The sequence below is a fragment of the Haloterrigena sp. KLK7 genome (genome assembly GCF_037914945.1).
In the GTDB taxonomy this organism is placed as follows: Archaea; Halobacteriota; Halobacteria; order Halobacteriales; family Natrialbaceae; genus Haloterrigena; species Haloterrigena salinisoli.
Genome location: NZ_CP149787.1, coordinates 3,590,856 through 3,704,985 on the forward strand (window position 1 = coordinate 3,590,856; position 114,130 = coordinate 3,704,985).

The following is a 114,130-nucleotide window of genomic DNA, read 5'->3' on the forward strand; positions in this document are numbered from 1 at the left end:
AGGTCGACCGCCTCGAGCAGGTCGATTCCCTCGCCGAGGGCGGCGATCGGTTTCTTGTGTTTGAACGCCTCGGTGACGAAGTGTTTCGCCTCGCCCTGCTCGACGAGGGCGTCGACGCTGTCCTCGCCGCCGGGGACGAAGACCGCGTCGACCAGCACCGACTCGGCGGTCGCGTGGCTCTCGTCGGCCGCGACCGAGTCGCCGCTCTCGGATTCCTTGTCGCCGAGTTTCTTCGAGACGACGTTCACGCGGGCGCCCGCTTCCTCTAGCGTCGACCTGACCGTCTCGAGGTCCTCGCCGTCGTAGCCGTCGTCGACGAGGACGGCGACCGTTCGCGTCTCGATGGAGTCGGCGTCGCGGCGCTCGTTGATGCTCAGTCGCGGATCCTCGTGGTCGTGGGTCGGCATCTCGTCGCCGGGTTCCGCCGGCGGGTCGACGTCGATCCCCTCCGCGACCCGTTTGGCGAACTCGTGGTCGACGTTGTTGAACAGGTCGTAGACCATCCGTTCGCGGATTTCCATGCGATCGACCTTCCCGAGTTCGAAGCGGGCCGCGTCGACGATGTGCTGTTTCTCGGGCTCGGTCATGCTGTTCCAGAACAGCCGGGCCTGCGAGAAGTGATCCATGAAGCTCTCGCTGCGATTGCGGATCTTCTCGCCGGAGATTTTCTCGGCGAAGTGCTCGTAGCCGCCCTCGTCCTCGGTGGCCTCCGCGGGCTGGTCGTCGTCGATCGAGTTGGGTTTGTATGAGACCTTGCCCTCGTTGATCTCCTGGCGCATGAAGCCGGCCCGCTGGTTGTTGTGACGCTCGGCGATCGGTCGGTTGATCGGGATCTCGTCCCAGTTCGCGCTGTTGAACCGGTTGAGCTGGGTGTCCTGATAGGAGAAGAGCCGGCCCTGCAGGAGCGGATCGTTCGTGAAGTCGATCCCCGGCACGACGTTGCCGGGGTGGAACGCGACCTGCTCGACTTCCGCGAAGAAGTTGTCCGGCGTCTCGTTCAAGACCATCTTCCCGATCGGACGCACCGGGACCTCGGTCTCGGGGACGATCTTGGTCGGGTCGAGGACGTCGAAATCGAACTCGGCGGCCTCGTCCTCGTCGAAGATCTGTACCCCTAACTCCCACTCGAGTTCGTGGCCCGCCTCGATGACGTCGTAGAGGTCCTGGCGGTTGAAGTCGGGGTTCTTGCCGGCGATCTTCTGCGTCTCGTCCCAGACGAGCTGGCTGGTGTCGAGTTCCGGCGTCCAGTGGAACTTGACGAACTTCGCGTCGCCGTCGTCGTTGACCAGCCGGAAGGTGTGGACGCCGAACCCCTGCATCATCCGATACGCGCGAGGGAGGGCGCGTCCCGACAGTACCCACATGATCATATGGGTGATCTCGGGCTTGAGCGAGGCGAAGTCCCAGAAGGTGTCGTGGGCCGACGAGGCCTGCGGGACGGCGTCGTCGGGTTCGGGCTTGATCGCGTGGACCAGATCCGGGAACTCCATCGCGTCCTGAATGAAGAAGACGGGGATGTTGTTCCCGACCAGGTCCCAGTTGCCCTCCTCGGTGTAGAACTTGGTCGCGAACCCGCGGACGTCCCGAACCGTGTCGGGGGATCCTCTCGAGCCGACGACCGTCGAGAAGCGAGTGAAGACCGGCGTCTTCTGGTCGGAGTCAGTCAGGACTTTCGCCTTCGTCAGCTCCTCGATGTCGTCGAATTCGTCGCCGAGGTCGGGATCTTCGTAGGGCTGGAAGTAGCCGTGGGCGCCGCTGCCGCGGGCGTGGACGACCCGTTCCGGGATCGACTCGTGGTCGAACTGCGTCATCTTCTCCCGGAAGTGGAAGTCCTCCATGATCGTCGGCCCCCGCTCGCCGGCCTTCAGGGAGTTCTCCGTGTCGCTGATCTTGGCGCCGTGGTCGGTCGTCAGCGTTTCGCCCTCGGGGTTCTCGCGAACGCCGTCGAGTTGCTCCTGTTTGCTGTTCTCGTCGACGGCACCGTCGTCGCTGCTGCCGGCCTGACCCGATTCGGAGTCGGATCGCGACTCGTCGGCGCCGCCGTCGGCCATCTCCGTTCGCTCCGCGTCGTCCGGCGCGTCGTCTCGGTCCGCGTCATCGTTCGGTTCTCCGTCTCGTCCGTCAGGGGATGTATCGTCTTCTGCCATAGTTCGAACTCCGTTCGGGTCGGCCGCTGAACCAGCTCCGGTGACCCGTACCGTGACTGCACGTCGGTCGGTCGGCCCGTCGAAACGTCCTCGAGCGGTTGCGTCGGATCGTCGTCGGATACCATCGTTACCGTTCCTTTCGACGAAGCTAACGGGAGACGATTACTTCAAGCGGATAATCACGTCTCGACTGCCACGATCCGTTTCGGTCCGCTCGACTCGGTTCTCGCTATCGACGACGTCACGCGACCGGCGTATGTTTTCGTCCAGAATAAATGGCGTAAGTCTCATCCCGTCCATCGCAAGGGTCGGACTCGAGACAGCGGGACCCGCTCCGAGGGGTCGGCCGCGAACCGAAGGCGATCAGAACGGCGACCGTGCGGTCGTCTCCCCGTCGTTCGTCGCGGCGTCGGCGGCCGCCTCCGCGCCCGGAACGGTTCCCGTCTCGCGGAACTCCGTCTCGAGTCGCTCGAGCGTCGCGTCGAGCGCGTCGGACTGGTGGTGCGACGGGTGGGCGCGCACGCGCACGAGGTCGTACTCGTGGCGGTCCGCGAGTCCGTTCCACGCCCGGAACGCGCCCGTGACGAGCGCCTCGGCTTGCGGGCAGAACTCGGTCGTCGGCGTGAACTCCGCGCGCAGGATCGACGAGTCGTCGGCGTCGACCGCGTACCGAAAGCCGGCGTCGGGATGACGCCGATCGAGGTTGAGGCGCGCGAGGTTGTAGCCGAACGTCGCGTCGTAGACGCCCCGCTCCTCGAACAACTCGCGGGTGAGCCGGTGAAAGGCGAGGTGGTCGTCGCCCGCGAGCACGTCGTGACCCTCGAGGAACGGGCCGGGCGCCGGCGCGTGGTCCGGGTCGAACGCGTCCCAGGCGTCGAATCCGTCGCCGCCGGGTGTCGTGGACCGAGTGAAGGGATTCATCACGGTATCGAAAACGGTCGCGTCGGCCCAGTACCCTCTCCCGAACATCTTCCCCCGAATCGCCCTCGTATCGCGGGTCGATGGGTTCGGCGACCGGGCTCTTCAGTCGTGGGTCGACTGCTCGATTCGGCCCGCCCTGACCGACGATTCTCGCCTGAAAACGGCTTTCGATCGTTCACAATGGATGCCTGTATCACGAAAATTCCTCCTTGAATTGTTCCATATATTATTTCCATGCCAATATTAAACCAGAAAATCCGATAAAAATATACGACAACGATCAGGGCTGTACGTTAGCGTATATTGTTATACAATAACACTGCAGTAGGGCCAGAGGATTTATATCCGACGACTGTAAGTGTCCGGGCAATGCTACTCACAGCCGACTCCACTGACGCGACCGCCACGAACTCGCTCAGCTTCGAAGTCATCACTGCCGTCGCCGAACGGGAGGGCATCGATCCGATGGAGATCGAACCGCCGGAGTACGAAGCGCTGTACGACGTCGTCAACCCGGAAGCTCTCGATTCCCTCTTCGCGCCGCGAGAGGACGGCACGAGTCGAGGCTCGGGTCGAGTAGAATTCGTTTTCTGTGGCTATCGCGTCGTCGTCACCAGCGACGGTGACGTCGACGTTCTCGAGGCCGAGGACGGCCGATAAGCAGTCGCTCGATTGGAGCGGACCGCGATACCTCAGCGACGAGCGTCAGTTATCGCCGCGTCGTCGGCGATCCGCGGCGCGTCGTCGGTCGATAGCGGTATCTCGTCGATTTTCGGGTTCGCGAGAAGGGTTCGACCTCGGTCAGCGAGACGCCGTCGACGCCGCTACTCGTCGGCGCACGCCGCCTCGAACACGTCCTCGTGGAGCCGGTCCGCGACGATCTCCATCAGCGGTTCCATGTTTCGGGTGTCGGACCGGTTGTACTCCACGAGCGTCTCGAGGGCGCTCTCGTCGCCTCGCTCGTACTCGTGCCAGAGGCGCACGGCGTCGCGGCCGCTGAGGTCGGGCCTGTCGCGATCGATGCCGAGATCGCGCTCGATCGCCTTCAGCCCGCCGTCGAGGCCGAGTTGTTTGCAGGGGTACATGAGATCGACGTGCGGCGTCGCCACGTCGATGTCGTAGCACGTCTCGAGGAAGGGGACGTCGAACCGCTGGCCGTTGAAGGTGACCAGCAGCGACGACTGCTCGAGTTCGGTCTCGAGCCGACGGGCCGTCAGGTCTCGGTCCTTGACGAAGGTCTTCGTCTCGCCGCCGCGGTGGACGCTGACGGTCGTGACGTCGTTGGTGGACGCGTCGAGTCCGGTCGTCTCGATGTCCAGAAAGCAGGTCTCCTCGCGGACGTTCTCGTAGCACCGCCAGCGACTCGAGGCCGGCAGTTGCTCGGCGAACGGGGAGACGTCGCCTCGCTCGAGGTGGGTCCGCCCCTCCTCGATGAACGAGTGGATGCGATCGGCCAACGTGTCGCCGACGACGCTGCCGTCGAACTCGTCCCAGTGGGTGATTCCGTGTTGCCAGAGTTTGCGTTCGGTGGTCTCCCCGACGCCGCGGACGGGGATGAAACTGTTCTCGATTCGCACACCACTTCGAGGGGGACGAGCGAACTAAAAGCGATTGGATCGGCGTCGACAGATCGATCGAACGGCCGTACGGCAGCGGGACCGAACGACGTGCCAGACCGAGAATCAGGCGTCGCCAGCGTCGAGAAGGAGATATCGTTGGGGTCGCAGATCAGCTGTCGTCGGAGCTGTTGTCCGAGAGATAGAGCGTCCGGTCGATGATGCCGACGGCCGCCTCACTCCAGCGCTGGACGGCGTCGCCGTCCGAGTCGGGAATCTCGATGACGATCCGATCGCGACCGATCGTCACGTCGGCCTCGGGCGTCGCGTCGCGGTCGGCGAAGCTCCGCAACTGGTACTGGAGCAAGCGTTTCGTCGACCCGCTGATCTCGACGGTGTCCGTCTCGAACTCGTAGGTCAGGACGGTGTTTTCGCCGCCGTCGTCGCGCGCCAGGCCGTCGGAATCGGCTCCGTCGCCGTCGCCGTTCCCGACTCCGTCGGAGCCGTAGACTTCCGCCGAGACGTCGAACCGGTGGCTCGAGAGCTCCGGCGCCGGTGCGTCCTCGTTGATCGTCTCGACGGCCTCCTCGACCGTCACGTCCTCGAGGTCCTCGTCGTCGAACTCGAAGGCGGTCGCATCGCCGGCGAGCGGGTCGGCCGCGTCGACCGCCGGCTCGTCGTCCGAACCGGCGTCACTCTCGTCGACGGGCTCGAGTCCCGTCCCCGTCGTCGGCCGGGCGCTCGCGTCGTCTTCGGCGTCGGTTTCTGCGGCGGAGTCGTCGCCACCGTCGTCGGTCGCCGCCTCGGCCGCCTCGTCCGATAGCGAATCGGTCGCCTCGGTCTCCTCGAACGAGAACGCACTGGGCGTCGAGACCGTCGAGTCGTCGATATCGGTCGCGACCGATTCGGCGTCGGTTTCCGCCTCGACCTCGCCATCGGTTTCGTCCTCGTCCGCGCGATCGGCTTCGCGTTCGCCCTCGCCGTCGTCCGTGTCGTCGGCCGCTGGCGCTGCCGGTTCCCGATCGATCGGTTCGGCGTCGACCGTTTCGGCCGGCGGCGCCGCCACGACGGAATCGTCGGTCGTCTCGCTCGAGTCACTGTCCTCGAACCCGTCGGCGTCCACGGCGGACGCGGTCGTCTCGTCGGTCGCAGCCGATTCGACTGGACCGGCAGCGATGACCGCGTCGTCGCCGTCCGTCTCCGAGCCGTCGGTCAGTTCACCGGCGATCACCGGTCCCGTGTCGGCGATCGCATCGCGCTCGAGTTCGATCGCGTACCACGCCGTCCGATCGGACGGCGCGACGAACCGGCCCCGATTCCGCGCCGCCCGCGGATGCGACCGTTCGTTCGCCGTCTCGTCGGTGAGGGCGTCGATATTCGTCTCCGTCTCTCGGGCGGCGTCGGCGTCCGGTTCGTCGGTCAGATCGTCGGCTGCGACGGCGTCGCCGTCAGTGGTGTCTGGACCGTCCGTCGTCTCGTCCGGATCCGTCGTCGGTTCGTCGGCCTCGGCGACACTCGTGCTGTCGGCCCCCGGTTCAGTGCCGTCGGTCGCTGGCTCGACCCCGCCGGCGACACCGGCCCCGTCGGCGGCACGGGAAGCGGCCGTTCCCTCGTCAACACCGCCGGTAGCGCGCGGCCCGTCCGCCGCGGTATCGGCTCTCGTCGGATCGATTCCGGCATCGGGATCCGTCGCCGTCGCCGCTTCGACGCCACCGGCGCCGGCACTTCCACCGCGCGGTCGCCGGGCCGTCTGTCGCGGTTCCGACGGCTGTGGTCCGCCGCCGGCCGCTCGCGTCCCCGGACGCTGTGCGGACTGTGCCGGCTGTCCCTGCGCCTGTCCCTGTCCGGGATTCGGGCCGGAGCTGATGGTCCCGCCGCTGAGATGCAGTTGGGTCCCACCGCCGCCGCCCCGCCCGTTCGAGATGTTGTCCAGGGAGTGGCCGATATCCGTCAGATCGTCGTCGATATTGTCCTCTAGCTTGTCGATCTTGTCACCGACACTCCGCAACGCCAGTGCGACGTCCCATAGCACGACGACGCCGAAGAAGAGGAGCGCGAGGAAGACGGTGACGGCAGCTCCGCCGAGAAGCTCAGCATTGACTTCCATATATTGTACTCTCTAATCCGATAGATCGTTCAATATATAATCCTTGTGCCGTAACACCAATATCAGTGGAGTGCTATCGTCCGAAGAACGGCGATATACGCGATTTCCCGACGATATATGGTTTCGTTCCAAACGTTATTATCACATTGCACTCATTAGATTACAGCCATAGTACCAGCGTCGACAACTATTATATTTTCGTGACTATAATTCACTCACGACTGTCGAGTAGCCGATCTCGAGCGACGGACGTCCCGGTCTGGTCCGTGTCCGATCAGACGGGAAGCCAGTCGGTCGACGTCCCTCGGTCCCGGAGCTCCCACCGCTGTTCGGAGGCGCCGTCACGGGCGCGAATTTCGACGACCGCATCGAACAGCGGTTCGAGGAGATGGACCGCCTCGTGGTCTCGCTCGAGCGGCAGGTGATAGTGGCCCATCCCCTGGACGTTGTCCACCCGCGACGTCGTCATGTGCAACAGTCGGAACACCTTCTCCGCCGTGTGCTCTTCGAGCAGCGGGACCAGCGAGTCGACACAGACCCGAACCTGGGACGGCTCGAGGCCGTCGGCGTCGCCCTGGAAGGTGTCGATCGCGTCGACGATCTCGATACCCAGCGTTCCGAGCGGCGCGGGACCGCTCTCGGCGCCGTCCGTCGCAGTGGGTTCGAGCGCCGAGTAGTCGATCGTTCGGCCGATCCGTCCGGCCGTCCCGTCGGACGGTTCGGTGGTCGGCTCCCGGCCGTCGGTTACGAGCAGTCGATACCGCGGTCCGTCCGCCGACTCCCCGTGGAGTCGGTGACAGAGGTCCGTGTGAGCGCCGGCCGTCTCCCGACCGACGAGCAAGATATTACTCCCGTCCCGCTTGAGCGTCGCAAGCGTCTGGGCGAAGTCGGCTCGCTCCATCGCAGTTCCCCCTCGTTCACCTGCCATCCTTTATATCGACCTTACGGTAATATAATAAATATTGTGGCCGGGTTCCACCTACGAGGACGGCGAGCGGATACTATCGTAGCCACTGAACGTCACTGCACACCCGATCGCACGATGGCTGTGCGATCGGCGTGTAAATCGTTTCAGTTGTTACGATAGCGGTCGAACCGATCGCCCGACTTTTTGGTCCGGCCGCCGTAGCCGAACTATGGCCGATCCCGACGACGAACTCGCCGAGGCCGTCCGCGAACTCACACGGACGATCGAGGACCTCCGGTCGGAACTCGAGTCGACCCAGCGCCGGTCGCCGTTCCGGCCGCCGGCGCCGCGACCGCCGACGCCCAGTGAGCTCCTCGCGTTCACCGACGAGATCGCGCTCCCCGCCGCGATCGCGGCCCTCGAGACCAGCGTCCGCGCGCTCGAGGGGTTCCAGCGGGCCCTGCGACTCGCCCGGACCGAACGAGACGTTCGCGATCGGACGACCGAGGCCACGCGGACCGCCGGAGCGCGCGCCGACGACCTCCGCCGATCGACGCTCTCCGGGCTCGACACCGTCCTCGCCGAACTCCAGCGAGCGGCGTCGGACGGCGACCTCCCCGCCGACGACGGCGCCCGCGAGTTGCTCTCGGAGGCCCGCGAGCTGCGCGACGACGTCGACCGGCGGCTCCGGAACGTCGGCGACGACCTCGAGCAGCGCTCGACCGAGTCCACGGACACCGTTCGAATCGATATCGAGGACGGCGATCCGCGTGCGGGCACGACGGCCGACGACGAGTCGGGGTCGGAGTCGGAGCCGGAGCCGGACCCGGATCCGAGCGTCGACGTCGACGCCGAACTCGAGACGCTGAAGGATCAGTACGGACGCGACGACGGTGCCGACGGCGACGACGCGGTGGCCGCTGCGGACGATACACCCGGCGGCGATACGGACGACGCTGGCGGCGACGACACCGATTCGGCCGACGGGGACGACGGGCCCGTCGCTGATGACGACGATAGCGACTCGAGCGAAAACGATTCCGACGGCGTCTAAACCGGCTCGAACCGGTAGCCGCCCCAGTCCTGGCTCTCGGGTTCGCGGATGCCGGCGCCGGGCTCGCGGAGTTCCTCGACGGAGACGGGTTCGACTTCGTCGCCGGTCTCGAGGTCGTCGGTCGTCACTTGACCGATCGCGCGGACCGATTCGCCGTCAATAGTGAACTCGACGATCGCGAGCGTGTTCGGTTGGCGGACGCCGGGGGGCGTCGCCGTGCTGGTCGTCCAGGTGACGACTTCGCCGGTGTACTCGCTGAGGTCGATCGTCTCCACCGGCTCGGTGCCGCCGGGACCGCGGGGGTGGCCGGGGTAGCTGATCGAACCGTCTTCGTACTTGTACGCTTCCATGGTCATCGTGCTGCCTCCATGATGGTCGTGATAACGCAGTTACCGAAGCCGCCGACGTTACAGCACAGCCCGACGTCCGCGTCGACCTGTCGCGGCCCCGCTTCGCCCATCAGCTGTTCGTAGATCTCGACGCCCTGTGCGACGCCGCTGGCGCCCAGCGGGTGGCCCTTCGACTTGAGTCCGCCGGAGGTGTTGATCGGCAGCTCGCCCGTATCCCGCTCGGTGTAGCCCTCTTCGACGAGTTTCCACGCTTCGCCCTGCTCGGCGAAGCCGAGCCCCTCCATCTGGAGGAACTCGAGGATGGTGAACATGTCGTGGAGTTCGGCGACGTCGATATCGTCGGGGCCGTAGCCGCTCATCTCGTAGGCGCCCTTCCCGCTCTCGACGACGCCGCCCATCACGGTCGGATCCTCGCGCTCGTGGACGACGTGCGTATCAGTGGCGCCGTCGATCCCCGAAATGACGACGTAGTCGTCCGTGTACTCCCGGGCCACCTCCTCGGGACAGAGCATCAGCGCCGCGGAGCCGTCCGTGATCGGACAGAAGTCGTACAGCCGCAGCGGATCGGCGACGATCGGCGACTCGAGGGCGGTCTCCTCGTCGATCTCCTTCTGGAACTGCGCCTTCGGATTGTCGACGCCGTTCCTGTGGTTCTTGACGGCGACCTTCGCGAGGCTCTCTCGGGGCGCGTCGAACCGCTCGAGGTAGTGGCGGGCGGTGAGTCCCGCGAACGACGGGAGCGTTACACCGTGTTTGTACTCCGCGGGATGGGTCAGCGACGCGATGACGTCGGTCGCCTCGCCGGTCGTCCGGTGGGTCATCTTCTCGCCGCCGACGAGCATCGTCATGTCGCTGGCGCCGCTTGCCACCGACTGCCAGGCGGCGTAGATCCCCGCGCCGCCGCTGGAACTCGTCTGGTCGACCCGCTGGGTGTACGCCGGTATCGCGTCGATGTCGTGGGCCAACGCGTTCGGGACGCCGGTCTGTCCCTCGAACTCGCCGCTGGCCATGTTCGACACGTACAGGTGCTCGACGTCGCTGGCGTCGACGCCCGAATCCTCGAGACACTCGAGGCCGGCCTCCGCGAGGAGGTCGAGGACCCACTCCCCCTCGCGTTGCCCGAACTGGGTCATCGACGCACCGATGATTGCAACACGTTCCATAGCCTAGGGGACTCGAGTCTCCGATTTATAAGGTGTGGTTAGCCTGCCGTAATCGCGACGTCACCGGCCGGAACCGAGCCGGGTGATGACGGACCGATCCCCTGTATCGTTCGATTAGGCCGATTCCGCGGCCGCCGTCCGCAGCTCGCTGGCCCGCGAGCGCGCCTGCGAGATGACCGCCGGCCGGGCCTCGAAGGAGACGATAACGTCCTCGTCGCCGTAGGTGACCTCCTCGACGTGGGCGTTGTCGTGGAGCCACGAGACCACGCTCATCGTGTCCTCGGTCATCGGCAGGAGGAGGCGTTCGGCCTCCCAGCCGGGCAGTTCCTCGTTGATGCGCTCGAGGACGGCGTCGACGTTCTCGCCCTCCCGCGCGCTGACGGTGACCGGATTCGGCGCGAGCGACGAGAGGGCCTCGCGTTTCTCCCGGAGTTCCTCGTCGTCGATCTTGTCGATCTTGTTCAGGACGGTCACGATCGGCGCCTCGTTGCGCTCGTAGAGGGTGTCGTGACACGTCACGAGCTTCTCGTGGATCTCGTCGACGTCCTCGCTGACGTCGACCACGAGCAAGACGAGGTCCGCCCGGTAGACCGAATCGAGCGTCGACTTGAACGACTCGACCAGCCAGTGGGGGAGGTCGCTGATGAAGCCGACGGTGTCGGTCACCAGCACGTCGCGGGGCTCGATGGCCGCGCGCCGGGTCGTCGTCCCCAGCGTCGTGAACAGTTTGTCTTGGGACTCGGCGGTCGCGTCCAGGTCCGGGTGGAGGTCCTCGTTCTCCTCGACCGTGAGGTCGTCGGCGAGTTGGCGCAACAGGGTCGACTTGCCGGCGTTGGTGTACCCCGCCAGCGCGACCAGATCGAACCCGGAGTCGCGCCGGCGCTCCCGGCGGTGCTCCTCGGTCCGCTCGATCTGCTCGAGTTCGTCCTTGATCCGGCTGATCTGGTCCTTGATGTCCCGCTCGCGGCTCTCGTCGTACTCGCCCAGCCCCATGAAGCCGGGGTGCTCGTCCCGTTTCGCGAGGCTGGTCTTGGCCTCGGCGCGGGGCAGTTCGTAGCGGAGTTCTGCCAGTTCGACCTGTAGCTGCGCCTTGCGGGTCTGGGCGCGCTGGCCGAAAATCTCGAGAATCAGCGTGAACCGGTCGATTACCTCGACGCCCTCGGGGAGCAGTTGCCCGAGGTTGTACGTCTGGTAGGGTCCGAGCCGGTTGTCGAAGATGACGGTCGTCGCGTCGGTCGCGGCGACCTCGTCGGCGAGCGCCTCGGCTTTCCCCTCGCCCAGCTGGAGGGCGGGGTCGGCCGTCCGCGACTGGGTGATCTCACCGACGACGGTATACCCCGCGGCCTCGGCGAGGTCGCGGATCTCACTCGTGTCGGGCGTTCCCGAATCGACGCGCTTGGCGATGATTGCTCTCATGCGGGTGGAAAGACGTGCTCGTGGCTCTCGCTCGGACGAGGATGCTCGTGACGACGCGAGACGGGACGCTGGGCGACCCGTCGGCCCGTCGATCCCACGGGCTGGGCGCAACGGTTCGATACTCGCGACCGCGGCTGCTCGACCGCGCTACGGATGGCAGTCGAACACCTCCGTTACTGCTCGACGGATACGGCACATACCCGACCGTACGCCCCCGACGGTCTTGAATCCCGTGGCGCACCGCTCCGCGACGACGCCGGATTCGAACCGATAGCGCGCGACTCGCCGGACGGCGGCCGTCTGTCGTGGCGAGACGAGTACTGCGATCGGACCGCGTACCGCGCTCCGATGGTCAGTAATACGGGAAAATAACGAAGCCATAACAGTCATTGTTCCCGACTCGAATACGAAGCCGTGATGCTAGACGTCGATCCGACGGCGCTGGGCCTCGAGTTCGGGGGCAGTGCGGTCGTCGGAGGGCTGCTGGGATTCGCGACGAAACAGATCGCGAAACTGCTCGCGATCATCGTCGGGGTCGAGCTGATGGCCTTTCGCTACCTCGAGTCCCAGGAGATCGTTATCGTCGACTGGAACCGTCTCTCGGCGGGCCTGCTCGAGACGGGGGACCGCGCACAGGAGGGCGTTCACTGGCTCGTCTCGACGCTCTCGATGCTGTCGGTGGGGGCCGGCTTCGCCAGCGGCTTCCTGATCGGCTACCACCGCGGCTGAGAAGTTCGCACTGCCTGTCGAAGCCGAAACCCCCTATCGCGTCTTCAGATCGTCCTTGTCCTTGATGATCTCCGTCTCGGCCTCGCCGCTGGAGTGTTCGTTGACGACGTCGTAGAAGTCGTTTTGCATTCCCGCGGGGAAGGTGATGACGCCGATCCACGAGCCGTCGGCCTGCCACTCCTCGCGCTCTAAGTCGCCGAACTGGCGGACCTGCGCCTGCGCGCTGCCGGCGTACTCGGCGGGGATCTGGACCGCGACCGTCACCTCCTCGAACCGGATCGGAATGACGGGGCGCAGATCGTCGAGCGCGTCGTCGACCTGACTCTCGACGGGTTCCATCGGATCGACCGTGAACCCGGCCTGCTCTAAGGCGTTCTCGATGCGCTCGGGCGGGTGGGGCGCGTTGTCCATCTGGGGATTGACCGCGTTGCGCGCGATGGTGTCGATCAACTGCTTGCGCTTCTGTTCTTGCATCTCGCGGCGCTGATCGGCCGTGATCTGGATCTCCCCCTCCTTGATCACCTCGGGGATGATCTCGAGGGGATCGGTCGTGTCGAAGACGTTCTCGAGATCGTCCTCGGCGGGTCGATCGCCTCGCGAGGCGTCCTCGAAGACGTCCTCGGCGGCGATCACGTCCTCGAGATCGCCGTCGAACTCGTCGCGTTTGATCTCCAGTGCCGCGTCCGGATCTACGAGCACCTCGAAGCGCGCCCCGTGTGACTCGAGTCGCGCCGTCACCGCCTCGTCGAGCGATATCATATCGGTTGCTTCCGCCGCCAATGAAAAGAGTGTTTCCCGATATCACGGCACGGGTTCCGGGTCCGAACGCCGTCGAAACGGCCGTGGCTACTCCGGTCGCTGCGATCGGACTCGTGATCGCCGCCACTGAACGACGAGGAACCAGTCGGAGCCGTCGCGCCTGATCGCAGTTCACGCGCCCGTGTGCGCGGGAAGACAATCTATCGACGCGGGTCGACGGACGCGAATCGGTTCGCGGTTCGAACCCATCGCGACGAGCAGGAGAACGGCGATACTCGAGTCGAAACCGAGCGAGTCGGTTACTCCTCTTCCGCGGCGTCGTCGGTCTCGTCGCCCTCGTCTAAGATGTCGTTCTCCTCGAGGTGGGACTCGATCCGATCGTAGTCGAACTGCTCGAAGGACTCGGTCTCGACGTCGACCGTCGCGAGACCGACCTCCGTCGGCAGGAGGGAGCCGTCGTTGACAGACGCGAGGGCATCGAGCGCGAGCGCGATACCGCCGTCGAGGTCGGCTTCTGCGTCGTAGTTCTCCTCTAAGTACTCCTGGAGTTCGCCGCGGTCGGCGCCGACGGCCAGGGCCTTCCACTCGTAGGGCGTTCCGGAGGGGTCGGTCTCGAACAGGCGGGGCTCGCCGTTCTGGATCCCGCCGACGATCAGCGCGACGCCGAACGGTCGGGCGCCGCCGACCTGCGTGTACTGCTGGATGTGGTCGGTGACCTCCTTGGTCAGCGTCTCGACGCCGATCGGCTCGCCGTAGCGCAGCTGGTTGACCTGCGTCTGGCGGCGCGCGAAGTCGATCAGCTGGCGGGCGTCGGCGACGTGGCCCGCGCTGGCGATGCCGATGTGGTCGTCGGCCTTGTGAATCTTCTCGACGCTCGAGTCCTCGAGCAGCGGGGAGGGGACTCGTTTGTCGACGGCCAGCACGACGCCGTCGCTCGTTCGAACGCCGATGCTCGCCGTTCCTCGCTTGACCGCCTCGCGAGCGTACTCGACCTGGTAGAGTCGGCCGTCGGGCGAGAAGATCGTGATGCCGCGGTCGTACGCCTGCTGTTGGGCTTGTCCCTGCATAGTATCACGCTAAATCGTAATCGAGGTCTGTCGCACCCGTGAACGCCTCATCGAGTCGCACGTCTGCAACGCATTCCCGCAGGACGGCGACTCGCTCCTCGTTCCCGAACACGACGTTTCTCTCCTCGGAATCTTGCCGGCGGCGTCCTAAATACTTTTCTTCAGCGGCACGGATCGTGCCACTGATACCGCAGACCCGTAGGCCGACCGCAGCCCCGTCGATCTCGTCGATGCAGGCCAGGGCCGCGCGGGCGGGTTCGGTCTCGCCGCGGCGGACGCGGACGATCGCCTCCCCCGTGGCACCGGCGAAATCGAACCGCATCACGGTCATATCGGCGTGGGCGCTGCCCGGATCGCCCAGCAGATTCTGGGCCGCGTACCAGCACTCCCGCTGGAACGCTCGTCGATCGAGTTCGGCGTCCGGCCACGTCTCGAGTTCGACGGCGAGGTACCGCCACCGCGGCTGGAGGTGTTTCGGGAGGTGTTTCATGCGTCCGCGGCGGGGTCGTCGTCGGGATCGCCGACCTCGCCCTCGGCCGTCGCGGTCGGCGATCGCTCGGCGACCAGCACGCCGACCTGGTCGTGGACGCGTTCGACGGCGGTCAGCGAGAAGCCCGCGTCGGTGAACGCGTCGGCGAGGGCGCCGACCGTCGCGGGATCGTCGACCTCGGGCGAGTAGAACGGCGCGTCGGAATCCGGCTCGCCGAAGAACATCACGTCTCCGAGGACGAACTTCCGCGGTTCGAGGTCGGCGATGACGTCGATCGCCTCGCGCTTCTCGTCGTCCGAGAGGTGGTGCATGGCGAAGTTCGAGGTGACGACGTCGACCTCCCCCTCGTACTCGGGTTCGCGGAAGGTGCCGTAGTCGAACTCGAGGTTCTCGAGGCCCTCCTCCTCGGCCTTTCGTTCGGCCTCGTCCATCATCCCCTCGCTGATGTCGCGACCGACCACGCGCTCCGCGTCGGGAGCGAGCGCGAGCGCGATGGCACCGGTTCCCGTCCCGAGGTCGAGGACGATGTCGTCCTCGCCGGGCGCGGCGTGTTCGACGACCAGGTTGGCACAGGCGCGGTACTCGTCGGACTTCGACTCGTCGTACTCGCCGGCCTTCTCGTCGAACCGGGCGGCGTGGTCCTCAAGGCTCTTCTTCATATCTGCCCCGTTCGACCCCGGGCTCAATGAACGACTCGGACTGGACGTGACGATTTCGCTCGGCCAGCCGACCCCACTCTTCTAACCCTCGCTCGACGAACGCCGCCGAGAGGCCGATCTCCTCGCCGATCGCCGTCAGTTCGCGGGGGGCACGCAACTCGAGGTGCGAGCGCGGGTCAGCGCTGACCACGTAGGGCGCGTCGAAGTGATCGACGAGTTCCTCGAGCTTGCGCAGCGACTGGAGGGCCCGGACCCGACGCCCGCCGCTGGTCCGGAGCACCCCCGAGAGGTCGAACTCGAGGCGAACGCCGTTCTCGACCGCCGCCTTCACCAGTACGTGATTCACGTCGCCGTTGTCGGCCATCGGATGGGCGAGCACGTCGACCTTGTCGTTCTCGACGGCGAACCGATTCATGGCGTTCGTTCCGCCGTGGACTCCGACGACGGTCTCGGTCGTCCGGTAGTTGCCGACGGAGCCGCTGGCCGCCTGCGGATCGTCGGCGCGGATCTCGAGGCCCTCGACGACGTCGATGCCGTACTCCTCGCGGATCGCCTCGGCGTCGTAGTCGGCTCTCGAGTCGTGGTGGTTGCGCACGACCACGCCCTCGAAGCCGTAGTCGGCCGCCGTCTCCGCGAACCGGGCGACCGTGCTCTCTCCGTCTGGATGGGCGTGGACGGCCTCGTACATACTCGAGTCGTCTCGCGGCGGCGACTTGGGGTTTGCGCCACGGACCGAACAAATTCTATGGCCGGGAGCACGCTCGCCGAAACTCGGCGAGCGTGCGACCCGGGGGAGGGCAGGCCGTCACCCGATATGACCGCGAGCGAGGCCGAAGGCCGAGCGAGCGGGCCGACGACTGATGTGAACGAGCGACCGAGCGGCGCGTAGCGCCGCTCAGGAGCGAGTGAATGGAAGGAGGAGCGCTTTTCATCGAAGTTTTGCCGAGTGGGGTCGCGCAGCGACCCCACGCAGAGCAAAAGTTCGGTTCTAGTTGAGTATGGACTGTGCGACCGTCGCGAGCTGCCCGTTGTCGGCTTCCTGCAGGCGGTCGTCGCCGATCTTCAGGCGCAGGCGCGGGCGGCCGACGTCGATGGGGACCTTCTCGGTGTCGATCAGGCCCATGTCCTCGAGTTTGGTCTTCGTGCGGCTGAACGTCGCCTTCGAGGCGATACCGACGTCCTCGCCCCACTTGCTGATGTCGTACAGCAGGGCCTCGTTCTTGGCCGCGACGAGCAGCGAGATCGTCACTTCGTCGAGGCCGTCGCCGTCACCGCGGGCGGTCTCGAGCGAGTTGAGGATCGCCGTGAAGTCGTCCTCGGCCTCGGGGCTGATCTCCTCGGAGAGGGTCTCGCGGACGGCCGTGATCGGCGGCGTCCGGAGGTTGAATTCGGCGGCGCCCTCCCAACGGGCCGCGTACGTGTCGTAGGTGTCTTCGACGAAGCTCTCGTCGTCGGTGACGAGGCCGCCGACGCGGTCGCCGGCGTGGACGATGGCGATGACCCGGTCCTCGGTGATCAGCAGCGAGTTCTCGGGCGCCTCCTCGAGCGTGCGGAGCGCGAGCGCGTCTTCGCTGATGAGGTCGGCCGCGTTCGAGGCGACGATGAAGTCGTCCATGACGTCTTTCAGCGTTCGTTCGTCGGCGAGCATGTGGACGGACGGCCGGTCGCCGTCGAACGCGGTCGCAACGGAAACGAACTCTTCGATGGCGTCCCCCGACGGGTTGACCATGTAGACGTCCCCGGTCGCCTCCTCGAGTAGGGAGTCGAGGATATCGTCAATCTGGTGGTTGAGTAAATTCGAGGTCATCTCTATACAGAAGTAAACGAACGGATATTACTTAATTTTGGTGGCCGATTCCACACCAGAACATCGTATTCGACGTCGACGGCGGTAATTTTTGTCTTCGCTCTCGTCAGTTCGCCGACGAGATTACGGAACGGCCGCTACATGTATGTAATCTGTCTAGATCGGTCGAGCGACCGGCGACGGCGACCGAGAGCAGTTAGGCGGTTGACGATAAATATATAGCATTGATCTGTTATTGTAACCGTGTATGGGTGTTAGCTGCGAGCGTTTGTGGCGGGTCGCGCGTGAGTTCCTCTCCCAGGTACGAACAGCCGATAGAGCGGATCGACCAGCGACGCGCGCCAAGCGCGTCAGCACGTACGGCGGCCCCTAGTCACTCGGTGAACCGCGACGCCAACTCCGTCGACCAGTAGACGTCCCCGTTGAAGATCACCGACGCTTCCGTTTCTTCGAGTAACGCGGCCAGTTCCGACTCCGTCACGGTGAAATTCGACTGTGTGCCACAGAGGTACGCGAACTCGTTGTCCTCGAGGTGAGGGAAGTAGTACGAGCCCGTGACCCGCGTCGAGTAACAGTCGAACGTGACCAGGTATTCGGCCCGCTCGTTCTCGAGTTCCTCGAGCGTGAGCGTGGTGGGAACGCGGTGCTCGCCCTGGGTCAGCGAGTGCGTGCCGTCGCCGACGACCGCGTAGTCCTTCCCCATCATGATGCGCCTGCGCGCGAGTCCCAGCGCGCGTTCGATGCTGAACCCGTGGACGAGGAGTTTGGCGAACGTCGAGCCGACCTTGACGGCGTGGTCGTTGAGGACCTTCGAGAAGGTCACCGCGCCGGCGACGCTCCCCCGTTCGATGAGCCCCATCCCCTCGTAGTAGGAGCCACAGGCGTTCAGGAAGAACGTCTGGGTGTTACAGCGACGGAGACTCGAGCTCGAGAGATAGCCGTCGGAACAGCGCAGGCCGTCGGTCTCGCAGTGGCCGATGTAGTGGACGAAGTCGTGGTCGTCCTCGAAGACCCGCGCGAGCTCGGCCGTCGAGAGCGATTCGTCGACGGTCACCTCCATCGAGAGCTCCTCGGACCGCTGGCGGTAGATCTCGGCGACGTCGTCGTGTTCCCCGGCCATCTCGGGATCGTTCAGGACCACGGCGATCGACGTCGAGTCGGTCGCGCGCTCGAGATAGTGTAGTCGGTTCTGGTAGGCCTCGCCGGTCGTCTTGAAGACGTCGATCGGCACGCCGTCGGCGAGCCAGCCGTGGACTCGGCCGTTGCGGAGTTCGGGTTTGACGATGTCGACCGACGCGACCTGCCCGGCGCTCGAGCGGCCGCGGTAGAAGTCCTCGAGGGAGCGTTCGACGAGTTCCTGCCCCTCGAGCTCGGAGGTTCTGGGCATGTGGATCAGGCTCATCCGGTCGAGCAGAAAGGGGAGCGACTCGACGCTGTCGTAGTCGGGGCGGACGTACGTCGAGAGGTGCCAGTCGGGGAGGCGGTGATCGATGGCGGCGTCGGGCACCTCGAGGTAGGTCGCGAGTCGACGCTGCGGACTGGCCTCGTAGAGTTCCTCGGCGTCGAGACCGAGGACCTCGAGCATGCTCTGTTCGGCCAGATTCGTCCCGTAGGGACCGGCGTTGCGGACCAGACAGTCGAAGAAGAACGTCTTGCGGAGCAGGCGCTCGACGTCGCGCTCGAGACCGGGCATCGGCGACAGCTGCCGCTCGACGGCGAACTCCGGGAGCCGGAGCGTCGCGTGGCTCGGCCCGGTATCGGGACACGTACGCGGTTTGATCGTCGCCTGCAGATAGTAGGCCAGCGGCGCGACGACGAACAGCGACTCGTAGTCGGCCGGGACGATCAGTTCGATGCCCGACGGCGAGAAATCCTCTCGAATGCAGTCCGGAATCTCGAGGCTGTCGCCGCGCTCGAGCAGCGACGGATGGCCGCGGAGGGTCGGATAGGTACGGTCCGGGCCGTCGGTCTTGTGGGAGGCGGCGAGGTGGGTCAGTCCGGCCGCGATCCCCTCGGGCGTATCGGGGACGGTGATGGTTCCCGCGGGGAGTTCGTGGTGGCTCCGGAAGCCGACGATGACGCGCACGCGGTCGGGAAACGTGACGACGATCTCCTCGTAGTCGTCGGTCCTCTCGATCGTCGCCGTCCCGGAAAACCGGAGGTACGTCTTGATCTCCGTATCGACGTCGACGACGTATTCTCCGGGGGACAGGGAGAGCGGCGTCCCGTCGGGATCGAGTTCGTGTTGCGCGTCCGAGCCGAGCGAAAACGCGTAGGCGACCGCGTGGGGAAAGCGGAGTTCGTCCGTCGTTACGACGACCGTCTCGTCGACGGGACGGGGGATGTCGGGTCCGGTTCCGTCGACGACGAGATCGCTACCGCGGACCGATAACTCGGTGTTATCGGCGTCAGTCACGCGGAGCGCCCCGTCGTCTACCGCCCACTCTATCATTCGGTACGCTGAATGTTCCCCGAGAAAGTTAGTTGTATCGGGTGGCAAAAAGTTGATAGATAGGCGCAGATTCCGGAAGTGTTCGTCATGCATCCAGTTTCGAGGGGCTGCGTCCGATCGACCGCGTCGGTTCTGTGGCGGCGGTCGCGGTGGTGAGATTCACCGAAGACGGGTACACTTATACAGTCGCCAAACGCCACATCGGACATGGAGCACGAGCACGTACGGGACGTCGATCCCGCCGTCGCCGATGCACTCGAGGGAGAGGTAGAGCGACAGCAGGAGACGCTGCAGATGATCGCCAGCGAGAACCACGTCAGCGAGGCGGTCATCGACGCGCAGGGCAGTGCCCTGACGAACAAGTACGCCGAGGGGTACCCCGGCTCGCGCTACTACGGCGGTTGCGAGTACGCCGACGAGGTCGAACAGCTCGCGATCGACCGCGCGACGGAGCTGTTCGGCGCCGAGCACGTCAACGTTCAGCCCCACTCGGGCACGCAGGCCAACCAGGCCGTCTACTTCGCGATGCTCGAGCCCGGCGACAAGATCCTCTCGCTGGATCTCAACCACGGTGGCCACCTCAGCCACGGTCACCCGGCGAACTTCGTCGGCCAGCTCTACGAGGTCGAGCAGTACGAGGTCGACCCCGAGACGGGCTACCTCGACTACGAGGGACTGGCGGAACACGCCGAGGAGTTCGAACCCGACATCATCGTCTCGGGCTACTCCGCGTACCCGCGCGAGATCGAGTGGGAGCGCATTCAGGAGGCCGCCGACAGCGTCGGCGCGCTCCACCTCGCCGACATCGCCCACATCACGGGACTGGTCGCCGCCGGCGCCCACCCCTCGCCGGTCGGCATCGCCGACTTCGTCACCGGCTCGACCCACAAGACGATCCGGTCGGGTCGTGGCGGCATCGTCATGTGCGACGAGGAGTACGCCGACGACATCGACTCGGCGGTCTTCCCCGGCGGGCAGGGCGGCCCGCTCATGCACAACATCGCGGGCAAAGCGGTCGGCTTCAAGGAGGCCCTCGAGCCCGAGTTCGAGGACTACGCCGAGCAGACGGTCGCCAACGCGAAAGCCCTCGGCGAGAGCCTCACGGAGAACGGGTTCTCGCTGGTCTCCGAGGGAACGGACAACCACCTCGTACTCGTCGACCTCCGCGAGAGCCACCCCGACACCTCCGGCGGCGACGCCGAGGAGGCCTTAGAGGAGGCGGGCATCGTCCTCAACGGGAACACGGTGCCCGGCGAGACGCGCTCGCCGTTCGACCCCTCGGGTATCCGAGCGGGTACGCCCGCGCTGACCACCCGCGGCTTCGACGAAGAGGACTGCCGCGAGGTGGGCGATCTGATCGCCCGCGTCGTCGACGCCCCCGAGGACGAGAGCGTCCTCGAGGAGGTCCGCTCGGAGGTCGCGGGCCTCTGTGAAGAGAATCCGCTGTACGAATAGTCGATACCCCACCCATTCGACCGATTCGGCGTCGTCGGCCGACGCGATCGGCACTCAGTCCCGTTTTTCGGTGGTGTCTGAACTGGCAAGCAGCACCGTCATCCGTGCCACGCGGTCCCGTCCGACACGGGCTCGCGCCCGTTCGCGAGTCGGGCGATGAGTCTACACCTGCGACCGGAACGGCACGCGATCCACGCGACACACCACCCATGAGCGACGAATCGAGGTTCGACGCGACCGCGGACCGAAATCCGCTCGACGAACAGACCGTCACCGAAGACGAACCGCCACCAGCGGTCGAACTCGCCACCGACGGCGAATCGACGGACGAGGACGACGCGGACGAGGATCGACAGCAGGCTCGAGAGCGCCGCGAAGGGACCGGCGAGTCGCTCGAAGCGGACGCGGACGAGTAGGACCGCTCGGCGGCACTTCGAGTCAGTCGCCACCGATCCGGGCTCGAGGTGTCGTCGATCAGCGCGTCCTCGCGATCGCTCGATCCCGCCAGTCCCTGTCACTCGCCGGCACGCGGCTTTTCCACCGGCTGGGCGTACCGCCGGTAATGGCTACGAATCCCACCGGAACCGTTCTCGACGACGACCGGCTGCTCGAGCTCCGGGAAACGACGGCGACGGCGGCCTCGGAACTGGCCCTCGAGCTGACGCCGGTCGCCGAGTTCATGGACGCCGAGCCGGGCGACCGCGTCGACTGGGGCGTCGACGAGTACGAGGACGAGCCCATGCTCGTGATCAGCGGGATTCCGGAGCCCCAAACCGGCGACGCGCCGCACCCGCGCCAACTCCGCGAAGAGGGCGGTGAGATCGTCGCGCCCGTCCCCGATCCGCTGGTTCGCGCCGCCCCGCCGGAGGGGCTGGGGCTCGACCTCGCGTCCTACGACGCCGATCGGCCGCTGCTGTTCGACGCGATGACGGCCGCCGAGACGATCGGCCTCGTTCCGGTTCGGTTCGGCGACGGCGATCCGTACCGTCCCGAACCGCTGCCGGGGACGCCCGACGACAGCGATCCCGTCGCGAAGGAGACTATCGCCCGCGAGCGCGACGGCGATCCGACCCCGCGACCCGAGACGATGGACGCGCCGATCGATCCACTCGTCTTCGACGACGTCATGGCCGATGCGCCGACCGACGTTCCCGCAGCCGACGTGATCGGGATTCTCGAGGGACTCGAGACCTACGACATCGTCGGCGCGGGCGACCACGTCGCCGGCAAACCGCCCCTGACGGTCGACGATCGAGCGGTGTGCCTGCTCGAGAACGAGGTGTGGACCGACCGAATCGCGCCGGCGCTCGAGTCGAACGACGTCGATGTCGACGCGGACGCGCTCGAGGTCGCACGGGAGAGCCACGAGCGACAGGCGCTGCGGCTGATCGACGCCGCGGACACCGACGAGTACGGCGACCTCGTGACGACCTATCGACCCGTCGTCCTCGACGAACGCGATACCGCCGCGTGAACGCTCACGAAATTTGAAAAACCTGGCCTGAGTGGGACGAGTTCAAACGCTGTCTCTCGGAGACAGGACAGCTGTAGTGACTGTATTCGATTTTGAACTATTATGAATACTTTCATATACGTCCGATTATATGGTCTTCCTGATGTCATCACAGAGGACTTCGATGGATCGACGACATGTGCTTGCGACGCTCGGTACGGTGGGGGCGACGCTTGCTACCGGTGCGTCGACGAGTGCAGCAGCGAGGGGAAGCGATGATCGATCCGAACGGGATTGGGGCAACGGGAAGGACGACCGCGACGACGCGGAGTCTGCGGTCCTGAAGACGGGAACTGACCGAATCGAGGCGACCTTCGATCGGCAACTCGAACAGGAGCTCCATCACGGTGCGCAGCTGGCGGTCTACCGCGACGGGGAGTTCGTGGTCGATACGGCCGGCGGAATCACCGGTCCGGACGGAGACGAAACGACAACGGAGACGCGTCACGTCCTGTTCTCGTGTACGAAACCGTACGCCGCGGCCTGTGTCCACCTGCTGGCCGAGTGGGGAGAGCTCGACTACGACGACCGCGTCATCGAGCACTGGCCCGACTACGCCGAGGAGGGGACGCAGAAGGCGAAGACGACGATCCGACACGTGCTCTCGCACCAGGCGGGCGTTCCGGCCGTCGAAATCGACGGACAGGCCGGGAAGTGGGCCGATCCGGACGCGATCGCCGCGGGAATGGAGGCGGCCGAACCGGTCTACGAGCCGGGAACGGAGCCGAACTACCACACGCTCAGCTTCGGCTGGCTGGTCGGCGAGATCGTCCGGAAGGTCTCCGGCCGACGGATCGACCGGTTCGCACGCGAGGAGCTCTTCGAACCGCTCGGAATGGAGAACACCAGCATCGGTCTCCCCGAAGGCGAGGAGGTCGACGTCGCCACGCTGGTCGGGTTCGAACCCTACGACCAGATCACGCCGCCCAGTTCGGGCGTCCAGTCCGGATCGAATCAGGACACCGCCGATAGTTTCAACAGCGACTTCGTCCAGCAGCAGGCGATCATCCCGGCGGCCAACGGGATCGGGACGGCCAGCGACATGCTCCGGTTCTACGCCTGTCTGCTGAACGACGGGAAGCTCGAGGGAACGCGTCTGTTCTCGCCCGAGACGATCGACGAGTGGACGTCGCTGCAGGCCGAGACCGCCGACGACATGAGCCGGGACGTCTCCGGTCGGTTCGCGATGGGCTTCTTCCTCGGCGGAGTCATCCAGAGCAACCTCGGCGTCACCGCGCCCCCGACCGCGTTCGGTCACGCCGGACTCGGCAGCAGCGTCGGCTGGGCCGACCCCGAGAACGACATCGCCTTCGCGTACGTCACGAACGGCATCCGCGAACGCACCGAACAGGACTTTCGCGTCGGGATGATGGGCGACACCGTCCGTCACGAACTCAGCAACCAGACGTCACACCCGGGTCGCGGTCGCTCCTGGGGCCGCTGGTGGTAAGCGCCGCCACCGAACGCCGGTACCGAGCGCGACGACGGGACGCTACGCTGGCCCCCTGAACGCGACACGCTGACGATCGCCGTCGGCGGGCGCCAGTCGAGCCCTGTCGTCCCCGGACGTGGACGAATCGAACGATACCGACCTCGATACTCGAGGCCGACCGTCGCTATCGGGTCGTCCCGTCCCGCTTCGATTACGGACGGGTCGAACGGTCCGGTAGCAATTCGCGGACGTGAACCGATTCACACTCGAGAGCGGCGGCGCCGTCGGGGAACTGCGCTCGGCCGAACGGCGCTCGACGTCTTGTATCCACGTTCGTGCGTATTCGGTGGGCTTTTGAGAGGGGTTCTGCGCACGAATCCGAGGGTTGATTAGCCTCGCGGTCGCCCACTCGAGTAATGACCGAGATTATCGACGGCGACGCCGTCGCGAGCGAGATCCGAGACGACCTGACGGACGCGATCGAGACGCTCGCCGACGCCGGCGCGCGACCGGGGCTGGCGACCGTGCTGATGGGCGACGACCCCGCGAGTCAGACCTACGTCAACATGAAGCAACGCGACTGCGAGGAGGTCGGCATCGAGAGCTACCACGTCGACGTCGACGGGGACGCGTCTCCCGAGATGCTGTACGACGAAATCGCCGATCTCAACGCGAACGACGACGTCCACGGCTACATCGTCCAGGCGCCCGTTCCGGACCACGTCGACTACCGCGAGGTCATCCGCCGGGTCGACCCCGCCAAGGACGTCGACGGCTTCCACCCCGAGAACGTCGGCCGACTCGTCGCCGGTGACGCCCGGTTCCGCCCCTGTACCCCCCACGGCGTCCAGAAATTACTCGAGGCCGCCGACGTCGACACCGAAGGGAAGGACGTGACGATCGTCGGCCGCTCGGACATCGTCGGCAAGCCGCTGGCCAACCTGTTGATCCAGAAGGCCGACGACGGCAACGCGACGGTGACGGTCTGTCACTCCCGAACGGACGACCTCGCGGAAAAGACTCGCAGCGCCGATATCGTCGTCGCCGCCGCCGGCGCGCCGGAGCTCGTCGACGGCTCGATGATCGGCGAGGACGCGGTCGTGATCGACGTCGGCGTCAACCGCGTCGACGCGGACACCGAGAAAGGGTACGAACTCGTCGGCGACGTCGAGTTCGAGAGCGCGAAGGAGCGAGCGAGCGCGATCACGCCCGTCCCTGGCGGCGTCGGCCCGATGACGCGCGCAATGTTGCTGTATAACACGGTCAAGGCCGCGAGCCTGCAGGAAGACGTCGACGTCGACCTGCCCTGAGAGCCGGCTTCCCGCTCGTTTACGTCGATTCCCCGCCGTTTCCCGTTTTCACAGGCACAGTCTCGATCACTGGCCGTTGGCCCCTTCGTCGAACCGGATCAGACCGCGTTCCTCGAGTTGCATGAGGAAGTGCGCGAGCGTCTCGTCGACGGGTTCGACCCGTTCCTCGTCGTGTTCGTCGGCGACGATCGCCGCGATTTCGGCGACGGTGTGGTCGCCGTCGCAGTGGCGCCAGACGGTCGTCCCGACGGCGTCGAGCGTGAGCGTCCGCTCTCGGCTCGTGCCGAAGAGGTCGAACAGGAACCGATCGAGTCGGTTTCGCGGCGATTTCGTCCAGGTGAGCGTGGCCCTCGAGTCGCCCTCGACGGTCGTCTCCGTCCAGTCGACGGCCCGGCTCGGAATCGCGGTCGGTCCGTGCTCGCTCATCTGTCGACCGCGTCGGCCTCGGCGGTGCCGGGCGCGTTCCAGAGCACGCTGGCGGCGAAGAGGGCGACGAGCGCGACGAGCGCGACGCCGCCGAGGATCGTCTGCGTCTCGCCGCCGAGTCCGAGTGGGAACGGCGCGCCGTCGGCGTTCCCGGTACCGGTGATGTAGAGCGCGCCGATGACGATCCCCATGATCGCCTCGCCGGTAATGAGTCCGGCCGCGACGATCCGGCCTCGAGCGGTCGCGTGGTCGGCGAGCGTTCCGTCCTCGTCGTCCCGTCGGGAGACGTACCGGTCGATCCCCCCGCGGAGCAGTCCGCCGAGGAAGATCGGCGTCGCGAGCGTGATCGGGAGGTAGATCCCGACCGCGAACGGCAGGACGGGGACGTCCATGAGGATCAGGACGCACGCGAAGACGGCGCCGATGAGGATCATGCCCCACTGCGCGGTGCCCGTGAGGACGCCCTCGGAGATCAGCGCCATCATCCCGGCCTGTGGCGCGGGGATGGTCTCGCTTCCGATGCCGTAGGCCTGATGGAAGAAGTACAGAACCCAACCCGCGAACAGCGCCGACAGGGTGATCCCGATCACCTGCGCGAGCTGCTGGTTCCGGGGCGTCGCTCCGAGGAGGTAGCCCGTCTTGAGGTCCTGCGAGGTGTCGCCCGCGACCGCCGCGGCGATCGCCACGACCGAGGCCGTCACCAACACCACGACGGGGTCGGTGACGCCGGTCGATCGCAGCGCCAGCGCGGCGATCAGGATCGTCGCCACGGCCATCCCGGAGACCGGGTTCGAGGAGCTGCCGACGACCCCGACCAGGTACGCCGAGACGGCGACGAAGAGGAACGCGGCGATCACGGCGATGAATCCGCCCAACAGGCCGACCTGGACCTGCGGGACGGCGACCAGCGCGAGCGCGATCAGGACGGCCCCGACGACGACGACCCGCATCGGGAGGTCGCGCTGAGTGCGTTTCCGATCCTCGGTGGCGGCCGCCCCGGAGTTACGCACTTCCGCGGCGGCGGTGCCGAGCGCGTCCACGATCGTCCCGCGCATCGAGAGGATCGCGTAGAAGCCGCCGACGATCATGGCGCCCGCGCCGACGTAGCGGATGTACTCGTCCCAGACCGCCTCGGCCTGGGCCATCAGCGTCGCGTCGGCGGCCGACTCCGGGACGAATCCGCCCGTGATGAGCAGCGGGATCAGCATCATCCAGGCGATCAGCCCGCCGCCGAAGACGTAGCCGGCGATCCGCGGGCCGATGATGTAGCCGACGCCGATCAGGGCGGGCGTGAAGTCGCCGCCGATGGCGAACCCGTCGGTCTCGCCCGCCGAGAACGCCGTCTGGATCGTCGTTCGGAAGGCGGCCATCCCGCTGGCCAGCCACATATAGACGAAGCTCACGAGGAACCCGAACGAGATGAGCTTCACGCCCTCGTCGCCGCGCGATCCGGCCTCGAGCACGTCGGCACACGCGGTCCCCTCCGGATAGGGGAGTTCCTCGTGTTTGTCGACGATGAGGTACCGGCGCATCGGGATCATAAAGAGGACCCCGAGCAGGCCGCCCAGAATCGCGACGATCGCGGTGCTGACGATGTCGATCGGTTGATCGAGGAACGTGACGCCGGCGATCGTAAAGATGACGCCGGCCGCCAGCGCCTCGCCCGCGGAGGTCATCGTCTGGACGATATTGTTCTCGAGGATCGTGCCGCCGATGCCGACCCGACGAAGGCCGTAGAAGATCCCCATGCTGATGACGGCGGCCGGGATCGAGGCGCTGATCGTCATCCCCGAACGCATCCCGAGGTACATGTTCGCGGTCAACATCACCACGTTGAGCGCGAGCCCGATCGCGACCGCCTTGATCGTGAGCTCGGCGACGCTCTTTCCCGCGGGAACGTACGGGGACGGTCCGTCCGTCGCCCCTTCGCGCGCTGTGCGACTGCCGCTCGCCTCCGATCGTTTCTCCGATGGTCCGTGTGCCATAGTGAGTGTGTCCGACGTCCCTATCGTGGATCGGTCGCGTCGACCGAGCGACGGCGCTCGCGACGGTATCGGTCCGCCAGAACTCGAGTCGAGCGGGGACGTTTCGGACGACCGTACCGGAGCTAACCAATGGGGGTATAAGAGTGATAAGATTTTCACCAGACCGATCGGATATCTAATGCTCAGCGAGCGCGTTGGAGAGTCGATCGAACGCGCGGATCGAATCGTTCGATACGGCGAGCGGTCGGCGAGCGCTCTCGACCGCACCGCGGGCGGGCGCTCGGTGGCTTGAGTTCCGTCGCGTCAGCGTCGTCGATTCCATCACGCCCCGCTGTCGAGGGCCGCCGCGCTCAGTCCCCGAACCGGCCGTCCTCGGCCCCGGTTCCGAACTCGAGATCCTCGAGACGGTCCTGCGCGCGCGTAAACGCCAGTTCGTCGCCGCGCAGACCGTTCGCCAGGTCGCGGGCGGCCTCGACCAGTCGGTCGGCGGTCCGAGGATCGACGTCGCCGTCGAGCATCCGGATTCGGGTGACGTGTTCGCCGAGCGTCTCGAGGGCGCCGCGCTCGGCGGCCGTCAGGTCGCGGTCGTCGGCCCAGGTGCGGACGTCCCGGCGGTAGTCGCGGACGGCGTTCGCGGCGGCGAGGCCGCGGGCCGCTCGCAGGCTCGGCGGCACCTCCGCGGCGGGCGGCCGCCCACCGTCGTCCGCGTCCCGGAGCAGCGAGAGGAAGTAGAGTTCCTCCCGTTCCCCGAGGTCGATATCCCGGCGGACGACGTCGGCGACGTGGAGGAGTTCGTTCGCGGCCAGGTAGTCGTCGTCGAGCTCTCGGAGCGTGCCCGCGTTGACGAAGCCGCGCCGCCGAACGTACTCGCGACACTCCTCGCGGGCCCGATCGGCGAGGTCGTCGATCGGCTGGTCGTCGATGGCGTTGCGGACCGCCGTGAGGTCGAACCCAACCCGTAGATCGGTGTGTTCGGTGCGGTCGTCGACGCCGACGCTGTGGAGGCTCCCGCAGGCGGGACAGCCGACGCTGCCGGTCTCGTAGTACGACCACCGCGTCCCACACTCCTTGCACTCGCGCTCGCCCCTGATCTTCATGGCCGGGCCTACGCGCGGGCGACCCAAAATCACACCGGAGTCGACCGAACACTGCCACGATGGCCGACCGTTTCACGGCCGAAACGAGAGATCACCGGTGAAACAGTAGACGGCGTTCCGTTCGGGCGATCGGGGCGACCTCCCGGCGTCCGGATCCGGACGGTCCCAGCGCCTCGAGCGAGTGCGTCTGTAGCCGGCGCTCTCACAGCCGCGGGCGGGCGAAATCGCGATAGTCTCGGCAGCTACCGTCGGATTACCCGTCGACGGTGCGAAACTGATGACGATCACGAGCCGCTAGCCGTCGTTCAATAGGTCATTAACGGACGGCAGTTGCAGGCCATACTGCAACCACCGGGAACGTCCTTCTCAGGAATATGTCCGATTCAGAACTCAACCGACGCAAGTTCGTCGCCGCGACAGGTACCGCAGGTGCGCTCGTACTCGCCGGCTGTGCGGATAGCGGACCCGGTGGCGGCAACAACTCGAGCGAAAACGGAGAGGAGACGGACGACACCGGAGCCGGGAACGAGACAGGAGATACCGGGTCCGAAGACGAGACGTATGCCCTGACGGTCACCGTCGAGGACGACCAGGCAGAACCCGTCGAAGGGGCGACCGTCACCCTCGAGCAGGCCGGCAGCGGAATGCTCGGCGGCAACGGCGGGGAGAACGAATCCAACGAGTCCAACGAATCCGACGGCGGCATGCTCGGCGGCAACGGCGAGGAGAACGAATCCAACGAGTCCGACGGCGGCCTGCTCGGCGAGGGGAACGAGTCCAACGAATCCGGTAACGAATCCGGCAACGAAAGCGAAGACGGCGGACTCGGCACCAGCGAGGACGAGTGGCCGCGAGAAGAGGAGACCGACGAGAACGGCGAAGTCGAGTTCGACGAACTCGAGGACGGCGAGTACACCGTCACGGCCGAGAACGAGGGAGAGGAAGCCGAGGACGACGTCGAGATCGACGGCGGCGACGAGGAAGTGACGCTGACGCTCGGCGAAGACGGCGGCATGGGTAACGAGACCGAAGACAACGAGTCCAACGACTCCAACGACTCCGACAACGAGTCCGACGACGGACTCGGGCTCTGATCGGACGGACTCGGTCGTCTGGCGGCGCGGAGCGGTATCCGTCAGGAACCGATCGATCGCAGCCGTCGTGTCCCATCGTTTTTCGAAGCGCTCGTCGCGGAGCGACGGCTCCGCGACCAGTCTCGACCGTCTCCGGTCGACCGATCGCCTGCCGCAACCGGTTCGTAAACCGTTGTCGCCCGCAAATCGCAGCCTTATCGACGAAAGCGTCGGCCCCGCGTGACACTCGTCGTCCCAATCCCCAGTTACCGTCCGGACCGTCGATCGCTCGAGACCGAGCTGACTGACGCGCTCGAACGGACAGTCGGCGCTGTACCGATCGTAGCGCCCCGTCACGGCCCGTGAATTGCCGTTCGGATGACGGATCGAACCCCGCTCGGCGACCGTTTTTTCCCTTCTGCGCGTCTAGTGGGGAGCATGCGCGACGAAGAAGAAATCCGCGAGCAGTACGAGTTCCTCACCGAACACCTCGAGAGCGAAGACATGCGCCACGAGGGCGTCAGACAGATGTTTACCCACTACAAGCGCGCCATCGGCTGGGTGCTCGAGGAGGAACACATCTGACCCGCGGCGGGACGTATCAAGAGCCGATCCAGTGTCGTTACTTTTAAGTATATTCGGCGAAAGCGTTCAGATGACGCTTCGCTTGGAGGGCCGAAGCGTCAGCGGGGACCAATTCAGGGCGGCAAGCGATCGCGTGACACTTTTCCCGTCACGCGATTTGCTTTCCTGTTTCGAACTCATCTCTCGGAGAGCGACTGCGTTCTCGCTCGCGTCCGAACTCGTCGCCGATCGAGCGCACTTTCTCGCGCCCCAATAACATAAAAATGCCGAAATAATCTGGATGGAGTGTAAACATGAACCGCACATTACGTGACTCTCCTGGAGAAACCATCATAACGGTTATCTATTGGGAATCGCGCGCAGACGACGTGGTCCGTCGGTAATATCCCTGTTTCGTTCGAAACGACCCGATAGCCTTATTAAAATTCGACAGTAAGTACAACTGGTACTTTCCCAATGTACGACCTGACAGGATTCCAGCGGGACCTGCTGTACGTCATCGCTGGCGAGGAGGAGCCCCACGGACTGGCGATCAAAGAGGAACTCGAGAACTACTACGAGAAGGAGATTCATCACGGCCGACTCTACCCGAACCTCGATACCCTCGTCGACAAGGGGCTCGTCGAGAAGGGGCGGCGCGATCGTCGAACGAACTTCTACACGCTGACTCGGCGCGGCCGCCGCGAGCTCGAGGCCCGTCGCGACTGGGAAGAGCAGTACGTCGACATATAACGCGTAGAGCGCGACCGATCGCCGCACTCGCGGGCTCGCGCTTCGGAGTCGATCTCGGTATCGCCGCCCGAGTCCCATCGAGCCGGTTCCGCGCGTTCGCTTCTGCCGTTCGTCTCCCGAGGACGCGTTCGCGACGGTCGCTAGCGCGCCGTTTATGGTAATTCGCCGTGAACGAGCGACAGTGAACGAGATCGCGTTGCAGATCGGCGATGCGCCGCTGGACGAGACGGTCGTTCGGATCGCGCTGGCCGGGGCCCTGGGGATGTTCCTCGGCCTCGAGCGCGAGTGGTCCCAGAAGTCGGCCGGGATCCGGACGTTCTCGCTGATCAGCCTCCTCGGGGCGGTCTTTACCATCCTGGTCTTCGAGAGCGAGGTCGGCGAGACCCTCCTGGTTCTCGGCGGCCTGCTCGTGATCGTGCAGGGCGTTCTGCTGGCGGTCCAAGGGCTGTTGAGCGAGGACGACGCCGGCCTCTCGCTGACCACCTCGGTCTCGATGCTCGTCGCCTACGGCGTCGGCGTGCTGGTCGCCGCCGGCTTCATCATCGAAGGGGTCACCGTCGCCGTCCTCTCGTCGCTCCTGCTGGTCTTAAAGCGCGAACTCCACGAGTTCGCGTGGGGGCTCTCCCACGAGGAGGTGCGCTCGTCGATCGAGTTCGCCATCCTCGCGTTCGTCATCTACCCGGTGTTGCCCGCCGAGGTGACCGTCGACGTCGGCGGCATCGCGATTCCGCTCGAGCCGCAGGTGATCTGGCTGATGGTCGTCGCGGTCGCCGGCATCGGTATCGCCAACTACGCGATCGTCTCGACGTACGGCGGCCGCGGCATCGCCGTGACCGGGTTCTTCGGCGGGCTGGCCTCGTCGACGGCCGTCGTCGGGACGATGCTCGACCACGTCAACCAGCGCCCCGAGGCCGCCTCGTACGCCGTCGCGGCGATCCTGTTGGCAAACGCCGCGATGGCCGCGCGCAACCTCGCCATCGCCGTCGGGTTCACCGTCGGCAGCGGGAGTCCCGTCCTCCTCGAGGCGATCGTCCCGCTGGGAGCGGTCATCCTGGTCGCGTTCGCCGTCGCCGCCTGGACCGCCGACTGGGACGAGTCCGGCCCGATCGACCTCGAGAACCCCTTCTCCATGAAGAACGCGCTCGCGTTCGGCGCCGTCTTCCTCGTCGTGCTCGTCTTCGGGTCGCTGGCCGAGACCTGGTTCGGGACGCTGGGCTTCTACGCCACCGCCGTCGCCAGCGGGTTCGTCTCGAGCGCCGGCGCGACCACCTCGGCGGTCGTCCTCTATCGCGGCGGCCAACTGGGGCCGGCGGAGGCGACGATCGCCATCCTGCTCGCGACGGTCTCGAGCATCGTCGTCAAGGCCCTGCTCGCGTCGACGTCCTCGAACGACGGCTTCCGCAATCAGGTCGCGGCCTACAGCGGCCTGTTGCTGCTCGGCGGCGCGGTCGCGACGGTCACGATTGTCGTCTGAGGGGAAAAAGCGAGAGAGGATGCGGCGTCACTCCTCGAGAAGACCGAGTTGTTCGAAGAGTTCGTGTCGGTCGAAGAACGCCCGCTCCTCCTGCAGTTTCCCGCCTTCGACGACGAACCGCGCCATGTCTCGGACTTCGAACGTCTCGTGGGTCGGTGGGATCCCGTCGAACTCCCCCTCGTGGGTGCCCGAGAGCGTCCCCTCCGCCATCACGAGGTCCTCTCCGGCGAGCATTTCGTGAACGGTGATCTCGAAGTCCGGAAACGCCTCTAGGGTCTCTCTCGCGTACGCTTCGAGGTTCTCTCGTCCCTCGATCGTCCCGCTGGTCGGCGACGTGAACGTGAACGAGTCGGCGACGACGTCCGACAGCCGCGAGAACTCCTGCTCGTTCCAGATCGCCGCGTATTCTTCCGCGAGCCCTTTCGGATCCGGTGTCGTTTCTGCCATTGTCTCCCACACCACGCGTATCTATGCGGTGTGGTAGCATAATACACTACCCTGGGGATTCAGCCGTCGTGAGCCGTGGAACGGGCGATCGTCGATCGGCGAACGGAGAGTAGCCGCTGCTCGTAGACGACCCGTCGGCGGTGGGCGATTCGTTCTCGTATCGCTGCCTCTCGTCGGCGATTATTTCACATGCGGGTGATAACACACGGTATGGACCGCGATACGGTCGAACCGCAGGTCGGAACGATTCCCGACGAGCGCGCCAGGCAGTGGGTCGACTACCACCACGAGTTCGCCGCACCGAGCACGTACGTCTACGAGTTCGTCTGGGACGCGACCGCCGAAGCCGTCGGCCCGTTCTGTACCGACGTCGACGGCAACGTCCTGCTGGACTTCACGAGTCACGTCGCCGCGGCCCCGCTGGGGTACAACCACCCCGCGATCCGCGAGAAACTCGAGGCGTTCGACCTCGTCGATCCGCTGAAGATCGCCGGCCAGGACTTCTACGTCAGCGGCGGCGGCTCGCCCGACGATCCCGACTTTCCGGGCCCGACGCAGCTGATGGACCGGTTGGTCGCGATGACCGACCACTACGACATGGATCGGGTCTTCCTGTCGAACTCCGGCGCCGAGGCCGTCGAGAACGCCATCAAGATCTGCTACGCCGCGGGCGGCCACCGCGCGTTCACCTTCGACGGCGCCTTCCACGGCCGCACGCTGGGCGCGCTCTCCCTGAATCGATCGAAGGCCGTCCACCGCCGGGGTTACCCCGAAATTCCGGGCGTCGTCAGCGTTCCCTATCCCTCGACCGACGCGGAGTACGAGCGCCGCTGGCGCACCGACGGCCCCGGCGGGAACGTCGTCGCGGACAAACTCCACCCCGAGCGCGGCGTGATCGACCCCGAGGAAGTCGCCTACCTCGTCCTCGAGCCGATCCAGGGCGAGGGCGGCTACCGGGTCGCCCACCCCGAGTTCGCCCGCGACCTCGAAGAACTGCGCGAGCGGTACGACCTGAAGATTGTCGCCGACGAGATCCAGTCCGGAATCGGGCGGACGGGCGAGCTGTGGGCAGTCGACCACCTCGATCTCACGCCGGACGTCATCACCGCCGGGAAGGGGCTGCGCGTCGGCGCGACGATCTCCCGGTCGGACGTGTTCCCCGCCGAGAAGAGCCGGCTCTCCTCGACGTGGGGCGCCGGCGACGTCATCGCCTCGCTGCAGGGCGTGCTGACGATCGATACCATCCACGAGCGGAATCTGCTGGCCAACGCCCGCGAGCGCGGCCGGCAGTTGCGGGAGCGACTCGAGGACGCCATCGCGGACGGCGACGCACCCGGCGCCCTCGAGGTCCGGGGGCGCGGACTGATGCTCGCCGTCGAGTTCGATACCAAGGAGCGCCGCGAGGCCGTCATCGAGGCGGCCTTCGAGCGCGGGCTACTCACGCTGGGCTGTGGCCACAAGACGCTGCGCCTGCTGCCGCCGCTTTCCGTCACCGAACGGGAGATCGATCTGGGGGCGAAACTGCTGCTCGAGGCGGTGGCGGACGCCGAGTCGCGACTCGAGTGACGACGACGCGAGCGCGGTACGACACACGTCGTCGTACGAAAGCCCGCTGCACTTCCGCCGTCCGTGCGAACACGGTCTACGATGATCGGCGCATTCACGGTCGGCAAGAAAGCGGTGAAGTTCGGGTACAAACGGTACGGCATTCCGGGCGCAATCGCGTCGGGCGGGATCGTCCTGGCTGGATACGTCGCCGTTCGCCGCGCGCTGAAATCGCAGACGAACGCCGACGACGCGACGCTCGATTCGGCCATCGACGCCGAGTCGATCAAATCGGCCGTCGAGGAGGACGGCCTGCAGGCCGTAACCGACACGCAGACGCTCGACGACGCGATCAACCAGGACGAACTGGGATCGCCCGTCGATACGGACGACGTCCAGTCGTCGGTGTCGGACGAGACCGAGGAATTCACCGGCGGACAGGATCAGCAGACGTAGGACCGTAGCCGACGCCGTTTCGCCGATCGCGCGTGCGTCGGCGTTCCGATCTCCCGACCCTCAGAGAGGCGATCCGATCGAGGGACCGCGCGCGACAGTCCGCGAGTTACTCCCCGCGGATCTCGTTCACGTGATCGATTCGCTGCTGGACGAGATCGGGTTTGCCGATGTCGTGGCGCACGTGGAGTCCCTCGTCGCCCGCGACCTCGAGGGCGTCCTCCGCGATTTTCTCGGCCTCTTCGATCGAGTCGGCGACGCCCACGAGGGCGAACGCGCGCGACGTGGTCGTGTAGATGCCGTCGTCGCGCTCGTCCACGCTGGCGTAGAACAGCAGGGCGTCGCCGGCGCTGTCCTCGTCGACTTGCACCTTCGCGCCGGCCTCGGGGTCCGTCGGGTAGCCCTCCGGCACGGCGTACTTACAGACCGTCGCCTGGGAGGCGAAGTCGAGCCCCGGCGGCGCCTCGCCGTCGCGAGCTGCGGTGAGCACGTCGAGGAAGTCCGTCTCGAGGACGGGCAGGGTGTTCATCGCCTCGGGGTCGCCGAAGCGGGCGTTGAACTCGACGACCTTCGGCCCCTCGCTGGTCAGCATGAACTGGCCGTAGAGGATCCCGCGATAGTCCTCGAGGGCGTCGACGGTGGCCTCGATGATCGAGACGGCCTCGTCGTAGTCCTCCTCGGTCATGAACGGCAGTTCGTCGGTCGCGTCGGAGTAACTGCCCATTCCGCCCGTGTTCGGGCCCTCGTCGCCCTCGTAGGCGCGCTTGTGGTCTTGCACGGCGGGGGAGGTCTCGAACGCGCCGTTGGCGACGAACGCCTGGATCGTGAACTCCTCGCCGACCAGTCGTTCCTCGAGGACAATCCGATCGTAGTCGGACTCGCGGATGTACTCCTTGCCCTCCTCGGCGGTCACCTGATCGCCGATGACCTTCACGCCCTTCCCGCCGGTGAGGCCGGCGGGCTTGATCGCCAGATCGCCGTCGTAGTCGTCGATGAAGTCGCAGGCCGCGTCCATGTCGTCGAACGTCTCGAAGTCCGGACAGCCCGGGACGTCGTTCTCCTCCATGAACCGCCGCTGGAACGCCTTGTCCGTCTCGATCCGGGCGTCCTCCTCCTTCGGTCCGAAGGCGTAGACGCCCGCGGCCTCGAGTTCGTCCGCGACGCCGGCTTCCAGCGGCGATTCGGGCCCGATGACGGCGATCGTCGCGCCGACGTCCTCGGCGTAGTCGACGACGGCCTTCGGATTGGTCGTCTCGAGCGTCTCGAAGTCGGTCGCGATCTCCGCGATGCCCGGATTGCGGTTCCCCGCGCAGGCGTAGAGGTCGGCCTCGCTGTCCTCGAGCGCGCGAGCGATGGCGTGTTCGCGGCCACCGCCGCCGATCAGGAGCACGTTCTCTCGCATGGTCGATAGCGGGACGCACGAACCTGTAAGCGTTGCTCTTTCCGCGAGCCGAAAGTATGCACGGTCGTGGCTACCGCGGTCGCGTTCGCCCGAGCGATACCGGTTTCGCCCAAAAGTTCAACAGTATTATAAGATGTGGCGAGGAACACGAACGCCGTAGCCGATGGTCACGCCCCGAACCCTCGAGCGCTCCTCCTCCTGGATCGGGTTCGCTCCCACCCTCGTCGCGAACCTGCTTCCGCTCGCTGGCGTCCTCGCGTTCGGCTGGGACGCGGCGACGCTGGTGACGGTCTACGCGCTCGAGGTGTTCCTGTCGTTTCCGCTCACGGCGGCGAAGGCGTTGTTCGCCCAGCAGCCCCCGAAATGGGACGACGGCGACGGCGAGGACGAGGAACCCACTATCTCGGACGAACTGAAGCAGCGACGCGGTAGCGCGAAACCGGTGTCGTGGCTCCCGCCGGTCTATCCGCGGAACGTGCCGTTCGTCAGGACCGTCTTCTTCGGGTTCGCGTGGGTCTCGATCGCCATCGCGACCGTCCTGAGCGAGGTCGTTCCCGTCGCAGACGTACTCCGGCGACCGGAGGTGGTAGTCAGCGTCGTCGCGCTGGTGGCCGCCTACTCGGCCGACGTGTGGCGCGACTACCTCCGCGGCGGCCGCTACGAGACGGTCTCCGCCTACGAGGTCGTTGAGGCGCACATCGGTCAGACGCTCTTTCTGGTCTTCGTCCTCATGGTGGTCCCGAGTCCCGAGAACGCCGGCGGGACGGCTCTCCTCGGCGGATTCGTCCTCGGTAAGGTGCTCGTCGACTGGGCGTCCTTTCGCGCCGACCACGGCGAACCGGGACGACTCACCGGTTGGCTCGCCGGTCCCGACGATCCGACGGAGCCGGGTGAGCCGCCGGCGGTACCCGACGGCGATCCCGACGCTCGCATATCGACCGACGACACCTCCGTTCTGTACACCGCCGCACAGAAGACGCTGTTCGGAGCCGTCTTCTTCGCCCCGTGGATCGTGATCTCGTGGGTCGTCGTGCTCGCGGTGTTCGCCGGTGACGACGCTCCCCTGTCGATCGTGATCGGCACCGGCGTCGCGTACGGTTCCTGCTCCTGATGCTGCCCGCGACGGAGTTTCTGGAGACGGTTCTCAGATACGGCCCGCTCGAGTACCGACGGTACGAGGACCGACTCGTCGCGTACGATACGTGGGTCGACGAGCCGCAGTGGTCCGTCCCGCTCCACGAGATCCGGGACGTCGCGGTCGTCCGCGATAACCTCCCGGATCACCTCCTCGGGACGCGGACCTTCGACGTCACGCTGGGATGGGGCGACGACGAGTTCCAGCGGGACCTCGGGCCCGTGGCGGATCCCGACGTGTTCGTCTCCGCGTTCGAATTACGGCTGCGGACGACGGACCTGGAGCCGATCGATCGACGGCTCGCAGGGCCCGCTGTCGTTCTCGGCGTCGGACTCGCCGGGGCTCTCATCCTCTGGTACAGGCCGTGGGTGTCGGTTATCTCGCTGGTCCCGCTCGCGTTTCTCCTCCCGTTTTCGCTGGCGGTTCCGTGGGGACTCTGGAGACTGGCGTATCCGAGCCCCGAGTGAGCGATGTCGAGTCGTGGTCTCGCTCCTCGAGGTTTCGATCCGCACTCGAAGGGAGCGAGGCCGCTGTGCGTGTCGACGCAGAACCGGGCCGAGCGGACCGGTCCCGAGCCGGCCGCCGTTCACTCCGCTCGCAACCGCTCGGCGAGCCGTTTCGCGCCCTCCCACGGAAGCATGAGGACGACGGCGAACAGAACGACCGCTCCCAACTGGGCGAGCAGTCCGTCAGCGACACGTACCGCCAGCTGCCCCGCTCCGATGGAGACGAGGAACGTAGCGATGCGGTCCGCGTCCCAGTCGAGAACCGCGGATCGGAGGGCGGACATACTCCGATACTGTGACTGAGGTAACATAATTTACCTGATCGGATCTCACGCGTAGAACAGCGGCGGCCGTCGATCCCCACCGTGCTCCTCATCGGGAAGGTACGCCTCGAGCGCGGCCTCGCCCTCGTTACCCAGCAATTGATCGAGCACGTCCACGGCCGCGTCGCGGTGTAGCGGCTGATTGTCGTTGCCACACTGGTCGTCCATCACGCAGGCCGGACAGCCGTCGACGTTGCCGCAGTCGCAGTCCGCGATGAGTTCGCGAGCGCGCTCGGCGACGGCCTCGTAGTTCTCGTAGATCGCCCGCGCGAAGCCCAGGCCGCCCTCGATGCCGTCGTAGATGAACCAGCCGCTGGCGGGGGTGCGCTCGAGGCCGTTCGCGATCTCCCGGACCGTGGCCTCGGCCGCGGCGATGTTTCGCGGCGCGCCGTCTCCTCCCGGACTGCCCGCGGTTCCGAACTGCGAGCCCGCGTCCGCATCTGCGTCTGCCTCCTGATCGAGATGCGAGTCGATGGTCAGCGTCGCCAGCCCGCCCAGATCGCGCTTGTCGACCATCAACTCGAGCGGAGCGACGCCGATGGTGGCGTGCTCGGCGGCGTGGAGCCCGCCCGCGTAGCCGAGGTGCGCCGTTCCCGCCAGCCCGTCCTCGAGTTCGGGCACCTCGAAGTCTCGGTACTTCTCGATCAGCGCGGTCTCGATCCGCTGGGGCACCTCGAGCCAGCACAGTTGGGTCTCCATCTCGAGCGGCGGGTTTTCCGTGGAGATCCCCTGCTCCTTGCGTTTCCCGCCGTGGACGGCGACCTTGTCGTAGCTGCCGTGATACACGAGCACCCGACCGCGGCCGAAGTGCAGCGTGAAGTCGCCGATCTCGCGGGACTCCTCGGAGACCGCGTCGAGGACCGTCACGTCGGTTCGCGTCCGCGTGTAGTAGTCGACGTCCGTCGGTCGGACGGTCACCGAGGGTCGGGGCGCGTCGTGGTCGACGGCCGTCACCTCGTACTGCTGGCCCTGATGCAGCCGAACCGCGCCCTCGTGGAAGTCCCGCAGCACTCGTTCCCTCGCCAGCGGCTCCATTCCCGGGTCGTGGCGCTCGTCGACGCCGTCGGCGAGGTCGACCTCGTACTCCTCGCCCGTCGTCGCGTACAGCGAAATCGTCTGCTGGGGCCGCGGCGGTCCCACGTAGGAGACGCCGGTCTCGAGGCGCCCCCGCAACTGGCCCGCGCGTCGCCACATCTCGATCGCCCGCTCGAGGCGCTCGCGGTCGGCGAGCGTCCCCACGTCCGACTCGTCGACGGCGAGTTCGTCGGCCGCACAGCGCAGGTGCTGGGCGAAGACCGCGTCGTTGTCCACGTCGACGACCGCGTCCTCGACGTCGGACTCGAGCAGGTAGTCCGGGTTGTTCACGACGTACTGGTCGAGCGTGCGGTGTTCGGCGACGAGCACCGACAGGGCCCGTTTCGTCCCGCGGCCGGCGCGGCCGATCTGCTGCCAGAACGACTGGCGCTGGCCGGGATAACCCAACTGGACCGTCGCGTCCATCTCGCCGATGTTGATCCCCAGCTCTAAGGCGTTCGTCGATGCGACGCCGTCTAACACGCCGGTCTTGAGCTGGTGTTCTGTCCCGTGGCGCTTCTTGCGCGAGTGGCCGGCGTGGTAGGGCTCGATCGCGCTCCCGCGGTCCGGATTCGTGTAGTAGCGGCGGTTGTCGTGGCGGTGTTTCGACGCCCGCTTGACCGAGAGTTCGGCGAGCTTCCTCGAGGGCGTGAAGAGCAGCGTCTGGGCGTCGTGGTAGGTGAGATGCGAGAGCATTCGCGGGGCCTCGACGGTGGCGGGGACGCGCTCGACGATGGCGGGCGCGTCCTCTTTTTGTGCCTCGCCGCTCTCGCCCCATTCGTCGCGTTCGTCGTCCGTGTTCTCCCGTCCTCGCGGTGGGGGGTTCCACAACACCAGATCCCGCGGCCCGGTCGGCGAGCCGTCGTCGTCGACGACGGTCACCGACTCGTCGATCAGCGCCGACGAGTGCTCGGCGGGGTTGCCGATCGTCGCGCTCGTGAGGACGAACTGCGGGTCAGCGTCGTAGTAGCCGAGGACGCGCTTCAGCCGGCGGACGATCCAGGCGACGTGCATCCCGTGGACGCCCGTGTAGGTGTGGGACTCGTCGATCACCACGAGGTCGCAGGCCGAGAGGAACCGCGCCCAGCGGTCGTGGTCGTGGAGGTAGGTGTTCACGCCCGCGAAGTTCGAGATGATGACGTCGGCCTCCTCGCGGATCCGTTTGCGATTCCGTCCGCGCTCGGTGTCGCCGTCGTAGACTCGCACCGTGATCTCGAGCCCCAGATCGTCGAAGAGGTCGTTCAGCTCCCGCTCCTGGTCCCGCGAGAGCGCCTTCGTCGGATAGAGGACGTACGCCGTGGCGTCCTCGTTTCGGGCGCGGGCCTCGAGGTAGTTCCTGGCGATCTGGAGCGCGTAGATCCGGGTCTTCCCCGAGGAGGTGCTCGTCGCGACGCAGACGTTCTCGTCGCGGGCCAGCGCCTCGAGGGCCTCGGCCTGATGCGAGTAGAGGTCGTGCTCGAGCGGCCCCGCGAGTTCGGTCCGGAGAACGCGCTCGTTGGGGACCGTCGACGCCTCGCGGCCGGGCCGCTCGAGGACGGTGACGTCGTCTTCGGCCCGGTAGCCGGGAAAGGTGTCGACCAGTTCGTCGCCGGTGACCGGCACGTCCCGCTCGGAGTCGTGTTCGCTGCTCATGGGTTAGAAATCGCTCAGTCCGGTTTGCTCGCCGTCGCTGCTATCGCTGCCGGCGCTCGCGTCGCGTTGCGTCGCCGTTCTGTCCGTCGTCTCAGTTCCAGACGTTTCGGTCTCGGTTCCAGACGCCTCGGAGTCCGATGCGCTCGCGCTCGCGGGTGAAGACGCCGCGGCCGATCCGCTCGAGTCGGTCCGACTCGAGGCCGACGCCGTCGGCGTCTCCCGCAGGCGCTCGTAGACGTGCCAGAGCGCTCGGCAGTCGTCCTCGCAGTAGGCCTCGTGGCGGTCCCACTCGAGCGGCTCGCCCGTGCGCATGAACCGCTGGTAGGCCGCCGCGGTCTGGGCCCCGTCGAGGCCCGTCCGCGCGCCGTCGTAACCGAGCGCGTCGGCGACGGCCTCGAGCTTGTTCGTCCGCCCCGGCAGCAGGGCGTGCTCGTTTCGCACGGCCCAGAGGTAGAGGTCGAACTTGGGGATCGACTCCCACTCGTCGACGTAGTAGGGGACGTGCTTCGCGACGAATGCGCCCAGATGCCGGTAGTCGAATCCCCAGCCGTTCCACGTGAGCAGGGCGCGGTTCGGGTGCATCCCCAGCAGCCAGTCACAGAAGGCCTCGAGCACCGACGCCGGATCGCTCGGATCCTCCGTCTCGACGAACGCCCGGTAGGTGTCCGCGACGGGATCGTAGACGCCGATCTGCCAGATGATCGTCGGCGAGAGGCCGTCGGTCTCGATGTCGACGCACAGCGGCGGCGTCGACCAGTCGACGCCCGGCAGCGACTCGTCGGTGAGCCGACGGGGCTCGCCGGTCTCGAGCACCGTCGCGTGCTCGTGCATCGTCCGAGCGCCGTCGCGACCGACGCCCGGCAGCCCCGCGAGCGTCTCGACGGGCGTCTCGAGCAGCTCTTCGCGCGTCGTCACGCCGCGCTCTGCGAGTCGCTCCGCGGTCTTCGGTCCGATTCCGGTGACCGCCTCGAGGCCGAAGTCGGTCACGTCGTGCGTCTCGACGCGCTCGACGCCGTCGGCGGTGAGCGTGAGCACGGCGATCGATCGGGAGCGGCCGTACCCCTCGACGGGACCGGCGCCCCGGACGCGGACGGAGACGCAGTCCTCGTCGAGCGGTCCGACCTCGGCGCGTAGTTCGTGGTCGACGCCGCGGACCGCGCCGGTATCGGGCTCGAGGTGCCACAGTTCGTCGTATTCGGCGGGTTCGGCGCCCGTCAGGACGGTCGTCGCGCAGTCGGTCGGGAGCACGGCCGCGAGCGTTTCTGCGCCCTCGAGGCGCGTCTCGAGGGCCGTCGGCCGCACGGTCGTCGTCACGTCGTCGCAGACGAGCGCGGTGACGTCGCCGTCCCGAAGCGCGCTCGAGGCAGCCTCGGGCGACGCTCGAAGCGCACGGAGGCTCTGGGCGACGGCGATCTCGAGTTCGATCCCGTCGTCCGCACCGATCACACGTCGATGGATCGGCTCGTTCTCGCCGGTCTCGAGCGGCGGATGGAACGCCGGCGCGTCGAACGCCCCACGCGCTCGGGCGAACGACTGCGGCTCGCGGGCCGGGCCGAGCACCCAGACGGCGTCGGGCTCGAGGGTTCGATCGATGTCCTCGAGGGTCGCGACGGGGCGGTCGGCCAGCGCCGAGGGCGGGAGGGCGAGGAGGCGGACGCCCGCTCGAGCGGTCATTGGTGGTCGGGAGGCGGGCGGCGACAAAGAGGGTTTGGACACCGGAGCGAAAGTGGAGCGGTCCGCCGTCGGTGGCTCGCCTAGCCCTCGGCATCGGACCGTAGCCGGCGGCGGAAGAACCCGACGAGACCGCCGACATAACCGGTCCCCCAGACCGCCATGATCACCGCCCCGACCGCATTGAAGACGAAATCGGTGACGATGTCGTCGAGGCCGTAGACGGTGACGACCCCGCCGAGGGCGAACTCCAGCACTTCCCAGACGACGCCGGCCGCGAGGACGAAGACGACGATGAACACCGCTCGGAACGCCGGCGGGACATCGATGTCGTCGGAGTGCAACTCGAACGCCCGAAACGAGGCGTAGCCGATCCCCGCGATGATCGTCGCCGAGACCGTGTGCGTGATCTCGTCGTACCACTGGAACCACTCGTACAGCCAGAGCGAGCCGACGGTGTGGAGGATCATGGCGACGGTGATCCAGAGGACCAGGCCGACGTCCATCGAGTAGCCGTACTCCCGGCGCAACGCCGCCGGCAGGAGCGTGATCGCGAGCGCGAACCCGCCGGTCGCGGCGATGGCGAACCGCATCGTCACCAGTCCGTACCCGACGAGCCCGGCCAACGCGAACTGGAGGAGCCGAACGGCGAGTCGCTCCTGAGAATCGGACAGCCCCAGCCGATCGCTGAGCGTCATCGCGATCCCGTCCCGTTCGTTCGCTCGCCGGCGGTGTCGACCGATTCGAATCGAACGAAATACCACTGGAAGATCGCCCCCAGCACGAGTCCGACGGCCGTGACGACGACGAAGTCCCACTGGAGCTCCGTCTGCGTGCGCAGGAAGTCGGTCCCGAGCCACGCGTCGGAGTAGAACTGCGCGATCGTCCACAGCGCCTGCAGTGCGAGCGTCGTCAGCACGGCGAAGCCGACCGCGAACCGAGAGCTCAGTCGCACCGACGTAAACGCCTCGAGTTCGACGACCACGACGAAGGCGAGCGACGCGATGGCGAGATAGACGGTCGTTTCGAACGGAACGACGGCCGTCCCGGCGAGCACCGCGAACGCGGTGATCGAGAGGATCGGCCACGGGACCATCGCCGTCCACTCGCGGGTCACCAACGCCGGCACCGATGCGACGGCGACGACGAAGAGCTCGAACCCGCCCCACAGAGGGACGTCCCGAAGGAGATTTTCGATCGCATCGACGGCCACGATACCGAGCAGTAGCCAGCCGACGACGGCGTTCGTCCGCTCGTCGTGAGCGAGACCATCGAGCGCCACAACCGGCTAGCCCGACGTGCATCCACTAAAACCCGCAGCCGGCTTCACAGTGGGTGTGAGGTGAACGCTCGCAGTGATCCTGGCTGGCCGAATCGAGCGGCGGTGAGCCGTTCTCCGTCTCGCGACGGACGCGATACGCGGGACCGATACCGATAACTTCGCCCGGTCTGAACGTCACTCCCAATGCGACAGTACCTCGAGCTAGTCGACACGGTCCTCTCCGAAGGCACCTACAAGCCCAACCGGACCGGCGTCGACACGATTTCGTCGTTCAGCGAGCACTACGAGGTCGATCTTCAGGACGGCTATCCCCTGCTGACCACGAAGCAGATGGACGGCTACCGCTGGAACTCGATGCTCCACGAAGTCTGCTGGTATCTCTCCGGCGAGGAACACATTCGCGACCTCCGCGAGGAGACCAAGATCTGGGACGCGTGGGCCGACGAGGAGGGTCGGCTCGACACCGCCTACGGCCGGTTCTGGCGTCGATTTCCGATCCCGGAAGACGAGGCGCAACTCGAGGGCGAGTCCTGGCCCGACGAGGCCCACCAGTGGGTCACCGTCGAGGACGAGGGTCGGAAGACGTTCGATCAGCTCCAGTACGTCATCGACACGCTCTCGGATTCGCCCAACTCGCGCCGACTCGTCGTCAACGCCTGGCATCCCGCCAACGCGGCCGTCTCGACGCTGCCGCCCTGTCACTACTCCTTCGTCTTCAACGTGCAGGGCGACCGTCTGAACTGCCACCTGACCCAGCGTTCGGGCGACACCGCGCTGGGAATTCCGTTCAACATCGCGGCCTACGCGCTCCTGACGAAAGTGATCGCCCAGCAGACCGGCTTCGAACCGGGCACGTTCGCTCACACCGTCGTCGACACGCACGTCTACTGCGGCCGCGGCGACCGCGGCGAGTGGTACGCCGACAACCTCGAGGCGCTGCAGTCGCGGCTGGCCGACGTCGACGACCGCGAGGACTACCTCGCGGTCAAGGAGTGGCTCGAGTCCGAGGCCCCCGCCGAGGCCGACGGCGACGAACGCCTCGATCACGTGCCGGGCCTGCTCGAGCAACTGTCGCGAGAGCCGCTCGAGCGGCCGACGCTCGAGGTGGCGGACGTCTCGATCGACGAACTGGCGTACGAGGACGTCCAGTTGACGGATTACGAGTCCCACGAGGGCATCGAGTTCTCAGTGGCCGAATGAGCCGAACGACCCCGGACGACGCGTCACCGCCGGAGACCGACCGCGAACTCGTCGGCATCGTCGCCGTCGCCGACAACGGCGTCATCGGGAAGGACGGCGACATGCCGTGGCACATCCCGGCAGACCTGCGGCACTTCAAGGAAACCACGATGGACCATCCGGTGATTATGGGCCGGGTCACCTACGAGGGGATCCTCGAGGCGCTCGGCGAACCGCTTCCCGGCCGGACGACGGTCGTGTTGACGAGCCGGGACCTCGAGACGCCCGAGAATGCGGTTATCGCGGCGAGTCTCGAAGCGGCGCTCGAGGAGGCGGAAACCGCTGCTCGCGAGCGCCACGACGACGCCGATCGGGTCTTCGTCGCCGGCGGCGCGACGGTCTACGAGCAGTTCCTGCCCGCGCTCGATCGGCTGGTCGTCACCGAGGTCCACGAGGAGCCCGACGGGGACACCGACTTCCCCGACTGGGACCGGAACGCGTTCGAGGAGACCGCTCGAGACGAGCGCGACGGCTTCGCGTTCGTCGAGTACGTCCGTCGGGACTGAATCGGAAGCGACAGCGGATCGAACTCACTTCGCGCCGTCTCACCCGACGAACTCGTAGCCGGCGTCGTACACCGCGTCGCCGATCCGCTGGTCGCCATCGACGACGACCTCGACCGATTCGTCGCCGTGATCGGCCTCGACGCGGCGCACGCCGGGCACGTTCTTCAGCGCGTTCTCGACGTTGGTTTCACAGCCGGTGCTGGTCACTCCGGCGACGGCGATCGTTCGGCGTTCGGGCATGTGCGCTCGTCCACCTCTCCTGTTTATCATCCTTTCTGGAAACCGCTCTCACACGTTCCGCCGTCCGGCGACTCCGTCTTCACTCGAATTCGACCGGATGGGGCGTCCCGTCCTTCCCGCCGTGGGCGTAACCGTCGCGGAGCTATCGAGAGCGGCACGGGACGCAGAGACGCCGTAATCACTTCGGGAAGTGCCCGCGCTCGCGCTTCGACCGAGGCGGAAACCGGATGGTAGTACCGAGTTCAGCGATAACCAGAGTTATGATCCCGCGTAAACTATCCCGTTCAGTGAGTAACGATAGCGGGCGCAGTACTCAGCCGCGAGTACTGGGCCGTGAACGCGGCCCCGACGAACTACGTCAGCGCTCGGAATTCGCCGGACGGGCCGAGCCCGGCGATACGCACGACCACTCGAACGACCATTTCGCACTCATCTACGAGGACCGCGGAGACCAGTTCGCGTCTGCGATCCCGTTCATCCGTCGGGGACTCGAACGCGGCGAACGCTGTCTGTACGTCGTCGACGATAACTCCAGGGAAGACGTCCTCCGAGCGATGCGAAACCACGGCATCGACGTGGACGCCGCCCTCGAATCGGGTGCGCTTTCCGTCCCGACGCCGGCGGACACGTACCGCCAGACCGGCGAGTTCGATCGAGCGACGATGCTCTCGTTCTGGGAGGAGTCGCTCGAACAGGCGACGGACGTGGACGGCTACACGGGACTCAGAGCCGCCGCCGAGATGACGTGGGCACTGGACGGAGAGACGAGCGCCGACGAGTTGGTCGAGTACGAGGCCGCGCTCAATTCGCTCTACCAGGACGACGACTACGTCGTCATGTGCCAGTACAACCGAAAGCGGTTCCCGTCGTCGGTCATCCACGACGTCATCAAGACCCACCCGCACATCGTCTCCGACGGGACCGTCTCGCAGAACTTCTACTACACGCCGCCCGAGAAGTTCTTCGGCTCCGAGGAGACGGAGGCGAAGGTCGATCGCATGATGAACACGCTGCGGGAACGGACCGAGATGAAGACGGAGTTGACGGAGCGCAAAGCGTACCTCGAGCGGATTTTCGAGAGCAGTCACGATGCCATTCTCATCGTCGACCCCGAGGCGGACGAGATCGTCGACGCGAACTCGGCCGCGACGGAGATGCTCGGCTACACGCACGACGAATTGCTGGCCCTCGGTCCCTCAGACATCCATCCCGCCGAACTCGACGCGTTCCAGGAATTCGTCGAGGAGGTGTTCGAGGACGGCACCGGATGGATGGACGAACTCGCCTGTCACACCAAGGACCGAGGTCGGATTCCGGCGGAGATATCCGCATCGCGGATGGAGCACGACGGCCGTCCGGTCGTACTCGCGGTGGTCCGCGACGTCAGCGAGCGGCGGAAATGGGAACGGGCCCAACGGAGACTGTACGAGATCACGTCCACTCCCGAATGGACGTTCGACGAGAAAATTCACGCAGTCTTCGAACTGGGCTGTGAACACTTCGACCTCGACCTGGGCGGACTGGCCAAGATCGACCCGGACGACGACCTGTTCGAGGTCGAGGTGGTCAGCGACGACCACGACAACCTCGTCCCCGGGGCGCGGGCCGACCTTTCGGAGACCTACTGCCGGGTCGTCACCGACTCCCGCTCGGGAGACGCCGACACCGACCCGGTCGCGGTCACCGATCCCATCGGCGACGGGTTCGAAGGCGCCCTGTGCTACGAGCGATTCGGCGTGCGAGCGTACCTCGGTTCGCATCTCGAATTCGAGGAGGCCCCCGATCGGACGTTCTGGTTCGTCTCGAACACCCCGCGCGAAGACGGATTCTCTGAGGCTGAACGCACGTTCCACCGGCTGATGGGACAGTGGGTGAAATACGAACTCGAGCGCCGCCAGCGCGAGCAGGAACTGCGCGAGCGCACGGAGCACCTGAGTGCACTCGTCGAGACTGCGCCCGAATGCATCAAGACCGTCGCCGCCGACGGCACGCTGCTCCAGATGAATTCCGCCGGACTATACATGGTCGGAGCCGACTCGGAGGCGGACGTGATCGACGAGTGCATCTACGACCTGATCGCCCCCGAGCACCGCGAACGGTTCCGCGAGTTCAACGAACGGATCTGTCAGGGTGAACGCGGGACCCTGGAGTTCGACATCGTCGGGCTGGAGGGCACGCGCCGGCACATGGAAACGCACGCGGCGCCGCTGCGTCGCCCCGACGGGACGATCTCCCATCTGGCGTTGACACGCGACATCACTGACCAGGTCGAACGCGACCGCGAACTCGAACGGGCGCTCGACCTGCTCGAGAAGACCGAGCGCATCGCGGACGTCGGCGGTTGGGAAATCGACCCGGAGACGGAGGACGTGTTCTGGACCGGCCACATCTTCGAACTCCTGGAGGTGCCCGGCGACGAGGAACCGCCGCTGGACGAGGCGCTCGACATGTACCACGAGGAGGACCAGCCGATCGTCGAGGACGCCGTCGAGGCCGCCCTCGACTCCGGCGACCCCTTCGACGTCGAGGTGCGGCTCCGGACGGCGGCCAGCGGCGAGGTGCGCTGGCTACGACTCCAGGGCGTTCCGGAATCCGTCGACGACGAAGTCGTTTCGTTTCGCGGGGCGGCCCAGGACATCACCGAGCGCAAGCAGCGGGAGCAACGGCTAGAAGAGGTGATCGATAGACTCGAAGCGTCGAACGAACGGCTCGAGCAGTTCGCCCACGCCGCTAGCCACGATCTCCAGGAGCCGTTGCGGATGGTCTCGAGCTACCTCCAGTTGCTCGAGAGCCGCTACGAGAACGCGCTCGACGAGGAGGGCGAAACGTTCCTCGAGTTCGCCGTTGACGGGGCCGACCGAATGCGCGAGATGATCGAGGGACTGCTCGCGTATTCGCGGGTCGAGACGCGGGGGGACCCGCTGGAACCCGTCGACCTCGATACCGCCTTCGACGACGTGTTATCGGACCTCCAGTTCCAGATCGAGGAGCACGACGCCGAGATCATCGTCGGCGATCTCCCCCGCGTCGAGGGCGACGTCAGTCAGCTCCGGCAGGTGTTCCAGAACCTGCTCGAGAACGCGATCACCTACAGCGGCGACGAGCCGCCTCGGATCCACGTCTCGGCCGAACGTCGCGGTGGGCGGAGCGCGGAACGGAGTCGCCCGAGAGACGGCGACGCGGTCTCTCGTGACGATGCCGCCGCGGAGGGCGACGGCTCCGAGTGGATCGTCTCGATCCGGGACGAGGGCATCGGCATCGATTCCGACGACCAGGAACGCATCTTCGAAGTGTTCCAACGCCTGCACACCCACGATGAGTACGACGGGACGGGCATCGGACTGGCGCTGTGCGAGCGGATCGTCGAGCGCCACGGCGTCCGGCCGAACGACGAGAGGCCGGGCTCGACGGACGAGCGAAGCGAGTCCGTCGGCGGCGACATCTGGGTGGAGTCCTCCCCGGGCGAGGGGACGACGTTCTCGTTCACGCTTCCTGCGGTACAGCGCCTCGATCAGTGAGGGAATCGAACGCTCGAGTCCGCTGCAGACCGCCTCTACTCGAGGAGAGACACTCGAGTGGCGTACGTCGGCCTTTTACAGCGTCCGCCCGTAGCGACACCCATGAGCGATCCCACCGCGCGCAATCGGCTCGACGAGGAGGAGAGCCCCTACCTGCGCCAGCACGCGGACAACCCCGTCAACTGGCAGCCCTGGGACGAAGGGGCCCTCGAGGCCGCCGAAGAGCGCGACGTACCGATCTTCCTCTCGATCGGCTACTCGGCCTGTCACTGGTGTCACGTCATGGAAGACGAGAGCTTCGAGGACGAGGCGGTCGCCGAGGTGCTCAACGAGAACTTCGTCCCGATCAAGGTCGACCGGGAGGAGCGTCCGGACATCGACAGCATCTACATGACCGTCTGCCAGCTCGTCTCCGGACAGGGCGGCTGGCCCCTCTCCGCGTGGCTCACGCCCGAGGGCAAACCGTTCTTCGTCGGGACCTACTTCCCGCGGGAGAGCCAGCAGGGTCGGCCCGGCTTCCTCGACCTCTGTCAACGCATCAGCGACTCTTGGGAGAGCGACGAGGATCGCGAGGAGATGGAACACCGCGCCGACCAGTGGACCGAGGCCGCGAAGGACCGCCTCGAGGAGACCCCCGACGGCGCGGGTGCCGCGGGCGGCGCCGCCGAACCCCCGTCGAGCGAAGTCTTGGAGACCGCCGCGGACGCGGCCCTCCGGAGCGCCGACCGGCAGTACGGCGGCTTCGGCTCCGGCGGTCCCAAGTTCCCCCAGCCCTCGCGGCTCCACGTCCTCGCTCGCGCATACGACCGGACGGGACGGGACGAGTACCTCGAGGTGGTCGAGGAATCCCTCGACGCGATGGCCGCGGGCGGCCTCTACGACCACGTCGGCGGCGGCTTCCACAGGTACTGCGTCGATAAGGACTGGACGGTCCCCCACTTCGAGAAGATGCTGTACGACAACGCCGAAATCACGCGGGCGTTCCTCGCCGGCTACCAGCTGACCGGGGCGGACCGCTACGCCGAGGTCGTCGACGAGACCCTCGCGTTCGTCGCCCGGGAGCTGACCCACGACGAGGGCGGTTTCTTCAGCACCCTCGACGCCCAGAGCGAGGACCCCGAGACCGGCGAGCGCGAGGAGGGCGCGTTCTACGTCTGGACGCCCGACGAGGTTCGCGAAAATCTCGAGGACGAGACCACTGCCGACCTCTTCTGCGCCCGCTACGACATCACCGAGTCCGGGAACTTCGAGGGCCGGAATCAGCCCAATCGCGTGCGCTCACTCGAGTCGCTGGCCGACGAGTACGACCTCGAGGAAGACGAGGTCGAACGGCGACTCGAGGACGCCCGGCAGCAGCTGTTCGAGGCCCGCGAGGAACGCCCGCGCCCCAACCGCGACGAGAAGGTGCTGGCGGGCTGGAACGGTCTCATGATCAACACGTGCGCGGAGGCCGCGCTCGTCCTCGGCGAGGACGCGTACGCCGACCAGGCCGTCGACGCCCTCGAGTTCGTCCGGGATCGACTCTGGGACGCCGACGAGCGACGGCTCTCCCGGCGCTATAAAGACGGAGACGTCAAAGTCGACGGCTACCTCGAGGACTACGCCTTCCTCGCCCGCGGGGCCCTCGGTTGTTACCAGGCGACCGGCGACGTCGACCACCTCGCGTTCGCACTCGATCTGGCGCGGACCATCGAGGACGAGTTCTGGGACGCCGACCGCGGCACCCTGTACTTCACTCCCGAGAGCGGCGAGTCGCTGGTCACGCGCCCGCAGGAACTCACCGACCAGTCGACGCCGTCGGCGGCCGGCGTCGCGGTCGAGACGCTGCTCGCGCTCGACGAATTTGCCGACAGCGAGGGATCGGAGATCCCTCGAGCAGACGGCGAAGCCGTCGACGACGACTTCGAGGGAATCGCCGCCACCGTCCTCGAGACCCACGCGAACAAGATCGAGGCCAATTCCCTCGAGCACGCCTCGCTCTGTCTGGCCGCCGACCGTCTCGAGGCCGGCGCGCTCGAGGTCACCGTCGCCGCCGACGAACTCCCCGCGGAGTGGCGCGATCGGTTCGCCGACGAGTACCGTCCCGACCGGCTGTTCGCGCTCCGACCGCCGACCGAGGCGGGACTCGAGGCCTGGCTCGAGCAGTTAGGGCTCGAGGAACCGCCGGCGATCTGGGCCGGTCGCGAGGCCCGGGACGGCGAGCCGACGCTGTACGTCTGCCGCGCTCGGACGTGTTCGCCGCCGACTCACGACGTCGAGGACGCCCTCGAGTGGCTCGGAGACAACACTGCAGTCGGCGACTCGAGCGAGACGACTATCGACGAGTCCGAGAGTCCGTTCTGAGAGGGTCGAGAGCCGATTCGCGCTCGCGGTCGATTACTGCGACTGCGCGATCGGTTCTCGAGCCGTGACGTCGAACGTCCGGTCGCCGTGATCGGTCTCGATGGTCACCGAATACGTCTCGCCCGCTTCGACGTCGGGGTCGTCTACGGAGAGCCGGGCGATGCCTTCGGCGTAGTCGTAGGCGTCGTTCTCCGCAGTCGTGTACTCCGCCGTATCGACTACCTCACCGTCGAGACGGAGGACGGCCTCGCCCGATGCGGGCTCCGGGCTCCGGACGGCGACTCCGAACGACGTTTGCCCCGCCGTGTCGAGCTGTGGCGGGAGGTCGACGACTTCCACCTGCATCCCGCCCGGATAGTCGGGTTCGTCGGCGGTCTCGTCGTCCGATTCCTGTTCACCGGTAGTCTCGTTGTCCGACTCCAGTTCGTCGGTGGTCTCGGTATCTGACTCTTGCCCGTTGGCTTCCTCGGCAGTCCCGTCGTCCGACGCCTGATCGTCGTCTCCAGACGGGTCGGTGCCGTCGGATCCGTCACCGTCGTCGCCGTTCCCGCCGGTATCTTGGGAATCGACGGACTCGTTCGAATCGGTCTCGGTCGCACCGGTATCGCCGCCTCGCTCGTCGGTGCCGTCGTCTTCGCCCGCGAGACCGTCGCCTTCGCCGTCGGATCCCTCGCCGTCACTCGGCGACGGATCGGTTCCCGACTCGTTCGTCGCGTTGCCATCGTCGGTTCCGTTCCCGTCGCCCGCCGACTCGTTTCCGTTGCTCTCACCGTCACCGTCGCCCATCGACTCGAGGCCGTTGCTGTCGTCGCTGGCGAACTCCGTCTCGTTATTTTCAGCGCCGTCGTCGCCGACGCCACCGTTCCCGGTGAACTGGAACGCCCCGAACACACCGGCAATCACGACGACAACGAGCACTACGGCGACACCGACCGTTCCCACAGATTGGTCATTCATAGTTTCAGATGCAGACCCGTCGGGCCTAAACACGTTCCAGTACGAACGGGCATTTCAAAATAAGACGAGCCTGCACACGTATGGTATTTTTAAACGGATAATATATTACGAAAGAATGTAAATGGAGGGATGAACGTAACGTATCCCTAGAGATGTTCCAGCGAAGGGTCGATCGGTAGTGATCGTCGGCGGTCGCCCTACCAATAGCCCGTGCCCACCGCCCAGGCCGCGGGTCGACCACTGCCGCCCTCGAGTGCGCGTCGCGTTACGCCAGCTCTCGCTCGAGCTGATCGGCCAGCCAGATCGCCGGCGGCCGGTCCTCCTCCTCGACGAACCGCGTGACTTCCTCGCCGTCGTCGTCGAGAACGACGACCGTCGGGATGTACTCGATGTCGTACTCCTCGACGCCGGGTCCCTGCTTGTCCTCGTCGACGGCGGTCTCGTCAATCCGGTCGTCGGGGACGTCCGCGGCGTCGAGCGCGGCGCCGAAATCCGGCAGGAGTTTCCGGCAGTCCTTACACCAGTCGCCGCCCCAGACCTTGTAGACGAGTTCGTCGTTGTGCGCTTCGAGCGTGTCGATCGCGTCCTCGTAGGAGGCCTCGTCCCACGCGGGGTTTGGCTCCATCGTCTCGAGACTCATACCCACCGATAGCGCGTCCGGGGGCTTAACGACGGTGTTTTCGATACGGTCGTCGTCCGACAGACCAGCCGCCGCCTCGAGAGCCGACCGACCGCAACCGGCTGAGACCGAAACGGGCCGATTCGATCGAATCGAGGCCGTTCAGGGTCGTTGAGAGCGCCAGAAGACCGCGAACGAAGCCGAAACCGAATAGCCGGCACGTCCCGCCTGAGTCCAGCATCGGCTTTATACCGTTTCTTGTACCGGGTGATGCGAAGCACCGATAGTCGCTGCAGTCGCTCACCGACGTACAATAAACAGTATATGGCTCGACTTCCTAGGGGTTGCCAATGAAAGGCAGCATCCTGGACACCATCGGCTCGCCGCTCGTCCAGGTCGACTCGCCGGAGGGGGCGACGGTCGCCGCTAAGATCGAATCGTTCAATCCCGGCGGCTCGGCGAAGGATCGGCCGGCCCGCGAGATGATCCGGGCCGCCGAACGCGAGGGGCGAATCGAACCCGGCGACTGGCTCGTCGAACCGACCAGCGGCAACACCGGTATCGGGCTCGCGCTGGTCGCGGCCGCCCGCGACTACGACCTGACGATCGTCATGCCGGCGGACAAGTCCGAAGAACGGCGGCGGGTCATGGCCGCCTACGGCGCCGAACTCGAGTTGGTCGAGGGAGACATGGAGGACGCCCGCGCTCGAGCGAACGAACTCGAGGCCGAGGGCGCGATCCAGCTCGGCCAGTTCGAGAACCCCGCCAACCCCGAGGCCCACTACAAGACGACCGGCGAGGAGATCCTCGAACAGGTCGGCGACCGAGAGATCGACGCCTTCGTCGCCGGCGTCGGCACCGGCGGCACCATCTCGGGGACCGGCCGGCGGCTCCGCGAGGAGTTCCCCGACATGGACATCATCGCCGTCGAGCCGGCGCGCAACGCCGTCCTCTCGACCGGCGAGTCCGGCAGCGACGACTTTCAGGGGATGGGCCCGGGCTTCGTCAGCGACAACCTCGATCTCGACCTGATCGACCGCGTCGAGACCGTGAAACTCGAGAACGCTGAGGACGAGTGTCGGCGCCTCGCTCGCGACGAGGGCGTCCTCGTCGGCCAGTCCAGCGGCGCGACGAGCCTGGTCTCCCAGCGGATCGCCGGCGAGGTCGCCGAACCCGACCTCGAGTGCCCGGAGGTGTCGGGCGCGTTCGACGAGCCGGCGGCCGCGCCCGAACCCGACGGCGGCCGGCAGCCGGACGACTGTCCGCTCGTTGTCACGGTCTTCTGGGACAGCGGCGAGCGGTACCTCTCGACCGGCCTGTTCGACTGACGGGCAGCCGCCCGCTCGCTCGAGTCGGGACCGCGCGGCCGGAATTCAGGAGCCGCGAAGCGAAAATCGCTCTTTCACCTTGGCGAACTCCTTTGCGGTATCCCGGTGTCTCCTCGTGTAATGACTGACCGATCGCGGCGAACGATCCTCTGCGGGACGGCCGGGCTGGTCGCCCTCTCAGCCGGCTGTCTCGACGAAGCCGGCGTCGCGGACGACGGGAACGGCCCCGACGACCCGAACGGAACCGACAGCGAGAACGGGACGGACGACCGCGGCGCCGGTGGCAACGGCGACGAAGACGACACCGATACCGCCAGTGGCGACGGTGATGGCGAGTCCGAAGCGATCGACACCGTCTCGTTTTCGTCCGCCACCGGTCCCGATTCCGAGCCGGACGCCGCGCTGTTCGTCAGTCCCGCTCGAGCGACCGACTGGCTCGACGACCGCGGCCTCGACGACGAGCGGCTCACCGCGTTCGTCGACGAGACCGACTTCGAGCGGTCCGTAATCGTCGCCCTCGCGGCCGACGCACCGAACGCCTGTTACGAACTGACACTCGAGGAGCGGACCCTCGGGGACGAGGAGACGGACGCCGACCTCGACCTCGAGGCCGTAGTAAGCGACGAGTCCACGGGAGAGATGGGCTGTGCGCAGGTCGTGACACTCGTCGGCCAACTCGTTCGAGCGCCGATCGCAGACGGCCCTACCGTCTCGGTGACCATCGTCGACCGACACGGGGAGGAACACCAGCGGGGTATGGCCGCCGACAGCGAGAGCGAATCGGCGGCCGCTGACAGCGAGAACGAATCGGCCACCGCCGGCGAATCGGATACCGATAGCGAGAACGCTAGCGGCGCCTGAGATCGGCCTTCAGTCCGTCTTCGAGCGATTCTACCGCTTCCAATGTCTGACTCACGGCGAGTGTTCCGCTTCCGTGAGGCGGACGACGAGCGTCTCCTCGACGTCCCTGAGATCGTACGTCGGGAGTTCGCCGCCGGTCCGACGGACGTATAGCGGTTCGACGAGTCGCCAGTTCGCCGCAGCGTCGCGCGTCTCGTCGGCGGCCGCCGATTCGTCCGACTCGTCGTCGTCTCCGGCCGCGGTCGACGCGGCGACATCGCCGTCGGCCTCGGTCTCGGCGTCCGGCTCCGGCCCGACTCGCTCGAGGCCGTAGATCTTGCAGAACTCGGCCGTCGCAGCGGGCTCGATGTCGCCGTTGCGGAGTTCCGTCGCGAGCGCCCGCGAGAGCCACTCGTCGTCGCTGACGCTCGGCTCCTGGACGAGCGCCTCGTCGACGAAGCGGGTGAGATACCAGTTCAGATCGTTCAGCAGCGAGACGGCCGCGCCGACGCTGACCGTCCGCAGGGCGATCGCGTTCTCGAAGGGACGGCTCAGGTCGTACGTCGCGAGGGCCTCGCGGGAGGTCTCCCGGGAGAGGAGTTCGTACTGGAGGTTGCAGTCGGGATCCCCGATGAGACAGACGCGAGTCACTACGTTGTGATCGGAACGTGGTCGTAATGTGGGTTTCGGCTCCCGCCGAAGCGATCCCCGATCGACGCTCGACGACCGGCGTCAGCCGTCTCGGGCGGTCTGCCCGATCTCCTCCGCGTCGAGGTCGGCGACCGGTACGTCCTCGCCGATCGCGTATTCGGAGGCCGTGCCACAGCCGTAACACTCGATGACGATGTCCGTTTCGTACGCGAGGATACTCACGCCGCCACACGCCGGACACGAAAGCCACTCCTGAAATTGATACTCGTCTCCGTCCATCGATCGTCTGTCGCCTAGTTGGTGATCGACTCCGGAGAATGCATCCGTTGACTCATCAATTCGTTTTTACCGCGGCGTCGGCGTCAGTTGAGATCGGCCACCGACGAGAGCAACACCCGACGGAGGATCTTCTCGTTCCCGCGGCGAATCCGGTCCGAGAGCGCCTGCTCCGAGATATCGAGGTCGCTCGCCAGCTCCGCGAGAGTGACCTCGCTCGGCGTCGCGAAATAGCCTCGCTGCAGCGCCAGTACGAGCGCCTCGCGCTGTTCCCGTGAGAGTCCGAACCGACGGCCCCGGTCCGACTCCTCGGTCAGCGTGTACGTCCGTTCGACGTGGACGGTGATGTCGCGTGTCGTCAAGTAATTGTACAGCTGCGTGAGCTTGTCGTGGTTGTTAAAGCGCAGCCGAAACACCCAGAGACCGTTCGCTCGCCCCTCGAGGACCGTCGCCTCGGCCTCCGCGATGCCGGTCATGAGGTCCCCGTCGTATTCGGCCCACTCGATGCGGTAGAGGCCGCTGTTCCCGACCCTGTCGAGGGGGATCAGCTCCTCGACGTCGGGGCTCTCCCGGACCGTCTCTTCGAACGATCGCAACTCGTCTCCCGTCGCCCAGACGAACGGCATGACGTCGTTCTCCGTCGGGACGATCCGCTCGAGTTCGAGTTCGATGTCCTCCGTGCCCGACAGCGCCCGTCCGAGGACGAACTCCGCGGGCTCGACGGAGAACTCCAGAATAACGCTCATACGGTGTGATGCGAAGCCGTGACCCGTAGCAGTTATCCTTGCTGTTCGCGGTCCGCCCGGCCGCGGTGAACTGACGCCCGGCCGCGGTGAACCGACGCGCGGCGAGTCAGGGCTCGACCAGCGTCGCGTTCGCCGCCGCCTCCTCGGCCCGCTCGAGGAGGTCGTCGGGTTCGTGCTCGAGCAGCGGCTCGAGACGCGCGTTGGTCTCGACGCGGTCGGGCGTGACGCGGTTGCAGCCGGCGTCGATCGTCGAGTCCGTGAACGTGCCGATCTCCCGGGCCTGGGCGACGATATCCTGCTTGTCGCGGGTGAGCAGCGGGCGGTGGATCGGGAGGTCGGCGGCGCGGCTGGTGACGCCGAGGTTCTGGAGGGTCTGACTGGACTTCTGGCCGACGGCCTCGCCGGTGACGATCCCGTGGGCGTCGACGCGCTCGGCCAGCGTCTCGGCCGCCCGGTAGAAGAACCGACGCAGGGAGAGCATCCGTCCCTTGTCCATCTCCCGCACCAGCAGATCGACGGTCTCGCCGCCGGGGATCCGGTAGACGTCCATATCGAAGTTGGGCGCGTACGCCGAGAGGAGCCGAACGGTCTCCATCGCGCGCGCCTCGTGGTCGATCCCGCCGTAGTCGCCGAGGTCGACGTAGGCCGGCACGATCGGACTCCCCCGCTTCATGATCTCGTAGGCCGCGACCGGCGAGTCGATCCCGCCGCTGACCAGCGCGACGGCGGGCTCCTGGGAGCCGAGCGGCAGCCCGCCCGGTCCGGGGATCTTCTCGAGGTAGACGTAGGTACACTCGTCGCGGACTTCGACGCCGAAGGTGACGTCGGGGTCGTCGAGGTCGACTTCGGGCTCGAACTCGTCCTCGACGGTCGCCCAGACGGTGTCGCCGCCCTCGCGGGCCAGGTCCTCGCTGCTGTAGGGGACGTTCTTGTTCGCCCGACGGGCGTCGATCGCGAACGTCCCGCCGTCGTAACACTCGCGGGCGGCCTCGGTCAGCGCCTCGAGGATCCGGTCCTTCTCGGTGCTGACGGTCAGGGCGGGGCTGGCCGAGACGACGCCGAAGGCGTCGGTCGCGGCGTCGGTGGCTTCCTCGACGGCGTCCTCGGTCGTGTGGATCAGCGGTCGGTTCCACTTGCGCTCGACGTCGCCGGGGATCGAGCGGTCCGCGAGGAGGGCCTCGAGGTTCTCGCAGAGGACGTCCACCATGTACCGCTTGACGGTGTTACTCTTGGTGTTGAGATCCCCGTGACGAACGAGGACAGTATCGGCTCCCGGGGGGGACATGCTCGAGGATAGCAGGTCGTAGCTATAAGGGGATTACGAGGCGGCGACGCGGGAGGACGCAGCGTGGGTGATTTCGGTCCGCGACGGGGGGATCGGCGCCGCGATTCAACTGACCGATTCGCCGACCGACGGACTCACGCGACCGGTGTGGACGTAGATGCCGGCGATCAGGACGACCCCCGCGAGCATCGGGACGACCGCGCTGGCGGCGTAGATGAATTCGAAGCCGAGGCGGTCGACCAGCGGCAGCGAGACGAGCGGCCCGAGCGCGCCGCCGACGTCCCCGAAGACGTTGTTCGTTCCCATGGCGCGACCGACCCGCTCCTCGGGCGTGAGGTCCGCCAGCAGCGCCGTCAGCGGACCGCCGACGCCGCCCTGTCCGGCGCCGATCAGGAGACAGGAGAGCACCAGCACCTCGAACCGGGAGCCGAACGCGAGGACGCCGAAGCCGACACAAGAGGTGACGAGGAAGCCGAGCATGACGGGAACGCGAGCCCCGACCGAGTCGGAGAGCGCGCCGCCGCCGAGCGTGAACACCGATCCCGACAGCACCGTGACGGCCATCAGCAGCCCCGAGGACCCCTGCGCGTCGAATCCGAGGATGGAGATCGCGCGGGCGTCGAGCAGGAGGACCAGCGTCGAGAAGAGGACGCCGATGTACGCGAAGTAGAGCCCGAAGTTGACGAGGCCGATCGTCAGCGCCGGGAGGCTCCGTTCGATGTCCCACGGCTTGACCGACTCCTGTTCCCCTTCGACGTGCGTCTCGGGAACGATGAAGTAGGCGATGACGCTCGCGAGGCCGGCGAACGACGCCGCGAGGACGAACGCCTCGACGTTCCCCCAGAGGTCGCTGACGACGCCGCCCATCACCAGCCCCGCGGGGAAGCCGAAGGTGATGCCCGCGCGGACGATTCCCATGCTGGTCCCCCTCGAGTCGGCCTCGCTGACGTCTGCCGTGATCGTGTAGGCGGTTGCGAAGACGAGGGCACTGCCGATCCCCCAGCAGACGCGGGCAAGCATGAACCAGGCCTCCGGGAACGACGAGACGATGGCGACGACGTAGCCGAACGTCGCCAGCCCCTCGATCGCCAGCCCCGCGACGAACGGCGTCCGGGTGCCGATGCGGTCGATGAGGACGCCCGCCGGCGCGTTGGCCACGAGCCGCGTGATCCGGTTGGCGCTCAGGATCAGGCCGACCATGAACGCCGAGATCCCCAGCACTTCGCCGAGGTTCGGCAGGATCGGAAAGACCACGCCGCCGCCGAAGCCGACGAAGAAGGTACTGGCGACGACGGCGAGGACGACGCGGTTCGAACCGGACGATGGCGGTGACACTGGCACTCGAGCTCCGTTTTCGACACGCGTACGCAGACTACGGCACGGTTTGGATGTTGCGATGAACTCCGATGGTGCCGGTTTCGACAGTCGTCACGCTGCGTCGGCTGGTACCGTTTTCATCGCTGGACGAATCGGAAGACGATCATCGGACCCATTAATACCATTAATTTCATGTATTTCACAAAATATTAATGGTTCATCTGTTTTCTATCAGATAATGACATCCTCCCTCGGCCGTCGGCGCTTTCTCGCGGGCACCGCCACCGCAGGCGCCACCCTGAGTGCCGGCAGCCTGCCCGCTCGAGCACAGTCGGGAGAGAGAGAGACCCCGATCCGGCCGATCGCGAGGCCCTCGAGGCGTTCGTAGACGACGCGATCGAGTCGGAACTCGCGGACACCGACGCATCGGGTGCGGTCGTGTCGGTCGTCCACGACGGCACGGTCGCGCTCTCGAAGGGGTACGGCGAGACGTCGTTCGACGGCGCGGCGGTGACCGCGACGGAGACGCCGGTCCAGACAGGGTCTGTCTCGAAACTTATCACCTTCACCGCGGCGATGGGACTCGTCGACCGGGACGAGATCGATCCCGACGTCGACGTGACCGAGTATCTCGAGTCGGTATCGATTCCGGACGCGTACGACGAGCCGATCACGCTCGCTCACCTGGCGACGCACACGCCCGGGTTCGAAATCCGCGCGCGAAACGATACGGTCAGCGACCGCAACCACCGCCAGCCTCTCGAGGAGGCGGTCGGTTCCTATCAGCCGGCGCGGATTCACCCGCCCGGCGAGCTCAAGGGGTACACGAACTACGCGGCCGCGCTGACCGGACAGCTCGTCGCCGACGTCTCCGGATCCTCGTTCGAAGCGTACGCCCGCCGAGAGATCTTCGACCCGCTCGGAATGGATCGGAGCACGTTCGCACCGACGCCCGACCACCTCGACCCGGACACGCGCGACGCACTCGCGACCGAGCTCCCGTGGCACTCCAACGTCCCGCCGGCGTCGGGATTCTGGTCGACGGGTGCGGACATGGCCCGGTTCATGCTGGCACATCTCGAGGGCGGCCGGACCGATTCGGGACGAATGCTCTCCGAAGCGGCCACCGAGGAGATGCACCGCCAGTGGTTTACCCCACACGAGAAACTGGGCGGGATGGCGTTCGGATTCTTCGAGCGGACCAGAGACGACGTTCGGCTCCTCACCCACAGCGGTGAAGGGCCCGCATACGGGAGCCAACTCGTTCTCGTTCCGGAGCTCGACCTCGGCCTGTTCGTCTCGTTTCAGGGGCGACAGACCGGGAACGCGGTCGGATCGTTCCGGGACGCGTTCCTCGAGCGCTACGTGCCGACCGGCGACGAAGCGTTGACGCCGGACGGCCGTCCGGAGCGGGCCGACGAGCTCGAGGGGACGTACCGAGCGCTCCAGATCTACGAGAGCACGACGTACGAGAAGCTCTTGCTCTCGACGTACAGTTCCGACAGGGAGGTATGGATCGAAGACGACGGAACGCTGGTCATGGATACCGGCAGTGTCAGCCGCTGGGTCGAGATCGAGCCGCTGGTCTTTCGCCGGGTCGACGGCCAGCGGACGCTCGTCTTTCACGAGGAGGGCGGCGAAATCACGGCGCTCTCGATCGGCGGAGCGGGGTCGGCGTACGTTCCGATCTCGCGGCTCGACGACGTGACCGTCCAGGCCCGGCTCGCGATCGGAGCGTCGATCGTCGCACTCTCGGGGGTCCTGGGATGGCCTCTCGCCGCGGCCGTTCGTCGGTACCGCGGTGTGGCACGGTCCTCGGCCGGGCCGGCGCGACGGGCGCGGTTGGCCGCCGGCGCCGCCGGCGGACTCCTGTTCGGGTTCGTCGCCGCGTTCGTCGTCGCCGCCCTGTTCACGTCGATTCTCGACGGGCCGTCACTGATCGACCGTCCGCCTCGCGGATTTGGGTTGGTGTTCGGACTGTCGATCGCCGGCACCGTCGCGACGCTCGCGGCCGCCGGTTACGCGGTCCTGGCGTGGCGCGAAAAATTCTGGACCCTCGCCGCCCGCCTCCACTACACCGCCGTCGTCGGTTCGCTCGCGGTGTTGGTGTGGGTGTTCCGGTACTGGAACTTGCTCTGGCCGTAACGCGACGCGAGCGGTCAGAACGTCGAGAGCTCGCCGTCGATCACGCGGCGGGTGACGTCCGTGACGTCGGCGAGTTCCTCGTCGACGATGGCCTCGACCTCGTCCTCGACGTCGCCGACGGCGACGCCCTCCTCGGTGACCAGTTCGACGTCGGCGACGTGGGGCCGGTCGATCGGGCGGCCGATCTGGGAGAGCAGGCGCACGCGCAGATCGCGGATCTCGTCGACGTCGTCGACGACCGACTCGGCGATCTCCGTCGAGAGCAGGTTGTAGATCTTTCCGATGTGGTTGACCGGGTTCTTGCCGCTGGTGGCCTCCATCGACATCGAGCGGTTGGGCGTGATGAGCCCGTTGGCGCGATTGCCCCGGCCGACGGAGCCGTCGTCGCCCTGCTCGGCGGAGGTGCCCGTCACGGTGAGGTAGATCGACCCCTCGTCGTAGTCGTCGGCGTTGTTGACGTGGACGGCGACCTCGCGGTCGGTGTACTCGCCGGCGATCTCCGCGACGTAGGCCTGGACCTCGTCGACGGCGTCGCTGTACGCGTCCATGTCCGCGACGTACTCGTCGACCATCGCCGCCGCGACGGTGACGTCGATCCGGTCGCCCTCGCGTTTGCCCATGATCTTCACGTCGGGGCCCAGGTACGGGTTCTCGTCCGCGAATTCGCCGTTGAGCCGTCGCTCGGTCTCGAGGACGATCCGCTCGGTTTCGGTCAGCGGCGCGTGACCGACGCCGTAGCTCGTGTCGTTGGCCATCGGGACGGACACCTCGTCTTCACCGAAGACCTCCTGTAAGTCGCCGCTGCCCTCGCCGAGCTTGACGTCGACGACGATGTCCTCGCCGAGCTCGAGTTGCGGGATCGTCTCCGAGAGATAGTCGCGGGCGGCCCGCAGCGCGATGGTCTCGGCGGGGATGGTCTGGCCCTCGTAGCTCTTGGTCGCGCGGCCGACGATCAGGAGATAGATCGGATCGACGACTTCGCCGCCGCCGAAGGCGGGCGCGGCCCGGCCGGCGACGAGTTGCGTCTCGTCGGTGTTGAAGTGCAGCACTTCGCCCACGCGGTCGATGTACTCGCGGGCCAAGGCGCCGGCGACGGCCTCGGCGACCCCGTCACAGATCGAGTCGGGATGGCCGATCCCCTTTCGCTCGACGACTTCGACTTCCTGGTCTTCCACTGCCTGACGGTCGATCGACTCGACCCGAATGTTCCGCTCGCTCATTACCGGTGATTCGCGGAGCGTGGTTCTATAACTTGCGGAAACAGAACCGTCACGAAAAATGCTCCCTGGTAATACATCTCGATACCGCTCGAGTCGACGGCGATCGGCCGATCAGGACTCGAGCAACAGGCCCAGATACGAGGTCCGAAGCTGGTCGTCGGGATCGAGATCCAGCCGCTCTATGACCTCGTAGGCGCCCTCGCGGGCCGACTCGAGGTCGGCTTCGGCCGCGACCTCGGTCTCCACTTCGACGTACTCGCCGACGTCGTCGACCGCGTCGAGGGTGACGGTGTAGCCCTCGAGCCCGTAGCGCTCGCGTTCCTTACGGACCGTCGCGGCCGCCTCGAAGCCGAGGCTCGTCAGGACGGCGTCCATCGTCTCGCCGTCGTCGACGCCGGTCTCGAACTCCTCGCGGCTCTTGGACTCGTCGTCCAGCAGCGGCCCCTTGTAGGTAATTCGGCTCTCGGCGGTCTCGTCGTCGGGGATCGATTCCCGCCGAATACGCAGCGCCTCGTCGGTCTCTGGAAACGACCGGTGGGGCGCGTCGTAGTACGTGTCCGCCTGCACGACGGCCCGCTTTCGGGTCGCACCGAGATCCCCGAGACGGTCCCGAACGGCCTCGAGATCCGCGGGGACCTTCACTTCGACTTCGTACATGGCCGAGGGCACGCGGGCCGCGCTGAAGAATCGGTCGCTCTCGAGCCAAAGCGTCGTACTTAAATGTCGACGGCGGGACGTACAACGTATGACCGAGGAACAGGAGGCCGAGCTCGAGGAGCAGGCCGATGACGTCGAAGCAGAAGCAGCAGACGAAGGCGCCGACGAGGCCGAGGGGCTTCAGGAGGGCGACTTCGTCGAGCTAGAGTATACCGCGTACACCGCCGACGGCGACCAGCTGGTCGACACGACCGATCCCGAGGTCGCCGAGGAGGAGGGCGTCGACGACCAGGGCCAGGAGTTCAAGCCGCGGACGATCGTCCTCGGTGAGGGCCACATCTTCGAGGCCGTCGAAGACGACATCATCGGCTCCGAACCCGGTGACGAGGGGACCGTGACCGTGCCCGCCGAGGAGGCCTTCGGCGAGTACGATCCCGACGACGTCCAGACCGTCAGCGCCGAAAAGATCGACGAGGACGACCGCTACCCCGGTGCCAACGTGCAGGTCGACGGCCAGCAGGGCTACATCAGCACGATCATCGGCGGTCGCGCCCGCGTCGACTTCAACCACCCGCTCGCCGGTGAGGACGTCGAGTACGACTACGAGATTCTCGGCGAGGTCGACGACCGCGAGAAGCAGGCCGCCGGCCTGTTCGAGATGTTCCTCGGGATGGAGCCCGAGCTCTGGATCGAGACGGACGAGGTCGAGGAAGAGGTCCCCGTCGAGCCCGACGAGGACGCGGACGACGACGAGCCCGCCGAGCCCGAGTTCGAGACCGAAACCGTCGAGAAGGAGACGCTCTACCTCGAGGCCACGCCCCAGATGACGATGAACCAGCAGTGGATGATGGGCAAACAGCAGATCGGCCAGCAGATCATCGACCAGATCGGCGTCGATCGCGTCATCGTCCAGGAAGTCATCGACGGCATGGGTATGGGCGGTATGGGCGGCATGATGGGCGGTATGGGCGGCATGGGCGGCGGCGACATCGAGGAGGCCCTCGAGGACGCCGACGTCGACGCCGACGAGATCGTCGAAGAGCTCGAAGGCGCCGAAGAGTAACCGCTCTCTCCGACCGACCGTTCTCCGAACCGGCGGAAGCGAAACCGCCGAAGCGATCTCCGTTACGTTACTGATCGCGGCCGCGCACGTGCGCGGGCCGGATTTTTCGGCTAGTCCGTGCTCCACCCGGAACGGATGGACGATTCGACGAGCGAGAGGGAGTCGAAACCCGTCTCGAGCGACGGACTCGGCCGGTTCAAACGGTGGGTGTTGCTCGAGGGAAACCGGTCCGTGATCGCCGGACTGCTCGCGGTCGCGTTCGCGCTGGCGTTTCTCGCGCTCTCGATCTCCGAACTCGCGCCGCTGGCCGACGTGCAGTCGCTGTTCTACGTCTTCAGCGGGTTGATCTCGGGGAACTTCACGCTGATCACGGTCGTCGTCTCGATCAACCAGCTGTTGCTCTCCCAGGAACTGAAGTCGCCGGGGGAACTCGAGTCCGAGATCGAGGCGACCGTCGACTACCGGGAGGAGATCGAAGCGGTCGCCGACCGGACCGCGCCGGCCGAACCCTCGGGGTTTCTCCGGCTCGTCGTCGAGAGCGCCCGACGGGAGGCCCAGCGGCTCGGCGGCACCACCGTCGGCGCGCTTCCGGAGTCGGGCCGCGACGAGGCCGACGAGATCGTGTCGGACCTCACCGCCGAGTTCGATCGAATCGATACGCTGGTCGATCAGTCGGACGCCGGAATCTTCAACACGCTGTCGACGACCCTCGAGACGAACTTCGCCCGCGAGATCCAGCGTCTCGAGGAATTTCGCCGCGACTACGGCGACGATCTGCCGCCGGAGACCGACGACGCGATCGACGACCTGCTCGATCGGTTGCGGGAGATGGACATCGCCCGACAGTACTTCAAGTCGATCTACCTGCAGGTCGAGCTCTCGCGACTGTCCCGGAACCTCCTCTACGCCGGGATCCCCGCCGTCGGCGTCGCGATCGGTTCGCTGTTCGTGCTGACGGGACTGTCGGGGCCGCCCTTCGGTCGGCCGCTTCAGCGGATCGTCTTTCCGATCGCCGTCGCGGTGGGCGCGTTCCCGCTCGCGCTGCTGTTCGCGTACATCCTGCGAACCGCGACGGTCACCGAGCGGACGGCGGCGATCACGCCGTTCACGACGCCCGAGCAAGAGGTGTGAGGAGCGGGCGTCGGCCGCTGGTTCCGTCGGATCAGGCGATGTCCCGACTCGTGTCGATCGCCACTTCCTCCGTCAACTCGAGTTTGATCGCCTCGGTCGGCTGGCTGCCGCCGCGGAACTTGGGAATCGTGAGGTGGTTCTCGAGGTCCGTCCCGGCGATTTCGGTCCGGAGGTCGAAGACGGCGTCGGCGGCGTGGTACGTCCGCGACCGGTTCGACGGCTCGTCGTTGCCCTTCAGGCAGTGGAGGACGGCGATCGAGCCGGTCTCGAGCATCTGTGACTTGAGGTCGTTGAGAAAGGCGATGTAGTCGTCGGCGTCGGCCCGCTCGAGGACGTCCATCGTGTCGATGATGAGGTTCGCGCCGTCGGGGAGCGCGCCGATGAGCCGGGTCGCCTCCTCGAGGAGGTCGTCGCCGGCGACGCGGCGGACGGTCGGACTGCCGACCTCCGAGGGAGAGGACTCGATCGCGTGGCGGACGGCGTCGTCGGAGCGCTCGGTCGTGAGATAGAGCGTGCCGCGGGCGGCGGTGAGCTCGTAGAGGAGCAGTTCCGACTGGCTGGCTGGATCGGCGGTGTAGGCGACGATACACCCAGGTGGGAGCCCGCCGTCGAGCTTTCGGTCCAGCACGTCGATTCCGGTATCCAGCCGACCGACCATACAATTGAGACCAATTACCGCAGCGCCCGCATAACTCTTTGGCTTCCGATTAGTTCGTGATCGAGAGACTGTCGCGGGACCGGTTCGGTTCGCGGTGTCATCGTCGCCGAAGGGAGAGATTCAAGGTGGAGGCAGGTCCCAACACGAACGAATGCGCCACGATCACCTCATCACGAGCAAACAACTCACGCGGGGGGATATCGAGACCATCCTCGACCGCGCGGCCGAGATCGACGCCGATCCGTCGGCCGTCGCCGACCGGCACACGAACACGCTGCTCGGCCTCCTCTTTTTCGAACCGAGCACGCGAACGAAGATGAGCTTCGAGACCGCGATGAAACGGCTCGGCGGCGACGTCGTCGACATGGGGTCGGTCGAGTCCTCGAGCGTGAAGAAGGGCGAGACGCTGGCCGACACCGTCCGGGTCATCGAGGGGTACACCGACGCGCTCGTCCTGCGCCACCCCAAGCAGGGCGCGGCGAAGATGGCCAGCGAGTACGTCGACGTGCCGCTGTTGAACGCCGGCGACGGGGCGGGCCACCACCCCACCCAGACGATGCTCGATCTGTACACCATCCGAGAGAACGCCGGGCTGGACGACCTCACGATCGGGATCATGGGCGACCTGAAGTACGGTCGAACCGTCCACTCGCTGGCCCACGCGCTGACGAACTTCGACGTCCGCCAGCACTTCGTCAGTCCGGAGAGCCTGCGCCTGCCCCGCGAGGTCGTCTACGACCTCCACCAGGCGGACGACGGCGCCGGTATCCGCGAACACGAGTCCCTCGAAGAGATCCTGCCCGAGCTGGACGTCCTCTACGTCACCCGAATCCAGCGCGAGCGGTTCCCCGACGAGCAGGAGTACCAGAAGGTCGCCGGCGAGTACCAGATCGGTCCCGAGACGCTCGAGGCGGCGGGCGACGACCTGACGATCATGCATCCGCTCCCCCGGGTCGACGAGATCGACCCGGCGATCGACGAGACCGACCACGCGGCCTACTTCGATCAGGCCCACAACGGCGTGCCGGTTCGGATGGCGCTGCTCGATCTGCTCTTGAGCGACGACGGGGCGACCGATCGAATCGGAGGTGCGGCCGATGAGTGATACTCACGACCACCACGACGGCGATGACGATCACGAACTGCGGGTCAGCAAGATCCGGAGCGGGACCGTCATCGACCACGTCCGCGGTGGACAGGCGCTGAACGTGCTGGCGATTCTCGGCATCGACGGCAGCGAGGGCGAGGAGGTCTCGGTCGGGATGAACGTCCCGTCGGACCGACTCGCGCGCAAGGACATCGTGAAGGTCGAAGGCCGGGAACTCAGTCAGGACGAGGTCGACGTCCTCTCGCTGATCGCGCCGGACGCGACGATCAACATCGTCCGCGACTACGAGGTGATCGAGAAACACCGCGTCGAGCCGCCGGAGATCGTCGCTGGCGTGCTGTCCTGTCCGAACGCCGGTTGTATCACGACCAGCGGCGAACCGGTCAGCTCCCGGTTCGAGGTGCTCGAAGACGGGGTGCGGTGTGACTACTGCGGGACGATCGTCCGGGACGAGATCGCCGGGCTGATCGATACCTGACGGCCGTCCGACGACGTCCGGCCGTCCGCTGGCGCGCCCTGGAACCGGCAATCATTTCTTCATTTCTAGCGGCTCATCCAGAATATCTAAGTGGTAGCCGGGCGACCGATAGACTGTACATGTCCCGTACAGTGAAGTTCCTGGTTGCCCTGTTCGTCATCGCTGTCCTCTGGAAAGTCGTCAGTAGCGGCTCTTCTGACGTCGATATCGAGGAAATCGAGTACGAACCGGACGAATAACAGCCCGTTTGCCGCTCGAAGGCGAGTCAGCGGTCGTCGCCCGGTGACCGCCGTCGGCCCTTTCTCGCATCCACCGATCGTCGGCTATAGTCGCCACTGAAACGAATCACACGCTGGTCGAAACGACGTCCTGCGATCAGGCGTGCCGTGACTTGCAGTGGATACGATAGTCTCCCACTCGAATCCGAACGGCTTACGGGAACGGCGCCGTACGCTGAGTTATGTACGGCGTCGTCACGCGTAACGCTGAAGAGGTCCGCTGGCCGGAGTTCGACCGCGGCTTCTACGAGGTCAAGGACGTGACCGGCCGGTCCGCCGACCCGATCGAGGACGGCGTGAACATGGTCTCCTGTTTCGGCGACAACGCCGCCGCGGACGCCGATCCGTCGCTGGTCCCCGTCGACGACATGGGACGGCCGGCCGATCGGGAGCGGGAGTACTTCGACTGGGCGTACATCTGCCCCTCCCGCGAGGATTACCGCGAGGGGCTGTTCGAGATCATCGACGACTGCGCGGCGGCGAACCCGGACGTCCGACTCGACGATATCGGCTTCCCGCGGGCCGAGTACTGTCGCTGCGGCGTCTGTGAGCAGCGCTTCGCGGAGAGCGAGTACGACGATCGGTACGAGTGGCGCGCGAGCGTCATCACGGAGTTCGTCGCCGACGCCGCCGATCGGATCCCCGGCGACGTCTACATGACCCTCTACCCCGATCCCTATCCGGGTCACCTCTACGAACGGGCCGGTATCGACCTCGAGGCCGTCGAGGAACACGTCGACGAGTTCGTCGTCCCCCTCTACGATACCGCCTACGAAACGACCTACTGGCTCGAGACCATCGCGAAGGGGTTCGAGAGCGCGCTCGAAACGCCGTTCAATATCGAATTGTACGCGGTAAACGTCGACGTCGACAACCTGATCCACGCCCTCGAGGTCGCCGAGGAGTACGGGAACGGCGTCTTCTTCGGTTACGAAGCGAGCAACGCGCGAGCGGCGCTGCGGCGGCGGCGGGCCGACGAGCGCGAGGGGGTCACCCACGGCGAACCGAACTCCGAGTCGTAGGACGCTCGCAGGCGGCTCGACCGGTCGTCCAAGCCGGTATTACCGCGACGGTCGTCGGTATTGGAGTCGATTACTCGCGTCCCCGTTCGTGATAGAACAGCAACACTATCGTCGGGAGCGTTCGCCGGTGAGTCCCGCCCGTTGGGCGTCGTTTCTCGCAGTAGTTCGACGGTGCGACGCTGTTTCAGGAGTTGGTCGCGGCCTTCCGAGCGGAACCGACGACCCCCTTTATTGCGGTCTCCGTCGCCCGTGTCGGCGAGGAGTGACCTCCTCGAGTACACGATGACAGATCACCAGCAGTCCCAACGGGAGTCGACGGAACAGCTCCAGCAGACGACGATGAATCAGGGCCAGGAAGCGATCGAGCAGGCGATCGACCTCCAGCGAAACATGGCCCGGATGGCCCTGAGCGCGATGCAGTGGCAGGACACGGCCCAGCAACAGGGTCTCGAGCTGACGAAGTCGATGCTGCAGGGGTTCCCGGGCCAGCAGTTCACGCAGTCGGTTATACAGAGCTATCTGCAGGGGCTCGAGGCCGTCATGCCGGAAATGGAGCGCGCGATGGAGAAAGGGATGCAGGCCGCCGCCCAGCCGGGGACGGAGATGGGACAGCAGATGGAACGGGCGGGTCAGGGAATAGAGCACGCGAGCCAGCGAATGGGCCGGCAGGGGATGACCGGCGGCATGCAGACGGGCGGCCAGCAAATGCACGGCCAGCAGTCCGGTGGGCGGACGGGCGGTCAGTGGAACGCACAGGAGACCGGCGGGCAGATGGGCGGCCAGCAGTCCGGCGGCCGGCAGATGGGCGGCCGGCAGATGAGAGGCCGACAATCCGGTCACTCGAGCCAGCCGACGGGCGGGCGCTCACAGGGGACGGACGGTCAACAGATGGGCGGCCAGCAGACAGCCGGCCGGGGGATGGGCGGCGACACACAGCAGTCGACGCAGCAGTCGTATCCGCAGACCGGCGAGTGGGTGTCACCGGAGCGGACCTACGGCGGTGAGTCTTCCGGAACGATGGATCAGGGCCAGAGCCAGCCCCAGCAGACGATAGCGTCCGGTCAGTCGGACCGATATTCGAAGCCTCCCGAGTACGAAACGCGGTCCCAGACGGGCCAGTCGGGGACCGATTACGAGCCCCAGGACCAGTCCGGGTACAGCAGTCCGCCACAGGGCGGGCACGTCGAAACGGAGACGCAGCAGGGTCGGCGATCCGCGACGCCCACGCGGACCCGCTCCGAGACGCAGGGCCAGCACGGCCGGCAGGACTCGCAGTTCCAGTCGTCTCAGCAGGGCCAGGGACGACACGAGCAGCGACAGCGGGGTCGCGAGTTCGGACAGTCGAGCCAGCGTCGTCGATCCGCCCAGGCGCAGTCCCAGCAGGGCCAGCAGGGTCAGCAGGAACAGTCTCGAGAGCGGTACTCGCAGCGAATCGACACCGGGCGACGCGAGGGCGGTCGCGGTCGACAGCGCCAGCCGATCGCTCAGGAACAGGATCGACAGGGCGAGTCACCCGCTCGAGAGTTCGAACCGTCGGACTCCGACGAGCTCGAATCGTCCGACGTCGACGCGGACCGCGACTCCGATACCGACGAGACGCCCCGGGACGACATGGAGCTCTCGGCCGAGCGAAGCGACGCCGAGACCGACGAGGGCGCTGACGGCGAATCGCTCGAGGAGGAAGAGGAGTAGCGACGGCGGTCGCGGCTTCGCGAGTTCCCGTTTTCTCGAGCGTCGGCGCAGTGACGAATCGGGACGACGGGCCCGCTACGTAGTGGTCTCCAGTGGCGAAGCGGTCCGGAAAAACGGAACGGCTCGGGATCGATCGCGAGGGCTCAGCGAGGATGGGTCGGGCGAACGTGACTAGCGAGTGTCGTTACCGATGCGGTCGTCGTCGGAGTCGCGGTCGTTGTCGTCACCGATGAGACCGTCATTATCGTCGTCGTCGCCGATCAGCGAGTCGTCATCGGTACGGCGATCGGTGTCGTCAGTACGGCGATCGGTGTCGTCACCGATGAGACCGTCATCGTCGGAGTGACGGTCGTTGTCATCGCCGATCAGGGAATCGTCGTCGTTATCGTCACCGATGAGGCCGTCATCGTCGGAGCGGCGGTCGTTGTCGTCGCCAATCAGTGAATCGTCGTCGTTGTCGTCACCGATGAGGCCGTCGTCATCGGAGCGACGGTCGTTATCGTCGCCGATCAGCGAGTCGTCGTCGTTATCGTCACCGATGAGGCCGTCGTCGTCGGAGCGACGGTCGTTGTCGTCACCGATCAGCGAATCGTCGTTGTTATCATCGCCGATAAGACCGTCATCGTCGGACGTGCGGTCGTTGTCATCGCCGATCAGCGAGTCGTCGTCCCGGTCGGTGCCGGGCGTTCCGGCGCCGGCGTCCGTCTCGGAGGCGCCCATGCTCGTGTCGGTCGCCCCGGTCTCGGTCTCCCGCTCGGACGCACCGGCCGCCGTATCGGTCGTCGTGGTCCGGTCCGTGTCCATGTCCGTCGTGCCGCCGGCGCTGGTCGCACCGCCGCCGGCGCTCCCGGAGAGGTCGCTCTCGAGGCGTACCTCGTCGTTGGTCACGCGGGCCACCGAGCCCTCCTGGAGCGGGTAGGTGTCCTCGTCGGACCCGCCCCAGCCGAGTTTGGCCTTGATCGTGTCCGTGATTCCCGGGTCCGGTTCGACGTGCGCGGTACCGTGTTCGACGTCCGCGATCAGGCCGACCTCCTCGCCGTTGGCGTTGACGACGCTCTTGCCGATGTCGTCGTCGGTAAACTGTGGAGACATTGCAGTAAACTAGACACCAAAGAAAAGGATTACGGTGGTGCTTGCGGTGGCTTGCGGTTCGAGTCGTGATCGTGTCTCGCGGACGGACGACCGAGAACTCGCCGTCGGCCCGGTCAGGCGTCGAACTCCGGCTCTCGGTCCTCGAGGAACGCGGCGACGCCCTCCGCGTGGGCCTCGGAGGTGCGCGCCTGGACCTGCAGCAGGTTCTCGTAGTCTAGCGCCTCGGACCAGTGGCGAGCCATGTTCTCGTGCATCGCCCCCTTCATCAGGCCGATGACCTCCGTCGGCCGGCCGCGGAGTTGGTCGAGAGTTTCGTCGACCCGATCGTCGAGCTCCTCGGGCGGAACCGCCTCGTTGATCAGCTCCAGATCGGCCGCCCGCTCGGCGTCGAAGAACTCGCCGGTGAACGCGAGCTTCTTCGCGGCCCGGAGGCCGATGATATGGGGGAGCATGAACGTCCCGCCGGTATCGGGAACGAGGCCGATCCGAACGAACGCACAGGAGAAGGTCGCGTCGGCGGCGGCGTAGGCGATGTCCGCCAGCGCGACGACCGACAGCCCGGCGCCGATGGCGTCGCCGTTGACCTTCGCGACGATCGGCACTGGACACTCGAGCATCGCCTCGACGACGCGGCCGAAGCTCTCCTCGACCTCCGCGTAGGCGTCGGCGGCCGAGTCCGGCTGTTCCGACAGCCCCTCGAGGTCGCCGCCGGCGCTGAAGGCGTCGCCCTCGCCGGTGAGGACGATCGCGTCGTACTCTTCGGGCGAGGCGTCCTCGATGGTGTCGGCTAGCTCCGCGGCGATCTCTTTCGTCACGGCGTTGAGCGCCGCCGGTCGGTCGAACGCGATCCGGAGAACGCCCTCGTCGCTGTCGACGTGCATACTCGAGGGTTACTCCCCCGCATTCATAATGAGGGGTGGTACCTCCGGACCCCGACCGATCGGCCGTCACCGAAGCGGGGACCGGGACCGCTCCGAGCGGGTCTCGAGCGTCAGGTCGAGCGACTGCTCGGTTCCGTCTCTCAGCACGGTCAGACGGATCGTATCGCCCGGCCGCGTCCGGAGCGCCAGGTGACTCGCCAGGTCTTCGAGCGATCGTACCTCGGTCCCGTCGACCGCGAGAAGCACGTCGCCGCCGACGGGAATCCGTTTTCCGTCGACGAACCGGACCTCGCTCCCGCGGAGCACGCCGTCGGCGGGCCCGTTACTGACGGTCTCGACCGCGACTAGCCCGCGAGGGTCGTCCATCCCGTTCGCGTCGGCGACTGCCGGTGTGACGGTCTCGAACGAGACGCCCATGTAGGCGTGTTCGTAGCTTCCGTTTTCGATGAGTCGCGGGACGACGCGCTGAGTGAGCGCCGCCGAGATTCCGAACGCGATGTCGTCCCCGCGCTTGGAGTTGACGACGCCGACGACCGTTCCGTCCACGGACATCAGCGGACCGCCGCTGTTGCCCGGATTCACCGCCGCGTCCGTCTGAATCGCGTCCGGGATCCGGTAGCCGCTCGGCGACGGAATCAACCGGTCGGTCCCGCTCACGACGCCCGTCGTGACGGTGCCGTCGAGGTCGTACGGATTTCCGATAGCGACGACCTCCTGGCCGATCACGGGTCGCGTCTGAGCGAACGAAAGCGACGTCGCCGAGTCGGGCGTCGAGTCGGGGCTGATGACGGCGAGATCGCTGTGAACGTCCCGTCCGCGTACCTCGCCGGTAGCCCACGTTCCGTCGTCGAACCGGAGTTGGGTGGTGCGTGCGCTCCCGACGACGTGGGCGTTCGTGATCACGTGGGCGTCATCGTACAGGAACCCGGTCCCCTGCCCGTGGCTCGTCCGGACCGAAACGACGGACGAGATCGCGTCGCGGTAGACCTGCGAGTACGCGCTTCCATCCGCCCGCGACTGTGTGTCCTCCGATGATACCTCGGACTGATCCGGAGACGATTCAGCCGGGGAGAACTGTTCGAGACAGCCCGCAAAGGAACCTGAAAGGGCAATACTGCCGATTTTCAGAAATTGCCGGCGGCTGGTCGTCTCTCGTGACATCAATGTATACTATTTGATCTTATTACCCGTCTATCTTTCGGTCGGCTGACGAACAACGGATTCGATTCGGAGAGACGGGTCGGTACCGGCTGTGCTTCGAAGGCGCTCTCGAGTGATGAACGCGGATGGGATCCCTATCGGTGCAGCTACGCGTGCGACCGATCAACTGCGCGGTAAACGGCGAAAACCGTGCTGCCGATGCGAAAACATCGAGTGGTACCGGGAGCGGCCGACGGAACCGCGAGTCGGCCGGGGCGGTATCGGACCTGCTCAGTTCGAGGGCACCGGCGGGGCGACGGTCTCGTCCTCGGAGACGTTCAGCTCCGAGGTGACGAGCGCGCGGTAGGCCCGGCGGAGGCGCTCGGAGAGCGCCTGGTGGGAGATTCCGAGCTCCTCCGACAGCTCCTGCATCGAGACCTCGCGGGGGATCTCGAAGTAGCCGTGATCGATTGCCGCGACGAGGGTCTCGTACTGCCGGGCGGTGAGACCGCACTGACTCTTCGTCTCCTCCGCGAGATCGAACAGGCGGACGATCGTCGGCGTGACGCCGGCCTCGTCGAACCGGTCGTAGAGCGAACTCACGCTCTCGCGGTCGGCGAACCGGATGCTCAGCAGCCACGTGCCGCTCGAGGCCGACGCGCTCAGCACCGTGCCGTTCTCCTCGAGGATCAGCTCGAAGAGATCGATGGTGTCGGGTTCGAACTCGATGTCGTAGAGCCAGCGGTCGTCCTCGCTGTTGATCAGCGTGTAGGACCCGATCGCCGAGGCGTCGTCCAGCGCCGTCTCGATCTCCTCCTGAGACGGGCCCGACAGCCAGAGGCCGTGGCCGCTCGAGGCGATCACGCGCTCCATTTCACAGGTCAGTGAGGGGACCGCCTCGAACAGCTCGCCGGTTCCGGTTCCGTCGGCCGGAATCTCGATGTCTGCGATCGATGTCATGATTTCAACCATGAGTACGACGGGGATCCCAATAACCCCGTTTCCAAAGAGATTAGCAGCGATGAAACCGAATTACATTACCAGTGACACTTCTTGCAAGCAAGTCGTTCATCCGGTGGTATCGGTCCGCCGTCAGTATCGCCGCGCTGACCCGACGAGCGCCTGCACGAGCGCGACCACGACGACCGTAATAACCAGTAGCGCCAGCGCGATCGGGACGATCGCCTCGAGACCGCGGGCGATCCGCAACACGTCGATGCGGGTCGGCATCGTCCGCGGGTTGTACGCGACCATCATCGTGGCGCCGAACTCGCCGAGCGCCCGCACGAACGTCAGGACGATCCCCGCGGCGATGGCGTTTCGCGCCAGCGGCAACGAGACCAGCCGGATCGTCTCGAGGCGACCGTATCCCAGCGTCCGGGCGGCCTCCTCGACGCGCGGATCGACGTCGTCGAAGCCGGCGCGGACGGTGACGACGAGAAACGGCGCGGCGACGAACGTCTGGGCGAGGACGACGCCGGCGTAGCTGTCGGTCAGCGGCACGCCGAGGGCCGCCGCCGCCGAGCCGATCGGCGTGTACCGGCCGACGACGGTCAACAGCATCACGCCGCCGACGATCGGCGGCAGGACCAGCGGGAGCAAGACGGCGGCCTCGAGGAGGCGCTTGCCGCGAAACCTGGCCCGCGAGAGGACGTACGCGAGCGGGACGCCGAAGACGGTCGCGACGGCCGTCGCGACCGGTGCCGTCAGCAGCGACGTCCTGATCGCGTCCCGCGTGGCGGGATCGGTGAGGCCGCCGATCACGTCGACCGTGCCCACCTGCGCGAAGAACGCGACGACCGGGACGACGAAGTACGCGAGCAACACGACGCCGAGCAGCGCCGGGACGGCCATCCCGCCGGTCACGCGCTCGAGGCCGCTCCCGAACGAGTTCGAATCGGTCGGGTTCGAATCGGCCGCCGTCGGATCTGACGAGTTCGCATCACCCGTCCTCGCGTCTGTATCGGTCACGGTTCGATCGCCTCCGGCACGTCTCCGTTCGATCGCGGGAGCGCGTCACCGACGCGCAGTCCCCGTTCCTCGAGCAGCGCGGACTCCGCGAGCAGGAAATCGACGAACGCTCGGCCGGCGTCGGGGTTGTCGGCGTCGGCTCGAACCGTGGCGCTGTAGACCGCCGGCCGACCCCGGGTCGTGTACCCCTCGTCGGTCGTGTACGTGGCCGTCGCGTACGTCTCGGCGTGGGCCGGATCCCCGAAGTTGTACGCGTCGGGCAACTCGCGGAACGGTAGCTCGTGATCGGCGGCCATGTTCCGGTAGACGACCGCGCAGGCGCGGTTCCCGGCCTCGACGCCGGTCAGCAGCTGCGATTCGTCGGGCTCGCGGTAGACGCGCTCGAGCATCGTCTCGCGAAACCCCTCGAGGTCGTGTCGGCGCTCGGCGAGTTCGAACAGCTGGACGGCCCGATAGCCGAGCGGATCGAGGTCGGGATCGCTGATCGCGAGCTCGTTCGCGTCCGCGTCGGCGACGACCTCGTACCACGGTTCGTCCGCCGCGAGCCGGCCGCCGAGGGCCGTGTCGGGATCGTAGGCGATGCCGACCTCGTTGGCGGCGAACTCGACGTCCCAGTCCGTCCGGCCGGGATAGAGCCGGTCCCGTAACAGCTCGGCGTCGGCGCTGATGACGACGTCCGGGTGTTTGGTCCCCTCCTCGATCATCCGCATCACGACGGTCGAGCCGTGATACTCCCCCTGATAGCCGAGCTCCGTTTCGGACTCGAAGGCGGGACCGATCGTCTCCTCGAGTGCGACGGCGAGGCTTCCGGCCGAGAGGACCCGTACGCGGTCGGCCGTGCCGAGACAGCCGGCCGTCCCGACGATGCCGACCGCCGTCGCGCTCGCGGCGGCGAGAAACGCCCGGCGACCGCCGACGGACCGGCCGGTACCGCGTCTCGCTCCGGAAGCGTCGTCGCGAGTCTCCATACGTCTCACTCGTCCCTGCCGTTCAATATAACTGGTTTCCGTTCCTATTTTGCGGGAATATAACCGAGATCGGTTTCGATAGTGGGTGAGCGTGCCACCGATCCGCGGGACGCCCCTACCCCGATCGCGTTGCGATCCGCGGTATCGGTGGCCCGTCGGTTCGCGTCCGCTCGCCGCCGTCGGCCGGCGGGGACATCGCCGATCGCCGCGGGGACTCGTTCACTCACGATCGACGAGGGGCTCGAGTCCGCGGACGGTCTCGACGAGTCCCTCGAGGTCGTCCGCCCCGCGACCGACGACGGGACCGCCGACGGCGCTCGGATCGCGGTCGCCGACGAGGATCGTCGGCAGCGGGGCCGCCGCGAACCCCTCGACGACGACGAACGCGTAGCCCCGGTCCTCGAGGCGCTCGAGCGTGCTCGCGAGCGCTCGCAGTTCCGGATCGTCGTCGGCCGCGCCCTCGAGCGGTCCGAGGCCGTCGGGTCGGTCCGGCGGATCGCGCTTGCCGCGCGTGCTGATATCGAACGTGAGTTCGGGGGTGACGCCGACGACGGTCTCGGCGCCCGCGGTCCGGTGGCGGTGGGTGTCGGCGCCCGGCGTGTCGATCTCGATGTCGTGGTGGATCGACTTGACCGTCGCGACGCGGCCGTGATCGGCCAGTCGCGGCACGAGCCGTTCGACGAGCGTGGTCTTCCCCGAATCGCTCGGGCCGGCGAGACAGACGACGCGAAACGATGGCTCCTGACTCATCTCTGGTACGGCCGCTTCGGGGGACGAACGGAAGACTCGTTCGACCGCGGCGAGTCGCGAGTCCCGATCAGTACGGGCCGTCGCGGTCGCCCATCGGCATCTCGCCGCTGCCGGGCGAGGCCGACGGCGTCCCCGATCCGTTCGAGCCGCAGGTCCCACACCGGAAGTCCCCGTCGCCGCCGCCGGTGAGCCCCTCGGTCGGGGACGGCGGCACCTCGGGGAAGACGTCCGGTTCGATCCCGAACCGGTCGGCGTCGGCCTCGACCAGCGCCACCACGAGATCCGCGAGCGCCCGATAGAACGGGTCCTCGGCGTCGTCGTGGACCGTCTCCCGGAACCGCGGGACCCAGCGCCCGAGGTGGTCCTCGAGGAAGTCCGCCTGGGCGTTCGTGACGATGTCGACGCCCTTCCCGTCGTCGGCCCGCTCGAGGTAGGCCGTCTGCAGGGCCAGGTGGGAGACGAACTCGAGCTCGATGCAGAGGTGGTCGACCCGCTCGCGGTTGCCGTCCTCCAGATCGAGGTCGAACGCGCCGTAGAAGCCGGCGATGTCGGCGAGCGTGTCCGTGTTCGTCACGAGCGTGCCCGAGCCGTACTCGACCTCGTACTGCTGGATCTCGCCCCCCTGTTCGAAGCCGAACAGGGCGGCGTACGTCGAGTAGCAGTCCTCGATCTCGTCGGCGTCGTCCGGACTCAGGTCGGCGACCGACTCCGCGCGCTCGAGCAGTTCGTCGTCGCCGAGCGCCGCGGCGGATTCGACGAGCTGGTCGTCGAACTCGGCGGAGCGGATCGCTTCGCGGAGGTCGTCGGTCGGTCGGTCGAACGCCATCGACGCGAGCTTGTACAGTCGCGCGCGGTGAACGTGGTGGTCTGGTCGTGACATTGGTGTGAGTGTGGGTGTGGGTCGTTCGCGGTCGTTACGCGATGTCGAGTCGATAGGCGTCGTGTTGGCCGTCGAAGCGGTCGCGTTCGTATCTCGGTTCCTCCATCGGGACGCGGGCGACGGTGTGGCCGTCCTGGTCGTAGCCGATCGCTTCCTCGTCGGTCACTTCGAACTCCTCGATGCGCCACTCGGTCGACCCCATCAGGTGCAGGACGCCTCGCAGCTTGCGGTACTCCTCGTCGCCGCGGCGGGCCTTCCGGTAGGTCTCCTGGGCCTGCTCGACGCCCGGGCCGAACATCTGCTCCAGATAGTCCGTCGGGACGTTGATCGGCGGGATGTAGTAGACGTTGGGCTCGAGCCCCAGCTGCGGGTACAGCGGGAGCGCGACCTCCGCCTCGTGGACCATGTAGTCGACGGGCGCGGAGGTGTTCGCGTTCTCGGGTTGGTTGACCCAGCCGTGCATTCGGATCTTGCCGAGACAGTTCTCGAAGCACTGCGGGACCTTCCCCTGCTCGACCTTCGGGTAGCAGCCGACGCACTTCTGGGAGTTGGCCGCGACCGAGTTGTAGATCGACTTCCCGTAGGGGCAGGCCCGGACGCACTCCTGAAAGGCCTGACAGCTGTCCTCGTCGAGCAGGACGATGCCGTCCTCCTGGCGCTTGTAGATCGCCTGGACGGGACAGCCGCCGGCACACGCGGCGAACGTGCAGTGGTTGCAGACCCGCGGGAGGTAGAAGAACCACGTCGGGTGGTGGTCCTCCTCGATGTGGGTGTCCGATTCGAACTCCTGGCCGGTCGGTTCGTCCTCGCCGAGGTTCGGCTGCGCCCAGTCCTCGTCGTCGGGGCGGAAGCCCTCGATCCCCTCGCTGTGCATGGTCTCGGGATCGTCGTCGGCCGCCATCGACTCCCAGTCGAAGTCGCGGACCTCGAAGATCGTGTCGCCGTCGTAGACGCCGTCCGATCCCCACTCGTGGACGCCGAGTCGGTCTAAGATATCGACGTCCCACTGCAGCGGGTAGGAGCCGTACGGCTTGGTCTCGACGTTGTTCCAGAACATGTGCTCCTGGCCCTCGTTGTTGGTCCAGGTCGTCTTACACGACAGCGAGCACGTCTGGCACGCGATACACTTGTTCAGGTCGAACACTGCGCCCCACTGTTTCTCCGGACGCGCTTCCGGGTACGGGTACTCCATCTCGCGGCCGATCTGCCAATTGTAAACTTCTGCCATTGTGAGTCACCTCAGTCTGATTCGCTCGTGAAACCGCCCTCTAGGTACTGTTTCATCCGGTCGTTCTCCTGGGTCGGCCGGACGCCCTCTCCGACTGGTCGCCAGTCGCCCTCGGGCTCGCCGTCGTCGTTCACGCCGCCGTCTTCGGCCTTCTCGATCTTGACGAACGACTCCTTGGGCGCGCCGTTGGCGGCGTGGACGTCGGGTTCGAAGCCGATGTCCATGTTCTGCCCGAGCATGTCCTTGCGGGGCATCGAGTCGGTCAGCCAGGTCCGGCGCAGCCACGTCGAGGTCATCGACTGGTGGCCGCCGCTGCGGTACATCGACACGTAGTTCGTGTCCTCGGACTGGGCCTTCCCGTCGTCGCGCTCCTGCTGGGCCTCGTAGGATTTGTGCGAGGTCTGCGTGACGTTCATCCAGCTCCGGGTGACCCCCTGCGGGATACTGGGCTGGTAGCGGATCCGCATCAGCGCGCGAGTGTACTCGGTCTCCTCGTCCTCGGGGTCGTAGCCCGGGAACGGACGGTCCGAGGGGTCGGCGTCGACCCAGACGTAGTCGCCGTCCTGGAGTCCCTCCTCGCGGGCGTCCTTGGGGTTCATCTCGACGTACCCCTCGCCGATGTACGGTTTGCGCGTGTCGAAGGAGTCACGCTCCGTCTTCCGACCCTGGTCGCCGTAGTTGCTCCACCAGACCGCCATCTCCTCGAGGTCGGCCCCGAAGGTGTGGGTCCCGTGGCGGTACTTCGGCGTCATGTAGACGTAGTCGTAGCCCTCGTCGAGATCGGTCAGCGGATGACTCGTGTCGACCAGTTCCGACGGCGACCGGATCTCGTTGCGGACCTGTCGGTCGTTGGTGTCGCGGGCCTTTGCCGCGCTGTCCCAGTCGCGGTCGGCGGGCGTCTCGGGCGCGACCACGGGACTGTCGCTGCCGTCGACGATGACGTTCGGCTCGTACGGCGTCGCGTCCATCGGCTCCCGGTGGAGCGGGATGTGTTCGCCGGCCTCGGCGAACTCCTCCTCCTCGCGGAAGAACTCGAGTCGCCCGGTCTTCGTGTACCAGGGCTGGGAGTCCTGGGTCTGCTCGTTGCCGACGTGTTTGGGGTAGGTCCGGGTCATGATGATCGCCGGCGTCCCCTCGCGGGCGTCCTCCAGCAGGTCCTCGACGTCGTACCCCTTGACGGCGTTGGAGTGGTCGAAGATGCGCTGGATGTACGGCTTGGCCTGGTACTCCTCCTCGTCGATGAACGCCCAGTAGTCCTCGAAGCGACTGTCGCCGGTGAGTTCGGCGAGCTTCTCGGCGACGCCCTTGTAGTGTTGGGTGTCGTTCAGGGTGTTGTAGATCCGGTCGATCTCCGTCTCCGGCATCGTCGTGATGAAGGGGTTCGTGACGGAGGCGGTGATGTCGTGGACGTGGTGTTCGGCCCACGAGTCCGCCGGGAAGACGATGTCGGAGTACTCGCAGGTCATCGACCACCACCACTCGTTGGTGAAGAACGCCTCGATCTTCCCGGTGCGCAGGGCCTTCTCGATGATCTTGTAGGTCCCCTTCGCGTTGCCGAGAATGGAGTTCGACCCCGACACCCAGATCGACTTCGTGGGGGTGTGCATGTGCGAGTCGCCTTGGAAGTACTCGCCGTCGACCTTCAGCGGCTTGTCGAGGTTGGTGTAGAAGTGCGCCGAGTGGGCGTCCCAGCGCTTGTCGGTCCGCGCCGGCTTCTCGGGATCGAGTTCGGGATCGAACGGGTCCTCGTGGGCGTACTGGCCGACGCCGTTGAAGTACGCCATCCGGTAGTTCCCGGAGTAGGAGCCGACGTTGCCGGTCTGGTAGCCCACGTTGCGCGTCAGCGACGCCAGCAGGAACGCCGCGCGCCCGTGCTGGTCGGCGTTCGCGTAGTGGTTCGGCCCCATCCCGGTCAGCAGCATCGTGCTCTGCTGGTTGTCCGCGAAGTCGCGGGCCAAGTTCTCAACCGCCTGCGGGTCCGTCCCCGTGACCTCGGCGGTCGACTCGAGGTCCCAGGTGCCGGCGAGGTGCTCCTTGATCAGGTCGAACACCGTCCGGACCTGGACGGTCTCGCCGTCGGTGAGTTCGACTTCGAACTCGCCCTCGATCGTCGCGGGAACGTCGAAGTCGTCGCCGATGTCGTCGCGCGTGACGGGCTCGAACTCGCCGCTCTCGGCGTTGTGGACGACGAAGTCGCCCCACTCGCGGCGGAGCTCCTCCGTGATGACCTGGTCGTCGATGTTCGTCACGTCGACGCCGGGCCGGTCCGCGTCGTCGGCGACGGCGTCGGTCTTCTCTAAGTCCGCCGGCTCGTAGTCCGCGGAGATATCGCTGGCGCGGAGCAACTCGTTGTCGTCCATCCGGACCAGCAGCGGGAGGTCCGTGAACTGCCGGACGTACTCCTCGTCGTACAGCTCCTCCTCGATGAGGACGCGGGCCGCACCGAGGAACAGCGCCGTGTCCGACGCCGGACGGACCGTGATGAGCTCGTCGCACTTCGAGGCCGTCGCGTTGTAGTCGGTGAAGATCCCGGTGACCTTCGACCCCTTCAGTTTGGCCTCGGTCAGCCAGTGGCAGTCGGCCATCTTCGAGGTCAGGTAGTTGATCCCGTCGAGCACGATGTGGTCCGCGTACTCGATACTCGCGAGGTCGAAGTCGACCGTCTGCTGGCCGGTGACCATCGTGTGGCCCGGCGGCAGGTCCGTGTGGAACGAGTAGTTGTCCAGCCCCATCGCGCCCAGCGCCTCGTCCTCTGAGACGTCCCGGACGTGGTTGTCCAGCAGCGCCATCGAGTTGGCGTTGCGGTACTGGCCGAACAGCTTGATGACGCCCAGCAGCGGCATCCCGCCGCGGAACTTCATCGTCCGGACGCCGGCGCCCTGGGTCTCCTCGACGACGCGCTCGTCGTAGCCCTGGTCGAGCAGCGACTGGGTCCCGCTCTCGCCGCTGTACTGCTGGGCGAGCTCGAGGAACGTTCGGGCGGCGTACTCGTGGGCCTCTTCGTGGGAGACCTCGACGAAGTCGTCCTCCCCGCGCCGGGCATATTCCTCGGGCATCGAGCCGTCGGAATCGCGCGGGAAGCCGTCGTCGACCCACTGCTTGAAGCCCTGACGGACCATCGGAGCCTTGACGCGGCGCTCGTTGTAGAAGCGCTCGACCATCGCCAGCCCCTTGTTACAGACGCGGGGGTCCCACCGCTGGGAGGCCTGGTTCCCGTCGAGATCGGTCGCCTCGCCGTAGTTCATCGAGGGGCCGAGACGCGTGATCTGCCCGTTCTTGACGCTCGCCTCGAGGTAGCAGTTGTGGGTGTCGTTGGGCGTACACGTGAGCATGTAGGAGTCGTCGGGCTCCCAGATGTCGCGGTACTTCTGGTCCCACCCCTCGTTGGGGTACTCCTCGAGGGGGTTCATCGGTCCCTCGCCGTCCTCGTCGGCGGTTTCCTCGCCGGTCAACCGCCGGTAGCCGAGGAACCCGAGACCGGACGCGCCGGCGATACCCGCCGCCGCGGCGCCGAGCTCCCGACGGGTCATCTCGAGCCCGTCGGCCGCCTCGTCACTCATCGTACCACCCCGCACGCGTGGGTGCGCGGATCGTCGGCAGCTGAACCCCTCTCCGAGCGGTTCGGATAACGCGGTTCGTCCGTGGGTCGTCCGTATGCCATCACGGTCGATACTCGTGCACCCACTCATTAACCAGACCCGCCCGTTCCCACGCGTTGGGGACGCTGCGGCCGAAATCCTCCGAATAGTGGGTCTTTAAAACGGGGTCGACAGAGGCCGAAATACCGCTCGAGTCGACGGGAAAACCGACGGAAAAACGACCGCGACGTCCTCGTCCCGAACGTATCGCGGGGTCCTCGTCCCAACGGCCGTTTCGACGGAACGCGGTTCGGACGCGAGCGGTCGCCGACAGCGTCTCGCCGGGCCCCGCTCGGTCGCCGAGCGCGTTCGGACGGAGGAAAAACCTATCACCCGTTATGTCAAATGAACAACTATGTCCTCCACAACCGCCGGCGGAGACGACGGCTCGGACGACGACCGATCGTGGCTCGATCGCCTCGTCGATCTCCTCTGGATGCTCCCGTGGCCGTGAGGCGATCCCGCGTCGGTCCCGTTCGCTCGCGCCTCGAGAGGCAGTCGACGGCCGCCCTCAGGTCGCCGGTTCGACCGCCGACCGACCCGCCGCCTCGAGTTCGACCAGCCAGCCGTCGTAGCCCAGATCGTCGACGTCGGTCCGCTCGAGCGAGCGCCCGTCCCGGGCGAGGCTCTCGTCGACGACGTCGACGAGGTCGTCGGGATCGCCTCTCAACACTACGGACACCGGCTCCTCGTCGGCCACGCCGAATTCGGTGACCACCTGTCGCTGGCAGCTCTCGGGCGGGAGCCCGCGCAGGTCGACTGCGTCCTCGGGGACCGCCGGCCCGCCCTCCGTCTCGATGAACTCGAGGACGGTCTCGCGGAGCGCGTCGATCGCGCGTTCGCCGGCGCTCGCGGGGTCAGCAAACGAGCGCGCGGTCGGTTCCCGCAGGGCCGGATCGAACGGCACCGGCTCGATCTCCGCGTAGGCCGCCTCGGCGACGTCCTCGGCGAGCGTGTCACCGTCGAACGGCGTCGTCTCGCCCTCGGCCGCGCCGACCATGTTGGGAACGACGCCGATCGACGGCACGTCGTTGGCCGAGTACAGCGCCGCGGTCCGCCGGGTCGCCCGCACGCACTCGTCGGTCGGCGTGGAGACCAGCAGGCCGCCGTCTAACGGCGCCTGCTGGACGATCGTGTAGACGGCGTCGCCGATCCCCGGCGGCAGGTCGACGAGCAGCACGTCTCGGTCGTCCCAGGCGGCGTTGCCCAGCAGGTCCTTGACGACGTCGTGGACCATCGCGCCGCGCCAGGCGACCGGCCCGTCCTCGGCGATCAGTTCGATGCTGACGACCTGGATCCCGTCGTCGGTCTCGACGGGCATCGGCTTCCCCGTCGGCGACGTCGCGACCGGTCCGTCGGCCTCGAGCAGGTCGGGCGCGTCGGGCGCGTAGACGTTGGCGTCGAAGACGCCGACGTCGAGGCCGTCCTCGGCGAGCGCTCGCGCCAGCGATGCGGTGACCGTCGTCTTGCCGACGCCGCCCTTCGCGCTGCCGACGGCGATGATCGAGTCGACGCCGGAGACCGGAAGCCCGGTCTCGGGCGCGTCGGAGCCGGCCGCCTCGACCCGGACGTGGACGACGCCGTCGGTCGCCAGCCCGGCGCCCCGTAGCTGGTCGGTCAGTCGGTCGGCCAGCACGCGACCGACCGGTTCGAAGTCGACGGTGAAGGTGACGATCCCGTCCGCGACGTCGACGTCCTCGATCAACTGCTCCCCGATCGGATCGCTGCCCATGATCTCGACCTCCCGGACCCGATCGACGACGGCGCGCCTGATCTCCTCGTCCGTCCGCGATGTCTCGTCGGTCATAGTCGGTCGTACGGTCGGGTCCGGTATTTCACCCGTCGGGAGTTCCCACGGGGTGGGAAGAGACCGGCCGCGCCGCGGTGACGCTCGTCTTCCGTCGACTCGAAACGAAACGAGGTGTCCCCTGATCCACTACCCGATACGGTTGCCACGATGACACTATTCCTACGCGTCTGGAATCGAGGCTTCGCTTTTCTCTCACGCCCGTGATCCGTCGGTATGCCGACGTACCAGCGGACAGCAGTGATCGACGCCGATTTCGAGACCGTCTGGGAGTTCTACGACAGCGTCGCCGAACTCGAGATACTGACGCCCGACTGGACGGGGCTGGAGGTCGCCCGCGCGATCGGCCCCGACGGCGGGCGGCGTCCCGACGGCTACCGCGTCGGAACGGAGATCCACCTCGAGATGCGACCGTTTGGGCTCTTCCCGGCGACGGAGTGGGTCGTCGCGGTCGTTGATCGCGAGGTGAGCGACGACCGGGCGTCGTTCGTCGACGAACAGGTCGGTGACCGCGGGCCCTACGAGCAGTGGCGCCATACCCACCGGTTCGCCGATGTCGACGACGGAACGGCGGTCCATGACCGGATCGACTACCGCGTGCCGGGCGCCAGTGACCTGCCGCTGGCGACGCCGCTGCTCGCGGGAATGCTGTGGCACCGCCATCGGAAAACGCGGGCCCTACTCGAGTGACGTCCGGGAGCGGCCTCGGCCGGTTCCGGACGATCAGAACAGGTCGACGCGGATCCCGTCGGCCTCGAGGTCCGCGGCGAAGGCGTCGGCGTCGGTCTCGATCGGGTCGAAGGTGTCGTAGTGTTCGGGCAGCACGAGGTCGGCCTCGACGCTCCGGGCGAAGTCGGCGGCCTCGCGGCGATCCATCGTGAAGTGGCCGCCGATCGGCGGGACGAACACGTCCGCGGTGATCGACTCGTGGCGCTCGAGGAAGTCCGTGTCCGACGTGACGTAGACGGTCGTCCCCTCGAGGTCCAGCAGGAGGCCGATCACCTCGCCCTCGGCGTGGAACGGCTCGCCGTCCTCGTCGACGTGCTCGCCCGCGGGGTCGTTGTAGGCGGGCACCGTCCGGACGTCGATCCCGTCGACCGTCGTCTCGCCCGAGTACGGGAGGTCCACGACGTCGCGGTCGAGATCGCTCGTATCGACGGCCTCGAAGACCGCGACGGTGGCGTCGTCGTCGGCCACGGCCTCGATCGCCGCGGGATCGTAGTGGTCGAAGTCGTCGTGCGTGACGAAGACGATATCGCCGTCACCGGGTTCGCCCTCGAGTTGCTCGCCCCACGGATCGACGTAGACGATCGTTCCGTCGGGGGTTTCGATACGCTTGCTGGCGTGACCCAGTCGCTCGAACGTGATCCCCTCGTAGGTGCTGGACATCGTCGTCTGGAATCCTACGTGAAGTTCGCTCTTATAGCTCGGCGTCGTCGCTCCAATCGCGACGACAGTGTGTGCCCGTCCGCTCCGACGGCTGCGAGCGCACCCCGCCGGAGATTCGCGACGGGTAGCGGACGTGAGTCGCCTCGAGCTCGTATCCTTCAGGGCAGTGCAACTGTTTCACGCGTCGCCGACGCCGCGGTGCTCGCTTAGTTCGCTGCTAAGTTCCGATCGACCGGTGTGAACACCGTCCGCTGAGCGGCTGTTTCACTATCGAACTCGGTGCGCGAGCCGCTCGGATACGGCGACAGTTGCGGACGAGTTACGCTGTCTATACGTAAGACCCTTCATCGCCGACGCGAACACGTGACGGGAGACGATTCACACGGACGGGGAATCGGTCGCAGATCGTATTTGAGAGGTCTCGCCGGGCTCGGGGCCCTTTCGGTCGCAGGCGTGGCGTCCGCACATCCGCTCGAGGAGCACTACGGGACCGTCGTCGACGTGGCCGAAGCGGGGGCGGACACGGAGGGGAACGAATCCATCACGCCCGTTCTGCGGGAGCTCGTCGACGACGACACGCTCCTGAAGTTCCCTTCGGGACGGTACTACATGGACGAACAGCTGCGGCTCACCGACTTCGAGAACGTCGGTTTCGTCGGCTACGACGCGACGCTGGTCCCGGCCGACTACCACGAGTTCGACGGGCCGCAGTATCGCCTGTTCCGGCTGGGAACTAGCGACAGACCCGGCCGGGACCTCCGGTTCGAGGGCTTCGACGTCGACCAGACCGCCGACGAGACGGGGATTCGAGTCATCAGCGCCGAGGTCGAGGACGGCCTCTCCGTGCGGCGAGTCACGATTCACGGCGTCCACGACAGCGGGACGTGGGGGCCGGGACTGTTCAACGTTCTCGACCCCGACGGCGAGGGACACGTCTATTCCTTCCGCGCGTCGGACGGCGGCCTCCACGCCGACGAGACCCCCAACGAGGGGAGCATGTGGCGCGGCCCGACCGGCATCGTCGTCAACCAACACCACCGCGGCACGCTCGTCTTCGAGAGCTGCAGTCTCGGCGGCTTCCCGGACAACGGACTCTACGCGTCCAACGAAACCGGACGGATCGGCATCGAGCGGGGCTGGTTCGAGAACAGCGGCACCGCGTCGATCCGCCTCGCCGGAACGACCGGCGTGATCAGGGACGCGGTCGCCGTCGTCACCGAGAACCCCCACGACTCCAACGGCCAGCACGCGATCCGACTCGACGGCGGCGAGCAGTTCGAGCTCGAGGGCGTCACCGTCGACACGCCGCAGCCGAACGGCGACGCGATACGAATCATGAACGACGTCGAGAATACCGTGATCACCGACTCGGAGATCAAGGTCGGATACCACCCGAGCGCCGGAATTCGGGTCGATCCCGCCGCCGGACCGGTGACGGTCGAGAATACCGATATCGATATTCACGGCAGCGCCAACGCGGTCCGCCTGCTCGGCGGAGACGGCGGCGGTGCCGACCTCGAGGACGTTCGCATCACCGGCGACGCGAAGGGGACCCGGAACCGCCACGCGATCTACTGCGAGCGCGACGACTGCCGGTTCGTCGGTCTCTCGGTCGAGCAACCGGGAGACGACAAGCGGCGCGGACTCGAACTCCGCGGCGAGGACTACCTCGTCACCGACAGCGAGTTCGAGACGACCCACACGCCGATCGTCGTCAACGGTGGGAGCGGGGTGCAGATCGAGAACTGTTACGCGCGCTCGCTCGAGGACCGCAACTCCCTTCGCATCACGAGCGACTCCGGGTCCGTGTCGCTCGCGAACAACGACTTCCCGAACGGCGTTCGCGACGACCGGTAACGCGCCGGTCGGTTCGCTCGTCGCGCGCGGGTCCTCGCCGGCGTAGGTCGAACGCGATTCGACCGTGCAATCGCGCGGTCAGTCGCCCTCGAGCGCGTCGACGAGATCGTCGGCGACGGCCGCGATCGCGTCGCGGGCGCGGTCGACGTCGCGCATCGTCGCGAAGCCGTGGGGCATGTCCGCGTAGTTCTCGTAACGCGTGGGAACGCCGTCGCGGACCAGTTTTTCGGCGTAGGCCTTGCCGCCGTCGCGGAGCGGGTCGAAGCCGGCGGTGACGACCGTCGCCGGCGCGACGCCGGAGACGTCGCAGGCGTTCGTCGGATCGGCGTAGGGGTTGCGCCGGTGGATCTCGCTCGCGTAGTAGCACTCGTTGAACCACTCCAGATCGTCCTCGTCGAGGACGATGCCGGCGTGCTCCCGGACGGACGGCTGGTCCGCGTCGATACCGACGGCCGGGTAGAGGAGCGCCTGATAGCCGATCTCGGGGCCGTCGCGCTCGGCCGCCATGAGCGCGGCGACGGCGGCGAGCGTCCCGCCGGCGGAATCGCCGGCGACTGCGACCTGTCCGTCCCCCGCGACCGCTTCGGGGTGTGCGGCCGCCCATTCGACGGCGGCAGCGGCGTCCTCGACCGCCGCGGGAAACGGGTGCTCGGGTGCGAGTCGGTACTCGACGGACAGGACGGCGCAGCCGCTCTCTCGAGTGAGGTGCCTGCAGAGCCAGTCGTGGGTCTCGATACTCCCCAGAACGAAGCCGCCCCCGTGGAAGAAGACGACCGTGGGGAACGGGCCGCTCGCGTCCGGGAGGTAGAGACGGGTATCGAGATCGCCCCCGGGACCGGGGATCGTTCGATCGATCGTCCGCCCGACGCTCGGTCCGTCGCGGTTCCGGAGCCGCATCAGCGGACCGCTGAGGAGTCGGAGGAGTTTCAGCCCGTAGCGGTTGTGCGGCATCGGCAGCCGTCCCTGGCGCTCGAGTGCCGCTTTCGCCTGCGGATCGATCCTGTCCGCGTTCATGTCAGGGTCGTTTGACGAACCGAACTAAGCCGTTCCGGTTCGGTCGTTTCGGCTCTCGTCGGTCGCCGCGTGGTCGGCCAGCTAGTCTCAGTGTCCGGGAGCCGATGATCGGCTCGAGACGAGCCTCGAGATGGCGAGTCAGTTCGTCCGGGCCGTGCGGTGTCCGATACGGAAACGCGGGACGTACTCTGACCTACTCGGTACGCGACACACGGTCGGATTGACTCGTTCGATCGGTCGTCAGAAAGCGGGCCGGGCGCGATTATGAACTACGCCCAGAAATGCTCGCTACGCTGCGCCTTTCTGCTCTCGTTCAAATCGCTTCGGATCCGATGCTCGCCGCTCACGGATTTGTTCGCGGCGAGAAGCGGGCCGGGCGCGATTTGAACACGCGACCGTCTGATTAAGAGTCAGACGCTCTGCCGGACTGAGCTACCGGCCCTGTACCTACGACTTTTCGTCGGCCGTTAAAATACGTTTCCTTTGGGTTCCGTTGTGGTACGGACGGACACACATCGAGATCGACACCGGTCTCGAGGCCGCTCTCCCCCGCCGACTGCGCGGAATAAGGATCTTCGGGAGCGTTAAGTGTGGTCGCTCCGACCACAGATGTAATGAGTACGGGGGTTACGATCTCGTCGATCTCTGACTACGCGATCCTCGGCTGTGGGAGCGTCGGCTACGCGGTCGCGGAAGAACTCGTCGAGCAGGGCAAGGACGTCCTCATCGTCGACCGCGACGAGAGCCGCGTCGAATCGCTGCGCGATCAGGACTTAGACGCCCGCACCGCCGACATTCGCGAACCCGAAGCCGCCGACCTCGTCGCCGACCGGGACGTCGTCCTCATCCTCGCCTCGGACGTCGAATCGAACAAACAGGCCGTCGAGCACATCCGCGAGATCGACGACACCCAGTTCGTCGTCGCCCGCGCGAGCGACCCCGTTTCCGGGGACGAACTCGAGGAACTCGGCGCCGACATCGTCATCAACCCCTCCTCGGTGATCGCCGAGTCCGCCCTCCGGGCGCTCGAGTCGGGCGAACTCGAGTACAACGCGGGGAAACTCGCCCAGCTGCTAGAGGAGACCTCGACGCGGCTGGCGATCGTCACCCAGGACAGCCCCGACCCGGACTCGATCGCGTCGGCGGCGGCCCTGCAGGCGATCGCGACCCACCTCGGCATCGAGTCGGACATCATCTACCTGGGCGACGTCGGCCACCAGGAGAACCGGGCGTTCGTCAACCTGCTGGGGATCGATCTGGTCCAGTGGGACGAGATCGAGGACCACGCGGTCTACGACACCGTTGCACTGGTCGACCACGGGACCGCCGGCGAGATGGATCTGCCCGTCGACGTCGTCATCGACCACCACGAACCGGAAGCGGAGCTCGAACCCGAGTTCGTCGACGTCCGGCCGAACATGTCCTCGACGTCGACGATCATGACGAAGTACATCCAGGAGTTCGATATGAACGTCTCCGAGGAGGTCGCCACGGCGCTCCTCTACGGCATCCGCGCGGAGACCCTGGATTTCAAACGCGACACGACCCCCGCCGACCTCACCGCGGCCGCCTACCTCTACCCGTTCGCGAACCACGACACCTTAGAGCAGGTGGAGTCGCCGTCGATGTCCCCCGAGACGCTCGACGTGCTCGCGGAGGCGATCACCAACCGCGACGTCCAGGGGAGCCACCTCGTCTCCAACGCGGGCTTCGTCCGCGACCGCGAGGCGCTCACGCAGGCCGCCAGCCACCTCCTGAACCTCGAGGGCGTCACCACCACCGCCGTCTTCGGCATCGCCGACGAGACCATCTTCCTCGCCGGCCGCTCGAAGGACATCCGCATCAACATCGGCAAGGTGCTCGAGGACGCCTACGGCGAGATGGGCGAGACCGCGGGCCACTCGACGCAGGCCAGCGCGGAGATCCCGCTCGGCATCTTCACCGGCATCGAGATCTCCGACGACACCCGTGACACGCTGCTCGAACTCACGGAGGAGGCCGTCAAACGGACGCTGTTCGACGCGATGGGCGTCGAGGGAAGTAGCGAAGGCTCGAACGGAAACTGATTCTGCCGTAATCGTCTCGATACCTCGACCCGAACGCACGCGGACTGCCGTCGATCCGACGAGCAAAGCGGAGACTCCGAGGGACCGAACTGAAACGAGAGACGAACCGCTCAGCGGTCGAGAGATCGCACCGGGCCGCGAGACGACGACGTGAGCCGTTACGCGATCAACTCTTCCTCTTCCTCGTCGGGTTGGCGGACGCGTTCGACGACGTCGTTGATCAGGATGACGTCGCCGACGGCACGGACCCAGCGGTAGGGGACGATGACGCCCTGTCCGCTGCGGGTGGCGTCCGTGAATAGTTCGGAGTTGAGATTACCGAGTGCGAGTCCGGTGATGGCCTGGCCGTCGACGTTCAGTCGCAGATCTTCGACTTCGCCGACGAAGACGCCGTTGTTCGAGTAGACCTCGCGTCCGACGAGTGAGGTGATTTCCTGGGGAGTGTCGTCCATGTCTGGCCTCATGCAGGGCGGACTCTTAATTCTTGGTCAGACGTTCCGCCGTCGACATCCGCTGGACGAAATGGATCCGGCTGCGCACCGACGCGAGCGCCCGTCATTGCGAGAGTCGCGTGTTGCCGGAGCTGGTCGTCGAAGCGGCCGCGTTCGTCGTGATCGTCGCGAAGACGAACAGAAGCATGATGATCGCCGCGAGCGCTAGATTCGGAATCACGAAGAGACCGCTCACGGAGGCCGCGAGCAAGCCGACGCTCGCGCCGGTGAGCATCGACTGAGAGCCGCCGAACGCACGACCGAGGCGTCCATCGTCGGCGTCGGAATCCTCCTGATCTGGACTACTGTTCGACTCTGCGGCCTCGAGATACGGTCGGAACTCCTCGATGCGTTCGGTCGGCCGGACGATCCCGCGGGGCTTGTTGTAGTCGATGACTCCCTTCTCATCGAGTTTCGGGAGGTGGGACTGATAGAGCGGGATGTACACGCGCTGGCGCTGGGTCGACGTCAACTCCGCGACGGTCGTCTCGTGTTCCTTCGCCGAGACGTGTTCGGCGATGTCACTCATCTTGACTGGACCCTCCCGGTCCAGGAGGTAGGAAATCGCGTCTCGCCTGCGGTTCGTCTGGAGGATATGGAAGATATCGTCCGGCGAGAGCGCTTCTGGTTCGTCGGACGAGGTGTCGTCGGACGGGGAGTCGCTGGAGGACGTGCCCGTTGAGGAGCGGCAATCTGTTTTGGGCATCATATCGTACACTTGCAAGAGAAAACCATTACTACGTAAACCTTCTGTTTAGAGACTCAGTTCAAAATATTACTCTAGATGAAACTAATAAGAATGAGTAAGCTGTGAGAATACTTCCGGAGAACTGAATGATTCTGACAGTTCAACGGCCACGGGCGGCGAACGGTCGCTTCGTCGGTTCCGTTCTCGTTCCGTACATAGCGAATGTCGCTATGGGTGGATAAACGGTTCCCCTACACGATTTGGGTCGGACGAGTTTCTCGCTCGCTCGTCAGTTCGCGGCGGAGAACGGAGTACCGAGACGGAGTCGAATCGGTACCGAGCGACGATCGAACCGCGACTCGAGGACGCTAGCGAGGACCGTCCAGAATCGAGTCGACCGCCGCGTGGTCGGTCAGCAGTTCCGCCATCCGATCGACGGTCTCGACGTCGCGCGTCCGACCGCTCCGGACGACGTCTTCGGCGCGTTCGACGGTCGTCAGCGTGTCCGTCTGCACCGAGAGAATCGGCATCCCCTTCTCGGCGGCCTGGCCGACGATCGCGCCGGCGGGACGATGGCCGCCGGTCAGAATGAGACAGCGGACGCCGGGGGCCTCGAGCGCGGCCGTGTGGATCTCGGCGCGGTCGCCGCCGGTGATCACGGCGGCGTCTTTCGTCCGGCGGAAGTGTCGCAGGGCGCTGTCGGCGCCCATCGCGCCGACGCTGAACCGCTCGACGTAGGCGTCCTGTCCGTCCTCGGCGAGTACGGACGCGCCCAGTTCGTCGGCCAGCTCCCGGACGGTCACGCCTGAGAGCGTCCGCTCGCTGGGGAGCACGCCGAAGACCGGAATCTCTCGTTCCTCGAGGAAGGGGACGACGTCGTTCTCGAGCGCGTCGTAGACGGCGTCCGCGACGTCGTTGAAGACGACGCCGGCGAGCCGATCACCGAAGGCGTCGGCGGCAGCGAGCACGTCGTCGACGTCGCCGGGAACCTCGTGGGAGGCGACGAGGACGACGCGGGCGTCCAGCAGCTCCGCCACGTCGGCGTCGGTGAGGTCGATGCTGCCGCCGACGTCGTACTCGCCGCCGCCCTCGACGAACATGCGGTCCCGGCCCTCGGCGAGCGTCTCGAAGGCCTCGACCACGCGCTCGCGCACCTCGTTGGGGTCCTCCCGGCCGCGGATCGCCTGCTCGACGAACGTCGGCGAGTAGACGACGGGTTCCAGGTCGTGCATTTCGGCCTCGAGGTCGAGCAGTTCGCGGGCGAGCAGCGGGTCCTCGTCCAAGGTCTTCCCGACGTTGCTCTCGAGTCGGGTGCCCTTCGGTTTCATGTAGCCGACGCTGTCGCCTTCCTCGGCCGCGAGCCGAGCGAGCGCCAGCGTGATCGCCGTCTTGCCGGTGCTCTCCGCGAGCGAACAGACGAGGATCGTGTCGGCGTCGCTCGCGGTCGCGGTGGCGTCGGTCGACTGTCGGTCGCCGCGACGGCCGTCAGTCTGCTGACCGTCGGTCGTCTCGGTGTCGTCTGGGGTGGTGTCGGTGTCCGTGGAATTGGTGTCGCTCATGCTTCCTCCGTGGTGTCCGTCTCGAGTTCGTCCGGATCGACGGTGAGTCTGAGGTCGATCGCCTGTACGCCCTCCGGGCCCGCCACGAGCGGGTTGACGTCGAGTTCGAGGATCGCCGGGAAGTCCGTCACCAGCTGCGAGAGCCGCTGGATCGTCTCGACGACGCCGTCGACGTCCGCCGGCTCGCGCCCGCGGGCGCCGCGCAACAGCGGCGCGGCCTGTATCTCGTCGATCATGTCGCGAGCCTCGCCCTCGCCGATCGGGGCGACGCGGACCGACGTGTCCTCCAAGATCTCGACGAAGATGCCGCCGAGACCGAACAGGAGCAGCGGACCGAACTGCGGATCGCGGTTCATCCCGACGATGGTCTCGGTGCCGGCCTCGAGGTCCAGTTGCTCTTGAACCTGCACGCCGAGGATCGTCGCGTCGGGCTGGTAGTTGCGCGCGCGGGCGACGAGGTCCTCGTAGGCGTCGTAGACCTCCGCGTCGGGAACGCCGACCTTGACGCCGCCGATGTCGGACTTGTGGGAGATGTCGGGGCTGACGATCTTCATCACGACGTCGCCCGCGATCGATTCGGCGACCGCTCGGGCCCGGTCGGGGTCGTCGACGATCTCGCCGTCGGGGGTCGGGATGCCGTAGGCCTCGAGCAGGTCCATCGACTCGACGCCGAGCCGGTTGTCGTCGCTCCGCTCGGCGCGGGCGAGGATCTCGCGGGCGCGCTCGCGGTCGACGTCGAACCGCTCGGGCTCGTCGACGGTCCGCTCGCGGACGTCACGAAACCGGGCCAGCGCGTCCAGTCCCGAAACGGCCCGCGAGGGATCGAAGTAGTTCGGGATCCCGGACTCGCGCAGCGTCTCCTCGGCGTCGCGGGCCCGTTGGCCGCCCATCAGGCAGGTGACGACGGGCGTGTCGTGGGCCTCGAGTTTGTCGATGACCGTCTCCGCCAACTCGTCGTAGGAGAGGACGGCCGTCGGCGCGGCGACGACGACCGCGCTGCCGACGTTGGGATCCTCGAGAGCGATCTCTAAGGCCTCGCCGAACCGGTCGACGTCGGCGTCGCCGATCGCGTCGATCGGGTTGTAGACGTTGGCCTCGTCGGGCATCGCCTCGGCGAGTTCGTCGATCGTCTCGTTCGTGAAGTCGGCCATTCCGAGCGTCGAGTCGCCGACGGCGTCGGTCGTCAGCACGCCCGGGCCGCCCGCGTTGGTGACGACGGCGACGCCGTCCGATTCGGGTTCGGGCAGTCCCGCGAGGGCCCGCGCGGAGTCGAACAGCTCCTGGACGGATCGCGCTCGGAGAACGCCGGCCTGCTCTAAGCCCGCCTCGTAGGCCCGCTCGCTGCCGGCGATCGCGCCCGTGTGCGAGGAGGCGGCCTGCGCACCTGCGTCGGTTCGACCGGACTTGACGAGGACGATCGGGGTGTCGTCGGTCACCTCGCGGGCGGCCTCGATGAACCCCTGACCGTCGTCGACGTCCTCGAGGTAGCCGATGATGACGTCGGTGTCGGGGTCGTCGCCCCACTCGCGGACGAAGTCCGTCTCGTCGAGGACGGCCTTGTTCCCCAGCGAGACGACGTCCTGAAAGCCGATCCCCTGCTCGTTGGCCCAGTCCAAGACGGCCGTGATGAACGCGCCCGACTGGCTCATAAAGGAGATCGATCCCTCGAGGGCGTGTTCGGGGCCGAACGTGGCGTTCATGCCGCTGTGCGTGGCCATGACCCCGAGGCTGTTGGGGCCGACGACGTTGAGGTCGTACTCGTCGGCGACCTCGCGTAACTGCCGCTCGCGCTCGGCCCCCTCGCCGCCGGTCTCCGAGAAGCCGGCGGTGATGACGACGACGTTTCGCGTCCCGGCCTCGCCGAGCTCGCGCAGCGCGTCGATCGCGATATCGGGCGGTACGACGACGACCGCCAGATCGATCGGCGGCGCACTCGACACGTCCGAATAGCACTCGAGCCCGAGCACCTCGTCGCGGCCGGGGTTGATCGGCACGACTTCGCCGTCGAATCGGTCCTGGAGGTTCTCCAGTATCGCGCGGCCGACGGCGCCCTCGCGGTCGGTCGCGCCGACTACGGCGACGGTCTCGGGGTCGAAAAGTTCGGCTAACCGTCCCATCGCTCGAGCCTTCGCCGACCGTCGTGTTAAGGGTGGGGCCTGTTTCGACGGAGAGGGAACACTCGCAATTCGATCGCCGACGCCCGTATTCGATCGTGACGTCGATACGGCCGGGTTCGATGCTGCCGGACGCGACGATCCGAACGCTTACCATCCACCTATAGGAGATAGAACACGTCCAACCGATGGCCGTCTACCGTCCCCGTGCGATCGCTGCCGGCACCGCGGTGCTCGGCGCGATCAGCCTCCTGACCGCGGCGCTGTACTTCCGAACGATTCCCGAAAACCCGCCCGGTGACGGGTTCGCGGCCGGTCTCACCGGTCTCTTAGTGATGCTGTGCGTGGCCGTAGGCGCCCTGACGCTCGCGGAGGCGGGGCTCCTGTTCCTCGTCACTCGTCTCCGAGACCCCGCGGAACTGCCGCGACGGTTACTGACGCTGGGTGCCGTCGCCGGGAGCCTCTCGATCGTCCTGCTGGTCGTTCCCATGCTGGGCTCGCTGGCGTTCGACGCGCTCCTTCCCGTCGGGTCCGTCGCCGGTATCGGGCTCCTGTTCGTCCCGATCGGCGTCCTGTGTTCCGGACTCGGCGTCGCGATTCAGCTCGTCGACGAGTTCCGTCCCGAACGCCGCGCGTGACGGCCGTCAGTGCGTCGAGATAGCGGCCGTCGACCGACTCGAGACGAGGATCGCGAGCAGGTAACAGGCGATGGCGACGACGACGATCGAGCCGCCGGTGGGGAGGCTGCCGGCGATCGCGACCGCGAAGCCGCCGAGGATCGCCACCTGGCCGAACAGGATCGAGCAGAACAGCGTCTCGCGGAAGCTGTGGGCGATCTGCGTCGCGGCCGCGACCGGGATGACGAGCATCGCGGCGACGAGGATGACGCCGAGGATCTGCATCGCGCCGACGACGACGACGGCCGTCATGACGATCAGCAGGGTGTTGTACCAGGTGACGTTGAGCCGCGCGACGCGGGCGGCCTGCTCGTCGAACGTGATGAACAGGAGCTGCTTGTAGGTCGCGACGACGACGGCGACGACGAGGACGGCGAGCACCGCGACCAGCCGCGCGCCGCCGGGCGTGACGACGGAGATGCTCCCGAAGAGGTAGTCCTCGACGTTGATCCCGGTCATGCCCCGGCCGTAGCTGATGATGAGCGTCCCGACGGCGAAGCTACCGGTGAGCATGATCGCGATCGGCACGTCGCCGTAGGTGTCGGTGTGCTCGGTCAGCCACTGGACGCCGAGCGCGCCGCAGACGGCGACGACCAGCGCCGCGAGCAACAGGGAGACGCCGAAGTCGGTCGTGGCGCTGAACAGCAGGCCGATGGCGACGCCGGCGAACGCGGTGTGGGCGAGGGTCTCGCCGATCAGGGCCATCTCGCGGTGGACGAGGTAGGTGCCGACCAGCGGTGCGACGATCCCGATCAGGATCCCCGTCGCGAGCGAGCGCCACATGAACGGGTGTCTGAAGACGTTCGTTCCGAGGACGTAGTCCGCGATCCGGCCGGCGGTGCGGAACTGCTCGTACAGCGCGCCCGCGACTGGATATCCCTGCAGGTAGTCGAGGGCGAGGAAGCCGATCATGACCGCCGCCAGCAGTCCCGTCGCGCCGATTCCGATCAGTTCCAGCCGAAGTCTCGTCTCGCGGTGCATCGTCTCAGTGGTGGTGGTGGACGACCTGTCCCGTCGCCCCGTAGGCCTCGGTGAGCGCGTCGCTCTCGACGAACGACTCCGTGTCACCGTGGTGGTACAGTTCCGTGTTGATACAGGCGATCCGGTTCGCGCGGTCCGTGACGACGCCGATGTCGTGCTCGATCAGGATGATCGTGATCCCGTCGGCGTTGAGCGACTCGAGCAACTGGTAGAAGGCGTCGCGGGACTCGGCGTCGACCCCGACGGTCGGCTCGTCGAGCGCGAGCAGGTCGGCCTCGGAGGCCAGCGCCCGCGCGATGTAGGCGCGCTGTCGCTGCCCGCCCGAGAGCTGGTTGACCTGCCGGTCGGCAAGGTCCTCGATGCCGACCGTCTCGATGGCGTCGGCGACGATCTCGCGGTCTTCCTCCCGAATCCGGCCGTGGCCGACGTGGGCGAACCGCCCCATCGTGACGGCCTCGCGGACGGTGACCGGCATCGTCCCGCCGCGGCTGGTCGCCTGCTGGGAGACGTAGCCGATCCGCTCGCCCTCGTCGAACGACCCGACGGGCTCGTCGAACAGCTCGATTCGGCCGCTATCGGGGCTGAGGAGCCCGAGCATGAGATGAAGGAGCGTCGTCTTCCCGGAGCCGTTGGGGCCGATCAGTCCGAGCAGATCGCCCTCCTCGACGGTCAGGGAGACGTCGCGGACCGCGGGCTGGTCACCGTAGGCGAACGTCACGTTCTGGAGGTCGACGACGGTCACTGTGCGTCTAGTGCTTCTCTGAACGCGGGGATGTTTATCTCTTCCATTTGCTCACGGTAGCCCCAGCCCTTCTCGTCCCACGAGGCGAGGGTTCCCGAGGCCGTCGAGAGCGGCATCGCGTCGGTCGCGTCGCTGTCGTCGAGGAGCGTCTCGACGAGGGGCGGGTGTCGGCCTTCGGGGGCGTCGAAGGCGTCGTAGAGGATCGTGTCGATCCCGTTCTCGTCGATGTGATCGATGGTCTCCGAAATCTCTCCCTGACTCGGCTCCTCGTTGGGGGAGACGCCGACGGGCGTGTGCAGTTCGAAGCCGTACCGGTCCTCGAGATAGGTGAAGGAATCGTGGCCGGCGAAGACGGCGGTCCGGCGGTCCGCGTCGTCGAAGAGCGCCTCGAGTTGCCGGTCGACGTCCTCGAGGACGCCGACGTACTCGTCGGCGTTGGCTCGGAACGTCTCCTCCTCGTCGGGACGGGCCTCGACGAGGCCGTCGACGATGTTCTCGAGGATGTCCTGTGCGAAGACGGGATCGAGCCAGGCGTGGGGATCGAACGAGGAGCGATCGCGGTCGTGATCGTGACCGTCGTCTTCGTGGCTGTGGTTCTCGCCCTCGTGACTGTGTTCCTCGCCCTCGTGGTCGTGTTCGCCGTCTTCGTGCGTCTCAGTGTCGTTCTCGTGATCGTGCCCGCCGGACCCGGTTCCGTGATCCCACTCGAGCAACTGATCGTCGAGTCCCGCGAAGCCGTCGACGACGACGACGTCGTCGTAGTCCGACTCGAGCGTCGACGCGATGTCCTGGGCCCACGAGAACTCGGGAGTATCGAGGTAGACGAAGACGCCCGCGTTGGCGACGTCGCGAGTCAGGTCACCCGGCGGATTCCAGCCGTGGCCCGATTCGCCGGTCCCCACCGGGTTCTCGAACTCGATCGTCTCACCGCTGACGCGGTCGGCCCAGTCCCACAGGCTGAAGAGAGCGGCGTATCCCGCGTCGTACTCGCGGTTGGCGGGATCGAAATTGTCGAGACAGCCGGCAAACGCACTCGCCGCGAGGAGGCTCCCACCGGCCCCCAGCAGCGACCGCCGTGTTCGGTTCATAGCCGAAAATACGCCCTCCTGAATAAAAGGGTTGTTATCTAACCAGAGAGAGTTGTTAACTCGAGGTAGCTATAGTGGATGTTGTTAATAATCGAGGGCAAGTGGACACTCGCGGCGAAAGACGCGAAAACGACTTCGCGCGGATCGGCCCGACTACTCGAGCGAGACGCTGAGTTCGACACCGTTGTGGCGTCGGTAGGCCGGCGGTTGGCCGGGATCGGCGTCGCGGACGACGTCGAAGACGTCGAACCGGATCACCAGACGGCCGGGTCCGATCGTCGCCCGGAGGACGGGGCCGCGACTCGTGACGACGACGTACGGCGGCTCGGCGACCGGCGAGGCCGACAGCTCGTGGCCCGTGGCCGCGACGATGTCGGCCAATACCCCCGGCAGACGCTCGAGCAGCCCGGTCGCCTCGAGCTCCGAGCGGAGCCCGTCGGTGACGGTAGTCCGACTGGTGGTCCGCGACGTGTCCCAGGGCTCGGCGACCCGGTCGGCACAGTACTGGACCGCCTCGACGACCGCGGCGTGTTCGGTCTGGATCCGACGGCGCGCGTCTCGAACCGGATGCGACACGAGTGTGTGTGGCGGCGGGAATCACTAAGATGTCTCGACTCTCCCGCCGAGTGGAGTGAGATCGCGATCGAAGCGACGGCGGTCCGTCGCTACTTCCGTCGCTCGACGGTGCCGACGTTCAGCGTCCGGACGTGGCGAAGCACCGTTCGAGCCCCGCGTCGCCACGCCGGCTCCATCTCCCGTCGCTCCTCGAGTTCGCGCCGTAGGCGCTCGTTCTCGGACTCGAGTTCCGCGACCGTCGTCTCCAGTCGCTCCGCGCTCGCCTCGAGGTCGTCGACGCGGTCCTCGAGGTGGTGGCGGCGCTCGCGCTGGGCCGTCAGGTCGTTCTCCAGCTGAGCGCGCTCGCGCCGGAGGGTCTCGATGCGATCGGCGAGTTGCTCGTGTTCCCGAGCGACGTCGTCGACGAAGGGGTCGCGGTCGGTCGCGGCGATCGAGTCCTCCTCGAGCGCTGCCGTTTCGTCGTCGGTCTCGTCCGCCGCCTCCTCGTCGGCGCCGGGCTCGAGATAGCCCGTCCCGACGGCGTTGACGACGGCGCCGACTAACAGGATCATTCCGCCGAAGTAGAGCCACGTCAATAGCAGGAGGATGGCGCCGAGGGGGCCCGCCGACTCCGAACTGGAGGCGAAGGAGACGTACACCCGGAACAGCGACTGGAGCAGCGTCCAGCCGACGGCCGCGACGACGACGCCGGGAATCACCTGCCGCTTCGAGGAGCCGACGTCGGGGAAGTAGTAGTACATCGGGAAGAACGCGATCGCGAGGACGACGAACAGCAGGAGCGACTGCGCGACGCCGAGGAAGGGGATCTCCGGCAGGAACGCGACGATCGCGGTCGCGACGGCCGCGAAGATGAGCGCGGCGCCGATGACGCCGAAGACGATCAGCGCGTCGTGGAGCTGGTCGACAAACGAGTTCTCGTTGGTCGTCCCGTAGATCTCCGAGAACGCCGTGTCCAGTCCCCGGAAGATCTTCAGTGACCCCCACAGCAGCACGACGAGGCCGACGATGGTCGATCCGGCCGACGCCGGTGAGCCCTCGATCGCGTTCTCGATGAGCAACTGTCCGCTATCCGGGAGGAAGCCCTCCGTCGCCGCCGACACTTGCTCGGCGAACGCGTCGCCGCCCACGAACGTGACGAGGAAGAACACGAGCACGAGCAGCGGCAGCAGCGAGATGAACGCCTGATAGGCGATGCTCGCGGCCATAAACGGCACGTTCTTCTCCTGAATGCCTCCGACGACCGTCTTCCCGAAGGAGAGGCCGTCCCGAAGGTCCGTAGACATACGCGAATGCGAGGGCTCGACGGCGTTATGCCGTCGGCTTGCAGCGAACGTGTTGATTTCCCGCACGGCCCGCGACCGACGGTTACGGCGTCGGGTCGTCCTCGAGCAGCGACTCGACCGCACCGCGGGTCGGCAACGCGGCCATCGCCCCCGCGTCGGTCGTCGCCGTCGCGGCGACCGCGCCGGCGAACGTCAGTGCGTCCTCGAGCGACTCGCCGTCGCGAAGCGCGGCGATGGCGCCGGCGACGAACGCGTCGCCCGCCCCCGTCGTGTCGACCACGTCGACGTCGAATCCCGGATGGCTCGCGACGCGCACGTTCGACTCGGCGTCCCCCGGCGAGTCGGTCCACGGCGCGCGTTCCGAGGCGGCCGCGACGGCGCCCTCGCTCCCGCGCGTGACGAAGACGGTGTGCGGCCCGTCGCCGCCGGTCCCGCCCTCGAGGACCGCTCGAGCGATCGCGTCCGGCGCCGAGCGGGACTCGCCGTCGGTGGCCTCGAACCCCAGTCGCTCGAGCTCGCCGACGGTCGCCTTGCAGACGTCGACGTGAGTCAGCGCCTCGCGACCGACGCTGGCGAACGTCTCCGCGTCGGGCCAGAGCTCGGGCCTGAAGTTCGGATCGAACGAGGTCGTACAGCCCGCGGCGGCGGCCCGCTCGAGCAGGTCGAGCGTCGCCGTCCGCGCCGGATCGCTGGCGAGAGTGACCCCGCCCGCGTGGACCCACTCGAGGCCCTCGAGCGTCGCGTCGTCGATGCGTCCGGGCTCGAGGCGCGTATCGGCGGTGTCGTCGCGGTAGAAGGTGAACTCGCGGTCGCCCGTCTCGTCGTGGGTGACGAACGCGAGCGTCGTCTTCGCGTCGGGATCGCGCTCGACGAACCGATCGGGCAAATCCGCGTCGTCGAGGACGGTCTCGAGGTACCGGCCGAACGGGTCCGCGCCGACGCGGGTCCAGAACAGCGGCGGCGCCTCGAGTCGCGCGAGGCCGACGGCGACGTTCGCCGGCGCACCGCCGGGGCGGCGGTCGAAGCCGGGGACGTCCTCGAGCGGGCCCGGTCGCTCGGGGAGGAAGTCGATGAGCGTCTCGCCGGCGATGAGAACGTTCCGAGGCATATCTCACACCGTTCACGCCCACGACGGTAGTCCGTTCGGTGTCGAAACGATCGTTCGCCGTCGCGTTCGCATAGGAACAATCAAATAGCGTTGGTTTGACCTATCAATAATCGTGATTGATATACCTCGGCGAACGCTCCTCGCGATGGGCGCGACTGGGCTCGCCGTCGGCGGAGCCGGCTGTTTGAACGACGACTCCGAGTCGGACGGCAACGGGTCCGACGAGTCCGGGAACGGGGACGACGAGAGCGCACTCGCGCCACCGGCACGGTGGATCCCAACGTCGGCGGGATCGCAGCTGTTCTTTTCGTATACGGATCTCGAGACCGTCCGAAACCACGAACCCGAACTCCCCGCCGAGACGCTCGACGAAATCGCGTTCGTACCCCACGGTGCGGGCGGTCGGGTCGTCGGCCGAATGGAAACCGAGCCGACGTTCGAGTACGTTCTCGAGTTCGGTCCCTCCGGAGAGAGTGGCCACTACGTGATGCGCGGAGAATTCGACCTCGCCGGACTGGACCTCGGCGACCCCATCGACGAAGTCGGCGAGTTCGACCGCTTCGAGGCTGCGGGGGCCTCGATCGCCGCCTCGAGCGACACGCTGGTCGTCGTCGATCCCGAGATCGGAAGCATCGACGACGTGCTCGCAGCGGGCCTCGACGGGACGGATCGGCGGGTGGACGGGGACGGCTCGCTCGGGAAGGTGCTCGAGCACGTGGGCGGCGGGACGCTCGCATACGGAATCGTGCCCGAATCGGCCGACGAAATCTCCGTCGGACGGTCGTGGTCGATCGCCGCCGAGACGGTGACGTACGCGCACGTCATGCACGGTATGGACACGTCCGACGTAGACGAGGACCGGCTGAAATCGGAACTTGCCACCGAATCCCCCTTCGATAGACTCGACGACTTTTCGCTCGACGTCGAAGCCGATGCCGTCCTCGTGACCGGAAGCGTCCCGACGAGCGAGTTCCGGTACACCGCCGCTATCTCCAAACACAGGGCCGGTCTCGGAAGGGCGGACGTGACCGTCTCCATCGACGTCGAGACGGCGCTACAAACGGTCACCGTGACGCTCACGTCCTACGGGGCGAACGGCCGCGTCGAGGTTCGCGATAGCAGCGGCACGCGGGCAACGTTGACCGAGCGAGGCGAGGAAGGGAGACTCGAGTACGACGTGGGTGACACGGAGACCGTCACCGTGGTCTACGTCAACGGCGACGAGGAATCGGAAGTCGCGACTGAACCGGTCGAATTCTGAACTGCGGGCCACGGTCGAGACCCCCTCGCTGCCCCACACGATGCGGTTCGGGCTCGTCCGCCCGATGCGCCGTTCGCCTACAGGATGATGCTCTTCTCGCGCATCATCTCGTGGATCGAGGCGTCGAGGCCCTCGCGACCGATGCCGGAGTCCTTGTTGCCGCCGAAGGGGATGTCGCCCAGTCCGTGGCTGGGTGCGCCGTTGATCCGGACCGCGCCGGCGTCGACGCGGTTCGCGACGTTCATCGCGCGCTTGTGGTCGTTCGTGAAGACGGCGGCGTCGAGGGCCAGATCGGAGCCGTTGGCGATCTCGATGGCCTCCTCCTCGTCGCCGAAGGTCGTGACGACGGCGATGGGGCCGAACTGCTCCTCGTCGACGATGCGGGCGTCGTGGGGGACGTTCGCCAGCAGCGTCGGTTCGAAGAACTGGTCGGCGAGTTCGTCCGGAACGCCCTCGGGGGCGCGGCGGCTCCCGCCGCGGACGAGGTCGGCGCCCTTCTCTATGGCGTCCTCGACGAGCGTCTCGACCCAGTCGGCCTGGTCGACGCTGATGAGCGGACCGAACGCGGTGTCCTCCTCGAAGAGGTCGCCGGCCTGCCAGGCGTCCATCTCGCCGTCGATCAGGTCGACCAGTTCGTCGTGGACCGACTCGTGGGCGAGCACGCGGGAGACGGCCGAGCAGCGCTGGCCGGCGTACTTGAACGAGCCCTTGGCGCAGTTGCCCGCGACGTCGGCGAGGTCAGCATCGTCGAAGACGATCGCGGGCGCGTTGCCGCCCAGTTCCATGTGTAGGTTGACCATGCCGCTCTCGCGGGCGACGTGTTTGCCGGCGCCCGAGGAGCCGGTCATCGCGATGGCGTTGACGCGGTCGTCGCCCGACAGCACGTCGCCGATCTCGCTGGCCTCGCCCGGAACGAAGTTGAACGCGCCGTCCGGAATCCCGTCGACCTCGCTGATGACGTCGGCGAGGATCGCCGCCGAGATGGGCGTCTTGCTCGCGGGTTTGAGCAGGACGCTGTTACCCGCGGCGAGTGCAGGCGCCACCTGTAATGCCGTCGTCGCCAACGGGTAGTTGTACGGCGTGATACACAGCACCGCGCCGATCGGCTCGTGTTTCACGATCGCTTGCCACCCCTCGTGGCCCTCGGTCGAGCCCTCGCGGTACTCGCCCTGGCTGACGACGTTCCGGGCCTCCTCGGCCGCGCGGTCGAACCGCTCGGCGGCCTGCCCGACCTCGCCGCGGGCCGAGGAGATCGGTTTGCCGGCCTCGCGAACGATGACCTCCGCGAGCTCCTCCTCGCGCTCGCGCAGCCCCTCGGCGATCGTCTCGCACCACTTCGCGCGCTCGACGACGGTCGTCTCGCGCATGCGAGGCTTGATCTCGTGGGCCGCCTCGAGCGCGGCGTGGGCCGCAGCCGGATCCGCAGCGGTCACCTGCGCGAAGGTGCCTCCGTCGGCGAGATCAGAGACCGGGATCGCGTTCTCGGTCTCGAGCCACTCGCCGTCGATGTACAGTCGCTCTCTCCGCTGTGCGGCTCTCGTTGCCATACCCCTGTCTTAGAGGCCCACACTGAAAGCGTTTACTCACCCTCGAAAAAATAACGTAGGTGATACCGTCCGCGATCGGCGCTGGTTGATTGTTAGGTAGACCAAAATCGAGCAGGCCTTTGAGAGAAAAGTGATTTCCGATTACGGAAAAAATGTTCTCGCATGGGGAATCCTTAAGTGGAATGCGCGCGTTCGATAAGATAGGATGAGCACTCAAGAGACCGTCCGCCAATCGGCTGACAGCGTCGAGGGGAACGAACTCCGACTCGACCAGGAGAAGTCGGAGCAGATCGTCGACGCGCTGAACACGGAGCTCGCGAACTCGTACGTCCTCTACCACCAGTTGAAGAAACACCACTGGGTCGTCGAGGGCGCCGAGTTCCTCCCGCTCCACGAGTTCCTCGAGGAGGCCTACGAACACGTCGAGGAGGGCGCCGACGAGATCGCCGAGCGCGCCCAGGCACTGGGCGGCGTCCCCGTCTCCGGCCCGTCGAACCTCGAGGACCGCGCTACCGTCGAGTTCGAGGGCGAGGACGTCTACGACGTCCGCACGATGTTCGAGAACGACCTCGAGATGTACGGCGAGATCATCGAGTCGATGCGCGGCAGCATCGAACTCGCCGAGAACCTCGGCGACCCCGCCACCGGCGAGCTGCTGCGCGAGATCCTCGTCCACCTCGAGGAGGACGGCCACCACTTCGAACACTACCTCGAAGACGACACGCTCGTCCTCGAGGAGGCCACGAAGTAATCGGGCGACGGGAACGCTAGTCATCGCTCCGCGTCACCGATCGACACTGTGTTTTTGATGCCGCCTCGAGCCGTCAGCGAGTAGCCCGTCCGCACTCGAGAGAACGGCACGACGATATTGCGCGAGGGATGAACGAACGAGTAGCGCGGTTCACTGAGCCCAGAGTCGCGTTTCCCCCGCGAAGCACTGAGCCCTCGCACCGTTCCGCGGCACAGCGCGCGCCACCGCAGGCCATGCTGTCGGCCGTCGCTCTCGAGTCCACTCGAGATGGGGGTACCCAGAGATGGCAGCCCTGCAGACAGCTATTGGCGGGAAAACCGAAGAGAGAGGATCCGTGGCCGAGGTCAGTCGGCGTGATGGTTCGATCCGTCGGGTCAGCGACGGAGGAGCGGTGCGCTCGAGTCGTGCGAATCGCGGTCGGAGCCCGTCCCGACGGTCAGCGCTCGAGGTCGACGGTGAGGTCGGTCGCGATCCAGCCGTCGTTGTTGTCGCGCTCGGTGAAGACCGTCTTGCCGGGGCGCGTCTCGTGGCTGGTAACGACCACTGCCGGCTCCTCGAGTTCTTCGTCGGCGTCGGAATCCTGCCTGCGGGCGGGTACGTCCATCACGTGGAGTTAGGTGTACCTAAATCTAAAAAGGTTTTGGTCGGCCTAACTCTCTGGGAACCGACTGATCTTGCGACGACGAACCGTACTTTCACACCGTCGGACGCCGTACCCGCGCGTATGGAGTTCGACGTCGTTCAGGGCGATATCGCCGCACAGTCCGCCGACGCGCTCGTCAACGCCGCCGGGACGAGCCTCGAGATGGGCTCGGGCGTCGCCGGCGCGCTCCGTCGCGAAGCCGGTCAGGAACTCAACGACGAGGCCACGTCGAAGGGACCGATCGACCTCGGCGCGGTCGCGGTGACCGACCCCTACGATCTCGACGCGGAGTACGTGATCCACGCGGCCGCGATGCCCCACTACGGAGATGGTCAAGCGACCGCGGAGAGCATCCGCGACGCGACGCGGAACGCGCTCGAGGCGGCCGACGAACGCAACTGTCGCTCGCTCGTGATTCCGGCGCTGGGCTGTGGCGTCGCGGGCTTCGACCTCGCGGAGGGGGCCGAACTCATCGCCGAGGAGATCCGCGACTACGAGCCCGACGTCCTCGAGGACGTCCGGCTGATCGCCTACAGCGAGGCGGAGTACGATACGATCCGCGCCGCGACCGGGACGGGCGACTCGTCGGTGTCGACTGACGAGAGCGAGTCCGATCGGTAACCGGACTCGCGCCGGCGACGTCCGCTCGAACCGGGTCTCTCGGTTCGGTCGTCTTAAAGACGCCATCTGTGATTGGGAACAAATAACTCACCGGTGCTCGAAGCCGAGCGTATGGGGCGGCACGTACTGGTGGCGATGGGTCGAACCGACGCGTCAGATGCGGCACTCGAGTACGCGTTCGAAGAGTATTCCGAAGCGAAGATTTCCGTGCTCCACGTCACCGACGGGGCCGGCCCGTTCGTCCGGTTCGGCGGCCGGGATCCGTGCGAGTACGTGATTCCCGAACTGACCGCCGAACGGAGCGGGGCACTGCTCCCGACGCCGGACCGCTTTACGCGAGCCCAGTGCCGACGGGCCGAGCAGGTCCTCTCCCGCGCGCACGAACTCGCCGAGCGCCACGGTCGGGAGATCGAACCGGCCGTTCGCTCGGGCGGCGCGGCGAGGGAGATCACCGACTACGCGAAGGAACGCGCGGTCGACCACATCGTCATCGCGGACCACCCGCCGACGGCGTTCCGGCCGGTCTTCCGGTCGGTCCCCGAATCGGTCACCCGCAACGCCAGCGCGCCGGTCACGACGCTCTGATCGCGCCGCGACGGTCGCTTCTCCGCCTCGACGATTCGAGTCCGAGCGGTGGGGCCGGAATCAGGACAGCGAGAGGCCGCGGATCTCGACCGAATCGCCCTCTTCGACGCGGCCGATGATCCGTCCGTCGGTGTCGGCCGCGAGGGCTTCGGCGCGGTCCTCGGGCAGCGCGACGACGAACCCGGTGCCCATGTTGAACGTCCGGTGCATCTCCTCGTCGGTCACGTTTCCTTCCTCCTGGACGAACTCGAAGACCGACTGCGCGGGGAAGGGATCGTCGACGACGTACTCGAACTCGCCCATCCGGAGCAGGTTGGTCCAGCCGCCGCCCGTAATGTGGGCCGCCGCGCGCACGCCGTGCTCGCGCATCGGCTCGAGCAGGTCCGTGTAGATCCGGGTCGGGCGCAGCAGTTCCTCGCCGATCGACCGCTCGGGGTTCGGCGGGAACTCGTCGGTGTAGTCGTGCTCCCGAGTGACGGCTTCGCGGGCCAGCGTCAGCCCGTTCGAGTGGATGCCGTCGGAGGCGAATCCGACGAGCGCATCGCCGGCCTGGGCTTCGCCCTCGAAAATCTCGTCTTTCCCGGCGAGCCCGGCGCAGGTGCCCGCGAGGTCGAATCCCTTCACGACCTCGGGCATGACCGCCGTCTCGCCGCCGAGCATCGTTAGATCGGCCTCTTCGAGGCCGACCGCGAGTCCCTCGCCGATCTCGTTCGTGAGGGCCTCGTCGGGTTCGTCGATCGCGAGGTAGTCGACGAAGGCGACGGGCTCGACGCCTGCAGCCACGAGGTCGTTGACGTTCATCGCGATGCAGTCGATGCCGATCGTCGAGAAGTCCTCGATGGCTTCCGCCACCAGCAGTTTGGTGCCGACGCCGTCGGTCGCCAGCGCCAGGTAGCGGTCGCCGATGTCGATCAGGCCGGCGTACTCGGTCCGCAGGTCGCTGCCGAAGGCCTCGAGCAGGGCCGCGGTCGCGTCCTCGCTGGCCGCGATGTCGACGCCCGTCTCGGCGTAGGTGAGCCGTTCCTCGCTCCCGTCGTCCGCTGAATCGGTCATGTCTGAACGACCTCCCGGGGCGAGCAAAAGGTCACCGGTCCGGGCGAGCGACCGCGCGTCTCCGCCGTCCGCGGCTACCGTCGCGTCGCGGTCAGCGTCGTCCGCTGTCAGTGCTCTTTCCGGCAGTCGCCGTCGCGTTCGACGTCGGCGGCCGTACTACTCGAGGTTGTCAGGGATGAGAGGAGGAAAATCGGCTCGGCGTCGGGCCGGACCGCCGACCCCCGTCAGAACAGATCGACGAACAGGACCACGTATCCCGCCAGCAGGACGCTCGGGACGAAGACGAGGGCGAAGACGCCCTTGTGCCAGTCGTAGACCGATTTGCCGTCCAGCGGACCGAAGGGGATCATGTTGAACGCGGCCAGCACCAGGTTGATCCAGACGCCCATCCGACCGATGGTTCCGAGCGGGGCCGGCATGATCATCAGCGGCAGGAACATGATCGCGAGCAGGTGGTTGGTGATCGGCCCGGCGAGGGCGACCATCGCGTTCTCGCGCTGCGTGATCCGGCCGCGGTGATAAACGGCGCCCGGCGCGGCGAAGAGGAACCCGACGAGCGCGCCCATGAGCGCCAGAAACAGCATCTGGTAGTCCGCGCGGAACTCGGCGATCTGGCCGTGTTCGATCGCGACGACCTTGTGGGCGAGCTCGTGTAACAGGAAGGCGACGCCGACGGTAACGAGGCTCAACCCGACCATCCCGACGAAGTAGCCGACGCTGCTCCCACCGCGGTGGATCGGCGCGAATATCAGCGAGAACGCGACCGATAGCGTCACCCACGCGACGGCGAGATCGATCAGTTCCCGGTCGCTGAAGGTCAGCTCCGGACCGGATCCGGCCCGCTGCCGCGTTCGCGTGCTCATGTCACCAGCCCTCGGAGCAACTCGAGCGTGTTCTCGGCCCCGCGGAAGAGCTCACCGAACAGGGCGTCGATACCGCCGATTTCGGGCGCCATCCACGGCAACACGCCGACCACGAACAGGAAGCTCGCGATCATGCTCCCGATGTTGGTCAGCGCGACGATCATGATGAGTCGGAACAGCGGCACCTCGAACATGTCCGCGAAGGCCTCCTCGATCGGGCGCTCGGTGTCGTCGATGATCTGGTTCAACGTCTGGATGTCCCGGACGTTGACCGGCCGGTACTTGAGTTCGACGTAGCCGGCGAACCAGCCCGGCGCCAGCAGCGGATTGATGCTCGTCAGCCAGGCGACCGCCCCGCCGACGCCGGCGCTGATCCAGCGCGCGCCGGCGAGACGGGCGAGCGTGAACGCGAAGAGTCCGTTGATCAGGAACCACGCCCCGAACAGCTGGAGCAGGAAGGTGTCCTGTACGCCCGCCATGACCAACAGGAAGAAGAAGGCGACGAACCCGAGCGTGAGCAGGTAGCCGACGAGCTTCATCGGCGAGAACCGGCTGCTCGAGGTCGTCCCCGACAGCGACTCGAGCGAGGGGATCTCCGATGGGTTCTCGAGGTGGCGCTCGATGCCGGCCTTGTGTCCGGCGCCGACGACGGCGAGCACGTCGTAGCCCTGCTCGCGAAGCCGGTGGAGGTGGGTAGCGATGTAGGCGTCGCGTTCGTCGATCAGGGCGTTGGCCCCGCGCGGACTGAACTGACGGAACTCCTCCATCATCGCCGCGACGACGTCACCGTCGGTCATCTCCTCGATATCGACCTCGTCGATCTCGTCGACGTCGCCGCTGACGGTATCGAGGAAGAGCCCGACGACGGCGCCGACGAGAACGCCGACGCCGAGACCGGCCAGCAAGCCGACCGTCCCGCGGACCGCGTAGGTGCCGATACCCTCGAAGGCCCCCGCGGAGAACGGTCCGACGGAGACCTCCATCGCGACGAGCGCGAGACAGGCGGCGATTCCGACCCCGATCCCGGCGAGGATCCGTATCGTGAATCCGCCGGCGATGCCGTTCGATCTGCCGACCGACTCGAGCGAGGGGAGAAAGAGGAGCCCGAGGAGGGCACCGCCGAGGGCGCCGGCGGTGACGGCGCCGGCGTACGCCAGCGTCGTCGAGCCGGTGAGCCCGAGCAACAGGAAGTCGCCCAGCCCGAACAGCGGCGCGAGGAACGCACCGAAGAGAAGGCCGAAAAGGGCGCCGCCGATGGCTCCGAACGAGAGGCCGATGGTTCGGGGATCGGTGACTCCCAGCGCGAGACCGCCGACCATCTTCAGCTTCTCGGTGAACGAGAGCCCGCGCCAGAACCGCTGGATCGTCACCTGAATGTCCCGGTCGACCAGCGCGACGCCGCTGCCGTTGCGTTCGGCGGCCTCGATGGCGGCGCGCATGTCCGCGCCGGGTTCGATGTCGAACTGGTCGCCGAGCCGCGACTGGACGTAGGAGAGCATCCAGTAAGCCAGAAACTGGAAGACGGTGTTCCCCGAGAGGAGGTCGCCCGCCTCGATGTCGTCCGGCGCGCCGCCCTGCATCTGGCGGTATCGGTTCTCGTCGAGTTCGACGGCGACGACGTCTGGCTGCTCGCGATCGATCGCCTCGTGGACGTCGTCGACGCTCGACTGCGAGACGTGGGCCGTCCCGAGAACGTGAACGGAGCCCTCTTCGTCACCCGGCGGATCGGGAGGCGCCGGCACGTCGGCGTCGCCTGCATCGCTCATTAGCGGATCAACTCGGCGACGACTTTTACCAGTATCGAAGCCGGGGGAAATAATAAATGCAATCGATTCTCCGTCGCATATAACGACTGCTCGCGCCGATCGGCGTTCGCGTCACCGAGATCTGGCGCCCGCGTCAGTGCGGGCCGACGCGGCGACAAGAGTGACTGCGTTCGCCTCGAACGGACCATCGATGACTGATCTCATCGAGACGCTCGTCGAGAACCGCGAGATGGTCCAACCCAATCACGCCAATATGCTCGACACGGCCCACGGCGGAAACGTGATGAAGTGGATGGACGAGGTCGGCGCCATGTCCGCGATGCTGTTCTCCGGCGAAACCTGCGTGACGGCCCGCGTCAACCAGATGAACTTCCGGCGGCCGATCCACGTCGGTGACACCGCCTATATCACGGCCTACGTCTACGACACCGGGACCTCGAGCGTGAAGGTCCGGCTGGTCGCCGAGCGCGAGGATCTGCGGACGCGAGAGCGGGAGACGACGACGGAATCCTACTTCGTTTACGTCGCGATCGACGACGAGAAGCGTCCGACGGCGGTGCCCGACCTGACCGTCGACAGCGAGCAGGGGGCGGCGCTACGACGGGCGGCCCTCGAGGGGGACGGCGACCGCTGATCGAGAGCGGCGGAAACGGGACGCGAGACGGGTCGGCGCGCTTCGGCGATCGATCGGTTCCGATCGACTCCGCGGCGATGGCGACGGCCTACATCCGCGACCGGGGTGTCGGTCGTCGGCCGTCGTTCACCGGTCGTCGTTCGCCGATTACGTTCACTGATCGTCGTTCGCCGAGCCCGGTCGCCGATTCCGGCTACCGGTCGCTCGAGAACGCGGTCGACCGACTGGATCGACGGACACGTCTCTCGGACCTGAGATCGTGCGCAGAGCCGATTCGTTCGAGCGGCGAAAACGGACGGCGCCTCAGTTCGCGTCGCTATCGCCGTCTCCCGACAGCGGACCGAAGTCCCGTTCTCTGGCCGTTTCGAGGGCGACCGTCGCCGTCTCGCGGGTGTCGGCGATGGTCGCACCGGCCATCGCGCCGACCGCGCCGCCGGTGCTCGCGGCGTTTCGACTGAAGACGGAACCGATCGCGGCGCCGACGGCCGCGCCGATCGCGGCGTACCGGGCCCGGAGCAAGACGTGCTTGATTCGTTCTTTCATAGTACTCTGTTCGTGACTGTAACTCATAAATATGTCTCTCGACGGCGCGATTTGCGGAATCGGCGATCCGGGCACGATCAGGGGAGACTCGAGGCCAGTCCGAAGATTTCACACCGAACGGTCGCCGGTCGCGCCGCTACAGCAGCGTCGCGACGTCGGCCAGCGACTCGAGGACGTGATCGGGCTGGACGTCGGCCGTCTCGAGGTCGCCCCGGTCGGTCACGCCGGTCAACACGAGCGCGGTCGTCATGCCGGCCCGTTCCCCCAGCGCGATGTCGGTGTTGAGCCGGTCGCCGACGACCAGCGTTCGGTCGGGAGCGGCGTTCAGCCGATCCATCGCCGCGGCGGCGGCGATCGACGAGGGTTTCCCGAGGATCGCGTCGGGTTCCCGGCCGGCGACGGCCTCCATCGCGGCGAGGATC

105 protein-coding genes and 1 tRNA gene (2 of these 106 only partly in view) are annotated in these 114,130 nt (G+C 66.7%); 38 read left to right on the forward strand and 68 right to left on the reverse strand.

The genetic code is table 11. The features are described from left to right. On the reverse strand, positions 1-2,147 hold the 5' portion of the coding sequence (locus tag WD430_RS17795) for a catalase (RefSeq protein ID WP_339103758.1). Its footprint begins 157 nt before the window's first position; 2,147 of the gene's 2,304 nt are visible here — the first part of the coding sequence; the start codon lies at positions 2,145-2,147; its stop codon lies off the left edge, out of view. 363 nt (positions 2,148-2,510) lie between these two features. Beyond that, positions 2,511-3,116, reverse strand: coding sequence for a hypothetical protein (locus WD430_RS17800; RefSeq protein WP_339103759.1), 606 nt, complete (start codon positions 3,114-3,116; stop codon positions 2,511-2,513). Between the two features lie 321 nt (positions 3,117-3,437). Between WD430_RS17800 and WD430_RS17805 the strand changes: the two genes are divergently transcribed. Further along, on the forward strand, positions 3,438-3,728 hold the full coding sequence (locus WD430_RS17805; protein ID WP_339103760.1) for a HalOD1 output domain-containing protein: 291 nt from the start codon (positions 3,438-3,440) through the stop codon (positions 3,726-3,728). A 164-nt stretch (positions 3,729-3,892) separates the two neighbouring features. Here the strand turns inward: WD430_RS17805 and WD430_RS17810 are convergent, their stop codons facing one another. The 3 genes from WD430_RS17810 to WD430_RS17820 form a co-directional block, all read right to left on the reverse strand. Further along, positions 3,893-4,645 (reverse strand): ribonuclease H-like domain-containing protein, encoded by a 753-nt coding sequence (locus tag WD430_RS17810; protein WP_339103761.1) that lies wholly within the window; start codon positions 4,643-4,645, stop codon positions 3,893-3,895. A gap of 151 nt (positions 4,646-4,796) precedes the next feature. Continuing rightward, positions 4,797-6,731 carry an AAA family ATPase gene (locus WD430_RS17815; RefSeq protein WP_339103762.1) on the reverse strand — a complete coding sequence of 645 codons (1,935 nt, stop codon included), beginning with the start codon at positions 6,729-6,731 and terminating at the stop codon, positions 4,797-4,799. Positions 6,732-7,005: 274 nt separating this feature from the next. Next, complete coding sequence (locus WD430_RS17820; protein WP_339103763.1) at positions 7,006-7,659, reverse strand: hypothetical protein; 654 nt, start codon at positions 7,657-7,659, stop codon at positions 7,006-7,008. A 208-nt stretch (positions 7,660-7,867) separates the two neighbouring features. Here WD430_RS17820 and WD430_RS17825 point away from each other — a divergent pair, with 208 nt between their 5' ends. After that, positions 7,868-8,692, forward strand: coding sequence for a hypothetical protein (locus WD430_RS17825; RefSeq protein ID WP_339103764.1), 825 nt, complete (start codon positions 7,868-7,870; stop codon positions 8,690-8,692). Here WD430_RS17825 and WD430_RS17830 read toward each other — a convergent pair. From WD430_RS17830 to hflX, 3 genes are all read right to left on the reverse strand, one after another. Beyond that, positions 8,689-9,048, reverse strand: a complete 360-nt coding sequence (locus WD430_RS17830) for a nucleic acid-binding protein (RefSeq protein WP_339103765.1) — start codon at positions 9,046-9,048, stop codon at positions 8,689-8,691. The two genes, WD430_RS17825 and WD430_RS17830, sit on opposite strands and share 4 nt — an antisense overlap. Continuing rightward, complete coding sequence (locus WD430_RS17835) at positions 9,045-10,205, reverse strand: thiolase C-terminal domain-containing protein (protein ID WP_339103766.1); 1,161 nt, start codon at positions 10,203-10,205, stop codon at positions 9,045-9,047. Before WD430_RS17835 ends, WD430_RS17830 begins: the two co-directional genes overlap by 4 nt. Positions 10,206-10,319: 114 nt before the next feature. Beyond that, positions 10,320-11,621: a GTPase HflX gene (hflX, locus tag WD430_RS17840; RefSeq protein ID WP_339103767.1), complete on the reverse strand. Its 1,302-nt coding sequence runs from the start codon at positions 11,619-11,621 to the stop codon at positions 10,320-10,322. Between the two features lie 417 nt (positions 11,622-12,038). Between hflX and WD430_RS17845 the strand changes: the two genes are divergently transcribed. Then, complete coding sequence (locus tag WD430_RS17845) at positions 12,039-12,350, forward strand: FUN14 domain-containing protein (RefSeq protein WP_339103768.1); 312 nt, start codon at positions 12,039-12,041, stop codon at positions 12,348-12,350. A 33-nt stretch (positions 12,351-12,383) separates the two neighbouring features. Here WD430_RS17845 and WD430_RS17850 read toward each other — a convergent pair whose 3' ends face one another. The 7 genes from WD430_RS17850 to WD430_RS17880 form a co-directional block, all read right to left on the reverse strand. Next, positions 12,384-13,109: a ribosome assembly factor SBDS gene (locus WD430_RS17850; RefSeq protein ID WP_339103769.1), complete on the reverse strand. Its 726-nt coding sequence runs from the start codon at positions 13,107-13,109 to the stop codon at positions 12,384-12,386. Positions 13,110-13,408: 299 nt separating this feature from the next. Further along, the gene (gene psmA / locus WD430_RS17855; RefSeq protein ID WP_339103770.1) at positions 13,409-14,176 is read right to left on the reverse strand and encodes an archaeal proteasome endopeptidase complex subunit alpha; all 768 of its coding nucleotides are present in this window, start codon (positions 14,174-14,176) and stop codon (positions 13,409-13,411) included. Between the two features lie 4 nt (positions 14,177-14,180). Next, the gene (locus WD430_RS17860) at positions 14,181-14,666 is read right to left on the reverse strand and encodes an Rpp14/Pop5 family protein (RefSeq protein ID WP_339103771.1); all 486 of its coding nucleotides are present in this window, start codon (positions 14,664-14,666) and stop codon (positions 14,181-14,183) included. Beyond that, positions 14,663-15,325 (reverse strand): class I SAM-dependent methyltransferase, encoded by a 663-nt coding sequence (locus WD430_RS17865; protein WP_339103772.1) that lies wholly within the window; start codon positions 15,323-15,325, stop codon positions 14,663-14,665. The genes WD430_RS17860 and WD430_RS17865 overlap by 4 nt, the downstream gene beginning before the upstream one ends. Further along, positions 15,309-16,013: an RNase P subunit p30 family protein gene (locus tag WD430_RS17870; RefSeq protein ID WP_339103773.1), complete on the reverse strand. Its 705-nt coding sequence runs from the start codon at positions 16,011-16,013 to the stop codon at positions 15,309-15,311. Before WD430_RS17870 ends, WD430_RS17865 begins: the two co-directional genes overlap by 17 nt. A gap of 300 nt (positions 16,014-16,313) precedes the next feature. Beyond that, positions 16,314-17,132 (reverse strand): transcriptional regulator TbsP, encoded by an 819-nt coding sequence (tbsP, locus tag WD430_RS17875; protein ID WP_339103774.1) that lies wholly within the window; start codon positions 17,130-17,132, stop codon positions 16,314-16,316. A gap of 373 nt (positions 17,133-17,505) precedes the next feature. Next, positions 17,506-19,584: a hypothetical protein gene (locus WD430_RS17880; protein ID WP_339103775.1), complete on the reverse strand. Its 2,079-nt coding sequence runs from the start codon at positions 19,582-19,584 to the stop codon at positions 17,506-17,508. A gap of 207 nt (positions 19,585-19,791) precedes the next feature. Here WD430_RS17880 and glyA point away from each other — a divergent pair, with 207 nt between their 5' ends. The 5 genes from glyA (at position 19,792) to WD430_RS17905 (ending at position 25,294) form a co-directional block, all read left to right on the forward strand. Beyond that, the gene (gene glyA, locus WD430_RS17885) at positions 19,792-21,039 is read left to right on the forward strand and encodes a serine hydroxymethyltransferase (protein ID WP_339103776.1); all 1,248 of its coding nucleotides are present in this window, start codon (positions 19,792-19,794) and stop codon (positions 21,037-21,039) included. Positions 21,040-21,248: 209 nt separating this feature from the next. Next, the gene (locus WD430_RS17890) at positions 21,249-21,455 is read left to right on the forward strand and encodes a hypothetical protein (RefSeq protein ID WP_339103777.1); all 207 of its coding nucleotides are present in this window, start codon (positions 21,249-21,251) and stop codon (positions 21,453-21,455) included. Positions 21,456-21,601: 146 nt separating this feature from the next. Further along, entirely contained in the window at positions 21,602-22,513 is a 912-nt protein-coding gene (locus WD430_RS17895) for a hypothetical protein (protein WP_339103778.1), read from the forward strand. 163 nt (positions 22,514-22,676) lie between these two features. Beyond that, positions 22,677-24,002 carry a serine hydrolase domain-containing protein gene (locus WD430_RS17900; protein WP_339103779.1) on the forward strand — a complete coding sequence of 442 codons (1,326 nt, stop codon included), beginning with the start codon at positions 22,677-22,679 and terminating at the stop codon, positions 24,000-24,002. Between the two features lie 398 nt (positions 24,003-24,400). After that, positions 24,401-25,294, forward strand: coding sequence for a bifunctional methylenetetrahydrofolate dehydrogenase/methenyltetrahydrofolate cyclohydrolase (locus tag WD430_RS17905; RefSeq protein ID WP_339103780.1), 894 nt, complete (start codon positions 24,401-24,403; stop codon positions 25,292-25,294). A 66-nt stretch (positions 25,295-25,360) separates the two neighbouring features. Here the strand turns inward: WD430_RS17905 and WD430_RS17910 are convergent, their stop codons facing one another. From WD430_RS17910 to WD430_RS17920, 3 genes are all read right to left on the reverse strand, one after another. Next, positions 25,361-25,720 carry a PqqD family protein gene (locus WD430_RS17910; protein ID WP_339103781.1) on the reverse strand — a complete coding sequence of 120 codons (360 nt, stop codon included), beginning with the start codon at positions 25,718-25,720 and terminating at the stop codon, positions 25,361-25,363. Further along, the gene (locus WD430_RS17915; protein ID WP_339103782.1) at positions 25,717-27,705 is read right to left on the reverse strand and encodes an OPT family oligopeptide transporter; all 1,989 of its coding nucleotides are present in this window, start codon (positions 27,703-27,705) and stop codon (positions 25,717-25,719) included. The genes WD430_RS17910 and WD430_RS17915 overlap by 4 nt, the downstream gene beginning before the upstream one ends. A gap of 350 nt (positions 27,706-28,055) precedes the next feature. Then, on the reverse strand, positions 28,056-28,802 hold the full coding sequence (locus tag WD430_RS17920; RefSeq protein ID WP_339103783.1) for a TFIIB-type zinc ribbon-containing protein: 747 nt from the start codon (positions 28,800-28,802) through the stop codon (positions 28,056-28,058). 374 nt (positions 28,803-29,176) lie between these two features. Between WD430_RS17920 and WD430_RS17925 the strand changes: the two genes are divergently transcribed. The 4 genes from WD430_RS17925 (at position 29,177) to WD430_RS17940 (ending at position 32,666) form a co-directional block, all read left to right on the forward strand. Beyond that, on the forward strand, positions 29,177-29,896 hold the full coding sequence (locus WD430_RS17925) for a hypothetical protein (RefSeq protein ID WP_339103784.1): 720 nt from the start codon (positions 29,177-29,179) through the stop codon (positions 29,894-29,896). Between the two features lie 417 nt (positions 29,897-30,313). After that, on the forward strand, positions 30,314-30,460 hold the full coding sequence (locus WD430_RS17930) for a hypothetical protein (RefSeq protein WP_008895435.1): 147 nt from the start codon (positions 30,314-30,316) through the stop codon (positions 30,458-30,460). A 456-nt stretch (positions 30,461-30,916) separates the two neighbouring features. Continuing rightward, complete coding sequence (locus WD430_RS17935; RefSeq protein ID WP_339103785.1) at positions 30,917-31,192, forward strand: PadR family transcriptional regulator; 276 nt, start codon at positions 30,917-30,919, stop codon at positions 31,190-31,192. Between the two features lie 181 nt (positions 31,193-31,373). Then, positions 31,374-32,666 (forward strand): DUF4010 domain-containing protein, encoded by a 1,293-nt coding sequence (locus WD430_RS17940; protein WP_339103786.1) that lies wholly within the window; start codon positions 31,374-31,376, stop codon positions 32,664-32,666. 27 nt (positions 32,667-32,693) lie between these two features. On the opposite strand, the gene WD430_RS17945 is transcribed toward WD430_RS17940, so the two are convergent. Continuing rightward, a complete protein-coding gene (locus WD430_RS17945) occupies positions 32,694-33,113 on the reverse strand; it encodes an ester cyclase (RefSeq protein WP_339103787.1) in 420 nt (139 codons plus the stop codon). A gap of 210 nt (positions 33,114-33,323) precedes the next feature. On the opposite strand from WD430_RS17945, the gene WD430_RS17950 reads away from it, so the two are divergent. Beyond that, a complete protein-coding gene (locus WD430_RS17950) occupies positions 33,324-34,679 on the forward strand; it encodes an aminotransferase class III-fold pyridoxal phosphate-dependent enzyme (RefSeq protein WP_339103788.1) in 1,356 nt (451 codons plus the stop codon). 81 nt (positions 34,680-34,760) lie between these two features. Continuing rightward, a complete protein-coding gene (locus tag WD430_RS17955; RefSeq protein ID WP_339103789.1) occupies positions 34,761-35,114 on the forward strand; it encodes a hypothetical protein in 354 nt (117 codons plus the stop codon). Between the two features lie 106 nt (positions 35,115-35,220). Here the strand turns inward: WD430_RS17955 and purD are convergent, their stop codons facing one another. Then, positions 35,221-36,513 carry a phosphoribosylamine--glycine ligase gene (purD, locus tag WD430_RS17960; protein WP_339103790.1) on the reverse strand — a complete coding sequence of 431 codons (1,293 nt, stop codon included), beginning with the start codon at positions 36,511-36,513 and terminating at the stop codon, positions 35,221-35,223. Positions 36,514-36,676: 163 nt separating this feature from the next. Here purD and WD430_RS17965 point away from each other — a divergent pair, with 163 nt between their 5' ends. Both WD430_RS17965 and WD430_RS17970 read left to right on the forward strand, forming a co-directional pair. Beyond that, on the forward strand, positions 36,677-37,624 hold the full coding sequence (locus WD430_RS17965) for a DUF6498-containing protein (protein WP_339103791.1): 948 nt from the start codon (positions 36,677-36,679) through the stop codon (positions 37,622-37,624). After that, on the forward strand, positions 37,624-38,115 hold the full coding sequence (locus WD430_RS17970; protein ID WP_339103792.1) for a hypothetical protein: 492 nt from the start codon (positions 37,624-37,626) through the stop codon (positions 38,113-38,115). Before WD430_RS17965 ends, WD430_RS17970 begins: the two co-directional genes overlap by 1 nt. Before the next feature lie 119 nt (positions 38,116-38,234). Here WD430_RS17970 and WD430_RS17975 read toward each other — a convergent pair whose 3' ends face one another. From WD430_RS17975 to WD430_RS17995, 5 genes are all read right to left on the reverse strand, one after another. Then, positions 38,235-38,438, reverse strand: a complete 204-nt coding sequence (locus WD430_RS17975; protein WP_339103793.1) for a hypothetical protein — start codon at positions 38,436-38,438, stop codon at positions 38,235-38,237. Between the two features lie 45 nt (positions 38,439-38,483). Then, on the reverse strand, positions 38,484-41,183 hold the full coding sequence (locus WD430_RS17980) for a DEAD/DEAH box helicase (protein WP_339103794.1): 2,700 nt from the start codon (positions 41,181-41,183) through the stop codon (positions 38,484-38,486). A gap of 3 nt (positions 41,184-41,186) precedes the next feature. Next, positions 41,187-42,857 (reverse strand): ribonuclease H-like domain-containing protein, encoded by a 1,671-nt coding sequence (locus WD430_RS17985; RefSeq protein ID WP_339103795.1) that lies wholly within the window; start codon positions 42,855-42,857, stop codon positions 41,187-41,189. 80 nt (positions 42,858-42,937) lie between these two features. Continuing rightward, entirely contained in the window at positions 42,938-43,552 is a 615-nt protein-coding gene (locus tag WD430_RS17990; protein WP_339103796.1) for a hypothetical protein, read from the reverse strand. Beyond that, a complete protein-coding gene (locus WD430_RS17995; RefSeq protein ID WP_339103797.1) occupies positions 43,549-44,136 on the reverse strand; it encodes a hypothetical protein in 588 nt (195 codons plus the stop codon). Before WD430_RS17995 ends, WD430_RS17990 begins: the two co-directional genes overlap by 4 nt. Positions 44,137-44,319: 183 nt before the next feature. Here WD430_RS17995 and thyA point away from each other — a divergent pair, with 183 nt between their 5' ends. Beyond that, complete coding sequence (gene thyA, locus WD430_RS18000; RefSeq protein ID WP_339103798.1) at positions 44,320-45,336, forward strand: thymidylate synthase; 1,017 nt, start codon at positions 44,320-44,322, stop codon at positions 45,334-45,336. Further along, the gene (locus WD430_RS18005; RefSeq protein ID WP_339103799.1) at positions 45,333-45,881 is read left to right on the forward strand and encodes a dihydrofolate reductase; all 549 of its coding nucleotides are present in this window, start codon (positions 45,333-45,335) and stop codon (positions 45,879-45,881) included. Before thyA ends, WD430_RS18005 begins: the two co-directional genes overlap by 4 nt. A gap of 39 nt (positions 45,882-45,920) precedes the next feature. Here WD430_RS18005 and WD430_RS18010 read toward each other — a convergent pair whose 3' ends face one another. After that, on the reverse strand, positions 45,921-46,121 hold the full coding sequence (locus tag WD430_RS18010) for a heavy metal-associated domain-containing protein (protein ID WP_339103800.1): 201 nt from the start codon (positions 46,119-46,121) through the stop codon (positions 45,921-45,923). Positions 46,122-46,408: 287 nt separating this feature from the next. Between WD430_RS18010 and WD430_RS18015 the strand changes: the two genes are divergently transcribed. Continuing rightward, positions 46,409-49,639: an MEDS domain-containing protein gene (locus WD430_RS18015; protein ID WP_339103801.1), complete on the forward strand. Its 3,231-nt coding sequence runs from the start codon at positions 46,409-46,411 to the stop codon at positions 49,637-49,639. Positions 49,640-49,741: 102 nt separating this feature from the next. Continuing rightward, positions 49,742-51,982: a thioredoxin domain-containing protein gene (locus WD430_RS18020; RefSeq protein WP_339103802.1), complete on the forward strand. Its 2,241-nt coding sequence runs from the start codon at positions 49,742-49,744 to the stop codon at positions 51,980-51,982. Positions 51,983-52,015: 33 nt separating this feature from the next. Here WD430_RS18020 and WD430_RS18025 read toward each other — a convergent pair whose 3' ends face one another. Both WD430_RS18025 and WD430_RS18030 read right to left on the reverse strand, forming a co-directional pair. Continuing rightward, a complete protein-coding gene (locus WD430_RS18025) occupies positions 52,016-52,939 on the reverse strand; it encodes a hypothetical protein (protein WP_339103803.1) in 924 nt (307 codons plus the stop codon). 265 nt (positions 52,940-53,204) lie between these two features. Next, complete coding sequence (locus WD430_RS18030) at positions 53,205-53,579, reverse strand: thioredoxin domain-containing protein (RefSeq protein ID WP_339103804.1); 375 nt, start codon at positions 53,577-53,579, stop codon at positions 53,205-53,207. A gap of 329 nt (positions 53,580-53,908) precedes the next feature. On the opposite strand from WD430_RS18030, the gene WD430_RS18035 reads away from it, so the two are divergent. Both WD430_RS18035 and WD430_RS18040 read left to right on the forward strand, forming a co-directional pair. After that, positions 53,909-54,886 (forward strand): PLP-dependent cysteine synthase family protein, encoded by a 978-nt coding sequence (locus tag WD430_RS18035; protein ID WP_339103805.1) that lies wholly within the window; start codon positions 53,909-53,911, stop codon positions 54,884-54,886. Between the two features lie 120 nt (positions 54,887-55,006). Next, positions 55,007-55,747 carry a hypothetical protein gene (locus tag WD430_RS18040; protein WP_339103806.1) on the forward strand — a complete coding sequence of 247 codons (741 nt, stop codon included), beginning with the start codon at positions 55,007-55,009 and terminating at the stop codon, positions 55,745-55,747. A 51-nt stretch (positions 55,748-55,798) separates the two neighbouring features. On the opposite strand, the gene WD430_RS18045 is transcribed toward WD430_RS18040, so the two are convergent. The 6 genes from WD430_RS18045 to WD430_RS18070 all read right to left on the reverse strand — a co-directional run bounded on the left by WD430_RS18045 (position 55,799) and on the right by WD430_RS18070 (position 60,454). Beyond that, entirely contained in the window at positions 55,799-56,377 is a 579-nt protein-coding gene (locus WD430_RS18045) for a DUF5804 family protein (RefSeq protein WP_339103807.1), read from the reverse strand. Positions 56,378-56,458: 81 nt separating this feature from the next. Then, on the reverse strand, positions 56,459-56,656 hold the full coding sequence (locus tag WD430_RS18050) for a hypothetical protein (protein ID WP_339103809.1): 198 nt from the start codon (positions 56,654-56,656) through the stop codon (positions 56,459-56,461). Positions 56,657-56,739: 83 nt separating this feature from the next. Further along, positions 56,740-57,399, reverse strand: a complete 660-nt coding sequence (locus WD430_RS18055; RefSeq protein WP_339103810.1) for a helix-turn-helix domain-containing protein — start codon at positions 57,397-57,399, stop codon at positions 56,740-56,742. 106 nt (positions 57,400-57,505) lie between these two features. Beyond that, complete coding sequence (locus WD430_RS18060) at positions 57,506-58,684, reverse strand: tRNA sulfurtransferase (RefSeq protein WP_339103811.1); 1,179 nt, start codon at positions 58,682-58,684, stop codon at positions 57,506-57,508. 105 nt (positions 58,685-58,789) lie between these two features. Beyond that, the gene (locus WD430_RS18065) at positions 58,790-60,019 is read right to left on the reverse strand and encodes an MFS transporter (protein WP_339103812.1); all 1,230 of its coding nucleotides are present in this window, start codon (positions 60,017-60,019) and stop codon (positions 58,790-58,792) included. Between the two features lie 213 nt (positions 60,020-60,232). After that, positions 60,233-60,454 (reverse strand): hypothetical protein, encoded by a 222-nt coding sequence (locus WD430_RS18070; protein ID WP_339103813.1) that lies wholly within the window; start codon positions 60,452-60,454, stop codon positions 60,233-60,235. Here WD430_RS18070 and WD430_RS18075 point away from each other — a divergent pair. Next, positions 60,440-62,146, forward strand: coding sequence for a serine hydrolase (locus tag WD430_RS18075; protein WP_339103814.1), 1,707 nt, complete (start codon positions 60,440-60,442; stop codon positions 62,144-62,146). The two genes, WD430_RS18070 and WD430_RS18075, sit on opposite strands and share 15 nt — an antisense overlap. 14 nt (positions 62,147-62,160) lie before the next feature. Here WD430_RS18075 and WD430_RS18080 read toward each other — a convergent pair whose 3' ends face one another. Continuing rightward, the gene (locus WD430_RS18080; RefSeq protein ID WP_339103815.1) at positions 62,161-63,366 is read right to left on the reverse strand and encodes a methionine adenosyltransferase; all 1,206 of its coding nucleotides are present in this window, start codon (positions 63,364-63,366) and stop codon (positions 62,161-62,163) included. A gap of 111 nt (positions 63,367-63,477) precedes the next feature. Beyond that, positions 63,478-64,023 carry a class IV adenylate cyclase gene (gene cyaB / locus WD430_RS18085; protein WP_339103816.1) on the reverse strand — a complete coding sequence of 182 codons (546 nt, stop codon included), beginning with the start codon at positions 64,021-64,023 and terminating at the stop codon, positions 63,478-63,480. An 88-nt stretch (positions 64,024-64,111) separates the two neighbouring features. Between cyaB and WD430_RS18090 the strand changes: the two genes are divergently transcribed. Further along, complete coding sequence (locus WD430_RS18090) at positions 64,112-65,086, forward strand: peptidylprolyl isomerase (protein ID WP_339103817.1); 975 nt, start codon at positions 64,112-64,114, stop codon at positions 65,084-65,086. A 135-nt stretch (positions 65,087-65,221) separates the two neighbouring features. Next, positions 65,222-66,217, forward strand: coding sequence for a hypothetical protein (locus WD430_RS18095; RefSeq protein ID WP_339103818.1), 996 nt, complete (start codon positions 65,222-65,224; stop codon positions 66,215-66,217). A 31-nt stretch (positions 66,218-66,248) separates the two neighbouring features. Here the strand turns inward: WD430_RS18095 and WD430_RS18100 are convergent, their stop codons facing one another. Continuing rightward, the gene (locus tag WD430_RS18100) at positions 66,249-66,875 is read right to left on the reverse strand and encodes a transcriptional regulator (protein ID WP_339103819.1); all 627 of its coding nucleotides are present in this window, start codon (positions 66,873-66,875) and stop codon (positions 66,249-66,251) included. Between the two features lie 151 nt (positions 66,876-67,026). Here WD430_RS18100 and pyrB point away from each other — a divergent pair, with 151 nt between their 5' ends. From pyrB to WD430_RS18120, 4 genes are all read left to right on the forward strand, one after another. Next, the gene (gene pyrB, locus WD430_RS18105; RefSeq protein WP_339103820.1) at positions 67,027-67,980 is read left to right on the forward strand and encodes an aspartate carbamoyltransferase; all 954 of its coding nucleotides are present in this window, start codon (positions 67,027-67,029) and stop codon (positions 67,978-67,980) included. Beyond that, complete coding sequence (gene pyrI, locus WD430_RS18110; protein ID WP_339103821.1) at positions 67,973-68,461, forward strand: aspartate carbamoyltransferase regulatory subunit; 489 nt, start codon at positions 67,973-67,975, stop codon at positions 68,459-68,461. Before pyrB ends, pyrI begins: the two co-directional genes overlap by 8 nt. 460 nt (positions 68,462-68,921) lie before the next feature. After that, positions 68,922-69,761, forward strand: coding sequence for a hypothetical protein (locus WD430_RS18115; RefSeq protein ID WP_339103822.1), 840 nt, complete (start codon positions 68,922-68,924; stop codon positions 69,759-69,761). A gap of 282 nt (positions 69,762-70,043) precedes the next feature. Next, positions 70,044-71,453: a hypothetical protein gene (locus WD430_RS18120; RefSeq protein WP_339103823.1), complete on the forward strand. Its 1,410-nt coding sequence runs from the start codon at positions 70,044-70,046 to the stop codon at positions 71,451-71,453. A gap of 171 nt (positions 71,454-71,624) precedes the next feature. Here the strand turns inward: WD430_RS18120 and WD430_RS18125 are convergent, their stop codons facing one another. The 11 genes from WD430_RS18125 to WD430_RS18175 all read right to left on the reverse strand — a co-directional run bounded on the left by WD430_RS18125 (position 71,625) and on the right by WD430_RS18175 (position 85,808). Next, the gene (locus WD430_RS18125) at positions 71,625-72,545 is read right to left on the reverse strand and encodes a hypothetical protein (protein WP_339103824.1); all 921 of its coding nucleotides are present in this window, start codon (positions 72,543-72,545) and stop codon (positions 71,625-71,627) included. 113 nt (positions 72,546-72,658) lie between these two features. Next, on the reverse strand, positions 72,659-73,426 hold the full coding sequence (locus WD430_RS18130; RefSeq protein ID WP_339103825.1) for an enoyl-CoA hydratase-related protein: 768 nt from the start codon (positions 73,424-73,426) through the stop codon (positions 72,659-72,661). 66 nt (positions 73,427-73,492) lie between these two features. Next, positions 73,493-74,587 (reverse strand): trypsin-like peptidase domain-containing protein, encoded by a 1,095-nt coding sequence (locus tag WD430_RS18135; RefSeq protein WP_339103826.1) that lies wholly within the window; start codon positions 74,585-74,587, stop codon positions 73,493-73,495. A gap of 270 nt (positions 74,588-74,857) precedes the next feature. Beyond that, positions 74,858-75,526: a helix-turn-helix domain-containing protein gene (locus tag WD430_RS18140; protein ID WP_339103827.1), complete on the reverse strand. Its 669-nt coding sequence runs from the start codon at positions 75,524-75,526 to the stop codon at positions 74,858-74,860. Positions 75,527-75,658: 132 nt separating this feature from the next. Next, positions 75,659-76,537: an ABC transporter permease gene (locus WD430_RS18145; RefSeq protein ID WP_339103828.1), complete on the reverse strand. Its 879-nt coding sequence runs from the start codon at positions 76,535-76,537 to the stop codon at positions 75,659-75,661. Next, positions 76,534-77,505, reverse strand: coding sequence for an extracellular solute-binding protein (locus WD430_RS18150; RefSeq protein ID WP_339103829.1), 972 nt, complete (start codon positions 77,503-77,505; stop codon positions 76,534-76,536). Before WD430_RS18150 ends, WD430_RS18145 begins: the two co-directional genes overlap by 4 nt. Positions 77,506-77,724: 219 nt before the next feature. After that, the gene (gene mobB, locus WD430_RS18155; protein ID WP_339103830.1) at positions 77,725-78,255 is read right to left on the reverse strand and encodes a molybdopterin-guanine dinucleotide biosynthesis protein B; all 531 of its coding nucleotides are present in this window, start codon (positions 78,253-78,255) and stop codon (positions 77,725-77,727) included. Positions 78,256-78,322: 67 nt separating this feature from the next. After that, complete coding sequence (locus WD430_RS18160) at positions 78,323-79,135, reverse strand: molecular chaperone TorD family protein (RefSeq protein WP_339103831.1); 813 nt, start codon at positions 79,133-79,135, stop codon at positions 78,323-78,325. 34 nt (positions 79,136-79,169) lie between these two features. Further along, positions 79,170-80,363, reverse strand: coding sequence for a 4Fe-4S dicluster domain-containing protein (locus WD430_RS18165; RefSeq protein WP_339103832.1), 1,194 nt, complete (start codon positions 80,361-80,363; stop codon positions 79,170-79,172). 11 nt (positions 80,364-80,374) lie between these two features. Then, a complete protein-coding gene (locus WD430_RS18170; protein ID WP_339103833.1) occupies positions 80,375-83,923 on the reverse strand; it encodes a molybdopterin-dependent oxidoreductase in 3,549 nt (1,182 codons plus the stop codon). Positions 83,924-84,512: 589 nt separating this feature from the next. Further along, positions 84,513-85,808 (reverse strand): P-loop NTPase, encoded by a 1,296-nt coding sequence (locus WD430_RS18175; protein WP_339103834.1) that lies wholly within the window; start codon positions 85,806-85,808, stop codon positions 84,513-84,515. Between the two features lie 216 nt (positions 85,809-86,024). Here WD430_RS18175 and WD430_RS18180 point away from each other — a divergent pair, with 216 nt between their 5' ends. After that, positions 86,025-86,498 carry an SRPBCC family protein gene (locus WD430_RS18180; protein WP_339103835.1) on the forward strand — a complete coding sequence of 158 codons (474 nt, stop codon included), beginning with the start codon at positions 86,025-86,027 and terminating at the stop codon, positions 86,496-86,498. Between the two features lie 33 nt (positions 86,499-86,531). On the opposite strand, the gene WD430_RS18185 is transcribed toward WD430_RS18180, so the two are convergent. Further along, entirely contained in the window at positions 86,532-87,197 is a 666-nt protein-coding gene (locus WD430_RS18185; RefSeq protein ID WP_339103836.1) for an MBL fold metallo-hydrolase, read from the reverse strand. Positions 87,198-87,650: 453 nt separating this feature from the next. Here WD430_RS18185 and WD430_RS18190 point away from each other — a divergent pair, with 453 nt between their 5' ends. Next, entirely contained in the window at positions 87,651-89,054 is a 1,404-nt protein-coding gene (locus WD430_RS18190) for a hypothetical protein (RefSeq protein WP_339103837.1), read from the forward strand. 78 nt (positions 89,055-89,132) lie between these two features. On the opposite strand, the gene WD430_RS18195 is transcribed toward WD430_RS18190, so the two are convergent. Both WD430_RS18195 and WD430_RS18200 read right to left on the reverse strand, forming a co-directional pair. Further along, positions 89,133-90,068: an alpha/beta hydrolase gene (locus tag WD430_RS18195; protein WP_339103838.1), complete on the reverse strand. Its 936-nt coding sequence runs from the start codon at positions 90,066-90,068 to the stop codon at positions 89,133-89,135. Positions 90,069-90,436: 368 nt separating this feature from the next. Next, positions 90,437-90,510: transfer RNA gene (locus WD430_RS18200), tRNA-Lys, on the reverse strand. A gap of 172 nt (positions 90,511-90,682) precedes the next feature. Here WD430_RS18200 and WD430_RS18205 point away from each other — a divergent pair. Then, positions 90,683-92,134: a DHH family phosphoesterase gene (locus tag WD430_RS18205; protein WP_339103839.1), complete on the forward strand. Its 1,452-nt coding sequence runs from the start codon at positions 90,683-90,685 to the stop codon at positions 92,132-92,134. A gap of 158 nt (positions 92,135-92,292) precedes the next feature. Here WD430_RS18205 and WD430_RS18210 read toward each other — a convergent pair whose 3' ends face one another. From WD430_RS18210 to WD430_RS18225, 4 genes are all read right to left on the reverse strand, one after another. Continuing rightward, positions 92,293-92,586: a PRC-barrel domain-containing protein gene (locus tag WD430_RS18210; RefSeq protein WP_049941657.1), complete on the reverse strand. Its 294-nt coding sequence runs from the start codon at positions 92,584-92,586 to the stop codon at positions 92,293-92,295. Positions 92,587-92,689: 103 nt separating this feature from the next. Further along, positions 92,690-93,331 (reverse strand): hypothetical protein, encoded by a 642-nt coding sequence (locus WD430_RS18215; RefSeq protein WP_339105837.1) that lies wholly within the window; start codon positions 93,329-93,331, stop codon positions 92,690-92,692. Positions 93,332-93,681: 350 nt separating this feature from the next. Further along, entirely contained in the window at positions 93,682-94,872 is a 1,191-nt protein-coding gene (locus tag WD430_RS18220; protein WP_339103840.1) for a phosphotransacetylase family protein, read from the reverse strand. Next, positions 94,869-96,989: an acetate--CoA ligase family protein gene (locus WD430_RS18225; RefSeq protein ID WP_339103841.1), complete on the reverse strand. Its 2,121-nt coding sequence runs from the start codon at positions 96,987-96,989 to the stop codon at positions 94,869-94,871. Before WD430_RS18225 ends, WD430_RS18220 begins: the two co-directional genes overlap by 4 nt. A 185-nt stretch (positions 96,990-97,174) precedes the next feature. Here WD430_RS18225 and WD430_RS18230 point away from each other — a divergent pair, with 185 nt between their 5' ends. After that, positions 97,175-97,624 carry a hypothetical protein gene (locus tag WD430_RS18230; RefSeq protein ID WP_339103842.1) on the forward strand — a complete coding sequence of 150 codons (450 nt, stop codon included), beginning with the start codon at positions 97,175-97,177 and terminating at the stop codon, positions 97,622-97,624. Positions 97,625-97,630: 6 nt separating this feature from the next. On the opposite strand, the gene WD430_RS18235 is transcribed toward WD430_RS18230, so the two are convergent. The 6 genes from WD430_RS18235 to WD430_RS18260 all read right to left on the reverse strand — a co-directional run bounded on the left by WD430_RS18235 (position 97,631) and on the right by WD430_RS18260 (position 103,441). Beyond that, the gene (locus WD430_RS18235; RefSeq protein WP_339103843.1) at positions 97,631-98,644 is read right to left on the reverse strand and encodes a metal ABC transporter permease; all 1,014 of its coding nucleotides are present in this window, start codon (positions 98,642-98,644) and stop codon (positions 97,631-97,633) included. A 4-nt stretch (positions 98,645-98,648) separates the two neighbouring features. Next, the gene (locus WD430_RS18240) at positions 98,649-99,386 is read right to left on the reverse strand and encodes a metal ABC transporter ATP-binding protein (RefSeq protein ID WP_339103844.1); all 738 of its coding nucleotides are present in this window, start codon (positions 99,384-99,386) and stop codon (positions 98,649-98,651) included. Beyond that, the gene (locus WD430_RS18245) at positions 99,383-100,474 is read right to left on the reverse strand and encodes a metal ABC transporter substrate-binding protein (RefSeq protein ID WP_339103845.1); all 1,092 of its coding nucleotides are present in this window, start codon (positions 100,472-100,474) and stop codon (positions 99,383-99,385) included. Before WD430_RS18245 ends, WD430_RS18240 begins: the two co-directional genes overlap by 4 nt. A 153-nt stretch (positions 100,475-100,627) precedes the next feature. Beyond that, the gene (locus WD430_RS18250; RefSeq protein WP_339103846.1) at positions 100,628-101,050 is read right to left on the reverse strand and encodes a hypothetical protein; all 423 of its coding nucleotides are present in this window, start codon (positions 101,048-101,050) and stop codon (positions 100,628-100,630) included. An 89-nt stretch (positions 101,051-101,139) separates the two neighbouring features. After that, the gene (locus WD430_RS18255; protein WP_339103847.1) at positions 101,140-102,333 is read right to left on the reverse strand and encodes a YhjD/YihY/BrkB family envelope integrity protein; all 1,194 of its coding nucleotides are present in this window, start codon (positions 102,331-102,333) and stop codon (positions 101,140-101,142) included. An 82-nt stretch (positions 102,334-102,415) separates the two neighbouring features. Beyond that, entirely contained in the window at positions 102,416-103,441 is a 1,026-nt protein-coding gene (locus WD430_RS18260; RefSeq protein WP_339103848.1) for a carbohydrate kinase, read from the reverse strand. Positions 103,442-103,586: 145 nt separating this feature from the next. Between WD430_RS18260 and WD430_RS18265 the strand changes: the two genes are divergently transcribed. Continuing rightward, positions 103,587-104,702 (forward strand): hypothetical protein, encoded by a 1,116-nt coding sequence (locus tag WD430_RS18265; RefSeq protein WP_339103849.1) that lies wholly within the window; start codon positions 103,587-103,589, stop codon positions 104,700-104,702. A 77-nt stretch (positions 104,703-104,779) separates the two neighbouring features. Here WD430_RS18265 and WD430_RS18270 read toward each other — a convergent pair whose 3' ends face one another. Further along, positions 104,780-106,249, reverse strand: a complete 1,470-nt coding sequence (locus WD430_RS18270) for an aldehyde dehydrogenase family protein (RefSeq protein WP_339103850.1) — start codon at positions 106,247-106,249, stop codon at positions 104,780-104,782. Between the two features lie 205 nt (positions 106,250-106,454). On the opposite strand from WD430_RS18270, the gene dpsA reads away from it, so the two are divergent. Further along, positions 106,455-107,000 (forward strand): DNA starvation/stationary phase protection protein DpsA, encoded by a 546-nt coding sequence (gene dpsA / locus WD430_RS18275; RefSeq protein ID WP_339103851.1) that lies wholly within the window; start codon positions 106,455-106,457, stop codon positions 106,998-107,000. A gap of 436 nt (positions 107,001-107,436) precedes the next feature. Here the strand turns inward: dpsA and WD430_RS18280 are convergent, their stop codons facing one another. Beyond that, complete coding sequence (locus tag WD430_RS18280) at positions 107,437-107,604, reverse strand: hypothetical protein (RefSeq protein WP_339103852.1); 168 nt, start codon at positions 107,602-107,604, stop codon at positions 107,437-107,439. 120 nt (positions 107,605-107,724) lie between these two features. Here WD430_RS18280 and WD430_RS18285 point away from each other — a divergent pair, with 120 nt between their 5' ends. Both WD430_RS18285 and WD430_RS18290 read left to right on the forward strand, forming a co-directional pair. Continuing rightward, the gene (locus tag WD430_RS18285; RefSeq protein WP_339103853.1) at positions 107,725-108,264 is read left to right on the forward strand and encodes a macro domain-containing protein; all 540 of its coding nucleotides are present in this window, start codon (positions 107,725-107,727) and stop codon (positions 108,262-108,264) included. Between the two features lie 111 nt (positions 108,265-108,375). Next, a complete protein-coding gene (locus WD430_RS18290) occupies positions 108,376-108,849 on the forward strand; it encodes a universal stress protein (RefSeq protein ID WP_339103854.1) in 474 nt (157 codons plus the stop codon). Positions 108,850-108,909: 60 nt separating this feature from the next. Here WD430_RS18290 and purM read toward each other — a convergent pair whose 3' ends face one another. The 3 genes from purM to WD430_RS18305 all read right to left on the reverse strand — a co-directional run bounded on the left by purM (position 108,910) and on the right by WD430_RS18305 (position 112,531). Further along, a complete protein-coding gene (gene purM / locus WD430_RS18295; protein WP_339103855.1) occupies positions 108,910-109,902 on the reverse strand; it encodes a phosphoribosylformylglycinamidine cyclo-ligase in 993 nt (330 codons plus the stop codon). A 224-nt stretch (positions 109,903-110,126) separates the two neighbouring features. Beyond that, positions 110,127-110,765 carry a metalloprotease gene (locus tag WD430_RS18300; RefSeq protein ID WP_339103856.1) on the reverse strand — a complete coding sequence of 213 codons (639 nt, stop codon included), beginning with the start codon at positions 110,763-110,765 and terminating at the stop codon, positions 110,127-110,129. Further along, the gene (locus tag WD430_RS18305; RefSeq protein ID WP_339103857.1) at positions 110,762-112,531 is read right to left on the reverse strand and encodes a TraB/GumN family protein; all 1,770 of its coding nucleotides are present in this window, start codon (positions 112,529-112,531) and stop codon (positions 110,762-110,764) included. Before WD430_RS18305 ends, WD430_RS18300 begins: the two co-directional genes overlap by 4 nt. A 190-nt stretch (positions 112,532-112,721) precedes the next feature. On the opposite strand from WD430_RS18305, the gene WD430_RS18310 reads away from it, so the two are divergent. Continuing rightward, complete coding sequence (locus tag WD430_RS18310; RefSeq protein ID WP_339103858.1) at positions 112,722-113,165, forward strand: acyl-CoA thioesterase; 444 nt, start codon at positions 112,722-112,724, stop codon at positions 113,163-113,165. A 303-nt stretch (positions 113,166-113,468) separates the two neighbouring features. On the opposite strand, the gene WD430_RS18315 is transcribed toward WD430_RS18310, so the two are convergent. Then, a complete protein-coding gene (locus WD430_RS18315; RefSeq protein WP_339103859.1) occupies positions 113,469-113,708 on the reverse strand; it encodes a glycine zipper 2TM domain-containing protein in 240 nt (79 codons plus the stop codon). Positions 113,709-113,844: 136 nt separating this feature from the next. Then, a protein-coding gene (locus WD430_RS18320; RefSeq protein WP_339103860.1) for an HAD-IIA family hydrolase crosses the window boundary here: on the reverse strand, positions 113,845-114,130 show its final stretch. It continues 494 nt past the right edge of the window; only the last 286 of its 780 coding nucleotides appear in the window; its start codon lies off the right edge, out of view; it ends in the stop codon at positions 113,845-113,847.

Coding starts and splice junctions, on each gene's coding strand:
- WD430_RS17935 (WP_339103785.1), top strand. CDS start 30,917: ATGTACGACCTGACAGGATTCCAGCGGGACCTGCTGTACGTCATCGCT.
- WD430_RS18090 (WP_339103817.1), top strand. CDS start 64,112: ATGACCGAGGAACAGGAGGCCGAGCTCGAGGAGCAGGCCGATGACGTC.
- WD430_RS18165 (WP_339103832.1), bottom strand. CDS start 80,363: ATGGCAGAAGTTTACAATTGGCAGATCGGCCGCGAGATGGAGTACCCG.
- WD430_RS18215 (WP_339105837.1), bottom strand. CDS start 93,331: ATGCCCAAAACAGATTGCCGCTCCTCAACGGGCACGTCCTCCAGCGAC.
- WD430_RS18285 (WP_339103853.1), top strand. CDS start 107,725: ATGGAGTTCGACGTCGTTCAGGGCGATATCGCCGCACAGTCCGCCGAC.
- WD430_RS18290 (WP_339103854.1), top strand. CDS start 108,376: ATGGGGCGGCACGTACTGGTGGCGATGGGTCGAACCGACGCGTCAGAT.
- WD430_RS18135 (WP_339103826.1), bottom strand. CDS start 74,587: ATGTCACGAGAGACGACCAGCCGCCGGCAATTTCTGAAAATCGGCAGT.
- WD430_RS18160 (WP_339103831.1), bottom strand. CDS start 79,135: ATGTCACGACCAGACCACCACGTTCACCGCGCGCGACTGTACAAGCTC.
- WD430_RS18020 (WP_339103802.1), top strand. CDS start 49,742: ATGAGCGATCCCACCGCGCGCAATCGGCTCGACGAGGAGGAGAGCCCC.
- WD430_RS18300 (WP_339103856.1), bottom strand. CDS start 110,765: ATGAGCACGCGAACGCGGCAGCGGGCCGGATCCGGTCCGGAGCTGACC.
- WD430_RS17945 (WP_339103787.1), bottom strand. CDS start 33,113: ATGGCAGAAACGACACCGGATCCGAAAGGGCTCGCGGAAGAATACGCG.
- WD430_RS17900 (WP_339103779.1), top strand. CDS start 22,677: ATGGATCGACGACATGTGCTTGCGACGCTCGGTACGGTGGGGGCGACG.
- thyA (WP_339103798.1), top strand. CDS start 44,320: ATGCGACAGTACCTCGAGCTAGTCGACACGGTCCTCTCCGAAGGCACC.
- WD430_RS17910 (WP_339103781.1), bottom strand. CDS start 25,720: ATGAGCGAGCACGGACCGACCGCGATTCCGAGCCGGGCCGTCGACTGG.
- WD430_RS18005 (WP_339103799.1), top strand. CDS start 45,333: ATGAGCCGAACGACCCCGGACGACGCGTCACCGCCGGAGACCGACCGC.
- WD430_RS17970 (WP_339103792.1), top strand. CDS start 37,624: ATGCTGCCCGCGACGGAGTTTCTGGAGACGGTTCTCAGATACGGCCCG.
- WD430_RS17845 (WP_339103768.1), top strand. CDS start 12,039: ATGCTAGACGTCGATCCGACGGCGCTGGGCCTCGAGTTCGGGGGCAGT.
- psmA (WP_339103770.1), bottom strand. CDS start 14,176: ATGCAGGGACAAGCCCAACAGCAGGCGTACGACCGCGGCATCACGATC.
- WD430_RS18055 (WP_339103810.1), bottom strand. CDS start 57,399: ATGAGCGTTATTCTGGAGTTCTCCGTCGAGCCCGCGGAGTTCGTCCTC.
- WD430_RS18125 (WP_339103824.1), bottom strand. CDS start 72,545: ATGTCTCCACAGTTTACCGACGACGACATCGGCAAGAGCGTCGTCAAC.
- WD430_RS17965 (WP_339103791.1), top strand. CDS start 36,677: ATGGTCACGCCCCGAACCCTCGAGCGCTCCTCCTCCTGGATCGGGTTC.
- tbsP (WP_339103774.1), bottom strand. CDS start 17,132: ATGACCTCGAATTTACTCAACCACCAGATTGACGATATCCTCGACTCC.
- WD430_RS17990 (WP_339103796.1), bottom strand. CDS start 43,552: ATGACGCTCAGCGATCGGCTGGGGCTGTCCGATTCTCAGGAGCGACTC.
- WD430_RS17805 (WP_339103760.1), top strand. CDS start 3,438: ATGCTACTCACAGCCGACTCCACTGACGCGACCGCCACGAACTCGCTC.
- WD430_RS18230 (WP_339103842.1), top strand. CDS start 97,175: ATGGCCGTCTACCGTCCCCGTGCGATCGCTGCCGGCACCGCGGTGCTC.
- purD (WP_339103790.1), bottom strand. CDS start 36,513: ATGCGAGAGAACGTGCTCCTGATCGGCGGCGGTGGCCGCGAACACGCC.
- WD430_RS17860 (WP_339103771.1), bottom strand. CDS start 14,666: ATGAAACACCTCCCGAAACACCTCCAGCCGCGGTGGCGGTACCTCGCC.
- WD430_RS17830 (WP_339103765.1), bottom strand. CDS start 9,048: ATGACCATGGAAGCGTACAAGTACGAAGACGGTTCGATCAGCTACCCC.
- hflX (WP_339103767.1), bottom strand. CDS start 11,621: ATGAGAGCAATCATCGCCAAGCGCGTCGATTCGGGAACGCCCGACACG.
- WD430_RS17890 (WP_339103777.1), top strand. CDS start 21,249: ATGAGCGACGAATCGAGGTTCGACGCGACCGCGGACCGAAATCCGCTC.
- WD430_RS18115 (WP_339103822.1), top strand. CDS start 68,922: ATGTACGGCGTCGTCACGCGTAACGCTGAAGAGGTCCGCTGGCCGGAG.
- WD430_RS17895 (WP_339103778.1), top strand. CDS start 21,602: ATGGCTACGAATCCCACCGGAACCGTTCTCGACGACGACCGGCTGCTC.
- WD430_RS18170 (WP_339103833.1), bottom strand. CDS start 83,923: ATGAGTGACGAGGCGGCCGACGGGCTCGAGATGACCCGTCGGGAGCTC.
- WD430_RS17950 (WP_339103788.1), top strand. CDS start 33,324: ATGGACCGCGATACGGTCGAACCGCAGGTCGGAACGATTCCCGACGAG.
- WD430_RS18120 (WP_339103823.1), top strand. CDS start 70,044: ATGACAGATCACCAGCAGTCCCAACGGGAGTCGACGGAACAGCTCCAG.
- WD430_RS17870 (WP_339103773.1), bottom strand. CDS start 16,013: ATGTACGAGGCCGTCCACGCCCATCCAGACGGAGAGAGCACGGTCGCC.
- WD430_RS17915 (WP_339103782.1), bottom strand. CDS start 27,705: ATGGCACACGGACCATCGGAGAAACGATCGGAGGCGAGCGGCAGTCGC.
- WD430_RS17835 (WP_339103766.1), bottom strand. CDS start 10,205: ATGGAACGTGTTGCAATCATCGGTGCGTCGATGACCCAGTTCGGGCAA.
- WD430_RS18060 (WP_339103811.1), bottom strand. CDS start 58,684: ATGTCCCCCCCGGGAGCCGATACTGTCCTCGTTCGTCACGGGGATCTC.
- WD430_RS18035 (WP_339103805.1), top strand. CDS start 53,909: ATGAAAGGCAGCATCCTGGACACCATCGGCTCGCCGCTCGTCCAGGTC.
- WD430_RS18040 (WP_339103806.1), top strand. CDS start 55,007: ATGACTGACCGATCGCGGCGAACGATCCTCTGCGGGACGGCCGGGCTG.
- WD430_RS17975 (WP_339103793.1), bottom strand. CDS start 38,438: ATGTCCGCCCTCCGATCCGCGGTTCTCGACTGGGACGCGGACCGCATC.
- WD430_RS17955 (WP_339103789.1), top strand. CDS start 34,761: ATGATCGGCGCATTCACGGTCGGCAAGAAAGCGGTGAAGTTCGGGTAC.
- WD430_RS17825 (WP_339103764.1), top strand. CDS start 7,868: ATGGCCGATCCCGACGACGAACTCGCCGAGGCCGTCCGCGAACTCACA.
- WD430_RS18095 (WP_339103818.1), top strand. CDS start 65,222: ATGGACGATTCGACGAGCGAGAGGGAGTCGAAACCCGTCTCGAGCGAC.
- glyA (WP_339103776.1), top strand. CDS start 19,792: ATGGAGCACGAGCACGTACGGGACGTCGATCCCGCCGTCGCCGATGCA.
- WD430_RS18185 (WP_339103836.1), bottom strand. CDS start 87,197: ATGTCCAGCACCTACGAGGGGATCACGTTCGAGCGACTGGGTCACGCC.
- WD430_RS18235 (WP_339103843.1), bottom strand. CDS start 98,644: ATGCACCGCGAGACGAGACTTCGGCTGGAACTGATCGGAATCGGCGCG.
- WD430_RS18270 (WP_339103850.1), bottom strand. CDS start 106,249: ATGGCAACGAGAGCCGCACAGCGGAGAGAGCGACTGTACATCGACGGC.
- WD430_RS18050 (WP_339103809.1), bottom strand. CDS start 56,656: ATGGACGGAGACGAGTATCAATTTCAGGAGTGGCTTTCGTGTCCGGCG.
- WD430_RS18260 (WP_339103848.1), bottom strand. CDS start 103,441: ATGCCTCGGAACGTTCTCATCGCCGGCGAGACGCTCATCGACTTCCTC.
- WD430_RS17815 (WP_339103762.1), bottom strand. CDS start 6,731: ATGGAAGTCAATGCTGAGCTTCTCGGCGGAGCTGCCGTCACCGTCTTC.
- purM (WP_339103855.1), bottom strand. CDS start 109,902: ATGACCGATTCAGCGGACGACGGGAGCGAGGAACGGCTCACCTACGCC.
- WD430_RS17880 (WP_339103775.1), bottom strand. CDS start 19,584: ATGATAGAGTGGGCGGTAGACGACGGGGCGCTCCGCGTGACTGACGCC.
- dpsA (WP_339103851.1), top strand. CDS start 106,455: ATGAGCACTCAAGAGACCGTCCGCCAATCGGCTGACAGCGTCGAGGGG.
- WD430_RS17905 (WP_339103780.1), top strand. CDS start 24,401: ATGACCGAGATTATCGACGGCGACGCCGTCGCGAGCGAGATCCGAGAC.
- WD430_RS18205 (WP_339103839.1), top strand. CDS start 90,683: ATGAGTACGGGGGTTACGATCTCGTCGATCTCTGACTACGCGATCCTC.
- WD430_RS18195 (WP_339103838.1), bottom strand. CDS start 90,068: ATGAACGCGGACAGGATCGATCCGCAGGCGAAAGCGGCACTCGAGCGC.
- WD430_RS18100 (WP_339103819.1), bottom strand. CDS start 66,875: ATGGTCGGTCGGCTGGATACCGGAATCGACGTGCTGGACCGAAAGCTC.
- WD430_RS18255 (WP_339103847.1), bottom strand. CDS start 102,333: ATGTCTACGGACCTTCGGGACGGCCTCTCCTTCGGGAAGACGGTCGTC.
- WD430_RS18175 (WP_339103834.1), bottom strand. CDS start 85,808: ATGACCGACGAGACATCGCGGACGGACGAGGAGATCAGGCGCGCCGTC.
- WD430_RS18225 (WP_339103841.1), bottom strand. CDS start 96,989: ATGGGACGGTTAGCCGAACTTTTCGACCCCGAGACCGTCGCCGTAGTC.
- WD430_RS18210 (WP_049941657.1), bottom strand. CDS start 92,586: ATGGACGACACTCCCCAGGAAATCACCTCACTCGTCGGACGCGAGGTC.
- WD430_RS17920 (WP_339103783.1), bottom strand. CDS start 28,802: ATGAAGATCAGGGGCGAGCGCGAGTGCAAGGAGTGTGGGACGCGGTGG.
- cyaB (WP_339103816.1), bottom strand. CDS start 64,023: ATGTACGAAGTCGAAGTGAAGGTCCCCGCGGATCTCGAGGCCGTTCGG.
- WD430_RS17985 (WP_339103795.1), bottom strand. CDS start 42,857: ATGACCGCTCGAGCGGGCGTCCGCCTCCTCGCCCTCCCGCCCTCGGCG.
- WD430_RS17980 (WP_339103794.1), bottom strand. CDS start 41,183: ATGAGCAGCGAACACGACTCCGAGCGGGACGTGCCGGTCACCGGCGAC.
- pyrB (WP_339103820.1), top strand. CDS start 67,027: ATGCGCCACGATCACCTCATCACGAGCAAACAACTCACGCGGGGGGAT.
- WD430_RS18010 (WP_339103800.1), bottom strand. CDS start 46,121: ATGCCCGAACGCCGAACGATCGCCGTCGCCGGAGTGACCAGCACCGGC.
- WD430_RS18030 (WP_339103804.1), bottom strand. CDS start 53,579: ATGAGTCTCGAGACGATGGAGCCAAACCCCGCGTGGGACGAGGCCTCC.
- WD430_RS18080 (WP_339103815.1), bottom strand. CDS start 63,366: ATGAGCGAGCGGAACATTCGGGTCGAGTCGATCGACCGTCAGGCAGTG.
- WD430_RS18150 (WP_339103829.1), bottom strand. CDS start 77,505: ATGGAGACTCGCGACGACGCTTCCGGAGCGAGACGCGGTACCGGCCGG.
- WD430_RS18265 (WP_339103849.1), top strand. CDS start 103,587: ATGGGCGCGACTGGGCTCGCCGTCGGCGGAGCCGGCTGTTTGAACGAC.
- WD430_RS17865 (WP_339103772.1), bottom strand. CDS start 15,325: ATGAAGAAGAGCCTTGAGGACCACGCCGCCCGGTTCGACGAGAAGGCC.
- WD430_RS18245 (WP_339103845.1), bottom strand. CDS start 100,474: ATGAACCGAACACGGCGGTCGCTGCTGGGGGCCGGTGGGAGCCTCCTC.
- WD430_RS18305 (WP_339103857.1), bottom strand. CDS start 112,531: ATGAGCGATGCAGGCGACGCCGACGTGCCGGCGCCTCCCGATCCGCCG.
- WD430_RS18140 (WP_339103827.1), bottom strand. CDS start 75,526: ATGACATCGATCGCAGACATCGAGATTCCGGCCGACGGAACCGGAACC.
- WD430_RS18310 (WP_339103858.1), top strand. CDS start 112,722: ATGACTGATCTCATCGAGACGCTCGTCGAGAACCGCGAGATGGTCCAA.
- WD430_RS18130 (WP_339103825.1), bottom strand. CDS start 73,426: ATGCACGTCGACAGCGACGAGGGCGTTCTCCGGATCGCGTTCGACCGA.
- WD430_RS17820 (WP_339103763.1), bottom strand. CDS start 7,659: ATGGCAGGTGAACGAGGGGGAACTGCGATGGAGCGAGCCGACTTCGCC.
- mobB (WP_339103830.1), bottom strand. CDS start 78,255: ATGAGTCAGGAGCCATCGTTTCGCGTCGTCTGTCTCGCCGGCCCGAGC.
- WD430_RS18280 (WP_339103852.1), bottom strand. CDS start 107,604: ATGGACGTACCCGCCCGCAGGCAGGATTCCGACGCCGACGAAGAACTC.
- WD430_RS17925 (WP_339103784.1), top strand. CDS start 29,177: ATGTCCGATTCAGAACTCAACCGACGCAAGTTCGTCGCCGCGACAGGT.
- WD430_RS17800 (WP_339103759.1), bottom strand. CDS start 3,116: ATGTTCGGGAGAGGGTACTGGGCCGACGCGACCGTTTTCGATACCGTG.
- pyrI (WP_339103821.1), top strand. CDS start 67,973: ATGAGTGATACTCACGACCACCACGACGGCGATGACGATCACGAACTG.
- WD430_RS18180 (WP_339103835.1), top strand. CDS start 86,025: ATGCCGACGTACCAGCGGACAGCAGTGATCGACGCCGATTTCGAGACC.
- WD430_RS17850 (WP_339103769.1), bottom strand. CDS start 13,109: ATGATATCGCTCGACGAGGCGGTGACGGCGCGACTCGAGTCACACGGG.
- WD430_RS18315 (WP_339103859.1), bottom strand. CDS start 113,708: ATGAAAGAACGAATCAAGCACGTCTTGCTCCGGGCCCGGTACGCCGCG.
- WD430_RS18025 (WP_339103803.1), bottom strand. CDS start 52,939: ATGAATGACCAATCTGTGGGAACGGTCGGTGTCGCCGTAGTGCTCGTT.
- WD430_RS17930 (WP_008895435.1), top strand. CDS start 30,314: ATGCGCGACGAAGAAGAAATCCGCGAGCAGTACGAGTTCCTCACCGAA.
- WD430_RS18220 (WP_339103840.1), bottom strand. CDS start 94,872: ATGAGCGACACCAATTCCACGGACACCGACACCACCCCAGACGACACC.